The 114,251-nt window shown below is 61.0% G+C and carries 103 protein-coding genes and 3 pseudogenes (1 of these 106 running past the window's edge); 48 read left to right on the top strand and 58 right to left on the bottom strand.

Annotation, left to right across the window (positions count from 1 at the left end):
- The 4 genes from pth to GVL52_RS14295 form a co-directional block, all read right to left on the bottom strand.
- Nucleotides 1–116: the start of an aminoacyl-tRNA hydrolase gene (pth, locus tag GVL52_RS14310; protein WP_160008176.1), read on the bottom strand. 628 nt of this gene lie to the left of the window's left edge; the window shows 116 of its 744 coding nt (coding positions 1–116); it begins with the start codon at nt 114–116; its stop codon lies off the left edge, out of view.
- A 102-nt stretch (nt 117–218) separates the two neighbouring features.
- Nucleotides 219–938 carry an ABC transporter substrate-binding protein gene (locus GVL52_RS14305; protein ID WP_160008497.1) on the bottom strand — a complete coding sequence of 240 codons (720 nt, stop codon included), beginning with the start codon at nt 936–938 and terminating at the stop codon, nt 219–221.
- A 22-nt stretch (nt 939–960) separates the two neighbouring features.
- Nucleotides 961–3,321 (bottom strand): bifunctional diguanylate cyclase/phosphodiesterase, encoded by a 2,361-nt coding sequence (locus GVL52_RS14300; protein WP_160008174.1) that lies wholly within the window; start codon nt 3,319–3,321, stop codon nt 961–963.
- Between the two features lie 179 nt (nt 3,322–3,500).
- A complete protein-coding gene (locus GVL52_RS14295) occupies nt 3,501–4,109 on the bottom strand; it encodes a 50S ribosomal protein L25/general stress protein Ctc (RefSeq protein WP_160008172.1) in 609 nt (202 codons plus the stop codon).
- 347 nt (nt 4,110–4,456) lie between these two features.
- Here GVL52_RS14295 and GVL52_RS14290 point away from each other — a divergent pair, with 347 nt between their 5' ends.
- Both GVL52_RS14290 and GVL52_RS14285 read left to right on the top strand, forming a co-directional pair.
- Nucleotides 4,457–6,541 carry a bifunctional diguanylate cyclase/phosphodiesterase gene (locus GVL52_RS14290; RefSeq protein WP_160008170.1) on the top strand — a complete coding sequence of 695 codons (2,085 nt, stop codon included), beginning with the start codon at nt 4,457–4,459 and terminating at the stop codon, nt 6,539–6,541.
- Between the two features lie 81 nt (nt 6,542–6,622).
- Nucleotides 6,623–8,074: a hypothetical protein gene (locus GVL52_RS14285; protein ID WP_160008168.1), complete on the top strand. Its 1,452-nt coding sequence runs from the start codon at nt 6,623–6,625 to the stop codon at nt 8,072–8,074.
- Nucleotides 8,075–8,228: 154 nt separating this feature from the next.
- On the opposite strand, the gene GVL52_RS14280 is transcribed toward GVL52_RS14285, so the two are convergent.
- The 6 genes from GVL52_RS14280 to lgt form a co-directional block, all read right to left on the bottom strand.
- Complete coding sequence (locus GVL52_RS14280; RefSeq protein WP_160008166.1) at nt 8,229–9,161, bottom strand: ribose-phosphate pyrophosphokinase; 933 nt, start codon at nt 9,159–9,161, stop codon at nt 8,229–8,231.
- A 106-nt stretch (nt 9,162–9,267) separates the two neighbouring features.
- On the bottom strand, nt 9,268–10,107 hold the full coding sequence (locus GVL52_RS14275; protein ID WP_160008164.1) for a hypothetical protein: 840 nt from the start codon (nt 10,105–10,107) through the stop codon (nt 9,268–9,270).
- A 112-nt stretch (nt 10,108–10,219) separates the two neighbouring features.
- Entirely contained in the window at nt 10,220–11,371 is a 1,152-nt protein-coding gene (locus tag GVL52_RS14270) for a Xaa-Pro peptidase family protein (protein WP_160008162.1), read from the bottom strand.
- 5 nt (nt 11,372–11,376) lie between these two features.
- Nucleotides 11,377–12,171: a peptidoglycan editing factor PgeF gene (gene pgeF / locus GVL52_RS14265; protein WP_160008160.1), complete on the bottom strand. Its 795-nt coding sequence runs from the start codon at nt 12,169–12,171 to the stop codon at nt 11,377–11,379.
- A gap of 96 nt (nt 12,172–12,267) precedes the next feature.
- The gene (locus GVL52_RS14260) at nt 12,268–13,368 is read right to left on the bottom strand and encodes a class I SAM-dependent methyltransferase (RefSeq protein ID WP_160008158.1); all 1,101 of its coding nucleotides are present in this window, start codon (nt 13,366–13,368) and stop codon (nt 12,268–12,270) included.
- A gap of 24 nt (nt 13,369–13,392) precedes the next feature.
- On the bottom strand, nt 13,393–14,241 hold the full coding sequence (lgt, locus tag GVL52_RS14255; RefSeq protein WP_200847821.1) for a prolipoprotein diacylglyceryl transferase: 849 nt from the start codon (nt 14,239–14,241) through the stop codon (nt 13,393–13,395).
- 194 nt (nt 14,242–14,435) lie between these two features.
- Between lgt and GVL52_RS14250 the strand changes: the two genes are divergently transcribed.
- The 4 genes from GVL52_RS14250 (at nt 14,436) to GVL52_RS14235 (ending at nt 16,794) form a co-directional block, all read left to right on the top strand.
- A complete protein-coding gene (locus GVL52_RS14250; protein WP_160008156.1) occupies nt 14,436–14,720 on the top strand; it encodes an accessory factor UbiK family protein in 285 nt (94 codons plus the stop codon).
- Between the two features lie 393 nt (nt 14,721–15,113).
- The gene (locus GVL52_RS14245) at nt 15,114–15,614 is read left to right on the top strand and encodes a YbjN domain-containing protein (protein WP_160008154.1); all 501 of its coding nucleotides are present in this window, start codon (nt 15,114–15,116) and stop codon (nt 15,612–15,614) included.
- A 1-nt stretch (nt 15,615) separates the two neighbouring features.
- On the top strand, nt 15,616–16,440 hold the full coding sequence (gene proC, locus GVL52_RS14240; protein ID WP_160008493.1) for a pyrroline-5-carboxylate reductase: 825 nt from the start codon (nt 15,616–15,618) through the stop codon (nt 16,438–16,440).
- Between the two features lie 12 nt (nt 16,441–16,452).
- Nucleotides 16,453–16,794, top strand: coding sequence for a tRNA-binding protein (locus tag GVL52_RS14235; protein WP_160008152.1), 342 nt, complete (start codon nt 16,453–16,455; stop codon nt 16,792–16,794).
- On the opposite strand, the gene GVL52_RS14230 is transcribed toward GVL52_RS14235, so the two are convergent.
- The 6 genes from GVL52_RS14230 to GVL52_RS14205 form a co-directional block, all read right to left on the bottom strand.
- Complete coding sequence (locus GVL52_RS14230; protein ID WP_160008150.1) at nt 16,795–17,376, bottom strand: DUF1349 domain-containing protein; 582 nt, start codon at nt 17,374–17,376, stop codon at nt 16,795–16,797. It abuts the gene before it with no gap.
- A 7-nt stretch (nt 17,377–17,383) separates the two neighbouring features.
- Nucleotides 17,384–18,760: an ATP-binding protein gene (locus GVL52_RS14225; RefSeq protein WP_160008148.1), complete on the bottom strand. Its 1,377-nt coding sequence runs from the start codon at nt 18,758–18,760 to the stop codon at nt 17,384–17,386.
- 28 nt (nt 18,761–18,788) lie between these two features.
- Nucleotides 18,789–19,490, bottom strand: a complete 702-nt coding sequence (locus GVL52_RS14220; RefSeq protein WP_160008146.1) for a response regulator — start codon at nt 19,488–19,490, stop codon at nt 18,789–18,791.
- A complete protein-coding gene (locus tag GVL52_RS14215) occupies nt 19,491–19,988 on the bottom strand; it encodes a MarR family winged helix-turn-helix transcriptional regulator (protein WP_160008491.1) in 498 nt (165 codons plus the stop codon).
- A 498-nt stretch (nt 19,989–20,486) separates the two neighbouring features.
- Nucleotides 20,487–20,753, bottom strand: a complete 267-nt coding sequence (locus GVL52_RS14210; protein WP_160008144.1) for a hypothetical protein — start codon at nt 20,751–20,753, stop codon at nt 20,487–20,489.
- A 283-nt stretch (nt 20,754–21,036) separates the two neighbouring features.
- On the bottom strand, nt 21,037–21,648 hold the full coding sequence (locus tag GVL52_RS14205; RefSeq protein WP_160008142.1) for a DUF1236 domain-containing protein: 612 nt from the start codon (nt 21,646–21,648) through the stop codon (nt 21,037–21,039).
- 180 nt (nt 21,649–21,828) lie between these two features.
- Here GVL52_RS14205 and GVL52_RS14200 point away from each other — a divergent pair, with 180 nt between their 5' ends.
- A complete protein-coding gene (locus GVL52_RS14200; protein ID WP_160008140.1) occupies nt 21,829–22,479 on the top strand; it encodes an MBL fold metallo-hydrolase in 651 nt (216 codons plus the stop codon).
- 91 nt (nt 22,480–22,570) lie between these two features.
- Here the strand turns inward: GVL52_RS14200 and GVL52_RS14195 are convergent, their stop codons facing one another.
- The 6 genes from GVL52_RS14195 to GVL52_RS14170 form a co-directional block, all read right to left on the bottom strand.
- Nucleotides 22,571–22,993 carry a BA14K family protein gene (locus GVL52_RS14195; protein ID WP_160008138.1) on the bottom strand — a complete coding sequence of 141 codons (423 nt, stop codon included), beginning with the start codon at nt 22,991–22,993 and terminating at the stop codon, nt 22,571–22,573.
- A 142-nt stretch (nt 22,994–23,135) separates the two neighbouring features.
- Nucleotides 23,136–23,351: a cold-shock protein gene (locus GVL52_RS14190; RefSeq protein ID WP_018897410.1), complete on the bottom strand. Its 216-nt coding sequence runs from the start codon at nt 23,349–23,351 to the stop codon at nt 23,136–23,138.
- Between the two features lie 463 nt (nt 23,352–23,814).
- Entirely contained in the window at nt 23,815–24,729 is a 915-nt protein-coding gene (locus tag GVL52_RS14185; protein WP_160008136.1) for a DMT family transporter, read from the bottom strand.
- A gap of 107 nt (nt 24,730–24,836) precedes the next feature.
- Nucleotides 24,837–25,958, bottom strand: a complete 1,122-nt coding sequence (locus GVL52_RS14180; RefSeq protein WP_160008489.1) for a PQQ-dependent sugar dehydrogenase — start codon at nt 25,956–25,958, stop codon at nt 24,837–24,839.
- A 102-nt stretch (nt 25,959–26,060) separates the two neighbouring features.
- Complete coding sequence (locus GVL52_RS14175) at nt 26,061–26,837, bottom strand: class GN sortase (protein WP_160008134.1); 777 nt, start codon at nt 26,835–26,837, stop codon at nt 26,061–26,063.
- Nucleotides 26,827–29,184 carry a marine proteobacterial sortase target protein gene (locus tag GVL52_RS14170; RefSeq protein ID WP_160008132.1) on the bottom strand — a complete coding sequence of 786 codons (2,358 nt, stop codon included), beginning with the start codon at nt 29,182–29,184 and terminating at the stop codon, nt 26,827–26,829. Before GVL52_RS14170 ends, GVL52_RS14175 begins: the two co-directional genes overlap by 11 nt.
- A gap of 373 nt (nt 29,185–29,557) precedes the next feature.
- Between GVL52_RS14170 and GVL52_RS14165 the strand changes: the two genes are divergently transcribed.
- Together GVL52_RS14165 and GVL52_RS14160 are read left to right on the top strand one after the other, a co-directional pair.
- Nucleotides 29,558–30,760 (top strand): pyridoxal phosphate-dependent aminotransferase, encoded by a 1,203-nt coding sequence (locus GVL52_RS14165; RefSeq protein WP_160008130.1) that lies wholly within the window; start codon nt 29,558–29,560, stop codon nt 30,758–30,760.
- Between the two features lie 147 nt (nt 30,761–30,907).
- Nucleotides 30,908–32,071 (top strand): GGDEF domain-containing protein, encoded by a 1,164-nt coding sequence (locus tag GVL52_RS14160; protein WP_160008128.1) that lies wholly within the window; start codon nt 30,908–30,910, stop codon nt 32,069–32,071.
- Nucleotides 32,072–32,189: 118 nt separating this feature from the next.
- Here the strand turns inward: GVL52_RS14160 and GVL52_RS14155 are convergent, their stop codons facing one another.
- Nucleotides 32,190–33,287, bottom strand: a complete 1,098-nt coding sequence (locus GVL52_RS14155) for a calcium:proton antiporter (protein ID WP_160008126.1) — start codon at nt 33,285–33,287, stop codon at nt 32,190–32,192.
- 238 nt (nt 33,288–33,525) lie between these two features.
- Here GVL52_RS14155 and GVL52_RS14150 point away from each other — a divergent pair, with 238 nt between their 5' ends.
- Nucleotides 33,526–33,807, top strand: coding sequence for a DUF2188 domain-containing protein (locus tag GVL52_RS14150; RefSeq protein WP_160008124.1), 282 nt, complete (start codon nt 33,526–33,528; stop codon nt 33,805–33,807).
- Between the two features lie 74 nt (nt 33,808–33,881).
- On the opposite strand, the gene GVL52_RS14145 is transcribed toward GVL52_RS14150, so the two are convergent.
- Nucleotides 33,882–34,790, bottom strand: coding sequence for a LysR family transcriptional regulator (locus GVL52_RS14145; protein WP_160008122.1), 909 nt, complete (start codon nt 34,788–34,790; stop codon nt 33,882–33,884).
- Nucleotides 34,791–34,881: 91 nt separating this feature from the next.
- On the opposite strand from GVL52_RS14145, the gene GVL52_RS14140 reads away from it, so the two are divergent.
- A complete protein-coding gene (locus tag GVL52_RS14140) occupies nt 34,882–35,898 on the top strand; it encodes an NAD(P)H-binding protein (protein ID WP_160008120.1) in 1,017 nt (338 codons plus the stop codon).
- A gap of 2 nt (nt 35,899–35,900) precedes the next feature.
- Here GVL52_RS14140 and GVL52_RS14135 read toward each other — a convergent pair whose 3' ends face one another.
- The 6 genes from GVL52_RS14135 to trxB form a co-directional block, all read right to left on the bottom strand.
- Entirely contained in the window at nt 35,901–36,698 is a 798-nt protein-coding gene (locus GVL52_RS14135) for an aminoglycoside phosphotransferase family protein (RefSeq protein ID WP_160008118.1), read from the bottom strand.
- 116 nt (nt 36,699–36,814) lie between these two features.
- A complete protein-coding gene (locus tag GVL52_RS14130; protein ID WP_160008116.1) occupies nt 36,815–37,936 on the bottom strand; it encodes an alkene reductase in 1,122 nt (373 codons plus the stop codon).
- Nucleotides 37,937–37,977: 41 nt separating this feature from the next.
- Complete coding sequence (locus tag GVL52_RS14125) at nt 37,978–39,147, bottom strand: MFS transporter (protein WP_160008114.1); 1,170 nt, start codon at nt 39,145–39,147, stop codon at nt 37,978–37,980.
- Nucleotides 39,148–39,149: 2 nt separating this feature from the next.
- On the bottom strand, nt 39,150–39,443 hold the full coding sequence (locus GVL52_RS14120; protein ID WP_160008112.1) for a helix-turn-helix transcriptional regulator: 294 nt from the start codon (nt 39,441–39,443) through the stop codon (nt 39,150–39,152).
- 547 nt (nt 39,444–39,990) lie between these two features.
- Entirely contained in the window at nt 39,991–40,887 is an 897-nt protein-coding gene (locus GVL52_RS14115) for a LysR family transcriptional regulator VtlR (RefSeq protein ID WP_160008110.1), read from the bottom strand.
- 22 nt (nt 40,888–40,909) lie between these two features.
- Nucleotides 40,910–41,884, bottom strand: a complete 975-nt coding sequence (trxB, locus tag GVL52_RS14110; RefSeq protein ID WP_160008108.1) for a thioredoxin-disulfide reductase — start codon at nt 41,882–41,884, stop codon at nt 40,910–40,912.
- Between the two features lie 231 nt (nt 41,885–42,115).
- On the opposite strand from trxB, the gene GVL52_RS14105 reads away from it, so the two are divergent.
- Nucleotides 42,116–42,583: an Lrp/AsnC family transcriptional regulator gene (locus tag GVL52_RS14105; protein ID WP_160008106.1), complete on the top strand. Its 468-nt coding sequence runs from the start codon at nt 42,116–42,118 to the stop codon at nt 42,581–42,583.
- A gap of 37 nt (nt 42,584–42,620) precedes the next feature.
- On the opposite strand, the gene GVL52_RS14100 is transcribed toward GVL52_RS14105, so the two are convergent.
- Nucleotides 42,621–43,673: a glycosyltransferase family 4 protein gene (locus GVL52_RS14100; protein ID WP_200847828.1), complete on the bottom strand. Its 1,053-nt coding sequence runs from the start codon at nt 43,671–43,673 to the stop codon at nt 42,621–42,623.
- Nucleotides 43,674–43,701: 28 nt separating this feature from the next.
- A complete protein-coding gene (greA, locus tag GVL52_RS14095; protein WP_160008102.1) occupies nt 43,702–44,178 on the bottom strand; it encodes a transcription elongation factor GreA in 477 nt (158 codons plus the stop codon).
- Between the two features lie 251 nt (nt 44,179–44,429).
- Here greA and GVL52_RS14090 point away from each other — a divergent pair, with 251 nt between their 5' ends.
- The 3 genes from GVL52_RS14090 (at nt 44,430) to GVL52_RS14080 (ending at nt 47,596) form a co-directional block, all read left to right on the top strand.
- A complete protein-coding gene (locus tag GVL52_RS14090) occupies nt 44,430–45,662 on the top strand; it encodes a putative DNA modification/repair radical SAM protein (RefSeq protein ID WP_160008100.1) in 1,233 nt (410 codons plus the stop codon).
- The gene (locus GVL52_RS14085; RefSeq protein WP_160008098.1) at nt 45,662–47,122 is read left to right on the top strand and encodes a UdgX family uracil-DNA binding protein; all 1,461 of its coding nucleotides are present in this window, start codon (nt 45,662–45,664) and stop codon (nt 47,120–47,122) included. Before GVL52_RS14090 ends, GVL52_RS14085 begins: the two co-directional genes overlap by 1 nt.
- A 96-nt stretch (nt 47,123–47,218) precedes the next feature.
- Entirely contained in the window at nt 47,219–47,596 is a 378-nt protein-coding gene (locus tag GVL52_RS14080; protein ID WP_160008096.1) for a VOC family protein, read from the top strand.
- Nucleotides 47,597–47,657: 61 nt separating this feature from the next.
- Here the strand turns inward: GVL52_RS14080 and carB are convergent, their stop codons facing one another.
- Nucleotides 47,658–51,146, bottom strand: a complete 3,489-nt coding sequence (gene carB, locus GVL52_RS14075) for a carbamoyl-phosphate synthase large subunit (RefSeq protein ID WP_160008094.1) — start codon at nt 51,144–51,146, stop codon at nt 47,658–47,660.
- A 170-nt stretch (nt 51,147–51,316) separates the two neighbouring features.
- Nucleotides 51,317–52,345, bottom strand: coding sequence for a zinc-dependent alcohol dehydrogenase family protein (locus GVL52_RS14070; RefSeq protein ID WP_160008092.1), 1,029 nt, complete (start codon nt 52,343–52,345; stop codon nt 51,317–51,319).
- Between the two features lie 279 nt (nt 52,346–52,624).
- On the opposite strand from GVL52_RS14070, the gene GVL52_RS14065 reads away from it, so the two are divergent.
- Nucleotides 52,625–53,689: a phosphatase PAP2 family protein gene (locus GVL52_RS14065; protein ID WP_244619173.1), complete on the top strand. Its 1,065-nt coding sequence runs from the start codon at nt 52,625–52,627 to the stop codon at nt 53,687–53,689.
- 152 nt (nt 53,690–53,841) lie between these two features.
- A complete protein-coding gene (locus GVL52_RS14060) occupies nt 53,842–54,762 on the top strand; it encodes a neutral zinc metallopeptidase (RefSeq protein WP_160008088.1) in 921 nt (306 codons plus the stop codon).
- Between the two features lie 38 nt (nt 54,763–54,800).
- Here the strand turns inward: GVL52_RS14060 and GVL52_RS14055 are convergent, their stop codons facing one another.
- Nucleotides 54,801–55,796 carry an aldo/keto reductase gene (locus tag GVL52_RS14055; RefSeq protein ID WP_160008086.1) on the bottom strand — a complete coding sequence of 332 codons (996 nt, stop codon included), beginning with the start codon at nt 55,794–55,796 and terminating at the stop codon, nt 54,801–54,803.
- A gap of 109 nt (nt 55,797–55,905) precedes the next feature.
- Between GVL52_RS14055 and GVL52_RS14050 the strand changes: the two genes are divergently transcribed.
- From GVL52_RS14050 to GVL52_RS14030, 5 genes are all read left to right on the top strand, one after another.
- Nucleotides 55,906–56,811, top strand: coding sequence for a LysR family transcriptional regulator (locus GVL52_RS14050; protein ID WP_160008084.1), 906 nt, complete (start codon nt 55,906–55,908; stop codon nt 56,809–56,811).
- 156 nt (nt 56,812–56,967) lie between these two features.
- Nucleotides 56,968–58,236: a TCR/Tet family MFS transporter gene (locus GVL52_RS14045; RefSeq protein ID WP_160008082.1), complete on the top strand. Its 1,269-nt coding sequence runs from the start codon at nt 56,968–56,970 to the stop codon at nt 58,234–58,236.
- A 117-nt stretch (nt 58,237–58,353) separates the two neighbouring features.
- Nucleotides 58,354–59,757, top strand: coding sequence for an MATE family efflux transporter (locus tag GVL52_RS14040; protein ID WP_160008080.1), 1,404 nt, complete (start codon nt 58,354–58,356; stop codon nt 59,755–59,757).
- Nucleotides 59,758–59,814: 57 nt separating this feature from the next.
- Nucleotides 59,815–60,111: a type II toxin-antitoxin system RelE/ParE family toxin gene (locus GVL52_RS14035; RefSeq protein WP_160008078.1), complete on the top strand. Its 297-nt coding sequence runs from the start codon at nt 59,815–59,817 to the stop codon at nt 60,109–60,111.
- A 4-nt stretch (nt 60,112–60,115) separates the two neighbouring features.
- Nucleotides 60,116–60,421 carry an addiction module antidote protein gene (locus tag GVL52_RS14030; protein WP_160008076.1) on the top strand — a complete coding sequence of 102 codons (306 nt, stop codon included), beginning with the start codon at nt 60,116–60,118 and terminating at the stop codon, nt 60,419–60,421.
- A gap of 81 nt (nt 60,422–60,502) precedes the next feature.
- Here GVL52_RS14030 and carA read toward each other — a convergent pair whose 3' ends face one another.
- A complete protein-coding gene (gene carA, locus GVL52_RS14025) occupies nt 60,503–61,708 on the bottom strand; it encodes a glutamine-hydrolyzing carbamoyl-phosphate synthase small subunit (RefSeq protein WP_160008074.1) in 1,206 nt (401 codons plus the stop codon).
- A gap of 272 nt (nt 61,709–61,980) precedes the next feature.
- Here carA and GVL52_RS14020 point away from each other — a divergent pair, with 272 nt between their 5' ends.
- Entirely contained in the window at nt 61,981–62,433 is a 453-nt protein-coding gene (locus GVL52_RS14020; RefSeq protein ID WP_160008072.1) for a GatB/YqeY domain-containing protein, read from the top strand.
- 18 nt (nt 62,434–62,451) lie between these two features.
- Here the strand turns inward: GVL52_RS14020 and GVL52_RS14015 are convergent, their stop codons facing one another.
- Complete coding sequence (locus GVL52_RS14015) at nt 62,452–63,330, bottom strand: hypothetical protein (protein ID WP_160008070.1); 879 nt, start codon at nt 63,328–63,330, stop codon at nt 62,452–62,454.
- Nucleotides 63,331–64,026: 696 nt separating this feature from the next.
- Between GVL52_RS14015 and dnaG the strand changes: the two genes are divergently transcribed.
- The 7 genes from dnaG (at nt 64,027) to GVL52_RS13980 (ending at nt 75,023) form a co-directional block, all read left to right on the top strand.
- Complete coding sequence (gene dnaG, locus GVL52_RS14010) at nt 64,027–66,057, top strand: DNA primase (RefSeq protein WP_160008068.1); 2,031 nt, start codon at nt 64,027–64,029, stop codon at nt 66,055–66,057.
- The gene (gene recQ, locus GVL52_RS14005; RefSeq protein ID WP_160008066.1) at nt 66,057–67,913 is read left to right on the top strand and encodes a DNA helicase RecQ; all 1,857 of its coding nucleotides are present in this window, start codon (nt 66,057–66,059) and stop codon (nt 67,911–67,913) included. The genes dnaG and recQ overlap by 1 nt, the downstream gene beginning before the upstream one ends.
- Nucleotides 67,914–68,052: 139 nt before the next feature.
- A complete protein-coding gene (locus GVL52_RS14000; protein WP_160008064.1) occupies nt 68,053–69,240 on the top strand; it encodes a glycine C-acetyltransferase in 1,188 nt (395 codons plus the stop codon).
- Between the two features lie 218 nt (nt 69,241–69,458).
- The gene (tdh, locus tag GVL52_RS13995; RefSeq protein ID WP_160008062.1) at nt 69,459–70,493 is read left to right on the top strand and encodes an L-threonine 3-dehydrogenase; all 1,035 of its coding nucleotides are present in this window, start codon (nt 69,459–69,461) and stop codon (nt 70,491–70,493) included.
- Nucleotides 70,494–70,971: 478 nt separating this feature from the next.
- Entirely contained in the window at nt 70,972–73,029 is a 2,058-nt protein-coding gene (gene rpoD / locus GVL52_RS13990) for an RNA polymerase sigma factor RpoD (RefSeq protein WP_160008060.1), read from the top strand.
- A 214-nt stretch (nt 73,030–73,243) separates the two neighbouring features.
- A complete protein-coding gene (locus tag GVL52_RS13985) occupies nt 73,244–73,537 on the top strand; it encodes a GYD domain-containing protein (RefSeq protein WP_160008058.1) in 294 nt (97 codons plus the stop codon).
- Between the two features lie 196 nt (nt 73,538–73,733).
- Complete coding sequence (locus GVL52_RS13980) at nt 73,734–75,023, top strand: DUF930 domain-containing protein (RefSeq protein ID WP_160008056.1); 1,290 nt, start codon at nt 73,734–73,736, stop codon at nt 75,021–75,023.
- A gap of 74 nt (nt 75,024–75,097) precedes the next feature.
- On the opposite strand, the gene blaOXA is transcribed toward GVL52_RS13980, so the two are convergent.
- A complete protein-coding gene (gene blaOXA / locus GVL52_RS13975; RefSeq protein WP_160008054.1) occupies nt 75,098–75,907 on the bottom strand; it encodes a class D beta-lactamase in 810 nt (269 codons plus the stop codon).
- 107 nt (nt 75,908–76,014) lie between these two features.
- On the opposite strand from blaOXA, the gene GVL52_RS13970 reads away from it, so the two are divergent.
- The 3 genes from GVL52_RS13970 to GVL52_RS13965 all read left to right on the top strand — a co-directional run bounded on the left by GVL52_RS13970 (nt 76,015) and on the right by GVL52_RS13965 (nt 78,070).
- Nucleotides 76,015–76,902: a LysR family transcriptional regulator gene (locus GVL52_RS13970; RefSeq protein ID WP_160008052.1), complete on the top strand. Its 888-nt coding sequence runs from the start codon at nt 76,015–76,017 to the stop codon at nt 76,900–76,902.
- Between the two features lie 179 nt (nt 76,903–77,081).
- On the top strand, nt 77,082–77,243 hold the full coding sequence (locus tag GVL52_RS30405; protein WP_200847820.1) for a hypothetical protein: 162 nt from the start codon (nt 77,082–77,084) through the stop codon (nt 77,241–77,243).
- A gap of 47 nt (nt 77,244–77,290) precedes the next feature.
- On the top strand, nt 77,291–78,070 hold the full coding sequence (locus tag GVL52_RS13965; RefSeq protein ID WP_160008050.1) for an APH(3') family aminoglycoside O-phosphotransferase: 780 nt from the start codon (nt 77,291–77,293) through the stop codon (nt 78,068–78,070).
- A gap of 62 nt (nt 78,071–78,132) precedes the next feature.
- On the opposite strand, the gene GVL52_RS13960 is transcribed toward GVL52_RS13965, so the two are convergent.
- Both GVL52_RS13960 and GVL52_RS13955 read right to left on the bottom strand, forming a co-directional pair.
- On the bottom strand, nt 78,133–78,516 hold the full coding sequence (locus GVL52_RS13960) for a GNAT family N-acetyltransferase (protein ID WP_160008048.1): 384 nt from the start codon (nt 78,514–78,516) through the stop codon (nt 78,133–78,135).
- A gap of 242 nt (nt 78,517–78,758) precedes the next feature.
- A complete protein-coding gene (locus GVL52_RS13955; RefSeq protein ID WP_160008046.1) occupies nt 78,759–79,784 on the bottom strand; it encodes a porin in 1,026 nt (341 codons plus the stop codon).
- Between the two features lie 489 nt (nt 79,785–80,273).
- Here GVL52_RS13955 and GVL52_RS13950 point away from each other — a divergent pair, with 489 nt between their 5' ends.
- From GVL52_RS13950 to GVL52_RS13930, 5 genes are all read left to right on the top strand, one after another.
- Nucleotides 80,274–81,257, top strand: a complete 984-nt coding sequence (locus GVL52_RS13950) for a LysR substrate-binding domain-containing protein (protein ID WP_160008044.1) — start codon at nt 80,274–80,276, stop codon at nt 81,255–81,257.
- Between the two features lie 130 nt (nt 81,258–81,387).
- Nucleotides 81,388–81,741, top strand: a complete 354-nt coding sequence (locus GVL52_RS13945; RefSeq protein ID WP_160008042.1) for a DUF1428 domain-containing protein — start codon at nt 81,388–81,390, stop codon at nt 81,739–81,741.
- Nucleotides 81,742–81,838: 97 nt separating this feature from the next.
- Nucleotides 81,839–82,261 (top strand): secondary thiamine-phosphate synthase enzyme YjbQ, encoded by a 423-nt coding sequence (locus GVL52_RS13940; protein ID WP_160008040.1) that lies wholly within the window; start codon nt 81,839–81,841, stop codon nt 82,259–82,261.
- 100 nt (nt 82,262–82,361) lie between these two features.
- Nucleotides 82,362–82,667, top strand: a complete 306-nt coding sequence (locus tag GVL52_RS13935; protein WP_160008038.1) for a hypothetical protein — start codon at nt 82,362–82,364, stop codon at nt 82,665–82,667.
- Nucleotides 82,668–82,830: 163 nt separating this feature from the next.
- Entirely contained in the window at nt 82,831–83,217 is a 387-nt protein-coding gene (locus GVL52_RS13930; protein ID WP_160008036.1) for a hypothetical protein, read from the top strand.
- A gap of 110 nt (nt 83,218–83,327) precedes the next feature.
- Here GVL52_RS13930 and GVL52_RS13925 read toward each other — a convergent pair whose 3' ends face one another.
- Together GVL52_RS13925 and GVL52_RS13920 are read right to left on the bottom strand one after the other, a co-directional pair.
- Nucleotides 83,328–84,284, bottom strand: coding sequence for a DMT family transporter (locus GVL52_RS13925; protein ID WP_160008034.1), 957 nt, complete (start codon nt 84,282–84,284; stop codon nt 83,328–83,330).
- A gap of 227 nt (nt 84,285–84,511) precedes the next feature.
- The gene (locus tag GVL52_RS13920; protein WP_160008032.1) at nt 84,512–84,772 is read right to left on the bottom strand and encodes a hypothetical protein; all 261 of its coding nucleotides are present in this window, start codon (nt 84,770–84,772) and stop codon (nt 84,512–84,514) included.
- Nucleotides 84,773–85,157: 385 nt separating this feature from the next.
- Here GVL52_RS13920 and GVL52_RS13915 point away from each other — a divergent pair, with 385 nt between their 5' ends.
- On the top strand, nt 85,158–85,646 hold the full coding sequence (locus GVL52_RS13915; RefSeq protein WP_160008030.1) for a GAF domain-containing protein: 489 nt from the start codon (nt 85,158–85,160) through the stop codon (nt 85,644–85,646).
- 84 nt (nt 85,647–85,730) lie between these two features.
- On the opposite strand, the gene cydX is transcribed toward GVL52_RS13915, so the two are convergent.
- The 7 genes from cydX to hemN all read right to left on the bottom strand — a co-directional run bounded on the left by cydX (nt 85,731) and on the right by hemN (nt 94,118).
- Nucleotides 85,731–85,841 (bottom strand): cytochrome bd-I oxidase subunit CydX, encoded by a 111-nt coding sequence (gene cydX, locus GVL52_RS13910; protein ID WP_160008028.1) that lies wholly within the window; start codon nt 85,839–85,841, stop codon nt 85,731–85,733.
- Between the two features lie 12 nt (nt 85,842–85,853).
- Nucleotides 85,854–87,008 (bottom strand): cytochrome d ubiquinol oxidase subunit II, encoded by a 1,155-nt coding sequence (gene cydB, locus GVL52_RS13905; protein WP_160008026.1) that lies wholly within the window; start codon nt 87,006–87,008, stop codon nt 85,854–85,856.
- A 5-nt stretch (nt 87,009–87,013) separates the two neighbouring features.
- The gene (locus GVL52_RS13900; RefSeq protein WP_160008024.1) at nt 87,014–88,594 is read right to left on the bottom strand and encodes a cytochrome ubiquinol oxidase subunit I; all 1,581 of its coding nucleotides are present in this window, start codon (nt 88,592–88,594) and stop codon (nt 87,014–87,016) included.
- Between the two features lie 72 nt (nt 88,595–88,666).
- Nucleotides 88,667–90,355 (bottom strand): amino acid ABC transporter ATP-binding/permease protein, encoded by a 1,689-nt coding sequence (locus GVL52_RS13895; protein WP_160008022.1) that lies wholly within the window; start codon nt 90,353–90,355, stop codon nt 88,667–88,669.
- Nucleotides 90,352–92,040, bottom strand: a complete 1,689-nt coding sequence (gene cydD, locus GVL52_RS13890) for a thiol reductant ABC exporter subunit CydD (protein ID WP_160008020.1) — start codon at nt 92,038–92,040, stop codon at nt 90,352–90,354. The genes GVL52_RS13895 and cydD overlap by 4 nt, the downstream gene beginning before the upstream one ends.
- 4 nt (nt 92,041–92,044) lie before the next feature.
- Entirely contained in the window at nt 92,045–92,623 is a 579-nt protein-coding gene (locus GVL52_RS13885) for a GbsR/MarR family transcriptional regulator (protein WP_160008018.1), read from the bottom strand.
- A gap of 151 nt (nt 92,624–92,774) precedes the next feature.
- Entirely contained in the window at nt 92,775–94,118 is a 1,344-nt protein-coding gene (gene hemN / locus GVL52_RS13880) for an oxygen-independent coproporphyrinogen III oxidase (RefSeq protein WP_160008016.1), read from the bottom strand.
- A gap of 159 nt (nt 94,119–94,277) precedes the next feature.
- Here hemN and GVL52_RS13875 point away from each other — a divergent pair, with 159 nt between their 5' ends.
- The 3 genes from GVL52_RS13875 (at nt 94,278) to GVL52_RS13865 (ending at nt 97,279) form a co-directional block, all read left to right on the top strand.
- Nucleotides 94,278–94,952 (top strand): Crp/Fnr family transcriptional regulator, encoded by a 675-nt coding sequence (locus GVL52_RS13875; RefSeq protein ID WP_280179105.1) that lies wholly within the window; start codon nt 94,278–94,280, stop codon nt 94,950–94,952.
- Between the two features lie 93 nt (nt 94,953–95,045).
- The gene (locus tag GVL52_RS13870; protein WP_160008012.1) at nt 95,046–96,209 is read left to right on the top strand and encodes an aminotransferase; all 1,164 of its coding nucleotides are present in this window, start codon (nt 95,046–95,048) and stop codon (nt 96,207–96,209) included.
- A gap of 65 nt (nt 96,210–96,274) precedes the next feature.
- Nucleotides 96,275–97,279 carry a serine hydrolase gene (locus GVL52_RS13865; protein ID WP_160008010.1) on the top strand — a complete coding sequence of 335 codons (1,005 nt, stop codon included), beginning with the start codon at nt 96,275–96,277 and terminating at the stop codon, nt 97,277–97,279.
- 282 nt (nt 97,280–97,561) lie between these two features.
- Here the strand turns inward: GVL52_RS13865 and GVL52_RS13860 are convergent, their stop codons facing one another.
- Nucleotides 97,562–98,668, bottom strand: coding sequence for a Gfo/Idh/MocA family protein (locus GVL52_RS13860; RefSeq protein WP_160008008.1), 1,107 nt, complete (start codon nt 98,666–98,668; stop codon nt 97,562–97,564).
- An 11-nt stretch (nt 98,669–98,679) separates the two neighbouring features.
- Nucleotides 98,680–99,465: a ThuA domain-containing protein gene (locus tag GVL52_RS13855; protein WP_160008006.1), complete on the bottom strand. Its 786-nt coding sequence runs from the start codon at nt 99,463–99,465 to the stop codon at nt 98,680–98,682.
- 600 nt (nt 99,466–100,065) lie between these two features.
- Here GVL52_RS13855 and GVL52_RS13850 point away from each other — a divergent pair.
- Both GVL52_RS13850 and GVL52_RS13845 read left to right on the top strand, forming a co-directional pair.
- On the top strand, nt 100,066–101,082 hold the full coding sequence (locus tag GVL52_RS13850) for a substrate-binding domain-containing protein (RefSeq protein ID WP_160008004.1): 1,017 nt from the start codon (nt 100,066–100,068) through the stop codon (nt 101,080–101,082).
- Nucleotides 101,083–101,451: 369 nt separating this feature from the next.
- The gene (locus tag GVL52_RS13845; protein ID WP_160008002.1) at nt 101,452–101,811 is read left to right on the top strand and encodes a hypothetical protein; all 360 of its coding nucleotides are present in this window, start codon (nt 101,452–101,454) and stop codon (nt 101,809–101,811) included.
- A 16-nt stretch (nt 101,812–101,827) separates the two neighbouring features.
- On the opposite strand, the gene GVL52_RS13840 is transcribed toward GVL52_RS13845, so the two are convergent.
- From GVL52_RS13840 to GVL52_RS13830, 3 genes are all read right to left on the bottom strand, one after another.
- Complete coding sequence (locus tag GVL52_RS13840; RefSeq protein ID WP_160008000.1) at nt 101,828–102,217, bottom strand: DUF779 domain-containing protein; 390 nt, start codon at nt 102,215–102,217, stop codon at nt 101,828–101,830.
- A 75-nt stretch (nt 102,218–102,292) separates the two neighbouring features.
- Nucleotides 102,293–103,801, bottom strand: a complete 1,509-nt coding sequence (gene adh, locus GVL52_RS13835) for an aldehyde dehydrogenase (RefSeq protein ID WP_160007998.1) — start codon at nt 103,799–103,801, stop codon at nt 102,293–102,295.
- A gap of 145 nt (nt 103,802–103,946) precedes the next feature.
- Nucleotides 103,947–104,906, bottom strand: coding sequence for a helix-turn-helix domain-containing protein (locus GVL52_RS13830; protein ID WP_160007996.1), 960 nt, complete (start codon nt 104,904–104,906; stop codon nt 103,947–103,949).
- 248 nt (nt 104,907–105,154) lie between these two features.
- On the opposite strand from GVL52_RS13830, the gene GVL52_RS13825 reads away from it, so the two are divergent.
- The 3 genes and pseudogenes from GVL52_RS13825 (at nt 105,155) to ligD (ending at nt 108,807) form a co-directional block, all read left to right on the top strand.
- Nucleotides 105,155–105,433 carry a hypothetical protein gene (locus tag GVL52_RS13825; protein ID WP_160007994.1) on the top strand — a complete coding sequence of 93 codons (279 nt, stop codon included), beginning with the start codon at nt 105,155–105,157 and terminating at the stop codon, nt 105,431–105,433.
- Nucleotides 105,434–105,436: 3 nt separating this feature from the next.
- Nucleotides 105,437–106,294, top strand: a complete 858-nt coding sequence (locus tag GVL52_RS13820) for a Ku protein (protein WP_160007992.1) — start codon at nt 105,437–105,439, stop codon at nt 106,292–106,294.
- A gap of 2 nt (nt 106,295–106,296) precedes the next feature.
- Nucleotides 106,297–108,807, top strand: a pseudogene (gene ligD / locus GVL52_RS13815) (DNA ligase D).
- An 18-nt stretch (nt 108,808–108,825) separates the two neighbouring features.
- Here ligD and GVL52_RS13810 read toward each other — a convergent pair.
- The 4 genes and pseudogenes from GVL52_RS13810 to istA form a co-directional block, all read right to left on the bottom strand.
- Nucleotides 108,826–109,629 carry a Ku protein gene (locus tag GVL52_RS13810; protein ID WP_160007990.1) on the bottom strand — a complete coding sequence of 268 codons (804 nt, stop codon included), beginning with the start codon at nt 109,627–109,629 and terminating at the stop codon, nt 108,826–108,828.
- 1,607 nt (nt 109,630–111,236) lie between these two features.
- Nucleotides 111,237–111,785 carry a helix-turn-helix domain-containing protein gene (locus GVL52_RS13805; RefSeq protein WP_160007988.1) on the bottom strand — a complete coding sequence of 183 codons (549 nt, stop codon included), beginning with the start codon at nt 111,783–111,785 and terminating at the stop codon, nt 111,237–111,239.
- Between the two features lie 245 nt (nt 111,786–112,030).
- Complete coding sequence (gene istB / locus GVL52_RS13800) at nt 112,031–112,789, bottom strand: IS21-like element helper ATPase IstB (RefSeq protein WP_160007986.1); 759 nt, start codon at nt 112,787–112,789, stop codon at nt 112,031–112,033.
- Nucleotides 112,786–114,123, bottom strand: a pseudogene (gene istA / locus GVL52_RS13795) (IS21 family transposase); the annotation flags it as partial. The pseudogene istA and the gene istB, both read right to left, overlap by 4 nt.
- Between istA and GVL52_RS30890 the strand changes: the two are divergent.
- Nucleotides 114,116–114,251, top strand: a pseudogene (locus GVL52_RS30890) (IS5/IS1182 family transposase); the annotation flags it as partial. The pseudogenes istA and GVL52_RS30890 overlap by 8 nt on opposite strands.

Genomic DNA, 114,251 nt, shown 5'->3' with positions numbered 1-114,251 from the left:
GTCCATGGCGAAAAGCTGTGGCGGCGGTGGATGGCATCCACGGCCATGAAGCCGATATTGTGGCGGTTGCCGGCATATTGGCTGCCGGGATTGCCGAGGCCGGCGATAACAAGCATGGCGCGTTCATTCCTCGCGGAAATGTTTGGGCAAGGGTGTGTGGACGTTCACCACCGCGAAACGGCGCCAAAGTCAAGCGCAAGCGTGCTGGCCGGGGCAAATCAGTTCTGCGGGTGCAGGCCGTACCTGGCGAAAATCGCCTTCTGCGTGCCATCGGCGATCAGTTTGTCGAGTGCTGCCTGCATCTTTGCCTGAAGTTCATCCGGGAAGCTTTTTTCGCAGGCGATGCCCAGCGACTGGGAGGAGAGCAGGGCGATGCGTACCAGCGGCTGATCAGCTTTCATTTTCTCGAAATACAGCTGCGAGATCGGCATGAGATCGATGCGGCCGTTCAGCAGCTTGCGGAGCGTTGCTGAGAAATCGGTCGCGACGTCGATCTTCGAGAAGCCCTTTTCCTTGAGCAGGTTCTGTGTGTAGTCGCCGCGATGGGTGCCGACCGTGTATTGCTTTGCCTGCTCCAGGCTCGTCGCCTCAACGCCTGAGCCAGCCTTGGCAACAAGAATGTTGTCATCGACCAGCAGCGGCTCGACCCATTTGAACAGTCCGTCTCGTTCGGTGCTGTGTGCCGTCGTAAAAACGCAGGTCATCGGTGTCGTCTGTGCCGCGGCATAGGCGCGTGTCCAGGGCATGATCTCGATCCTGGCTTCGAGCCCCGCCTCGCGCATCATCAGCTCGACCTGATCGACGGACGCACCCTTGAGTTCGCTGCCCTCGCGATAGCTGAAGGGCGGGTAATCCTCGGTGACCAGATTGACGGTGGCAGCGTTGGCATGGCTGACAGAATGAAGACCGAGGAGAGCGACAAACAGCAGGCGTTTCATCATCTTGCCTTCTCCTATGCGTTTACGATGCGCGTGCGAGTGCGGGCTCTCGGCCTGCCATTTTATCGATCAGCTGGGCGACGGTCTGCGGACGATGGAAGAGATAGCCCTGGCCATAGTCGAGACCCATTTCGCACAGCGTGCTGCATTCCTGTTCGGTCTCGATGCCCTCGGCAATCACCGTGCAACCCATCTTGTGCGACAGCGTGGTGATGCTTTCGACCAGCGTCCGGCTCTTGTGCCTGATGTCGTCGTTGGCGTCGTTGATCGAACGGGTGAAGGACTGGTCGATCTTGATGATATCGACAGGGAAGCGATTGAGATAGCTCAGCGACGAGTAGCCTGTGCCGAAGTCGTCAAGGGCGATCCGGCAGCCGAACTGGCGGAGATCGCTGACGACCTTGCGAATTTCCGGGTTGTTGTGCATCAGCACGGCTTCGGTGATCTCGACCACGATCCGCTCGGGGTGGATGCTGTGCCGCATGAGGAAACTGGCGAGGCGAGCGGGCAGCGAGGATTCGAACTGCAACGGCGAGAAATTGATGGCGAGATAGCTGTCCTGCATGCCGGGAAGCGCCGACAGGTTGGCCAGGTGCTCGATCGCCTTTTCCATGATGACGTTGCCGACCCGAATGATCTTCGAGGTCTCTTCCGCGACGTTGATGACCTCGGCCGGCGCCATCAGGCCCTTCTGCGGGTGGTTGAGACGCATCAGCGCCTCGAAGCCGGCGATGCCGCGGCCGTTGAGGTTGACGATCGGCTGCAGGTAGGCTTCGAACCAGTCCTCGAGCAGGCCGATCTCGATGCAGCTTTCGATTTCCGCACGGGCACGGGCATGATCGATCATGCCGCTGTCGAAATGCTGTGCGCCGTTCTTGCCATCGCGCTTCTTGGCGTACATGGCCATATCCGACTTCTGCAGCAGTTCGGCGGCGTTGTCGGCGTGGCGGGGATAGATGGCGATGCCGACGCTGGCGCTGAGGTGCATATCGGTGCCGAAAGGCTCGCTGAAGATGGAGGCGAGCATCTCGGCCATGATGTCGGCGCGCTCCGCAGCATCCTTGGCTGGCAGCAGGATGGCGAATTCATCGCCGCCGAGGCGGGCGGCCACGTCTGACGGTGCGAGTTTGGTCTTCAATCGGCCGACAAATTCGCGGAGCGCCTTGTCACCTTCGGCGTGGCCGAGGTTGTCGTTGATCCATTTGAACCGATCGAGATCGACGAACAGGCAGGCCAGTTCCTGATTGGCGGCATCGGCCGCACGGATCTTGCCGTCAAGAATGGTTTCGAAGCCCTGACGATTGAGAAGGCCTGTCAGGTGGTCGGTGATCGCCTGCTTGTGATTGCGTGCCTCGGAGGCCTTGAGCGCGGTCACATCGGTCATGACCGAGAGCGACAGGACATCGTGGCCGCCGGTTGACGCTTTCGATTCCAGGATGAGAACATCGATCACACGACCATCGGCGCACAGGAATTTGACTGTCACGTCCACGGCCTTGCCGCCGCCGAGTTCGTCGTTGCGGCCGAGGAAGGCTTCGCGGGTGTCTTGCGTGACGAGATCAGTGAAACGGGCGCCGATAACGCGGTGGCGTTCATATCCTGTGGCGGCCAGCCAATAGTCGCTGACGGCGGTGATACGGTCGTCTTCGTCAAGCGAGAACAGCATGGCGGGTGTCAGATCGTAAATATCGATCGCGCGACGGTGCGCGAGTTTGAGCTCCTGCTCTTCGCTCTCCAGCTTGGATTGCATCTCGTTGAAGCTGCGGGCAAGGCGGCCCATCTCGTCATTGGAGCGCCAATCGACATGGTGGCGCGAGCCGAGCTGGCCAGTTGCCTCGATTGCTGCAATCAGGCGCATCAACGGCCGGACGAGGAAGATGCGATTGCCGATGAGGGCGGCGCTGAAGACGATGAGAACGGCGAAGATGAAGATCGACATGAAGACGATCTCTTCCTGCTGCAGACCGGAGAACAAGCCGGGCGCCGGATAGGATACGGAAATCGAGCCGAGGTTTTTCGGGCCATCCAATGCGGAATAGATGATGGCGTGGGAAACCTGAACCAGTTCGCCGTGAAATGATTTCGGGATCGTCGATTGTGTGACGTCAAGCTGGCCGGAATGATCGCTTACCTGAACCTTGACGATCAACGCCTGTGAGACGACGGTGGCGCTGATCTGCGCGACGCTATCCTCGTCGAGATCCCACAGTGGTTTTGCAAGCGCCTGGGAGTTGGCCACCAGAAGAACCGAGATGTGGTCGCGGATTTCCTTCTCCGCGCGCTCCGACGACAAAAACAGGAAAAGAATAAAGAGCGGGGTTACCAAGAGCAGAAGTGCGCCAAACACAATTCCTAGAAATCTGTTCTGAACGGAATTATGCATTTCCTGCGTCTGCTCCTTGCCGCAAAGGTTCCTGGTCCACAGCTGCTACGCCTACGTGAACGATGACCTATGCTTCTATGAAATGTCTTAATCGATGTTGAAGCGCTCCCTTCCAAGCAAATGAAAAGGCCCGCTTTCGCGAGAAAGCGGGCCTTATACTTTACAAATCATTCAAGCGATCAAGCTTCAGCTTCGCCTGCTTCTTCTTCTTCCGAAACGCCTGCTGCCGGAGCAACAATCGTCGCGATCGTGAAGTCGCGGTCGATAACCGTGGTCACGCCCTTTGGCAGGGTGACTTCGGAAATGTGGATGCTGTCGCCGATCTTCTTGCCGCTGAGGTCGATATTGAAGAACTCAGGGATGGCATCAGCCGGGCAATGAACTTCGACATCGTGGCGAACGATGTTGAGAACGCCACCGATCTTGAGGCCCTGGGACTTCTCTTCGTTGATGAAGTGAACCGGGATCGCGACGCTGACCTGGGTGTTGCCGGATACGCGCAGGAAGTCCACGTGCATCGTGAAGTCGCGGACCGGATCGAGCTGGTAGTCCTTCGGCAGAACCTTGTACTTCTTGCCGTCGACGTCGATCGTTGCAACGGTGGTCATGAAACCGCCGGCGTGGATGCGCTTCGTTACCTCATTGGTGTTGAGGGTGATAGAAACTGGGGCCTGCTTGTCACCATAGATGACAGCTGGAATTAGACCATTGCGGCGAAGTTCACGGGCGGACCCCTTACCAACCCGTTCGCGCGCCTCGGCCTTGAGCTCGTAACTTTTCTGGCTCATGACTTTTCCTTCCGAGGTTATATGGAGAGCTCCGCGACGGCTAAGCCTGCCACGAAACTGGAGGCGGGTTACCCCATCCTCATCCGCATTGCCTCCAAGGGTGTCTGCGCGGACGCGTGCGCTATAGTCTAGTTGCGGCTGGATGGCAAGCAGCGGCTGATCGGAATGGCGCTTTCGGCTCCACCTTCTGCACTGCAACAAGCAGCCGGCGAACTTCTCGCGGCGGCGCAAGCCATAAGTTGCAAATCGTTGTCAAGGTTTAACTATACAACTGGAATGGCGGGACAATTAATGAATGCTAATGTCGAAGTCGCTATGACAGAGCAATATCAATCTGGTCCGATTTCATGCTCCGCGTCATTTCCTGTATTGCAGTCGAACATAGCCTTTCACATCTGCTCATCGCAACTGTCATCTGTCTGCTCGGCTCGCTGCTGACGGTCCGGCTGTTCACGCGTGTGCGGCGAACACAGGGTCTGCAGAAGCTCAACTGGTTGTTCCTCGCCGGCTTCGTCGGCGGATCGACGATCTGGACCACGCATTTCATCGCCATGCTCGGCTATCGAGCATCGGTGCTGACGGGGTATGAACCCGGTTTGACGCTGCTGTCGCTGTTCATCGGCATCACCTCGGCAATGATCGGCTTCGGCGTCGCATCGGTGCGCCACGAGAAAAGCCGGCTTGTCGAGGCCGGTGGCGCCATCGTCGGGCTCGGCGTCGCGGCCATGCATTATGTCGGCATTACCGGTTTCAAGGTGGCGGGCCAGATCGAGTGGGACCAGCGCTATGTGGTTGCCTCGCTGATCTCAGGCGCTCTGTTCGGCGCGCTGATGACCAATCGCGTGGCGCGTTCGAGCAAGCTTTCGACCAAACTCGGCGCCTCCGTCCCGCTGATCCTGGCGATCGTCACCACACATTTCATCGGCATGGCGGGCATGACCGTCGTCCCCGATTCCAGCGTTGCCGTTCCTGCCGAAATTCTGTCGGTCGGCGTAATGACGGCTCTCGTCGGCGCGGTGATGATCATCATCCTGCTGCTTGGAGCATCGACCTACATCCTCGACATGCAATCGACGACGGCGGCCGTTGCGCGCTATCGTCATCTGTCGCTGCACGATCCGCTGACCCATCTCGCCAACCGGGCAGCGCTCAACGAACATCTCCCGGCACTGACGAAGAGGCTGACCAATCCAGCCGATCGCATTGCGGTTCTCTGTTTCGATCTCGACCGGTTCAAGGAGATCAACGATGTGCACGGACATGCAGCGGGCGATGCCGTTCTGCGCGCCATCGGCGAGCGCTTGAACAAGGTGTCCGAGGCGGGACAGTTCGCGGCGCGTGTCGGTGGCGATGAGTTCGTGGTGATTGCCGTCGATCAGAAGGGGCTCGCCGAAGTGCCGGCACTTGCCCAGCGTCTGCTCGACGATATCCAACTGCCTGTGGAATGGAACGGGCAGATTCTCAGCGTTGGTTCCAGCATCGGGATATCCAGCTTCCCCGACCGCGCGAAAACGGTCGACGATCTCCTGTCGCAGGCCGATGTCGCCATGTACCGGGCAAAGACGACGGTCGGTGGCAGCATCTGCTTTTACGATCCCTCCATGGACGAAGCGGTGCGGGCACGCAGTGCTCTGGCCATCGAGATGCGCGAGGGCCTGAAGCAAAACGAATTTCTACTGTTCTACCAACGGCAGAACGATACGGTCAGTCGCGAGGTCATCGGGCTCGAGGCGCTGTTGCGCTGGCGGCATCCGACGCGGGGTTATGTATCGCCGAACGAGTTCATTCCAATCGCCGAAAAGACCGGCTTCATCATGGAACTGGGTGAGTGGGTGCTGCGCACCGCCTGCGCGGAAGCCGCGACATGGACGAACCCGCTGCGCATTGCCGTCAACGTTGCCCCGCAGCAACTGGCCGATAGCCGCCTGCCGCAGACCGTGCAGCAGATCCTCAAGGACACCGGGCTTGAGCCTTCCCGCCTTGAAGTCGAAATCACCGAGTCCGGCATCATCGCCGACCATGCGCATGCACTGACCGCGATCCGCCGCCTCAAAGCACTTGGCGTCCGGGTGGCGATGGACGACTATGGCACCGGCTATTCATCGCTCTCGACGCTGCAGAGCTTTCCGTTCGACAAGATCAAGATCGACCGGGCCTTCATCGATGGCGTGGTCACCAACAAGCAATCGGCGGCCATCGTCCGCTCGACGCTCATCCTCGCACAAAGCCTCGATATTCCGGTGCTGGCAGAGGGCGTAGAGAAGGAAGAGCATATCGATTTCCTGCGCCGCGAAGGGTGCCTGCAGGTGCAGGGTTTCCTGTTCGGACGACCCGCGCCGCGCCAGGATATCGAGGCACTCGTGAACGGTGGTCCGAATGCGATCGAGCGACAACAGGTGGCCGATCCGGTGATACGCGACGCTGCTGCCTGATCGTTCCGGGCGCACGGCTGGGTTGACAGGGCAGGGCCTTAGACTTCACATGCGCCCTCGATTGGTACGGAGAGGTTCAGCATGCAGTTCAAGATGATAACGGCCGTCAGTGCGATTGTTCTGGGATTGGCCTCGACGGCGTCGGCTGTCGATATCAACCAGCAGGGCGCCAAGGACATCGAGACGAACTTGTCGAAGCTGCTGCCCAGAAAGGTGGGCAAGAGCTTCATCACCGTGAATCCCGCCGGGACGCGGTACGAGATCGTCTATGATTTTGCAAAGCTGCTGCAGAAGGTCGATCCGGCCAGCTTTACGATCAACGGCCTCGCGCCATGGTCGATTTTCGCGACACCCGAAGAGAGCGGCCTCTGGACCATCGAGGGGACCAATTCGCTTGACGTCTCCGGCAGCTTCACGGCGGCTGGCCAGCCGAAGACGGATTTCTCCTATGCGATCGATTCACTGGTTTCGAAGGGTGTCTTCGATCCCGCCATCAGCTATCTGAAGTCGGGCGATTTTTCGAGCAAGGCTGTTCGCTTCTCCTCGAAGACCGAGCAGGAAGAGGTCAGCGCCGAGACCGGCCCTTCCAACTACAAGCTGACGTCCTCGGACAGCGAAATGCCGGGGCGAACCAATTTTGCAGGCAGCGGCACGATCGCTTCCTTTGTCGAGAAGATCAGTGGCAAGGAAGTGCCGCCTGTCGAAATCCGCGCCGACTCGGTCGATTTTGCGGCAGCGGTCAATGGCGTGTCCGTGAAGAATATCCGCGATATCGTCGCCTTCCTGATCGAGCATTCCGACCAGAAGCGGCTCCGCCGGGCCGAGAGCAAAGTGTTCAAGGAGATGGTGAGCAAGGCATTTCCCTTGATGACCAGCCTCAACGAAACGGTGACGCTCAACAAGGTCAGCGTTACCAGCGTGGCAGGAAACGGTGGCGCCGACACCATCGACTACACCATCGGCATGAGCGGCCCGACCGACGCCATGCGTTTCGATGTCGGCATGGCTGCCAAGCAGATCAGCTTCGAGAGCGCACTGGTTCCCGAGATGTATGCGGCTTTCGTTCCGAGCGAAATGCAGGTCCAGATGGCGTTCCCGGAGATCAACGCCGCCGCCTTTGGCGACGAGTTGATGAAGATCGATCTGTCGGACGAAAAGAAGAAAACGGACGCCGAGACGGACAAGATGTTCGAGAAGCTGATTTCCGGCGGCATGGTGGTGGAGTTCCCGAAGATTTCGGCGCGCTCCAGCGTCTATGATGTCGAGGTTTCAGGCGAGGTTCGGGGCACGCCGCTGTCGAAGACCGACTATTCGATGAACGCATCGATCCTGGTGCGCGACTTCGACAAGACGCTGACGGCGATCCAGGAATTGGCCAAGGCCAACCCGGAGCTCAACCAGGTGTCCTTCGGTCTGATGATGGTCAAGGGCTTCGGCAAGGCCGATCCCGATGGCCGCCAGCGCTGGGACGTCAGTGTCACTCGCGACGGTTCGGTCACGGTCAACGGCCAGGTGATCAAGGGCGCCAACTAGAAGAGCGATCGTGCTTCCGGCGTGAATTGCATGCCGGAAGCGTTGTCCCATTGGCTTTGGATGAAAGCAGCGCGCTTCGGGTCGATAGTGCCCATAGCTTCGCCGCCGCGGAAGATCCACTCAATCGCAGGATGATCCGGCATTCGGTTTCGGTTCAGTCGAACAGACTGGAGACCGATTCTTCCTGGTTCGTGCGGTTGATGGCCTCGCCGATCAGGTTGGCAGTGCTGATGACGCGGATGTTGTGGGCGGACTGCACGGCCGTCGTCGGCTGAATGGAGTCGGTGATCACAAGCTCGCGCAGCTTCGACGAGGTGATGCGGGTGACCGCGCCGCCCGACAGAACGCCGTGGGTGATGTAGGCGGTAACGCTGGCTGCACCCTGCGCCAGCAATGCATCGGCTGCATTGCAGAGAGTGCCGCCGGAATCGACGATATCGTCGACCAGAATGCAATCCTTGCCGGCGACTTCGCCGATGATGTTCATGACTTCGGATTCACCCGGGCGGTCGCGACGTTTGTCGACGATCGCCAGCAGACAGTCGAGACGTTTTGCCAGCGCACGGGCGCGAACAACGCCGCCGACGTCAGGCGAGACCACCGTCACGTTGCTGATGTCGTAGTTTGCCTTGATGTCGCGGGTAAGTACCGGCACGGCATAGAGGTTATCGGTCGGGATATCGAAGAAGCCCTGGATCTGGCCTGCATGCAGGTCGAGTGTCAGCACGCGGTCGGCGCCGGCCTCGGTGATCAGGTTGGCGACCAGCTTTGCCGAAATCGGGGTGCGGCCGGACGCGCGGCGATCCTGGCGGGCGTAGCCGAAATAGGGAAGCACTGCCGTGATGCGGCGTGCCGACGACCGGCGCATGGCGTCGATCATGATGAGCAGTTCCATCAAATGGTCATTGGTCGGGAACGACGTCGATTGCACGAGGAAGACATCCTCGCCGCGCACGTTTTCCTGAATTTCCACGAAGATTTCCTGGTCGGCAAATCTTCGGACCGTTGCTCTGCCCAAGGGCACGTTGAGATAGTTGCAGATCGTTTCGGCGAGGTGCCGGTTCGAATTGCCTGCGAAAACCTTCATCTTGGTCCGCCTGTTGCCTGCTGATAGCCGCGCTTTTTAGCCAGCTTGTTCCCGAATGCAAGGGCAAAGGCGACTCGCGCCTTTATATTTCCAAAAAGCTTGTGGCTTAACCGCCGCGAGCATCCCGCCACGACGAAAACTCGGTGATCGTCTTCGATGCGATTTGCTGCATGACGGAGGCCGGAACGGCTGCCCATGGGTCTGTGGCTTCGGACGGAACGCTTTCCTGGCCCTGAATGCGATGCAGCCGGGCGCCGCTGTTGTCCAGCACGTCCCAGACATAGACCACCGTCACCTTGCCGCTGTCGGAAAAGGCCGAGAGATAGCCCTTCAGAATGAAGGCGCTGCTGTTGTCGTTGGAACTCTTGATCGACAGGCCGTGAGAGCGGGCCTCGGCGCCGAGCTGCCGCGACAAGGGTGTCACGGCCTGAACAGGAGCGCCGATGATCGGCAGGAAGCGGACGGTCGAGCCGGCGGATGGGGTCAGCATGGCCGTGCGGGCCGGTTCTGCCGGTTTCTGTTTGGCTTCAGCGTCGGCGATGTCCTGATCTTCGGCTTGCGCGTTCGATACCGGTTCGGCTTCGGTCTGCGGCTCTGGCAGAGGCTGGCTCTGGATCGCCGCGGAGGCGGGGGGCTCGGCGGTCTGGCCGTCGAGCGCGTAGGCCTGCGCCTGCATCGTGGTCGGCGGAGTGCCGGTGCCCTGAGCCGGCTCCTGCTGCGCGTAGGCGGGGTGATAGCCGCCCTGCTGTGGCGGCGACGAAAACGTCTGGCGACGCTGCTGCGTGCCGGCCATTCGCTCGACGTCGCCCTGGGTGACAGGCGTTGAACGGACGCTGCCAGATGTCTCGCCGATATCGACCAGCGGGGTCAGGGCATCCGTGGTGTTGCAGGCTGAAAGCAGGGCAAGGCAGGTGATGAGCGTGGGCGCTGTCGCAAGTCGCGTCATCCCTCGTGTCATCCTTTCATCGTGTGCATGTTGCCATGCAATATTTGCCCCGGCCAACTTTATGAAGGCCGGGGTGTGGCTCTGTCAATTGCGGATTCTTGCCTGTCACTCGTCAGGCGCTGATGAAATCCAGAGAATGGCGTGACAGGGCGCGCGGCGCGTCATCGGTCGTGAGATAGGTCTGGCCGAGGGTCATCGCCGTGCCGGTTTCGGAATCCATGATGATCATATGGACGAACAGCGACATGCCGGGTTCGATCTGCCGCGGATTGCCGATGTGGAACATCTGGTGCTCCATCCAGGAGGGGGAGAAGCGGGCGCCGAGCGAGTAACCGCAGGCATTCAGCCGGTGGCGGGCAAGGCCGCGCTCGTCCATGATTCTCGCGTGGATATCGAAGACGTCGCCAAAGGTGTGGCCGGGCTTCAGCACCGTTTCGATCGCCTGAATGGTCTCGAGGCAGGCATTGTAGAGCTCGCGGTGGCGATAGCTCGGTTCGCCGACGACGATCGTGCGCATCATCGCAACATGATAATGGGCGAAAACGCCGGCCCATTCGAGCGTCAGCTGATCGTTGGCGTCGAGCTTGCGACGGCCGGCCTTGTAGCGGCAGAGCAGGGCATCGACGCCCGAGCCGATGATGAACTCGTTGGCAGGATAATCGCCGCCGCCGGCAAAGACGGCGCCCTGCATCGCAGCAAGGATATCGGCCTCGTCTGCCCCGGCTTTCGTCAACGCGATGGCGGCATCCAGCGCATCGTCGGCAAGGGCGGCGGCGCGTTCGATATGGGCGATCTCGGCCGGGCTCTTGATCAGGCGCAGACGGCTGACGAGATAGGAGGCATCGGAGATCTGGCCGAAGGCCATCAGTTGTGCATCGACCAGCCGGGCAACACGCCCGGTCATGCCGTGGGTATCGTATTCGATGCCGATGCGGGCGCCAAGCAGGTCCATCTCGATCAGCAGGTTCTTGAGATCGACCGTCGGGTCGGCGTTGACGCGATCGACCCAGATATGAATGTTGTCGAGGATGGAGGTCTGCCGGGCCTGGCGTAGATCGGCCGAGCGGGTGAGCAGAGCCATCGTGCCATCGGACTTGACGACGAGCGTCTGGAAGAAGCAGTAGCCGAAGGTGTCGTAGCCGGTCAGCCAGTACATGCTCTCCTGGGCGAACAGCAGGACGGCGTCGAGCTTTTCGTCCTGCATCTGCCGTGTCAGGCGGGTCAGGCGGTCGGCGAATTCAGAGGTTTCGAAGTGCAGGCCCATACCGGTCACATCTCCCTTATGGCAATTGCAGAAATCTGTCGGCCGTAGTCCGGCTCTTGGTTGTGCGTGGTGCGCCGATAGGAGAAGAAACGCTCGCTGTCGGGATAGGTGCAAAGACCGAGGCTTTCGGCGCGCACGCCGGCATTTTGCAGCCGATCGACGGTAAATGCGGGAAGGTCGAACATCGCGTGGCCGGGCTTGGTGGAGGCGGTGAAATAGCGGTCGTATGTCGGGTTCTCGCTGACGAAACGCTCGACGAATTCCGGGCCGACCTCGTAGCTCGCCTTGCTGATCGACGGGCCAAGGCAGGCGACGATCGCGTCACGCCTGGCGCCGAGCTTGATCATCGCCTCAATGGTGTTTTCAAGGACGCCGGTGAAGGCGCCTTTCCAGCCGGCATGGGCTGCGCCGATGACACGGTTTTCAGGGTCGGCAAACAGGATCGGGCCGCAATCGGCAGCCAGCACGCCGAGCGCGATGCCAGGCGTTGCCGTGACCAGGGCGTCGGCCTGCTGGCGGGTGCCGTCGTATGCGGCATCGACGACGACGACGTAGGGCGAATGGATCTGATGCACGGTCGCCAGGCGCTCGACCGGGAGCTCGAACCAGCCGGCGACGCGCCTGCGGTTTTCCTCGACCTTCCCGCGCTCGTCATTGGAGCCGAGGCCGACATTCAGCCCGCGATAAATGCCGTCGGAGACGCCGCCCTGGCGGGTGAAATAGCCATGCAGAATGGCGTCGCCGGTCGCCTCGTTCAGCAGCGCGCTTTGGATCGGTTCCGGGGAGGGCGCATGGGTCATCATCGATTCCGAGTTTGGTTTTTGCTTGGTTCCGGCCGTTCCAGCAGGCGAAGCGCTTTCGATCGCCGAGATGTTGATCCTGCCGCGCCCGCCCTGTCAATCCACGGAACGGAACGGCATAAGGTCGATGGCGGGATGGGAAACGGCCATCACCTTGAAGAGTTCCCCCATCTTTCCCTCACCTTCGCCGGCAAGCCGATCGACGGCCGTCTGGATGATATGCTGGGTGTGGGGTTCGCGTTCGCGGCCAAGGGCTGCGGCGCGTTCCAGGATGCCGAGCCCGACCAGGAAGTCGCCCTGATGCAACTGACCGTTGACATACAGTCCTGCGGCGACGGCGGTCTCGCCGAGTGCCTGAAAGTCGACGTGGCTGGTCAGGTCGGCTTCGCCTGGGTGGGCAAGCGGCGGGTCGAACTCGTGCATGCGCACGGCCTGCAGCGTGTCGCCGAAGCCGGTGATCAGGTGGCCGTAATCGATCGCCAACGCCGTTCCATCGAAGGCCTTGAGGCGATCGGCGATGGCGACCATGACGGATTCGCGGGCAGGGGAGATCTCAAACAGGGTGCCCAAGGGCATGCTTGCCGCGTGCGGCGGCAGCAAATGCGGGTCAATGCCGGCAATGCCGGCTCCGAAAGCCAGATCATCGTCGATGCCGAGACCAACCATCCGTTCCCGGAAGCCGGTTGCGGTCTTCACGAACTGGCGGATCGGGATGGCGTCGAACAGTTCGTTGGCGGCGACCAGCGTGACGCCTTCGGGGATTTCGTCGAACCCGTCGTGCCAGGTAATCCGACCCGCATGGTGGCTGAGCGTTTCTTGCTGGACGTCGCGCAGGCGCTGGCTGGTTTCAACCAGATGGATGGTCATCGTCTCGAACAGCGGCGGCGCCAGGCGCTCGACGACGCGCAGCATGTCCGACATCATCGTGCCGCGGCCGGGCCCGATCTCGACCAGCCGGACGTCCGATGGCGTGCCATGGCGCTGCCAGGCGTGGACGATGAAGACACCGATCATCTCGCCGAACAGTTGGCTGACTTCGGGCGCGGTGACGAAATCGCCAGAGCTGCCGAATGGCTCGCGCGTTTTGTAGTAGCCGTATTCGGGATCGGCCAGGCACAGCGAGAAGTAATCGGTGACGCTGATCGGACCGTTCGCCTGAATGATCGCCTTGATCTTCTCACCGAGTGCGGTGGTCATGTTCTCCCCCTCCAATGGCCGAGATCAGGGCTGCAGAGCAGCCTGACTGCGGGCACGGATCATGGCCCAGAGGCCGAGCAGGATCATCGGCGACGACAGGACCATGCCCATCGTCAGCCAGTTGGTGCCGAGAAGGTAGCCGAGCTGGGCATCCGGTTCGCGGAAGAACTCGACGAAGATGCGCGACAGCGCGTAGCCGCAGACGAAGACGCCGGCAACAAAACCGGGTGTCTTGAGCGCGCGCATGCCGTAGATCAGGGCCGCGAGCACGACGACGAGCACGATGCCCTCAAGGCCCGCTTCGTAGAGCTGGCTCGGGTGGCGAGCGAAGGGGCCACCTGACGGGAAGACCACGGCCCATGGCACGTCGGCCAGACGGCCCCAGAGTTCGCCATTGATGAAATTGGCGATGCGGCCGAAGAACAGGCCGATCGGGACGACGGCTGCGACGATATCGAACAGGTTCCAGAGCGGGATCTGGTTGCGGCGGGCGAAGATGATCATGGCGATCGTCGTGCCGGTGAGACCGCCGTGGAAAGACATGCCGCCGTTCCAGATCTGGATGGCGCGGATCGGGCTCTCGATGATCGCCGGCATATCATAGAACAGGATATAGCCGATACGGCCGCCGAGCACGACGCCGAGCGCTACCCAGACGACGAAGTCGTCGAGCTGGGTCCTGGTGATCGGCGAGACATTGCCGGGCCAGAGGCTGTCATTGCCGGCGAGAACGCGGGCGTAGTACCAGCCGAGCATGATGCCGGCGACGTAGGCCAGGCCGTACCAGTGAATGGCCACAGGCCCGATGGCAAAGGCGATCGGGTCGATGTTGGGAAAAGGCATGATCGCCATGAGATCGGCAGCTGTCGGCAAGGTGGTCCCATCCGTTGATGTGGGCGGAAGATGGCCCTGCCATAACAGACGGTCAAGGTGATTGTTAGTGATGTCATATAGGTGCGGCGGCTTATCCAGTGCAAAGCGCTTGCATCCTTAACATTGAAGCCCTACCTCATTCTTCAGGGCCGAGAGTGGCCGGAAGCGATATATTTCAAAGGGAGTAAGCCGCCATGACGACAGGCGCCAACCGCATCATGGACGAGTTCGCCAAGCTGATGACCGATGCCGCGGGCGCTGCCCAGGGTGTGCGCAAGGAAGTCGAAACCGCGTTCAGCGCGCAAGCCGAGCGCTGGCTGAACAGCATGGACATCGTCAAGCGCGAGGAATTCGAAGTCGTTCGCGAAATGGCGATCAAGGCCCGCGACGAGAACGACGCACTTCTGGCACGCATTGCCGTGCTGGAAGCCAAGCTTGAAGCCAAGCCGGACGCGAAGGCTGCCGCCAAGGGCAAGTAATCCCGTTCTGAGACAGACTGCGGTGTGGCCTTTAAGAGACACACCGCGGCTACGGCCAAAAAAGCAGGTGTGGTTATCCACCTGTGGACACTGCCAAAAAAGCCAATGGGCAGAGTCGTTTAAACCCTCCTTCTGAATCTGATTGCCAACACCTTTCCACAGCGGCGTTCCCGAAAACGGCCCTCAGGGGGCTGGCACACCACCGGGTGCGTTATACACTGATTTTAAATGATGATTCGAAGCAGTTGGTAAGCTCCGGGCAGGTTCACTGCGTAAGTCTGGTAGCGGTTCAACGATCATCTGGGTTGGTGGTTTCCGGGTATCTGTGTGTGTTCGCTTGTGTCTCGTTGGACGAAGTCGTTACGCATTCACTCCGGATCAAGAAGGTGCTGCATGAGCCTCATGGAATTGGAAGTCGAGCGTCAGTCGAACCCGGTCGATATGATCGAGTACGTCGCCGCCCACAACGACTGGGCTTTCGAGCGGTCGGGTGACGATGAAATCGCGATGACGGTCGAGGGCAAGTGGACGGATTATCACGTCTCCTTTTCCTGGATGGAGGAGTTCGAAGCGATCCATCTCGGTTGCGCCTTCGACATCAAGGTTCCCGAACAACGCCTGAACGAAGTGACGAAGCTTCTGGCCGCGATCAATGGTCAGGTGCTGATGGGGCACTTCGATGTCTGGCGCCAGGAGGATGTGATCATCTTCCGGCAGTCACTGCTGCTTGCCGGCGGTGCCGAGCCGACCAACCGCCAGGTGGAGGTGCTGCTGGCCAGCGCGCTCGACACTTGCGAAGCCTATTACCAGGCGTTCCAGTTCGTCATCTGGTCCGGCATGGATGCCAACCGCGCCATGGAAGTGGTCCTGTTCGAAACTGTGGGTGAAGCGTAACATGTCGTCCGGTCTGTCGTCCTCGGGTCCGATCGTTCTTGTCGGTGCCGGCAATATGGGGGGCGCGATGCTCTCCGGCTGGCTGAAGAACGGCGTGTCCGGTGCTTCGGTCGTGGTCGTCGATCCGGGCCCTTCGGCCCAGATGATGGAGACCATCAATTCCGCGGGCGCGAGACATGTGACTGCTGTTCCTGCTGAGCTTAAAGCGGGCGTTCTGTTTCTGGCGGTCAAGCCGCAGGTGATGGAGACGGTCCTGCCGCTGGTAAAAAGTGCCGTCGGTGCCGAGACTGTTGTCGTCTCGGTTGCTGCGGGCAAGACGCTCGGTTTCCTCGAAGCGCATCTCGGCGAAGCGGCGATGGTTCGCGCCATGCCGAACACGCCGGCGATGGTTGGCCGTGGCATCACCGGCGCCTTTGCCAATGCGCGGGTCAGCCAGAACCAGCGTGATCAGGTTCACGCGCTGCTGCGGGTCTCCGGCCCTGTCGAGTGGGTGCCTGAAGAGACCGATATCGATGCCGTTACCGCCCTTTCGGGCAGCGGTCCTGCGTATGTGTTCTATCTCGTGGAGTGCATGGCAGAAGCAGGCCGCAAACTTGGCCTGCAGGCGGACCTTGCCATGCGGCTTGCACGGGAAACTGTCGCGGGGGCTGGTGAGCTTATGCACCAGTCCTCCGACGACGCCTCGCGGCTGCGCCAGAACGTGACGTCTCCCGGCGGCACGACGGCGGCAGCGCTTTCGGTGCTGATGGCAGAGGATGCGATGCAGCCGCTGTTCGACAGGGCTCTGGCTGCAGCGCGCAAGCGTGCGGAAGAACTTGCAGGTTAAGGCTGAGATCATATGACCGAAGAAATCACGTATGCCGATTTCGAGCGCGTCGATATTCGCGTCGGTACGATTATCGAAGCCAGTCCATTTCCAGAAGCGCGCAAGCCGGCATTCAAACTGTTGATCGACTTCGGGCCCGAGATCGGCGTGAAGAAGTCGTCTGCGCAGATCACCGTGCACTATACGCTGGAAAATCTGGTTGGCCGGCAGGTGCTCTGCGTGGTCAATTTTCCGCCGCGGCAGATCGGGCCGGTTCGCTCCGAGGTGCTGACGCTCGGCTTCGAGGACGAGGCAGGCGCGATCGTGCTTGCGGCACCCGACAAGCCGGTGCCGAACGGCCGGAAGATCATGTGATCAGTGGATGTCGCGCGAGAGTGGGTCTGTCACGTTGAAGTCGTGGAACACGGCTTCGAAGCCGCCGCGTTGCGGTGAGCAGAAGACCGGGCCGACGGCAACTTCCGTGAAAGCCGGGTCGAACCATGCCAGGCGGGCCATGCGCCACTCCGCCATCTGATCCGTGCGGTACTGGACGAACAGTGCATCGCCGTTGCGTGTTATCCGCACCGACATTGTCTCGAAGTCATGATCAATACGGAATGCCGACCAGTCGGAGTGGCCGTTGGTGACGACGACGCTGAAATGCCGGGCGCCATCGGTGTATTCGATACCGCATTTCATCCAGTGCGTGGCGTCGGCGCGCAGCATGATGCCCGCCTGGTCATAGAGCGCCTCGTAGCGGCCCGAGAAGCGAACCTCGGCGGTGAAATCGCCGCGACGCGGCCGGGACAGGAAATGGCCGTCGTCACGATGGAAGCCGTAATAGGTTCCCTGCCAGAAGTCCCCCTTGTCGCCGGATCGCAGATGCAGGGCGCCATCGCGCAGTTCTGCTGATGGTGGCGGGTTCAGCCATGTCATGTCTGACGTATCGATGCTCATATTCGTCTCACGCTGGGATGCGGATGATGGCGCGCAGGCCGCCCAGCGGGCTGTCGCCAAGCGTGACGTTGCCGCCATGGCTGCGAGCGATGTCGCGGGCGATCGCAAGGCCGAGGCCGGTGCCTGACGCGTCGAGGTTTCGCGCCTCGTCGAGCCGGAAGAAGGGCTTGAAGACATCCTCGCGGTTCTTCTCGGGAATGCCGGGGCCATCATCGTCGAACGTGATGGTCAGCCATCTGGCGCCATGCTTTGCCTCGATGTTCAGCGTCTTGGCATAGCGTCGCGCATTGGAGGCGAGGTTGGTGACGAGGCGGGTGAAGGCATTCGGCCTCACCGAGATATCGTCATTGCCATCGATCGAATAGGTCATCGTCTTGCCATGCAGGCTGAAATCCGGTTCCAGCTTCGCGAGCAGTTCGTTGAGCTTCAGTTCGCCGACATCCTCCTCGACTTCAGTGCGCGCGAAAGCCATGTAGGCTTCAAGCATCGACTGCATGTCGTTGACGTCTTCGTTCATCCCCAGCAGGTCGGGATTGTCTCCGGCCAGCGCCAATTGCAGCTTGAAGCGGGTCAGGATGGTGCGCAGGTCGTGGCTGACGCCGGTCAGCATGGCCGTTCGTTGTTCCATCTGGCGCTCGATGCGTTCGCGCATCAGGATGAAGGCAAGGCCGGCACGCCGCACTTCGTCGGCGCCGCGCGGGTAGAAGTTCTCGGCTTTCTGGCCCTTGCCGAAGCTCTCGGCTACGGCCGCCAGTTTCTGGATCGGGCGGATCTGGCCCCTGAGGAAAAGGATCGAGATGGTGATCAGGACAAACGAGGCGCCGACCATCCAGACGATGAAGATATGGGTGTTGGAGGCATAGGTCTGGTTGCGCTTGGCGAGTACGCGCAGGATCTTGCCGTCGAGCTTGACCCTGACTTCGACAAGGTCGGAATCGCCGACGGTGTCGATCCAGAAGGGGCGCTTGATCTGCTCGCGGATTTCGTCGCTGAGAATGCCGTCAAGGATCGAGAAGAACGGCTTGATGCGGGGAGGCGGCAGTTCGCCGTCCGGTTCGATCGATATCTGCAGGCCGAGCTGGTCGCGGGCGATGCGGGTCGCCTCGCTGTAGTCGGTGTCCTGCGGGTAGGTCTCGATCATCTGGATGATCGCGGCGATATCGGCGGTGACGGCCATCGACAGGCGCTGGGTCACCATCTGCCAGTGCCGCTCCATGAAGACGGCGGCGACGACGGATTGCAGCAGCACCATCGGCATGATGATGATGATCAGCGAGCGGACGTAGAGGCCTTTCGGCAGTTGGCGCCGCAGCAAACGCGTAAACCAGCGCCAGCCGTAAGCCGGCGAGCGGTCCTCGCGTCGCAGAGAGTCGAATGTCACCATCTCAGTTGCCGGTCCCGCGTTTGGATCCTCAATCGATGCTCAGGCGGTATCCTATACCACGAACCGTCTGCAGCCAGACCGGATTTGAGGGATCGTCCTCGATCTTGCGGCGCAGGCGGTTGATCTGGACGTCGATCGTGCGTTCGCCGACCTCGACATCATTGCCGATCAGCTCGTGGCGGGGGATGGTATCGCCGGCGCGCTTGGCAAACAGCAGCATGATTTCCTGCTCGCGATCGGTCAGGCGCACGACTTCGGATGCCTTCTTCAGCTCGCGGCGCGTCAACGAGAAGGTGTAGGGGCCGAACATCACCTGTTCGATCTTCGGCGCGTCGCCGGATGCGTTGCGGCGCAGGATATTGTTGATTCTCAGCACCAACTCGCGCGGGTCGAAGGGCTTGGGCAGATAATCGTCGGCGCCGGCCTCGAGGCCGGCGATACGGCTGTCGGATTCGGCCAGCGCCGTCAGCATGATGATCGGCACGTTCTTGATGATGCGCAGATCCTTGGTGACGTCGATGCCGGATTCGCCGGGCATCATCACGTCCATGATGATGAGATCGAAATCGAGCCCCGCCAGCTTTCGCCGCGCTTCGGCGCCGTCGGCGGCGACCGTCACCCGGAAGCCGTTCTCGCTCAAATAGCGGTTGAGCAGCGCGCGGATGCGCGTGTCGTCATCCACAACGAGCAAGTGGGCCGCATCGTCCGAAATCACAATCTTCGCTGCCATTCAGTCCGCTTTCGAGTTTTGTCTGTTCTGCATGCCACTCAGGAAGGCTTTTACACCCTCCCGTACCTCCGGAGATGCTCCGTCGAATGCTCTCTCAATACGGCGCGATTGCGGCTCAGCCAGTGCAAGCGCCAGTTCCCGTCCCGTCTTGGTGGGATAGAGCTTGCGCTGACGCCTGTCCTCAGGCCCCGCGATTTGTTGAATATACCCCGAATCGATCAGCTGTTTGAGTACTCTTGCGAGACTCTGCTTGGTTATCTTCAATGTATCCAGAAGATCGGCAACGGTCATGCCGGGGTTTCGGTTAACGAAATGCACCACGCGGTGATGGGCGCGTCCGAAGCCGCTCTCCGATAGAATGGCATCCGGATCGGAAACAAAGTCCCGATAGGAGAAGAACAGCAGCTCGATGATGTCGAAGTCGATGGTATCGGTATTCTCCAGCGGCTTGGTCAGCGGCTCCGGCTTGCCGGCTCTCGGGCTGTTCTGTCGTGCCAATTTGGCATTTCCTTTCTTCGTCTGCGCCACCGCACGCGATGTCGGAAAATTAGTCAGCATTCGTGACATAAATTCCAGCATCGTTCGGTCCCCAGGTATGTGTGAGGGCAAGGAGACCGGCTTTCCCATGACAACCGATCGGCCCGCATACATTCCCCATCCGACACATAATTCCCCTGTGTCCGTGGATTAAGACGCATATTTGCGGCAACAATCAACAGGCATGGAGCGTTGCCGACGGCGAGTTCACAACGACTTCGCGGCGTTCGGCTTGTTTCAATCCGTTCGGTGGTGAAATTGGGTTCGTGCGTGGATTTGCTTCGTCGAACAATCGAGGGGATTGGGGTGCCGGCGTACGCAGACATCGCCGCCCGGCGTTCGCGCCGATGGCGGCAGGCTGAAGCATGTCCGGTTGCAGCCGCGGCCGGACGATCAGGGCACAGCGGGGGGGGGCGGCCGATCTCCGTTGCGGAGGCCGGCCGCCTGCCTTCGCGTTTCTTATCTTGCCCTGGCAGCGACCGCGCCGACGATGGTCGAGAGAATGCCGCCGCCGATCAGGCCGCCGATGCCGTCGGCAATGAGCCCGGTCATCTGGGTTTCTCCGCCGACCAGCGTCAGCAGCATGCCGCCGCCGATCCCGCCGATGGCGCCTGCAATGGTGCGGGCAACGGCGTTGACAGCCACCTGCTTGAGTGCGGCACTGGCAACATTGCCGCCAACCGCTCCTGCAATCAGTTGGGTAATGAGTGGTAACAAGGCTTCCATGATTTCCCTCCTTCGCGCTTCATCAAGCGCATCGCCGACTGCGTCATTTCGCAACATGGTCGCTGTCTGGAACGCCCAGTTTGGATATGGCCAGCCCCACAGTCGATCCGGCGTCCGATCGGGAACAGGGATATCGTCTGAATATCAGTAATTTATCATATAAAAGACAGGAACGGAATGGATGGCAACCCAAAGGGGAAAATTTTGGTGGTGCGCGTTTACCCGATAAGAAGGCACAAAAAAGGCGGCCAAGCGGCCGCCTTTGGACTTCCCGATCCGCGTCTTAATTGTAGACGTAGACGATACGGCGGGTGCCTGGATCGACCAGCACCGGACGGTCGTTGATGCGTGCGTAGCGATACTGGTAGTCGGGGATCTCCTGGAAGGTCACCGTGCCAGGTACCTGCGCACCGACAACGACGTCACCGTTGATGGCGACTGTCTGGCCGGGGTTGGTCTCGATATAGGTGGTGACCGTCTGCGGCGGGTCGATCGTATCGACCGATCCGACCGGACCGAGCAACTCGTCGCCGGGTGCAGGCTCGGCAGGGCCGGTGCTTGTGGTCGTCTCATAGGTCACGACGGGAATATCGAGATCGGACTGGTGCTGATCGACGACCACCTGGTTGCCGTCCTGATCCATCTGCAGATACTGGGCATAGACCCAACCGCGCATGCCATTGACATCGACGCGGCACCACTGGCTGCCGGCCACGCAGCCGTCCAGAATGGTTTCCGAGCCGCGGGTGGCGACGCCGACTGCCGGATACTGATCGCCAGGACCGGCGTGAACGGTCATGTCGTTGATGGCCGTTGCGGCCATTTCCGCGCGGGCGAGGCCGGCGGTTGCCAGGACCATTGCACCAGCCAGGAAAATATTTCGCTTCAAGGTCATCATGTGTCTCCTCTTTTGGATAGGCTGGTAACGCCCCGGGTAGGGGTAGGTTCCCCTTGGAGCGATCACAGCAGGTTACACCAGCAGTTGCGGCGTGAGGCGGTGTTCGGCAAAATGGAGGCTGCGCGCTGCGGAATTTGCGATTATACCGTCGCGCAGATCAGACGAAGCGAGGCACACATGACCATGCTCCAGGCCGGGATCATCCCGGTGACAGCGTTCCAGCAGAACTGCACCATCCTGTTCGATCAGGAGACGAAGGAAGGCGTTGTCGTCGATCCGGGCGGAGATGTGGCGAATATCCTGCAGGGCATCGAGCAGAACGGCCTGGTGATCAAGGCGATCTGGCTGACCCACGGGCATCTCGACCATGCCGGCGGCGCGAAGGCGCTGAAGGAGGCGCTCGGCGTCGATATCATCGGCCCGCACGAGGATGACCTGCCGTTGCTGCAGCGGATCGAGACGCAGGCGCAGAAATATGGGCTGCCGCAGGGCGACATGCAGAATGTGGAGCCTGACCGCTGGCTGAAGGACGGCGACACGGTTTCCTTCGGCGAGCATGTGTTCGAAGTCTATCATACGCCCGGCCATGCGCCTGGCCATGTCATCTATTTCAACCGGGCGCAGAAGTTCGCGCATCTGGGGGATGTTCTCTTCAGCGGGTCGATCGGCCGCACCGATCTGCCTGGCGGCAATCATCAGCAACTGCTCGATTCGATCCGCGACAAGGTGCTGCCGCTTGGCGACGAGGTCGGGTTCATCTGCGGCCATGGCCCCGGTAGCCGGATCGGCGACGAGCGGCGCAGCAATCCCTACCTTCAGGGTCTCTGACCCATTGGGGACCTGATCCGTTGGGCAATTGACCTCGACAAAAAAAGCGCCGCTGAAAAGCGGCGCTTCATTCATTGCAATCAGGCGTCGATCAGTTGGCGACGCAGAAGTGGCTACGGCCGTCATTGCCGATAAAGGTGCCGCTGCGTGAATCGAACGAGCGGTAGCGATAGGAGCAATAGCGCTCCCACTGCGGCGTCCATGGTTCGACACCGGCGCGAACCGGAACCGGGCGGTAATAACGCGGGGGAGGCGCGCGGTAGACCGGCGCATCTTCATATTCGTAGGGCGGATCGATGTAGCGGCGTTCTTCATAACGCGGTGCACTGGCAATCGCCGAGCCGACGATCAGGCCCGTTGCAAGGCCGACCGCACCGCCGACGAGGGCATCGTTGCCGCCGTGATGATAGTGATTGCGGTAACGCCAGTCGTCAGCCGAGGCAACGCCGATCGACGAAAGAGTGATGGCAGCCGCGGTTGCCGTCAGAAAGAGGGTCTTGGCAAGCCTATTCATGATGTCCTGTCCTGTTCAAATTCTCAACCGGTTTTGCACCTTGATAATGGCAAGTTAACGGCTGCGATCTGAATGCAGGCTGAACGACAAAACCCGGCACGCCTGCCGGGCTTCAACTCGAATTCGCATCGTCTGCGAGGGATCAACCGTCGATCTGCAGGTTGACTGCCTTCGGGCCCTTGCCGCGGCGATCTGGCTCCGTGTCGAAGCTTACCTTCTGGTTTTCCGTCAGGCCGGCAAGGCCAGAGGCCTGCACGGCTGAAATGTGAACGAAGATATCAGCGCCCCCCTTGTCAGGCTTGATGAAGCCAAATCCCTTATCGGTGTTGAAGAATTTTACTGTGCCAGTTTCGGCCATGCTCAGGTCCTTTTACCTCTGCTCGCCATCCACACGAGCAGCATACTGATATTGCCTCCTCACGGAGGCGCTAGCAGGCAATCATTGAATTGTGAGAAAAAGGTCCCCTCTGAGTCAGTCAGGTTCACCGCAGGACTTCCGCCCGCTTTATCGGAACCGACCGACCGGAGTATTAGCGTCTCCGGCGCGCAAATTCTTAAGGACTTCCCATGCTCGCAAAATGCCCGAACACCATGAGAGTGCTGCGATATTACAATTTTGGCAAGCAAAAGTTTTCCGATGAATGGGCCGCTGCGGCGTCATTTCAAGGGGCGTTTTGTGCTCAAACGAAAAAAAAACGCTCTTCAGCCGCCGCTGAATAACGTTTTATATCGTTAGCAATATATTTTAAGGGCAGATTTTGCCAAAAATACAACGCCCGCGCGATCCGCGGAATGTTAAACTTTTTTTCATCTTTTCGATTTCATCCCAGATTTGGGCTGGTATTCAGGCTGTTTCGACTGCGCCGGCGCGCTATTTCCGGGACGATTTCAACCAGAAGCATGGCAAGGAACATCAGCGCGCAGCCGGCATAGCCGAGCGCTGGCATGGTTTCACCGAGCAGAAGAGTGCCAAGCGAGGCGCCGAACAGCGCTTCCGACGACAGGAAGATGGCTGCCTGCGAGGAGGTCGTGTAGCGCTGGCCGATGATCTGGAGCGAAAAGGCAACGCCTGACGAGAAGATGCCGACATAGAGGATCTCCGGTGCGGCCGCCCGGACCGCTTCCCAGCTGATCGGTTCAGTGACGATGGCCACGGCCAGCGCGCAGACGGCGGTGACTGTAAACTGCGCCGTCGAGAGTGTCAGCGCCCGGCCGGTCTCCGAGACGGTGATGCCTGCGAGCGTGATCTGACCGGCCCAGAAGACGGCGCAGACGACGGTGAGCAGATCGCCGCGCGACAGCGCCGACAATTCTCCACCAGACAGAAGATAGATGCCGGTCACGGCCATGATGGCACCGGGCCAGACGATCCAGTGCGGCGACCGGCGCAGCAAGACGACGGAGATGATGGGAACGATGACGACGTAGAGACCGGTGATGAAGCTCGAATTGGTAACGGTCGTCGTCTGCAGCCCGAGCTGCTGCGTGGCCGCACCGCCGAACAGTGCAAGACCGATCAGTGCGTAGAGCCTGACATGACGCGGCGTGGTTCTGGTCGTCGCCTTGCGGGCTTCGATCAGCATGAACGGCAGCACCGTCATCGCGGCAATGGCAAATCTCAGGCCGATGAACCAGAAGGGGCCGATCGACTTCATTGCTGTCGACTGTGCGACGAAACCACCGCCCCATATGGCAGCGGCGAGCAATAGAAGGAGGTTCGCCTGAATGCGCGTCATTGCAGTCTCGATTGCTGGGAGCTTGATGTCTGGAAGGGGAAACGGTCGAATTCGGCGCGACCGTTAGCAGTTGCTTCTGGACAGGGCAAGGCAGCGACCGCGCGATATCAGCCGTTGCCGCCCGGTGCGCGGGAGATGCGCAGGAGCGCGCCATCGTCCTCGTCGGTGACGATCAGCAGTGCCCCATCGGGCGCCACAACGATATCGCGCATGCGGCCGTAAGCGCCGTCGAAGATCCGCTCCTCGGCCACGAAGGCGCCGCTGCCGTCGCGCTGCATGCGCGACAGAAGCTGGAATTTCAGTGCTGCGACGAGAAAATCGCCGTCCCATTCGGGAAACATCTTGCCGCGATAGACGGCGACGGCACCCGGGGCGATAGAGGGGTCCCAGTAGTAGAGCGGCTGTTCCAGCCCCGGCTTGGCGGTGCCTTCACCAATCTCGGCACCGGAATAATCGCGGCCGTAGGTGATGACGGGCCAGCCGTAGTTCTTGCCCGGTTCGATGCCGTTGATCTCGTCGCCGCCGCGCGCGCCGTGCTCGACGGTGTAGAGCTTGCCGTCGGCGGCGTCGAAGGTGATGCCCTGCGGGTTGCGGTGGCCCTTCGACCAGATCTCGGGCAATGCCTTTGCGCCATCCTTGAACGGATTGTCGGCGGGAATGCTGCCGTCCGCGTTGATATGGATGATGGTACCGGCATCGTCCTTCCAGTCCTGGGAACGATCCCGGTCGCCACGGTCGCCGATGCTGATGAAAAGAGAGCCGTCTTTGGCGATGGCGATGCGCGCGCCGTACTGGATGCCGCCGCTGGTGAACTTGCGCATCCTGAAGATCGACCTGACGTTTTCGAGCGCGGTTCCGTCCGGCGAGAGCGTGGCGCTGAAGGCTTCGGTGCCGGAGCCGCCATCACCCGACGTCGCAGCTGTCAGGTACAGTGTTCTGGATGTTGCGAAGTCAGGGGCGAGTTCCACATCAAACAGGCCACCCTGGCTTCTGGAGCTGACCTTGGGAACACCTGATATCGGTGCCGACAGCTGCCCATCGCGAATGATGCGCATGCGGCCTGGCTTCTCGGTGACGAGATAGCCGCCATCGGGCAGCACGGCGACGGCCCATGGATGCTCAAGCCCGGTGGCGATGGTCTCGACCTGTACGGCAACCCTCTTTGTCTGCACGGTGTCGGCGGCGATGGCAGGCGCGGCAAACACGGGATAGGTCGTTGCCAGGAGCATACCGAACCGAAGCGCCAAAACTGATCTCATCATCCATCCCTCGGTTGCCTGACCTACCATCGCTGGTTGACACTTGGCGTGTCGGGGCGCCGGGTTCAACCCTCATGGCGTCAGGGATAACGGCTTTGTGTTTGCCGTCGGCACCGTGCCGGTCGCCGTGGTGTCGATCAGTTCGGCCTCGACGATATAGCGCAGTGGGCCGCGTTCGGTGGCGCCGAACGGCCAGCAGGTGGCGAGCACCAGGTGGTGGCCCTGCGCTGCGGGGTCGATGCCGCTGTTGTCCCAGGAGACGACGCGGCCTTCGCCGGCCTTGAATGTCAGGCGCTCGCCATCGCGGCGGGTGACCTCGATCGCGTCGCCGGGCTTGACGTCCTTCAACCAGCGGAAATGGGTGTCGCGGTGGGCGGCGATGACAGAGGTGCCTTCGTCGCCGGGCTGTGGCGTGTTGGTCAGCCATGCGGGACCAAAGGCCAGCGCTTCGCCGGAGGCGCCGGCAAGGACGATGGCGTTCTTGCCGAGGCGAGGGGCGCTGACCCTTGCCTCGGTGGTGAAGTCCGCCCACGGCCATGGCTTGGCGTCCTCGCCGCGCAGTTCGGCGGCAAAGGCGCGCGCCAGCAGGAATTGCGACAGCTGTGCCTTGGCCTTGATATAGATGCCGTCGCTGATCAGGACGGCGCCATAGATCGCCAGAATGGCGATGGCGACGGCGATGGCTTTCTCGACTGCGGAGAGACGGGGCAGCAGAGATGAGCCCTTTTTTGCGTCAGGCGCGTCATAGGCGGTGGCCGCGGCCGTCGCCATGGCGAGTTCCAGATAGGTGGGAAGCGGGCCGAAATCATCGGCCTGCTCATATCTGCTGCCGCCCATTCTAGTTGCCATTGCGCGATGCTCCGGACAGGGACGTGCGACGCCTCCAGGCCATTAGTCCACTCGCCGCCACCAATGCGAGCACCAGCATCGTCACGCCGCGAGCGATCTGCTCGTCGGCGCGGGTGGCCGTCTGCGGCAGCTGGACAGAGGTTGAGCGCTGGGCAATCAGGGTTGCTGCCTTGGGGGTCGGCGCTGCGGCCATGCGGGTTGCTGCCAGTTCGGCAAACTGCTGCTGCGGGGCGGCGCTGGCGTGATCGGCCGCGGCACCTGCCGGTGTCTGCGGAGCAGGGGAAGGGGCGGTGTCGCCTAAGACTTTCTCGAAGTCCCAGCCATCGGGCAGGTTCAGCGGCAGCCTGGTCGCATCCAGCGGCTTGTCGGATGGGCGCGACGGGGTTACGTCGATGGCGACGAGGCTGGTCATGCGGGAGACGAGGTGGTGGGCGAGCGCCACCGTCTCGACGTCCTTGTCGAGTGCTGTCGGGTCCTGTCGCTCATAGGCGCGTGCTTCCAGATCGTCGATCTTGCGGCGGGCCCAGAGCTTGGAGATGCCGTGGCCATCGGCGGCGTTGGCGATGTCCATCTCGACGCGCCAGGGTTGGTTGCCGGTCTTGCCGGTGATCTGCAGCTTGCCTGATGGCTTGGCCTGCGGCAGTTCGGCGGTCAATACGACCGGTTCGCCGGTATAGAGGTCGGGCATCGGGTTCGGGGTGATGTCGTCGGCCGTGATGCCCTCGAAGCTGGCTGAGAGGTCGGTCATAGCAGGGTTCTGCAGCTTAGCGAAAAGCTCGGCCATGCGGCTGGCGATCTGGTCGGTGGAGCCGATCTGCGTGAAGGTGCCGCGGCCCATTTCGGCGGCCTTGGTCATGAAGTAGGAGTTGGGCGCCGAGCCGATGCCGACGGTGAAGACGCGGGCGTCGCCGCGGTTCTGGGTGATCTCGGTGAACAGCTGCTGCTCGTTGCCGATGGCGCCGTCGGTCAGGAACACCACCTGGCGCAGCGCGCCAGCGGCAACCGACCCCTGATTGCGCAGCGCTGCCTGCAGGGCCGGCAGCATTTCTGTGCCGCCGTCGGCGGTCAGGCCGCGGACATAGGCGATGGCTTTCTCGCGGTTGTCGGGAGAGGCGGCGACGAGGCCGCTGAAATAGTCAGTCATCGTGTCGTCGAAACGGATGACATTGAAGCGGTCGTCGGGATTGAGTCTGGAGATGGCGAGCGCGAGGCTCTGCTTGGCCTGCTCGATCGACGGGCCGGACATCGAACCGGAATTGTCGATGACGAAGACCACTTCGCGCTTGGCAGGTGTGGCTGAGGTGTCCGGTGTTGCCGGCGGGGTGACGAAGGCGAGCAGGTAGGTCTTGCCGTTCAAGACTTCGCGGAACAGGCCGGCGCTCGGGCTCTTGCCGGGCGCGGCCTTCCAGGTGAGCTCGAAATCCTTGTCGGCGGGGACGGCCTCGCCCTTCAGCGCGATCGTCCAGTTCTGGTCGCCATCCTTGGTGATATCGACTTCGTGGAAGGAGGATTTGACGTCTCCAACAGGGAAGCCGGCCTTGAGGTTTACGGTCAGCGCGACCGGGTTGATCCTGGCGTTTTCACGCGGGTCGAGCACGGGGGCTTCGATCTTCTCGCGGTTTTCGACCGGATCGGACGGGACCGCGAAGCCGGCGCCGTTGTTGAACTCGACGGTCTGCACGATCGGGGCCGGATTGTAGCGTGGGGCGACGACCATCGGGAAACGCAGCGAGAACTCGCCGCCGGACTGGCGCACCGACTGCTGGTACTCGATCTGCACGACGATGGTCTCGCCGGGGCCGATATTGGCCACCTGATTGGTGAAGATGTTGGGGCGCTGCTGTTCCAGCAGGGCTGCCTTCTTGCCCTCGGCCTTGGCCTTTTCGTAAATCTCGCGGGCTTCCTGGCGTGGCTTGATCTGGCCCTCGATGAAGCGCTCGCCGATCTGCATCTTCAGCACATCGACGGCGGAATTTTCCGGCAGCGGGAAGACGTAGGTGCCTTCGACCCAGCCCTTGCTGGGGTTCTGGAAACGCTGGGTGACCTTGACGCGGGCGATCGGGCCGGTGACATCCATCTCGACGTCGGTCTTCAGCCGTGGCGCCTCGACGAAGAAGCCGGGCTCCTTGGCGGGGAAGAGCAGCGAGCCGCTGTTGACGTCGTTCGGCCTGACGAGGCCTGCGAGTTGCTGGCTCTTCTGCTGACCTTCATCAGCGGCATAGGCTGCCGTCGCCAGCCCCGACAGCGTCACGATCGAGGCGGCAAAGGCCACGCATGCGATCAGCAATGACAGGGAAAAGCGGCTGGCGCGCAGTCGTCTGACGGTGACTTCATCTTCCAGAAACATGGCATGCCCTCACTAACCAATTTCGGATGCAACCAAATGCGCTTTCGATCTCGGCGGGCTCGCGACCGAATTGCGGCATGCCGCGGCATTTGTTGCGGCCAATTCATGGCAACGGCCGGATTTGGCGAAGTTTTTGATTTCAGGGGTGAAATCGGGATCGTTCCGCAGGTCGATCCGTGGGGTGGACCCGCCAATCCCTGCTGCAGGAGCAGCGATTGGCCGAACCGAGGATAGCTGCAGCCGATTGATCACGAAGAATCATGGGCTCCATCACGCCTTTGCGCTTGAAATGCCCGTCCACATTGGACATAGACCTTAGCGCAGAATTCCGGTCCCGGCCTTCTGCTAAAATCAACCGTATAGGACCGATATCATGGCCTTTCTTGCCGATGCTCTTTCCCGTGTGAAGCCTTCAGCCACCATCGCCGTTTCCCAGAAAGCGCGCGAGTTGAAAGCACAAGGACGCGACGTGATCGGTCTTGGGGCCGGCGAGCCTGATTTCGATACGCCAGACAATATCAAGCAGGCTGCCATCGACGCGATCAACCGCGGCGAGACCAAGTACACGCCGGTTTCCGGTATCCCTGAGCTGCGCAAGGCGATTGCCGCGAAGTTCAAGCGCGAGAACGGTCTCGACTACGACTGGCAGCAGACGATCGTCGGCACCGGCGGAAAGCAGATTCTTTTCAACGCTTTCATGGCCACGATGAATGCGGGCGATGAAGTCATCATCCCGGCCCCTTACTGGGTATCCTATCCTGAAATGGTGGCACTTTGCGGTGGCACGCCGGTCATCGTGATGACGACCCAGGAAAACAACTTCAAGCTCCAGCCTGCCGACCTCGAAAAGGCGATCACGCCGAAGACCAAGTGGTTCCTGTTCAACTCGCCGTCGAACCCGTCGGGCGCTGCCTATACGCATGACGAGCTGAAGGCGCTGACCGACGTGCTCGTCAAGCATCCGCATGTCTGGGTGCTGACCGACGACATGTATGAGCACCTGACCTATGGCGACTTCAAGTTCGTGACGCCTGTGGAAGTCGAGCCGACGCTTTACGACCGCACGTTGACCATGAACGGCGTCTCCAAGGCTTACGCGATGACCGGCTGGCGTATCGGCTATGCCGCCGGCCCGCTGCAGCTGATCAAGGCGATGGACATGGTCCAGGGCCAGCAGACCTCGGGTGCGACCTCGATCGCGCAGTGGGCTGCCGTCGAGGCGCTGAACGGCACGCAGGCGTTCATTCCCGAGAACAAGAAGATCTTCGAAGGCCGCCGCGACCTCGTCGTGTCGATGCTCAATCAGGCGAAGGGCATTGCCTGCCCGAACCCTGAAGGCGCCTTCTACGTCTATCCCTCCTGCGCCGGCCTGATGGGCAAGACAGCACCTTCGGGCAAGGTCATGGAAACGGACGAGGACTTCGTTTCCGAACTGCTGGAATCGGAAGGCGTTGCCGTGGTTCACGGGTCTGCCTTCGGCCTCGGCCCGAACTTCCGCATCTCCTATGCGACATCTGAAGCCCTGCTCGAGGAAGCCTGCAAGCGCATCCAGCGCTTCTGCGGTGCCTGCAAGTAAGACTTCGTAAAGCATGAGTTTCGAAACCCGCCGGCGACGGCGGGTTTTTTGTTAGGGGTGCGTTTTGCTCCCAAGCGTTTAAGCAGCGCCAATGAGTGACGCCGAGGTGTGCGTCTTGTTTCCATAGAATTTTATGTATTTGGTATCATGACATTGCAATCATTCCAGCTCGACCTCGCCACGGTTCTCCTGCTGCATCAGTGCTCGTTTCTGGTCGGAGCCCTCTGCTTCCTCTATGCGCGCTGGCAATCGAGACGGGGTGAGGGGCTGGGAACGCTTGCAATCGGCTTCATCTCGCTTGCGATGTCATCGACACTCGCCGGTCTTGGCGAACGCTCGGTTCTTTCCCACGAAATCTGGACGTTCGGAACATTCACATTCGGCCTGATGGGCTATGCGCTGTTCTGGGTGGGCATGCGCACGCTGAGCAGCGGCAGGCAGCGCCGGGTGGACTGGCTGGTGATGGTCGTTCCGGCGGTGCTGGTCTGTGTTGCTGGCGTGACCGGGTTTTACCTGGACGACAAGCTGCGCAGTGCCGTGTCAAACTCGATGTCGTTCCTGTTGCTTGCCGCCGCTGCCGTGTCTGTGATGCGTGATCGCCGGCCTGAGCAACTTCCGGTCCGTCTGGTGCTCTCGGCGGTGATTGCACTCTCGTCGCTTCTGGCGCTGCTGATCGTCATCGCCATGCTGACGCCGTCAATTGCGCCGATGACGCCGCGCTGGGCGTTTTTTGTGCGGATCATCTGCCATTTCGCCATCGCACTGTTCGTGATCATTCTGGTCAAGGAGAGGGCCGAGGCGGAGCTGCGCCATGCTGCCGATACCGACATTCTGACCGGCGTCGGCAATCGTCGCTGGTTCACGTCGCGCATGCCGCACGTAATGCGCGCGGACGACGCGCTGCTGCTGATGGATCTGGATCTGTTCAAGCAGGTGAACGATCGCTTCGGTCACGATACCGGCGATCAGGTGCTGGTGAGCTTTGCCCAGACCATCGGCCGCAATCTGCGGGCGGGCGGCAGCTTTGCCCGTTTGGGCGGAGAGGAGTTTGCGGCATACCTACCGAAAACCAATCCAGCAGAGGCGATGGCGGCGGCCGAGCGTCTGGTGGAGCTGGTGAGGAAGCTGGAACTGGACAGCAATGGCGAACGCGTTCCGCTGACCGTCAGCATCGGCGTCGCCACCAGCCAGGATATGGATCACTCGTGGAGCGATCTTCTGAAGATGGCGGACGCGGCGCTCTATGTTGCCAAGGATAGCGGACGAAACCGGGCGGTCCTTTACGGTTCGTCTGACAAGGCGGCTGCTTGATCCAGGCGAGTGCCCCGGAGGCGCCGCTCGCAAAGTGATTCATTTCATCGGCGCAAGAGCTTGATTTCATAGTTCTATCGGTGCTTGCGCCGTTTCCGGCCGGCGCAAGCGCTCTTGATCAGAGACCCAGTCCCGCCAGCATCAGGAACGTGGCGAACAGGATGAAGTGGGTCATTCCCTCGATGGCGTTGGTTTCTCCGTCGTTGAGGTTGATCGCTGCGGCGATCAGCGTGATGGTCACCATCACCGTCTGCACCGGCGTCATCGCCATGATGAAGGGCTGGCCGGTGTACAGCGCGATCCCTTCCATCACGGGCACCGTCAGGATGACCGTGGAGAGCGACGCGCCCATGGCGATGTTGACGGTCGCCTGCATGCGGTTCTTCAGGGCGGCTCGTAGCGCGGTCAGGATTTCGGGGGCTGCCGAGATGGTGGCGACCACGAGTGCGGTGATCCCGATCGGTGCGCCGGTGCCCTTCAATCCTGTTGTCATGAAGGCAGACATGAATTCGGCCAGGGCGCCGATGATGACGACGCCGACAAGGATGGTGGCGATCGAGGCCGCTGTCGATTCGTCGGTGCCATGCTCCTCTGTGCCATCGTGCTTGCGCTCCTGGCGCGGGTAGCTGTAGCTGAAGAAGTAGCTGTGCTGGCCGACCTGCATGCGCAGGAACAGGCCGTAAAGCGCGATCATCGCAACGATGGTGAAGGCCGAGTAGTAATGCCATTTGTCCGCGGGGACGAACTCCGGGACGATCATCGAGATGCCGATGGCCGTCAGGATCATCACACCATAGGTCTTGCCGGAGTTGTCGTTGTAGGGCTGTTCGCCATGCTTCAGGCCGCCAAGCAGCGCTGCGAGGCCGAGGATGCCGTTGATATCAAGCATCAGCGCCGAGTAGATCGTGTCGCGCACCAGTGTCGGCGAGCTTTCGCCGGCCATCATGATGGCGAGGATAATCACTTCCACGGCGACGGCGGAGAGCGTCAGGATCATCGTGCCGTAGGGATCGCCGACCTTGATGGCGAGGATTTCGGCATGATGGGCGACGCGCATCGAGACCAGGACGATGGTGGCGACGAGGGCTGCTGCGGCGACCAGCGGTGCCGCCTGGCCCATTTCCATGATGCTGTGTTCCGACAGGTAGGCAATCACGCCGACAACAAGTGCTATCACCAGGTATCGTTCAGTTTTCAGGCGAGAAACTATCCCCAAGGTCAGGCTCCGATTTTGATTCATGTCTTAAGTCTAAGCTTCTGATTTCACATATCAAGTCGGCGGATACGCAACGCAGGTTTGCAGTCTTGCGGATTTAATGGAATACTGCCTTATCGGTCAGCCGGAAGCATATCGCGGCGCCTCTCGTTTTTTGTTGGCAAGCGGCCCCGCGGCGGACCCGGATAAAACCCGGTCGGCATTCGGGTGCGCAACAAGAAGAAGAGGAGTGAAGTGCATGGTCAAGGTGGTCTATGAGGTCGTCCAGCACGATGGCGGCTGGGCCTACCGGCTGGGAGACGTCTATTCCGAGGCTTTCCCGACACATTCCGAAGCGCTCGAGGCAGCCCGCATCGTTGCGGCCGAGCAGCAGGTCGGTGGCGATTCCGCCGAGATCAGCTGGCAGGACGACAAGGGAAAATGGCACGAGGAATATGCCGAAGGTGGCGACAGGCCGGAGACCGAAGTGGTCGATGGCAACTGGCGAACCCACCCGGCGGCGACATCGCCGCGCGCCTGATGACGCCATCGATGCGCTTCGCTTCCTTAATTTCACCGTATGGTGATCGCCATCAACAAGACTGCGCGATGCCTTCAGGCTTCGCTCGTCGTCGAGCATTTCAAATAGTCCTGCAGCCCGACCACCAGGGCATCAAACGTCACCCGACAGCGCGGTGCGGTCTTCAGGCTTTCGTGCATCGCCACCCAGGTGTGGAGCGGCAATCGAAAATCGTTTGGCAGGAGTTGCACAAGATCGGGGTTGCGCCGCGCCAGGCCGACCTGGCAAATGCCAATGCCGAGGCCGGCGCGAATGGCCGATAGCTGCACGAGGCTGCTGTCCGCCCTGAAGTCGAAGGCAATGCCCTGCGGCATCGGATAGCGTTTGGTGATCATCCGAATATAGGCCGTCTGGCGATCAAAGCCTATCAGTCGATGATGGGCGAGATCGGACAGCGTCGCAGGCGTGCCGTGTCGCTCCAGGTAGCGGCGGTGCGCGTAAAAGGCGAGCGGGAGTTCGCCAATGCGTTTTACCACCAGCGCATCCTGTGAGGGCTCGGCCATGCGGACCGCGATATCCGCCTCGCGATTGACCAGATCCTCGATCGCGTCTGATGCCGACAGCTCGATCTGGAGATCGGGATAGGCCTCCTGCAGATCGGCAAGAATGGGCGGCAGCACCTCGACGCCGATGATCTCGCTGGCGCTGATGCGCACAGTTCCGGAAACCCGGTCCCGCCGGCTCGATGCCGTGCGCAGCAACGCCGCCGATGTCGCTGCAAGCGTCTCGGCATAGGGCTGCAGCTCAAGGGCTGCATCGGTCGGTAGCAAGCCGTTGGGCGAGCGGGTGAAGAGTTCGGCGCCGATTGCCTGTTCGAGCGCATCGACGTGGCGGCCGATCGTCGGCTGGGTCAGACCCAGTTCGCGAGCAGCAGCAGACAGCGAGCCCTGCTGGAGCACGGTCAGAAAGCTGCGGTAGAAATCCCAGTTCGGTTCGATATCCATATATTTATGTATAGCTGCTCCACGTATTTCGTCAATTTTGTTTATCTCTGGGTTCCGGCATGGTGTCCTCACGCAATTGAAGGAGATGATGATGGACACCGACATGAAGACCAATCGAACTGCCCTCGTTCTCGGGGCGACCGGTGGAATCGGCGGTGCGGTTGCCCGAAAGCTGCTCGCGCGTGGCTGGCGCATCCGCGCGCTCAACCGCAATGCAGCCAAGGCCGCGAAGGCCGAGCCTGATTTCGACTGGTCGCAGGGCGATGCGATGAATGCGCGCGATGTGTTGCAAGCGGCCGAGGGCTCCAGCCTGATCGTCCATGCGGTCAATCCTCCCGGCTATCGTGATTGGGAGACGCTGGTACTGCCGATGCTGGACAATACGATTTCTGCCGCGAAAGCGGTGGGTGCGCGGATCGTTTTGCCGGGCACCGTCTACAATTTCGGGCCTGACGCCTTTCCGCTTCTGCGCGAAGACAGCCCGCAGCATGCGGTGACGAAGAAGGGGCGCATCCGCGTGGAGATGGAGAGGCGGCTGAAGGACGCGTCGCAATCCGGTACCGGGGTGATCATCGTGCGTGCCGGCGACTTTTTCGGGCCGGGCACGACAGGCAATAGCTGGCTTTCAGGCGGCATGATCACGGCGGGCAAGCCGGTGACGGTGGTAAAAAACCCGGCGGCGCGGGGTGTCGGCCATCAATGGGCCTATCTGCCTGATGTTGCCGAGACGATGGTGCGCCTCGTCGAACACGCCGACCGGCTGCCGGCGTTTGCAGCCTTTCACATGGATGGTTTCTTCGATGAGGATGGCCGGCAGATGGCCGAGGCGATCCGCCGTGTTGCCGGCAGCAAGGTGAAGATCGCGGGCTTCCCCTGGTGGATCGTTCCTTTGGCGGCGCCCTTCGTTCCGTTGATGCGCGAGCTCAAGGAAATGCGCTATCTCTGGCGGGAGCCGCTGAGGATGCGCAATGATCGCCTCATTGCGGAGCTTGGCGCCGAACCGCATACGCCGATCGACGATGCCGTTCGGGCAACCTTGCAGTCGCTCGGGTGCCTGACGGATCAGCAGCAGGGTGGCGCGGCGGAAATGCTGGTGCAGCGCGGCTGACGCTATTGGAGTTCGGCCAGCGCGATGCGGGCGACGGCCAACGGGCTTTCGGCCTCGGCCGTTGCGCCATCTGCGAGGAACCATGCGGCGGATAGGCCGCAATAGGCTGCGATCCAGCGGATCAGGCGCTGCGGCTCGATATCGGCTTGCGCCGATACGATCGGCAATTGCCGTTGCAGGCGGCCGGCAAACGTGACGGTTGGGAGGTCGGGGTTGGCGAAAATGTTGGCGTAGTCGAAGCCGCTCTCACCGAACAGACCCTTCGGGTCGATCGCCAGCCAGCCGTGCGCTTCGAAATCGAGGATGTTGCTGTGGTGGATGTCGCCGTGCAGGACGGTCGGATCACGGGGATCGGCGAGCAGGGCGGCTGATATCTTCTGGCACTCTGCGAAGATGCCGCCATGGGTGCGTGCAGCGGATGCCAGTGCGCGAAACCAGCGGGCGAGCGGAATGAGCGGCGGTGGCGGCGTGTGGCGCGGTGCGTGCAGTCTGGCGACGGTCGTGCAGAGGATGCGGCTCGCCTCGTCGTCCTCGCCAGACATGGCCATCGCCAGCAGCGAGCGCGTTCCTTGTGCCCGCTCCAACAGAACGGCCTCTGCGTCGCGGGCATAGACCCTGGCCGCACCGTTTCCGCCCCACCATTGCATCAGGGCGCCGCCCGATCTCTCCGCCTCATCATTGGCGAGCTTCAGCATGGCCGGGTTGCCTTGCCAGAGGACGGGCAGGAGGTGGCTGGAATGGGTGGTGATCGACGCGCCGTCTGCAATGAGGTGCCAGCGGTCGAGATGGGGCTTGAACATGACGGGATGTTAGCGTCTGCCGCTGGAAAGAGAAGGGCGATACGCTAAAGCCTTGTCTCGTCGCCCAAAAAGAAATCCCGCCGGGTGGCGGGATTTCGATGTGTTTGCGCGGATAATCAGGCAACCTTCTCAAGTGCCGGGTAGTCGATATACCCCTTGGGGCCGCCGCCGTAGAGCGTCGCCTGGTCGAGAGTGTTGAGCGGGGCATTGTCCTTGAGGCGCTGGACGAGATCCGGGTTGGAGATGAACGGCTTGCCGAAGGCGATGAGATCGGCGCTGCCGTTTTCGACCGTGTCGATCGCCAATTGGCGGTCGTAGCCGTTGTTGACCATCCAGCTTGCCTTGCCGCCCGCCTTTTCATAGGCAGCGCGCAAAGCCTTGTAGTCGAAGGGCTTGTCGCCCTGCTGGTAGTTGCGGTCGCCGCCGGTTGCACCCTCGATGATGTGAATGAAGGCGAGGTCGTATTTTGCCAGGCCTTCGATGACGTGGGTGAACAGCGGCTGAGGAGCCGGGTCGGACGAATCGTTGGCGGGGGTTACCGGCGAAATGCGGATGCCGGTCAGGCGCGGGCCGATTTCACTGGTGATCGCATCGACCACTTCGAACAGGAAACGGGCACGGTTTTCGATCGAGCCGCCGTACTGGTCGGTGCGGTCGTTGATGTCGGCGCGCAGGAACTGGTCGATCAGGTAGCCGTTGGCTGCATGGATCTCGACGCCATCGAAGCCGGCATCGATTGCAGCGCGGGCGGCCTTGCGGTAGTCTTCGACGATGCCGGGGAGCTCGGCGGTTTCAAGCGCGCGGGGCTCGGAGGTTTCGGCGAAGCTGCCGGTACCGTCGGCGTTGACGAGGTATGTCTTCGACTTGGCGGTCTTGTTGCTGGAGGAGACCGGCTTGCCGTCGTTCGGCTGCAGCGTGGTGTGCGAGATGCGGCCGACATGCCACATCTGCACGACGATCTTGCCGCCCTCGGCATGCACCGCGTCGGTCACGCGCTTCCAACCATCGAGGGCTTCCTTGCTGTAAAGGCCGGGAACGTCGGCATAGCCCTGGCCCTGATGGGTGATGGCGGTCGCTTCGGTGACGATCAGGCCGGCGGTGGCGCGCTGCGTGTAATATTCGACGTTGAGGTCGTTCGGCACGGCGCCCGGCGAGCGGTTGCGGGTCAGCGGGGCCATGACGATGCGGTTCTTGACGGCGATGTCGCCGACCTGTGTTGGTTCGAAGAGCTTGCTCATGGGAAGTCCTTTCCGAGTTTGCTTTGGTGTTGTGCGAAAGATCATTCAGCCGGGGCAGGCATGGCTGCCTTGCCCTTGGCGGAGAGATAGGTGAATGCGGTGACGACAAGGCCGATCAGCGCCATCAGGGCCGCGACCAGCGGCACGCGGGTCATGTCGAAGCCGCCGGCGATGACCATGCCGCCGGCCCAGGCGCCAAGGGCGTTGCCGACATTGAAAGCGCCGATGTTGATTGTTGAGACGAGATTGGGTGCGTCCTTGCCGAAGTGCACGACGCCGACCTGCAGGGCGGGTACGGCGGCAAAAGTTGCGACGGCCCAGACGAACAGGGTGATTTCGGCGGCGACGAAATAGGGGCTGGTGAAGCTGAAGGCGACCGAGGTTACAGCAATCAGGCCGAAGACTGTCGCCAGTGTGACGCCGAGCTTCCAGTCGGCAAGCTTGCCGCCGAGCAGGTTGCCGATGGTGAGGCCAAGGCCGATCAGGAACAGCGTCCAGGTAACGCCTTCAGGCGTCAGGCCGGTGACGTCGCGCAGCAGCGGTGCGATGTAGGTGAAAAGCGCGAACATCGAGGCGGAGAAGAACACGGTGGTGGATAGCGCCAGCCACAGCTGACCGTTCTTCAGGGCGGCGATCTCGCGGAAGATGTTGCCCTGTTCTTCCTGCTTGTCCTTCGGCAGGACAGCAATCAGGCCGGCGATGGTGATGACGCCGATCACGGTGACGACGGTGAATGTCGAGCGCCAGCCGAATGCCTGGCCGATGGCGGTGCCAAGCGGCACGCCGAGAACGTTGGCGAGCGTCAGGCCGGTGAACATCAGGGCGACGGCGCGGGCGCGGCGATCGGGCGCCACCAGATTTGCGGCGACGACGGAGCCGATGCCGAAGAAAGCGCCGTGGCAAAGGGCGGTGACGACGCGGGCGACCATCAGCACCCAATAGCTGGGCGAGACGGCGCAGAGCAGGTTGCCGGCGATGAAGAAGGCCATCAGGGCGATCAGCGCCGTGCGGCGCTTCAGGTGGGCGGTGGAGACAGCCATGACGGGGGCGCCGACGGCAACGGCAAGCGCATAGCCGGTGACAAGCCAGCCGGCTTGCGGAATGCTGACGGCGAGATCCGTCGCGACCTCGGGCAGCAGGCCCATGATGACGAACTCTGTCGTGCCGATGGCAAAAGCGCTCAGCGCCAGGACGAGGAGGGCGAGGGGCATGATCAGATATCCTGAGCCAGCTGTTTCAAGAATGCAGCGATGGTGTCTTCGTTGCGCTTGTAGAAGATCCACTGTCCGACGCGGCGGGTGGTCACGAGATTGGCGCGGCTGAGCGTTCCCAAGTGCGCGGAGACAGTCGATTGCGACAGGCCGCAGCGCTCGAACTGGCTGGCGCAGACGCCCATTTCCAGCGGATGCTCCTGCGACGCAAAATGCTGTTCAGGGTTCTTCAGCCAGTTGAGTATCTCGACCCGTTTCGGGTGAGAGAGTGCCTTGAGGATTTCGTCGTTGTCCATCGTTATCAGCCGAACTTTAAATCGTTTCTGAACGATATATGGATTGGTGGTTTTCGATATTCAAGGGATGCGCACAACGCGCGACAGGCTTTTCTTGCGTGGTTAAATTTTAAGCAAAAAAAGAGGGCCACCGATAAATCGGGGCCCTTTAAGGTGTGAAGGTTATTCAACCTCCAGAGGGGAACAGCTAATGCGGCGGCACTGGGAGAGAACCGCCATGTGCATCAACTGAGAGCGATATGATGCTTTCGAAGGCAGATTTCAATGCTCTTTTGCGCATGCCTGCTATGCGTTGCAGCATTTTCTATTGCGATGCGGAAAATTAGGGCAAAAAAAGAGGGCCACCGAAAGCTCGGGGCCCTTTATAGGTATGAAGGTTATTCAACCTCCAGAGGGGAACAGCCAATGCGGTGGAACTGGGAGGAAAAAGCCACCATGTGCATCAGCTGAGTTTGATATGGTGCTTTAATGTGCAGGCAGCAATCAATTTTTGTGCATGTCAGGCATGCACAATCTGCAGGGCTGGCGAATTCCCTCGCAAAATCAACTAGAAGCTCCAGTTCCTGGCCTTGCTGACGATGAAATCGCGGAAGGCCTTGAGCTTTGCCGCATTCTTCATTTCGTCGGGATAGCAGAAATAAGTGTCGAAGGACGGCACATCGGCGTTGATCGGCAGCTGAATCAGGCCCGGGTCGCGTCCGACGATATAGTCGGGCAGGCAGGCGATGCCCATGCCGAGCAGGCAGGCGCGCTTGATCGAGGTCTGGCTGTTGATCTGCAGGTGCGGGGCACGCTTGTTGTCGGATGAGCGACCGGCGACTTCGAGCCAGTTCACATCGAGCAGATAGTTCGGTGCCGGTTCGCCGAAGGTGATGATCCGGTGATTGTCGAGGTCTTCGACTGCCTGCGGCTCGCCATGCCTGTTGATATAGGAGGGGGCGGCATAGACGTGCATGTGGACGGTGAACAGCTTGCGCTGGATCAGGTCCGACTGCACCGGCTGGCGCAGGCGGATGGCGCAATCGGCGTAGCGCATGTTCACATCGACTTCCTCGTTGTCGAGGATAAGCTGGATCTGAACATCGGGATAGAGCTGCATGAACTCCTGGATCTTGTCCGTCAGCCAGCCTTGGCCGAGGCCGACGGTGGTGGTGACGCGCAGCTTGCCGGTCGGCGTTTCCGTCGTCTCGGTAAGCTGCATCTTCACGGTTTCGAGCTTCAGCAGCACGTCATGGGCCGTGCGGTACAGCAACTCACCCTGTTCGGTGAGAATCAGGCCGCGCGCGTGTCGGTGAAACAGCTTGGTGCCGACATCCTGCTCCAGTGCGCTGACCTGACGGCTGATCGCGGATTGAGACAGATGCAGCTTATCGGCTGCATGCGTGAACGAACCGGCTTCTGCAGCTGCGTGAAAGATACGCAGCTTGTCCCAGTCCAAAGGCATTCCACCACCCCTCATGCCGTTCTTACTCCGCAGCTACGGCGACGGGCATCTGGCCCGTGAGATATCGTTCGGCTTCGAGCGCTGCCATGCAGCCGAGGCCTGCGGCGGTAATCGCCTGACGGAAAGTATCGTCGGTGACGTCGCCGGCAGCATAGACGCCCTCGACCGATGTCGCGGTCGAATCCGGTGCGGTCCAGAGATAGCCGTTGTCCTTGAGCTTCAGCTTGCCCTTGAAGAGTTCGGTGGCCGGCGCATGGCCGATCGCCACGAACACGCCATCGATGGTCTGGTCGGCGATTGCGCCGGTGCGGGTATCGCGCAGGCGAACGCCGGAGACGGATGGCGGCATCGGCGGCTTGGCCGGTGCGCCGGTGATCTCGGCGATTTCGGTATTCCAGAGAATCTTCACGTTCTCCTTGGCGAAGATGCGCTCCTGCAGGATCTTTTCCGAGCGGAAGCTGTCGCGGCGATGCACGACGGTCACCGACTTGGCGATGTTGGAGAGATAGAGCGCTTCCTCGACGGCGCTGTTGCCGCCGCCGACCACGATCACGTCCTTGTTGCGATAGAAGAAGCCGTCGCAGGTGGCGCAGGCCGAGACGCCAAAACCCTGGAAGGTCTGCTCGCTGTCGATGCCGAGCCACTTGGCCTTGGCACCGGTGGCGATGATCAGCGTGTCGGCGGTCCAGACCTGGCCGCTATCGGTGCGGGCAACGAAGGGGCGCTGGTTCATCTCGACTTCGGTGACGATGTCGTTGACGATCTCGGCGCCGACGTGCTTGGCCTGCTGCAGCATCTGTTCCATCAGCCACGGGCCCTGGATCGGATCGGCAAAGCCCGGATAATTCTCGACATCGGTCGTGATCATCAACTGGCCGCCTTGCTCCATCCCGGCAATCAGGACCGGCTTCAGCATCGCACGCGCCGCATAGACGGCAGCGGTGTAACCGGCGGGGCCGGATCCGATGATGAGCACCTTGGTGTGGCGGGCGGACATTGTATTTCCTTTCGAACTGGCTGGAGCTGATGGCTAAAACGCGAATGGGGCCATCTCGCGATCCATCCGTCATTTATGAACGACCAATGCTTTTATTCAAGGGCAGCCTTGCGTTACCAACAAGGCATTCGATGTGGATGTGCAAGAATCCGTCATCATTGGGAAAGATTCTTGCGTATTGTTGCGCTTTATATAGAAGCTGGAATCTCGAATTTAAAGAAAGGCACTCGCTTGGTTCGCGCTGAACTGGACGCCATCGACATCAAGATATTGCGTGAGCTGCAGACGGATGGCCGCATGACCAATGTCGAGCTCGCCGACAGGGTCGGAATATCGGCGCCGCCTTGCCTGCGCCGGGTGCGCAAGCTCGAAGAGGCCGGCATCATCGAAGGCTATCACGCGATGCTGAACAGCCCGAAGCTGGGCTTCGATCTGGTGGCCTTCTGCATGGTCGGCCTCAAGCATCAGTCCGAGGCCAATCTGAAGGCATTTGCGGCTTCGACCGGTCAGTGGCCGCTGGTGCGTCAGGCCTGGATGGTCTCCGGCGACAGCGATTTCCTGCTGCATTGCGTGGCGCAGAACCTGACGCGTTTTCAGGATTTCGTCATCGAGGTTCTGACGGCCAACGAGCATGTCGATACCGTGCGCACCATGCTGACGATCCGCCAGGTCAAGAAACTCGGCCTGGTCGAAGTCTGATCAGAGGGCAGGGCGCATGGCGCCGTCTTTGATCTTCTCAGCCTAGCGTGTCGTAGACCGCCTTGAGCTTGGTCGCTTCGCCTTCAATGCTGAAATTGTGAGTGACATGGGCTCGGGCATTGGTCGCAAGCAGCGCCAGTCGCTCCGGCTGATCCATCAGCGGGGCGACCGCATCGGCCATCGCAGCGAGATCGTCACGCGCAATCAGGATGCCGGTTCCATTGTCGCCGGTCGTGATGATCTCCGGAAAGGCGCCGACATCGGTCGCCACGACCGGCACGCCTGTGGCCATCGCTTCGAGTGGCGTGAGGCCGAAACCTTCCCAGCGCTGCGGCGCGACGAACAGGTCGAGGGTGCGGTACCACTCGTTGATATTGGTGTGCTCGCCGGCGAACAGGATGCGGTCCGACAGGCCAGCAGCAGCGACCTTTGCCTTCAGGCCGTTTTCAAATTCCACATGTTGCGCCGTCGCCCGGCCGGCGATGATGGCGGTCCAGTCCTGATGCTCCGGCAGCAGCCGCAGCATGGTATCGACGAAGAGATCGGTGCCCTTCTGGTGGCGGACACGGCCGAAGCAGCCGGCGATCTTCTTGGTCGGGTCGAGGCCGCATTCGATCTTCGCCTGCGCCTTGTCGGATGCTGGCGAGAAGCGGGCGGTATCGATGCCGTGCAGGATGACGGTACTTGGGACCTCGAGATAGTTCGCGGTCTTGCTGCTGGTGGCGATGACTGCGTCCATCTTCGACACCAGGAACTTCGTCCAGCCGCTGTGCTTGCGCTGCGAGGCCGAAGTGAAGACGATCTTCAGCTTCATGCGCAGAAGATCGCGCATGAGGAGGGCGGGGAGCATCTCGATGTTGCGGCGGGCGTGCCAGACGCGGAAGCGCCGGCTCGATGGCGCGCGCCAGAGGCTCAAGAGATCGCGGAAACGGATGTGCGGGATCGACGACGGCAAACCCGGTCCGAGCGCTGCGATCTTCTGACCGAGCGCACGCTGAACCGGGATAAGCTGTATGATGGTCGATGTGACGCCGGAGAGCCGCTTCTTGAAATTCGGCGCTATGATTTCGACGTCAGCAATATCGACAATGCAGGAGCGGCCGCGATCTGCCAAGGCATCAGCCCCAGGTGATCGCCAGCACTTCGTATGCCTTGGCACCACCGGGTGCGTTGACCTCGATCGAATCGCCAACTTCCTTGCCGATCATCGCGCGGGCGATGGGCGAGGAGATCGAAATGCGGCCAGCCTTCACGTCGGCTTCCTGATCGCCGACGATCTGGTAGGTCTTTTCCTCGTCGGTGTCCTCGTCAACGAGCTTTACCCGGGCGCCGAACTTGATCTTGTCGCCGGACATCTTCGAGAGGTCGATGACTTCGGCGCGTGCAACCAGGTCCTCGACCTCGCCGATGCGGCCTTCGTTGTGGCTCTGGGCTTCCTTGGCTGCATGGTACTCAGCATTTTCCGAAAGGTCACCGTGCGCGCGGGCTTCGGCAATTGCCTCGATGATGCGCGGGCGCTCTTCCTGCTGACGGAAGCGCAGTTCTTCCTGCAACTTGATGAAACCACCCTGGGTCATCGGTACCTTATCAACCATTTTCCTGTCCTTCAGTCTTTGTGTCGCCATAGGTAGGCAGAGACACAAAAGAAAACAGGTCCCGAAGGGGAACTTCGGAACCATGCAAAATCATTATTCGCTTGTTTATAGCAGATAGCCGCAGCCGATTTCCAGAAAATTCGATCTATCGACTTGCAACCCTTCATGGCTTTTCGCGTCAAACTTGAAAAACATCAATCCCAAGCAGCCTTTATTGACATTTAGCGATAGAACATATAGTGAACATTGCCATGAAGAAGACCTTAGAAGAGCGTTTGGCGATCCTTTCGGATGCCGCCAAATATGACGCCTCCTGCGCCTCCAGTGGCACGACCAAGCGCGACTCGTCGAAGTCAGGCGGGCTCGGATCGACGGAAGGAGCCGGGATCTGCCATGCCTATGCGCCGGATGGACGGTGTATTTCGCTGCTGAAGATCCTGCTCACCAATTTCTGCATCTACGACTGCGCCTATTGCATCAACCGCTCGTCCAGCAATGTCGAGCGGGCGCGATTTACCCCTGAAGAGGTGGTGTGGCTGACGCTGGAATTCTATCGCCGCAACTATATCGAGGGGCTCTTCCTTTCGTCCGGCATCATCCGCTCGTCCGATCACACCATGGAAGAGATGGTACGGATTGTCCGCGAGCTCAGGACGACGCATAATTTCCGCGGCTATATCCATCTGAAATCGATCCCCGAGGCATCGCCGCATCTGATCGAGGAGGCGGGGCTTTATGCCGATCGGCTGTCACTGAATATCGAGCTGCCGACGGACCGTGGTATTGCCGAGTTGGCGCCCGAGAAGAAGCCGGCCAGCATTCGTCGCTCGATGGGCGATCTCAGGCTGAAGATCGAGGCGGCCGCGGACCCGACGCTGCAGACCAAGCGGCGCAAGCGTTTCGTGCCCGGTGGGCAGAGCACACAGATGATCGTCGGGGCCGACGGCGCCAATGATGCGACGATCCTCGGCACCAGCGCGCAGCTGTACGGCAGTTATGGGCTGAAGCGGGTCTATTACTCGGCATTCAGCCCGATTCCCGATTCGTCGAAAAACCTGCCGCTGATCAAGCCACCCTTGATGCGCGAGCATCGGCTCTATCAGGCCGATTGGCTCTATCGCTTTTACGGTTTCGGCATCGATGAGATCACAGCGACACAGGCGGGTGGGATGCTCGATCTCAATCTCGATCCGAAGCTTGCCTGGGCGCTCGGCAACCGCAATGATTTCCCTGTCGATATCAACCGGGCGCCGCGCGAGACGCTTCTCAGGGTGCCTGGATTGGGGACAAAAACAGTCAAATCAATCCTGTCGGCCCGCCGCTTCCGGTCGCTCAGGATCGAGGATCTGACGCGGCTCGGGGTGTCGATCAAGAAAGTGCAGGCGTTCATCTCGGCCGAGGGGTGGTCGCCGCGGCGGCTGGCCGACCGGCAGGATCTCAGGGCGATGTTCGAGCCCAAGCCCGAACAGCTGTCGTTGCTCTGATGCCGCGGGTGGTGCTGGAGGGCCGGGGGGAGTTTGGCGAGTGGCGGGATGCTGCACGCGCCTTGGCAGCCGCAGGAGTTCCGCCCGAGGATGTCGACTGGCGGGAGAAGGGGAGCGATGCGGACCTGTTTGCCGCGCCGGACGCGCTGCCGCAGCTGCCGTCATCAGGGGATCGCAGGCAGATGACGGTTCCACCGGCCTTCATTGCGCTGGCCGAAGCGGTGATCTGCCATAGCGATCCGATGCGGTTCGTCCTGCTCTACCGGCTTCTGTGGCGGCTGCAGGGCGATCGAACGCTGCTTGATGTCGCCTCAGATGAGGATGTGGCGCGGGCACGGATGATGGAAAAGAGCGTGCGGCGCGATGCCCACAAGATGACGGCCTTCGTGCGCTTCAAGGAAGTGGGATCCGGGATATCGCTGAACGGGCGGCGGAAATTTCTCGCCTGGTTCGAGCCGGACCATCACATCGTCGCCCGCAAGGCGCCGTTCTTCCAGAAGCGTTTCAATGACATGGACTGGGTCATCGCGACGCCGAGGGGATCGGCGGCCTGGGATGGCGAAAAGCTGACGCTATCCGACACGCCCTGCGAAAAGCCCGACCTCACCGATCCTGCCGACCAGCTGTGGCGCACCTATTACGCCAACATCTTCAACCCGGCGCGGCTGAAGGTGAAGGCGATGCAGGCGGAAATGCCGAAGAAATACTGGAAGAACCTGCCGGAGGCCGATCTCATTCCCGGCATGATCGCCGCTGCGGAAAGCAAGGTTCTGGCGATGGCCGCAAAGCAGGCGAGCGAGCCGCTGCCCTTTCACGACCGGCTGAAGCAGGCGGCGCGGAATGTTCCTGCCACGCCGAAATCGCCAGCCGGGACGCTGGCAGCGCTGCGCGAGGAGGCTGCCGTCTGCGCGCGCTGTCCGCTGCATCAGACGGCGACGCAGACGGTGTTCGGCGAAGGCCCAGAAGATGCGCAGGTGATGTTCGTCGGAGAACAGCCGGGAGATCAGGAGGATCTGGCCGGGCGGCCATTTGTCGGGCCGGCCGGCAAGGTGTTCGATCAGATTGTTGGTGAGGCCGGCATTGATCGGCGCTCGGTCTATGTGACCAATGCGGTCAAGCACTTCAAATACGAGCCACGGGGCAAAAGACGCATCCACCAGCGGCCGAATATGGGCGAGGTCACGCATTGTCGCTGGTGGCTCGATCTGGAGGTCGAAATGATCAAGCCGAGGCTGATCGTTGCCATGGGGGCGACGGCGCTGGCGTCATTGACGGATGCGAAGCAGAAGGTGTCGGAGGTAAGAGGGCGGGCGATCCCTTTGTCGGAAGGTCGAACGCTATTCGTGACGGTGCATCCGTCCTACCTGCTGCGTATTCCCGACGAGCGGTTGAAGGCAGAAGAGATGGAGCGGTTTCGCGGCGATATGCGGCAGGTTCGGAATTTGATCGGGCAAGTCTGACCGGCCGCGCCGCCAGTGCGTTCAAAATGCAATGGCGCTGCCGCCGGAATGTTGTAGCGTTGCTCACTGTAACGATAACAACGAGGAGATCGCTTTATGTTCGATCATGTGTCGATTGGGGTCAAAAGCCTTGAGCGAGCGCAGAAGTTCTACGATACCGCGCTGTCGCCGCTCGGTTACGAGCGGTTGACCAACTTCGGCAATGTCAGCGGTTATGGCGCGGAGCGGGTATCGCTGTGGGTTGCCGAGGTCGCAAAGCCTGTGGTTGCCGATATGGAATCAGGCCTGCATTTCTGCTTCGTGGCGCCGACCGAGGCGTCGGTCGATGCGTTCTACGCGCAGGGACTTGCCAATGGCGGGACAGACAACGGGCCACCGGGCGTGCGTCCCGATTACAGCGAATTCTACTATGCCGCCTTCGTCATCGATCCGGATGGCTATCGCCTGGAAGCTTATTTCAAGCGGCCGGAATAGTCCTGATCTCGGCCGTCACATGAAAACGCCCGGCTTTTGACCGGGCGTTTTTCGTATTGGATCAGGCGAAGTAGCTCTGCAGCGGCCGGACTTCCAGGTTGCCGGCCTTGAGCGCCTTGATCGCCATGGCGGCTGCCTCGGCGCCGGCCATGGTGGTGTAGTAGGGCACCTTCTGCATCAGCGTGGCGCGGCGCAGCGATTTCGAGTCCGAGATCGCCTTGTTGCTGTCGGTAGTGTTGATGACCAGCTGGACCTGACGGTTGCGGATCGCGTCCTCGATATGCGGGCGGCCTTCCAGAACCTTGTTGATCTTGGTGGCGCTGATGCCGTTTTCGGCGAGGAAGCGGGCGGTGCCGCCTGTAGCCAGAACCTTGAAGCCCTGTTCGACCAAAAGGTTGATCGCCGGCAGGACGCGTGCCTTGTCGTCGTCGCGAACCGAGACGAAGACCGTTCCGTCACGCGGCAGTTCGACGCTGGCGCCGAGCTGCGACTTGGCGAAGGCCAGTGCGAAATCGGTGTCGAGGCCGATGACTTCACCGGTCGAGCGCATTTCCGGTCCGAGCAGGATGTCGACGCCGGGGAAGCGGGCGAACGGGAAGACGGCTTCCTTGACGGCGATGTGCTTGAGGTTGCGCGGATCCGGCTTTTCACCGTAGGCGGCAAAGGTCGCGTCGAGCTTCTCGCCGGCCATGGCGCGGGCGGCGATCTTGGCGATCGGGGCGCCGATCGTCTTGGCGACGAAGGGCACGGTGCGCGAGGCGCGCGGGTTGACTTCGAGCACGTAGACGGTGCCGTCCTTGATGGCGAACTGGACGTTCATCAGGCCGACGACGTTGAGTGCCTTGGCCATGGCTTTCGCCTGGCGCTCGAGCTCGTCGATCATATCAGGAGACAGGGTGCGCGGCGGCAGCGAGCAGGCGCTATCGCCGGAGTGAATGCCGGCTTCCTCGATATGCTCCATGATACCGGCGACGTAGACGTCGGTGCCGTCGGAGAGGCAATCGACATCCACTTCGATGGCGTTGGAGAGGTAGCTGTCGAACAGCAGCGGGTTCTTGCCGAGGAGGGTGTTGATCTGGCCGGTCTTGTCGTTCGGGTAGCGCTGCTTGATATCTTCAGGCACCAGCTCCGGAACGGTGTCGAGCAGGTAGGCCTGCAGCTGGCTTTCCGAATGCAGGATCTGCATGGCGCGGCCGCCGAGCACGTAGGACGGGCGAACGACCAGCGGGAAGCCGATTTCGGTGGCGACCAGGCGAGCCTGCTCGACGGAGTAGGCGATGCCGTTGTTCGGCTGTGTCAGGTCGAGCTTGACCAGCAGCTTCTGGAAGCGGTCGCGGTCTTCGGCAAGGTCGATCATGTCGGGTGCCGTGCCGAGGATCGGGATGCCGTTCTTTTCCAGCGCTTCTGCAAGCTTCAGCGGGGTCTGGCCGCCGAACTGGACGATGACGCCAACGACTTCGCCCTTTTCCTGCTCGGCGCGCAGGATCTCGATCACGTCTTCGGCCGTCAGCGGCTCGAAGTAGAGGCGATCGGAGGTGTCGTAGTCGGTGGAGACCGTTTCCGGGTTGCAGTTGATCATGATGGCTTCATAGCCGGCGTCACGCAGCGCGAAGGCGGCGTGGCAGCAGCAATAGTCGAACTCGATGCCCTGGCCGATGCGGTTCGGACCGCCGCCGAGAATGACGACCTTTTTGCGGTCGGAAACGTCGGCTTCCGAGCGGGCGGCGCCGACGAACGGCGTCTCATAGGTCGAGTACATGTAGGCGGTCGGCGAGGCGAACTCGGCCGCGCAGGTGTCGATGCGCTTGAAGACCGGGCGAACGTTGAGCGCGTTGCGCAGTTCTGCCACTTCCTTCGGGCGCTTGCGCGACAGTGTGGCGAGGCGGGCGTCGGAGAAGCCCATCGACTTCAGCGTGCGCAGATTGGTGGCGTCGGTGGGCAGGCCGTGTTCGCGGACGCGGGCTTCCATATCGACGATCGCCTTCAACTGGGCGATGAACCACGGATCGATCTTGCAGCCTTCGTGGACTTCTTCCGGGCTCATGCCCATGCGCAGTGCCTGGGCAACCATGCGCAGGCGATCCGGCGTCGGCGTGCCGATGGCGGCGCGAATGGCGTTCTGGCTGCCTTCGCCTTCCTCGACGCCGGGGATTTCGATCTCGTCGAGGCCGGTCAGGCCGGTTTCGAGGCCGCGGAGCGCCTTCTGCAGCGATTCGGCAAAGGTGCGGCCGATGGCCATGACTTCACCGACCGACTTCATGGCGGTGGTCAGGACAGGCGAGGCGCCCGGGAATTTCTCGAAGGCAAAACGCGGGATCTTGGTGACGACGTAGTCGATCGACGGTTCGAACGAGGCTGGCGTTGCGCCGCCGGTGATGTCGTTGTCGAGTTCGTCGAGCGTGTAGCCGATGGCAAGCTTTGCGGCGATCTTGGCGATCGGGAAGCCGGTGGCCTTCGAGGCAAGTGCCGAGGAACGCGAGACGCGCGGGTTCATTTCGATGACGACGAGGCGGCCATCAGCGGGATTGACGGCGAACTGGACGTTCGAACCGCCTGTCTCGACGCCGATCTCGCGGAGAACCGCGATCGAGGCGTTGCGCATCATCTGGTATTCTTTGTCGGTCAGCGTCAGGGCCGGAGCGACGGTGATCGAATCGCCGGTGTGGACGCCCATAGGGTCGATGTTTTCGATCGAGCAGATGATGATGCAGTTGTCCGCCGAGTCGCGGACCACTTCCATCTCGTATTCCTTCCAGCCGAGAACCGATTCTTCGATCAGCACTTCTGTCGTCGGCGAGGCATCGAGGCCGCCACCGATGATTTCGAAGAACTCCGAGCGGTTGTAAGCGATACCACCACCGGTGCCGCCCATGGTGAAGGACGGGCGGATGATGGCGGGCAGGCCGACGACGTCGATCGCCTGCGCGGCAATCGCCATGGCGTGGCTGATGTAGCGCTGCTTGCGGTCGGTCTCGCCGAGGTTCCACTGGTTCTCGAGCGCATCGAGCGCTTTGTCGAGGTCGGCGCCGGACAGTTCGGCCTTGACCTTGTTGCGCTCGATCTCATGGGTCTTGCGGTCGGCGTCCTTGATGTCGGTGGCGTTGGCCAGCATCGACTTCGGGGTTTCCAAGCCGATGCGCTGCATGGCTTCGCGGAACAAGGCGCGATCTTCGGCCATGTCGATGGCTGCCGGCTTGGCGCCGATCATTTCGACATTGTAGCGGTCGAGAACGCCCATGCGCTTCAGGGAGAGCGCGGTGTTGAGCGCCGTCTGGCCGCCCATGGTCGGCAGCAGTGCGTCCGGCCGTTCCTTGGCGATGATCTTGGCGACGACTTCAGGGGTGATCGGTTCGACGTAGGTGGCGTCGGCCAGGCCCGGGTCGGTCATGATCGTCGCCGGGTTGGAGTTGACGAGGATGACGCGGTAGCCTTCCTCCTTCAGCGCCTTGCAGGCCTGTGTGCCGGAGTAGTCGAATTCGCAAGCCTGGCCAATGACGATCGGTCCCGCGCCGATGATGAGGATCGATTTGATGTCTTGGCGCTTCGGCATGTTTTTTCCAGTCTCTAGCTGCGCAGAAAGCCGGCCAGGGTGGGAAGCACCGGGTCGGGTCGCGCATGTAATGGTGTTTTCAGGCTAGAAGCGGCTTATAGGCAAATGTGTCCGCGAACGGAACCCCAAAATTTTCGGAATCGACAGGAATCGACAGGGTAATTTCCGCTTCAGCCGAGGCCGGGCACGACAAGTGCGCGAATCTCTCCCGGACGCGCTGGATTGGTAATCGCTTCGACGGCCTCGCCAAGGCCGATGCGGCGGGAAATCAACGGCTCGACCTTGATGATGCCCGAGGCGATCAGCTCGGCAGCGCGCCGGTGGGTGAAGGGGTTGATGAACGAGCCGATCAGCCTGATCTCGCGGAACAGCAGATCGAAGGGTTCGATGGTGGTCTTCACGCCCTGTGGCATGACGCCGAGAATGACGACGGTGCCGCCGCGCCGCGCCAGCGATGGCGCCTGTTCGATGGTTTCCGCAACGCCTGCGCACTCGATGACGACATCGGCACCATCAGGCAGCAAGCCATGCGGTGACGTCAGACGATCGGTGATGTCGCCATCGCTTGCATCGGCGGTGGCGGTTGCGCCGAGGCTTTCGGCGAGGCGCCGCTTTTCGGCGCTGCGGGTGACAAGCACGACCTTGGTAGCGCCGGCGAGGCGGGCGAGTTGGACGACCAGCAGCCCGATGACGCCACCGCCGAGAACGATCACCGACGAGCCCGTGCGAATGTCTGCGAGGTCCACGCCATGCAGGCAGCAGGCGAGGGGCTCGCAGAAGGCGCCATGCAGGGGGTCGAGGTCATCGGGCAGTACGAAGGCCTGTTTTTCTGGCACGATGACATGCTCGGCAAAGCCGCCGTCGCGATGAATGCCGATGGCCCGAAGATTGGTGCAAAGATTGACGCGGCCGCGTTGGCATTCCGGGCACTGGCCGCAAGAGATGTTTGGATCTCCCGTAATTCGCATCCCGTTGCGAAAGCCGGTCACGCCCGGACCGATCTGTTCGACGATGCCGGTGAACTCATGGCCCAATGTAACGGGCGGTTTTGATGGAAACTCTCCGTGGAACAGATGGCGGTCGGTACCGCAGATACCGCAGGCCTCGACCCGCACCAGCAGCTCACCCGAGCCAGGAGCCGGCTTTTCGACGTTGCGCAGAGACAGTTGTCCGGTTGCTTCGAGGCGCACGGCTTTCATGTTTGTTCCTCTCCCGAGTTCTCCCGCGATTTAGAAACAGCGAAAGCAAGCGGGCGTCAACTGCCGGTCAGGCGCCTGTTCAAACTCCTTGAAATCCTCCGCTAAAATTGTGTAAAAATTGCAACCTTTGAATACATATCAGTTACCGAATATTAATCGTTAGCGTGCTCCTTATTGTTGCTGAAACGAATGATCGGGGTGTGCTTTCCTGGATTGGTGGGATCCGAAATGTTTTCAGGGTTGCAAGTGGCTGTGAGGTTAAACGCCTGGCGTTCGCAATTGACGTCTGCGATCAAAACACGGCTGCTTGCCGATCGCTGGCTCTACGTCGCCATCGCCGCCTATTGCCTGGCCGGCCTGATGCTGCTCGTCATCTGTGGCCAAAGCACCAGGATGGCCTATAGCCTGTATTTCGAGCAGTGGACCTATCTGTTCCTGTTCTTCATGCCTGCCGTGGCGCTGCTACTCGATGCGGCATGGATTATCGTCCGCTTCAACGAGAAGCGCTTGATGGCGATACGAAGGGCGCTTTCGCCACAGAGGCTGGCACACTTGCTGGCCGGAATGGCCCTGCTGATGGCGCTGATGTTTTTCCAGGGCACGTTCACGTCGATCAAGAACATCCTGCCGCATCTGCGCGGCGGCTTCCTGTATGACCGGATTCTGGCAGATATCGATGTGTGGGTGTCGTTCGGGAGGGAGCCCGGGCTCTTTCTCGCGTCGTTTTGGGGCGGCGGCCTGCTCTCCAAGGTCGTTGACTGGAACTATAGTGGTGCCTGGTTTGCCCTTTGCTTCGGCGCCCTGTTCTATGTCGTCACCTCGCCCAGAACCGCTGCCGTGCGCGTGCGCTATGTCAGCATGTTCATGCTGGTATGGGTCGTTTGCGGAAACCTCATAGCTGGCCTGTTGATATCGGCGGGGCCAGCCTTCTATGGTGCGGTTACCGGCGACAAGGATCGATTTGCTGATCAGCTGACTGTGCTCGGCTCAGGCGATTCGATGAGCACTGCGGCCGCGTTTCAGCAATATCTCTGGTCGCTGCATGAAAGCGGGGCGGCAGGACTTGGCTCGGGCATTTCGGCCTTTCCGAGTGTGCATGTCGGGCTGATCGCCCTGAACGCGTTCTTCGCAGCAGAGGTTTCACGCCTGTTCGGTGTGATCGCTTTTGCCTATGTCGCCTTTGTGATGGCGAGTTCGGTGTTTTTGGGCTGGCACTATGCGATTGACGGCTATGCATCGCTGCTCGTGGTTGCCGTCATGCATTATGGCCTGAGGCGGCTCATGTGCCCGGTCCGGAAAACGGCTGCCGATCCGTCTTTGCCCGGTGCTGCCGCGAGCGCCTGAACAGACCGTTGTCGTCGGCTGCCAAGGTCTGCAGGCCGATCAGAAGCCGTGCCCGGATGGATGCATCTCCTTGGGCGAAATCGGCTGGAATTTCTGCGCTCCCGGGATATATAAGTGATCAAAGAGCAACCACGGCTCTGTGGGAGAATATCATGGAATGGAAAGGCCGGCGTCAGTCCGACAACATCGAGGATCGCCGTAGCGATCCTTCCGCTGGAGGTTTGGGCCGAGGCGGGGGCTTCAGCTTTCCTTCCGGCGGCGGCTCGGGCCGGCGCGGTGGCGGGCTCAGCATCGGCACGATCATCTTTCTCGTCGTCATCTATTTCATCTTCAAGGCGATGGGCATCGACCTGATGCAGGTGCTGGATGGTGGCTCGACCGGCGGTGCTGGTTATGAACAGAGCCAGTCCAGTGGTGAAACCCAGCCTGCTGCCAATGACGAGATGACGGCCTTCGTGCGCACTGTGCTGGCCGAAACCGAAGATACGTGGCACGGCATTTTCCAGACGATGGGGCGCGACTACGAAGAGCCGCGGCTGGTGCTGTTCAACGGCCAGACGAAATCGGGTTGCGGCTTTGCCTCGGCGGCCACCGGGCCGTTCTATTGCCCGACCGATCGCAAGGTCTATCTCGACACCGCGTTCTTCAATGAACTCAGCCGCAAGTTCGGCGCATCCGGCGATTTCGCCGAGGCCTACGTCGTGTCCCACGAGGTCGGCCATCATGTGCAGAACCTGCTCGGCATCCTTCCGAAGTTCAACGAGGCCCGGCAGAGCATGAGCGAAGCCGATGCCAACAAGATGTCGGTTCGCGTCGAGCTGCAGGCCGATTGTTTTGCCGGTATCTGGGGGAAGTTCACCCAGCAGAAGGGTATCCTGGAAGCAGGTGACCTAGAAGAGGCGCTCAATGCCGCGCAGCAGATCGGCGACGATACGCTGCAGAAGCGTAGCCAGGGCTATGTCGTTCCCGAGAGTTTCAACCACGGTACGTCGGCACAGCGTGTCAAATGGTTCAAGCGTGGCTTCGACAGCGGCCAGTTGACGTCCTGCGACACCTTCTCCGGCCCGGTCTGACAAGCGCCGGCCTCGATCTCACGAGGCCGGCTTTTTCTTCATTTTTCGCTGTCCATGTGACGCAACATCGCGGTCGGATAACGGTCGCCGGCGGCCGAATCCTTCGGTACGGCGCGTTCAATTGCCGCCATGTCGTCGGCCGATAGCTCGACAGCGCGCGAGCCCAGCGCTTCCGTCAGCCGGGCCCGGGTTCGGGCGCCGACGAGGGGCACAATGTCCTCTCCCTTCGCTGCAACCCAGGCAATGGCGATCTGGGCGACCGAGACGCGCTTTTCCTCGGCAATCTGACGCAGTTGCTCGACAAGGGCGAGGTTCTGATCGACGTTGCCGTCCTGGAAGCGCGGGCTCATGCTGCGGAAATCGCCTGCCGTCTTGCCGTCCCCCTTCTGCCAATGACCGCTGATCAGGCCGCGGGAGAGAACGCCATAGGCGGTGATCGCAATGCCGAGTTCGCGGCAGGTTGGCAGGATGTTGTCCTCGATGCCCCGCGAGATCAGCGAATATTCGATCTGCAGATCGCAGATCGGGTGGGTGGCTGCGGCCCGACGAATGGTGTCGGCGCCGACTTCCGACAGGCCGACATGCCTGATGTATCCGGCCTTGATCAGGTCGGCGATGGCGCCCACCGTTTCCTCGATCGGGACGTTGGGATCAAGGCGTGCCGGGCGGTAGATGTTGATATAATCGACGTCCAGGCGCTTCAGCGTATAGGCGAGGAAGTTCTTGATCGCAGCGGGGCGGGAATCATAGCCACCCCAGCCGCCGGCCGGATCGCGAAGCGCGCCGAACTTGACGCTGATGATGGCATCGTCGCGGTTGCGGCCCTTCAGAGCCTCGCCGATCAGCATCTCGTTATGGCCCATGCCGTAGAAATCGCCGGTATCGAGCAGGTTGATGCCGACGTCGAGGGCTGCATGGATCGTTGCGATGCTCTCGGCGCGGTCGGACGGGCCGTACATGCCCGACATGCCCATGCAGCCGAGGCCGAGCGTGGATACCTCGGGGCCGGTCTTCCCCAAACGATAGGTCTGCATTCCATTCTCCTTGGTGGACGCTCGCTTGCGTCTTCGGTGTGGTTTTATCGGTTGCGGCTTTGTGCGATAATCCATCGAAATTCGAACGGGGCGTGCGGGAAAATGCACAATGGATGATCTTCCTCTCAGTGAACTGGATGCCTTCACGGCGATTGCAAGGGAGCGCAGCTTTCGGGCGGCGGCGCGCAAGCGTGGCGTCTCCGCCTCGTCGCTCAGCGATTGCCTGCGCCGGCTGGAGGAGCGTCTCGGCGTTCGGCTTCTCAACCGCACGACGCGCAGCGTGACGCCGACCGAAGCCGGGCAACGCTTGCTGGAGAGGCTGGCACCGGCGCTCGGCGAAGTCGCTTTGGCGCTCGGGCAACTCGACAGTTTCCGCGACAGCCCGGCTGGCACCTTGCGCCTCAATGTTCCGACCATCGTGGCGCGCTCGTTTCTGCCCGATATGGCCAACCGCTTCCTCAAACTCTATCCGCAGGTGACGCTCGAAGTGGTCGGCGAGGATAGTTTCATCGACGTGCTGGCCGCGGGATACGACGCCGGCATCCGCTATGACGAGCGGCTGGAACGCGACATGATCGCGGTGCCGATCGGGCCGCGCAAGCAGCGCTATATCACCGCGGCGGCGCCTGACTATCTCGCGCGCCGCGGTATTCCGCAGCATCCGAAGGACCTGCTCGATCACGATTGCATTCGGCACCGATTTTTGAGCGGAACTGGCTGGCCGTGGGAATTCGACCGGGATGGCGAAACAGTGATGATCACGCCGAGCGGTCCTGTCATCGCCAATGTGATCGAGATGGAAGTCGGGGCTGCCGTTGCCGGCCTTGGTGTCATCCGGACGTTCGAGGAGGTGCTGATGCCCGACGTCGAAGCGGGCAGGCTGACGCTGATCCTCGAGGAATGGGTGACGGAGTTCTCCGGGCCGTTTCTCTACTATGCCAGCCGTCATCACATGCCGGCTGCGCTGCGGGCCTTTGTCGATTTCGTCAAGGCGGAGCAGCGGAAAGCGCCTTAGGTGCGCTGTTTGTTCCCGTTCTCCATCAGCCGAAGTCGTGAGCCTATCAAAACAATTGAAATGTTCACGGATTGTTTCGGTCGATGGCGTGAGTTATGTAGCATGGCCGGCGACGAGATCGTCTTTCCAGACAACAGACAGCTGTAGAGACATCGCATGCTCGATCCGAAATTCGTTCGCCGCGGCCTTTTCCTTGTTTTCATGATCCTGTTTCTCGACGTGATCGGGATCGCGATCATCATGCCCGTGTTGCCGGCCTATCTCGAACAGTTGACCGGCGGTTCGGTCAGCGATGCGGCGCTCGATGGCGGGTGGCTGCTGGTCGTCTACGCCTGCATGCAGTTCCTGTTTGCGCCGTTTCTCGGCAATCTCAGCGACCGGTTCGGGCGGCGTCCGATCCTGCTGCTGTCGGTGCTGACGTTTGCGATCGACAACCTGATCTGCGCGCTGGCCACGAGCTTCTGGATGCTCTTCATAGGACGGATGCTGGCGGGCCTGAGCGGCGGCAGCTTTGCCACCTGTTCCGCCTATATCGCCGACATCAGCACGGAAGAGAACCGCGCGAAGAATTTCGGGCTGATCGGGATCGCCTTCGGTGTCGGCTTTACCGTCGGTCCAGTAATCGGCGGGTTTCTGGGCGAGTTCGGCCCGCGGGTGCCGTTCTATGGCGCTGCGGCGGTCTCCTTCCTCAATTTCGTTGCCGCCTGCTTCCTGCTGCCGGAGACGCTGGACGCGAAGAACCGGCGTGCCTTCGAATGGAAGCGCGCCAATCCGCTCGGGGCGCTGAAGCAGATGCGCAGCTATCCCGGCATCGGCTGGATCTCCGCCGTGCTGTTTCTCTTCTGGCTGGCGCATGCGGTCTATCCGGCCGTCTGGTCGTTCGTCTCGACTTACCGTTTCGGCTGGAGTGAGGGAGAGATCGGGCTGTCGCTTGGGATTTACGGGATTGGTGCTGCCGTGGTCATGGCGCTGGTGCTGCCGAAGATCGTGCCTGTCCTCGGGGAATGGAAGACCGCCGTTGTCGGCCTCTGCTTCTCGGTGGTCGGGCTGACCGGCTATGCCTTCGCGTGGCAGGGATGGATGGTCTATGCGGTGATCGTGCTGACGGTGATGGAAAATGTCGCCGATCCGCCGCTGCGCAGCATCGCCGCCGGCAAGGTGCCGCCATCGGCGCAGGGTGAGTTGCAGGGGGCGCTGACGAGCCTCAGCAGCATCACCACGATCGTCGGGCCGCTGATCTTCACGCAGATGTTCGGCCATTTTACCGGGCCGGATACAGCAATCACCTTTGCCGGGGCGCCGTTTCTGGCTGCGGCCTTCTTCATTGCCATTGCCGTGATCGTGTTTCTGCTGCGGGTGCGGATATCGAAGCCCGGTTCCGTGCTCGGAGGGCTGAAGGAGGAACGATCAGAATCACTGATGTGATGATGAATATTTCATCATTTGCATGTTTCCGGGTATTCGTTTCGCTCGATTTCGGCTAGATCGTCGTCTCACGGGCCGAATTGTGCGGCCATCGCTATCAACTCACAGGACAGTGTCATGGACATGCCGATCGACGCGCGAAAGCTTGCGCCGACAACCGATAACCGTTGGAGCGCGCATATTCGCGCCACGCTGGCGCTCGGGATTCCGCTGATCGGCGCGCAGCTTGCCCAGCTCGGTATCAACACGACTGACGTGATGATCGTCGGGCGGCTCGGCGCCGAACATCTGGCCGCCATGGTGCTGGCTGGCCAGTTCCTGTTCACGATCCTGGTCTTCGGTTCCGGCTTCTCGATCGCCGTCATCCCGATGGTGGCGCAGGCTTACGGTCGCGGCGATGTCGTCAGTGTGCGCCGGTCGCTGCGCATGGGCCTGTGGGTCGTCATCGCCTTCTGGGTGCTGATGCTGCCGGCCTTCTTCAATTCCGAGCGCATCCTGCTCGCTGCCGGCCAGACGCCCGAGGTCGCTGCGTTGGCGCATAGCTATATCGTCATTGGCCAGTTCGCCGTGCTGCCGGGTTTGCTCTACAACGTCATGCGGGCGCTGGTGAGTGCGATCGGTAAGGCGGCGGTGATCCTCAACGTGACGATCGCCATGCTGGTGCTGAACGCGATCTTTGCCTATGTGCTGGTGCTTGGCCATTTCGGCCTGCCGGCAATGGGGCTGGAAGGTGCTGCGATCGTCTCGGTCGTCGTGCAGACCGCGGGCTTCTTCTTCATCCTCGCCTATGTCCAGAGCCGGCCGGAAACCCGGCGCTACGAGATCCTGGTGCGCTTCTGGCGGCCGGACTGGAAGGCGTTCTTCGAGGTTTTGCGTCTCGGCTTACCGATCAGCATTACCATCCTCGCCGAAGTCAGCCTGTTCACGATGGCGTCGCTTTTGATGGGCCGGATCGGCACGATCGAGCTCGCGGCGCACGGTATTGCGCTGCAATGGGCCTCGATCGCCTTCATGATCCCGCTCGGGCTGTCGCAGGCGGCAACCGTTCGCGTCGGCGTTGCCCACGGGCAGGGCGATCATGTGGCCCTCGTCAGGGCAGCCGTATCGGTATTCGTCATCGCCTGCGCCATTTCGGCCATCGGCGGGCTGCTTTTTGCGATCATGCCCGGTTTTTTTGCCAGCTGGTTCCTCGATACGCATTCGGCTGAAGCACCACAGGTGCTGGCCTATGCCGGACCGCTGATCGTCATCGCCGGACTGTTCCAGCTGGTGGATGGCCTGCAGGCGATTGCCAACGGGCTGTTGCGCGGGCTGAAGGATGCGCGGGTGCCAATGATCATGGCACTGGTCGCCTACTGGCCGATCGGCTTCTTCCTTGCATGGCTGCTGGCGTTTCCGCTCGGTCTCGGCGGCATCGGCATCTGGCTCGGCTTTCTGATCGGGCTGTTTACGGCTGCGATCATGCTGTGTGCGCGGTTCTATGTTCTGATGCGGCGCGAGGGAGATATGGCGGGAGCGTGATGCGTCCGGGTTCCGCCTGATATCGACAGACTGTATCCAGTCGAGTACAGTTCGTGGGTGATCGTCATCTACAAGACCGATGTCTTCCGAAAGTGGCTTGGCGGCTTGAAGGATCGCCGGGCAGTTGCCCGTATTTCCATACGCATCAGCCGACTCGAGGCGGGAAATGCCGGTGACGTAAAGCCTGTCGGTGAGGGCGTAAGCGAACTGCGCATAGACTATGGACCGGGTTACAGGGTCTATTTTGTGCGCCGAGGTCCGCTGCTGATCCTGTTGCTTTGCGGCGGAGATAAACGTGGTCAGGACAAAGATATCGCGGAAGCCAAGCGCCTTGCCGGCGATTGGAAGGAGTGAATTCATGACACTGCAAGTAACGCCTTTCGATGGTGCGGAATTTCTCGATACACCAGAGGCTATTGAAGAATATATGATCGCGGCTTTCGAGACCGAAGATCCCGCCTTCATTGCACTGAGCCTTGGCGTCGTTGCAAGAGCGCAGAACATGAGCAAACTCGCCCGCGATACCGGCATGAGCCGTGCCTCGCTCTACAAGGCGCTGAGCGGCGAGGGGAATCCTGAGTTTGCAACCATTATCAAGGTGATGAAGGCACTCGGGATTGCGCTGACGCCCTCCATGACAGGAATTGGCAAGAGCGCGGCCTGACCGCCTATCCATTCGCATGAAAAAAGCTCCGGACCATCGATCCGGAGCTTTCGTCATTCAATCTCTTAAACGCATGGCGTCTCAGCGCTCGGCCAGAGCCGGTTCGCCCTTCTTTTCGCGCACCATGTTGATGAAGCGGCGGAAGAGGTAGTGGCTGTCCTGCGGGCCGGGGGAAGCTTCCGGGTGGTGCTGGACCGAGAAGACCTGCTTGCCGGTGAGGCGCAAGCCGCAATTGGTGCCGTCGAACAGGGAAACGTGAGTCTCCTCAACACCTTCGGGCAGCGACTTCGTGTCGACTGCGAAGCCGTGGTTCATCGATACGATCTCGACCTTGCCAGTCGTGTGGTCCTTGACCGGGTGGTTGGCGCCGTGGTGGCCCTGGTGCATCTTTTCGGTCTTGGCGCCGAGCGCCAGACCCAGCATCTGGTGGCCGAGGCAGATGCCGAAGACAGGGACATCGGTCTTGATCAACTGCTGGATGACAGGAACGGCATATGCGCTGGTGGCTGCCGGGTCGCCCGGGCCGTTCGACAGGAAGATGCCGTCCGGCTGCATGGCGAGCACGTCTTCGGCGCTTGTTGTAGCCGGCATGACGGTGACCTTGCAGTCGAGACCGGCAAACAGGCGCAGGATGTTGCGCTTGACGCCGTAGTCGAGGCAGACGACGTGGTACTTGGCGTCTTCCGCCTTCAGTTCCCCATAGCCTTCGTTCCAGACCCAGGGGGTCTGCGACCACTGCGACGACTGGCCGGAGGAAGCGATCTTGGCGAGGTCGAGGCCTTCGAGGCCGCTCCAGGCCTTGGCTTCGGCCTTCAGCGCGTCGATGTCGAAGACGCCGTTGGGATCATGGGCGATGACGGCGTTCGGGGCGCCGTTCTCGCGAATCCACGCGGTCAGCGCGCGGGTGTCGACGCCGCAGAGCCCGATGACGCCGCGGGCCTTCAGCCAGGCATCGAGATGCTTGACGGCGCGGTAGTTGGACGGGTCGGTCATGTCGGCCTTGAAGATGACGCCGACCGCGCCGTGGCGTGCTGCCGGCGTCAGGTCTTCGATGTCTTCGTCGTTGGTACCGATATTGCCGATGTGCGGGAAGGTGAAGGTGACGATCTGGCCGAGGTAGGACGGATCGGTCATGATCTCTTCATAGCCGGTCAGTGCGGTGTTGAAGACCACTTCGGCCTGGACGTTGCCGGTCGCGCCGATGCCCCTGCCTTCGATCACTGTGCCGTCTGCCAGAACGAGCAGGGCGGTCGGCTTTTCGGTTGTCCAGGGTGCTGTCGCGGTCATCTTCATCCCGTTTCCGGCAGCCACACGTTCTTGGGCAACGTTGGCCGGCCATTTGGTTCGCAAGCGTGTGCGCGCGGCAAGGCACGCGCTTTCAGGCCTGGTCACGAATTTTGGTGCAGGTGGCGGTAGATAGCCACGCCATGTCCCGAGGTCAATCTTTCTACCGCAGTTTCCTAGGGTTTTCTGCCGCTTTCTGTCGCGGTTCTCGCAATTTATTTGATCCGATGCATTCGCGTGGTTTATGAAGCGACATTCAAACAGGAGTATTTACGATGTTGCGCGATCAACTCGCCGCCGCCCTCAAGGATGCGATGAAGGCCAGAAATGCCGAGCGGCTTTCGACGGTTCGGCTGATTCAGGCGGCCGTCAAGGACCGGGATATCGCCAATCGCGGTGTTGGCAAGGAAGAGGCCAGCGATGACGAGATCCTGCAGATCCTCGCCAAGATGGTGAAGCAGCGCGACGAATCGGCGAAGATCTACGAAGAGAATGCGAGGCCGGAACTGGCTGCCAAGGAACGCGCCGAAATCGTCGTGGTCCAGGATTTCATGCCGAAGCAGTTGTCCGATTCGGACGTGCGCGCCAACATCTCGGCGATCATTGCCGAAACCGGTGCGGCCGGTCCGAAGGACATGGGCAAGGTGATGGCGGTGCTGAAGGAACGCTATGCCGGCCAGATGGACTTCTCCAAGGCTTCAGGCGCCGTGAAGGAACTGCTGAACTGATCGATCAGGCGATATTGATCAGGCCAGGCGCGCGGTCCTTGCGACCGCGGGCCCGATCACCTTCTCGGCGGCTGCGTCGATGACGGTGAACTTTGCCGCCTGGTAGCCCCAGTATTCCCGGATGAAATTGCGCGACAGCCAGGCCTCGCCCTTGAAGGATGGCTCGGACCAGCCGATGCTGCCCATCTCGGACGCCTGCGACAGGAGGCGCTTCAGGTGGGTGTTCGAAATCATGAACTGATCGCGGATTTCCTTGAGCGACAATCTGCCGATCGAGACGCGCTCCGTCGAGGTGTCGGACGTGGCGATGCGGGTCATCAGGAAATCCATCACCAGTCCGCCGGAATTGGCCCAGTTGAACAGATTATAGGTCGCACCGGGGTCGCGCACGGCGGTGCTGTCGATGATGCCCTTGGCGATCAGCGGCTGCATACGGGCGAAAACAGTCGGATCCTTCATCGCCTGGTCGAGGCGATCTCCGCCATCGAGATTGTCGAGGATCATCAGATGGGCGGCGAGCCATTTGTAGAAATGCTCGAGCGCCGTTTGCGTCGGCTCTAGATAGCGGGTGCGCCTGTCTGAGGGGCTTTCGATCACGCGCAGGAAGCGATAGGCGAGCATTTCCTGCATGAAAGCGGCGGCAGTGTTCCGGCTGGCGATCTTGTGGTCGATGGCGAAGGCGATGAAGCGGCCGGAGTAGAGGCCGCGGCCCGGTTCATCCGGGTATCCGAAATGAAGTGCGAAGCCGGATTGCGCCATCAACCAGCGTTGCTGGGCGGCGAAGATGGAAGCGATGCGCGGGCTTTCACGGTATATCGCCAACATTTCGCGTGCGCATTCAAGCACCAACGCGAAGAAGGCGTCACTGTCTAGAAAATCTTCAACCTTATGTGGCATACGGCAACCATTCGAAAATGTTGCCTTCCTTGGACTTGGGCCCTGCAACTGTCAATCGATTGCTGGTGGAATATTCCACAGGCAGAGATGGTCGATCTCGAATATTAAACTTAAGATAGAAATTAAAGAAGGCAGGAACTGGGGGCGTTCCTGCCTTCTTGCTCTTTGCTCCGGCTGACAACGCAGGGCCTGGGCCCACGTCAGCGGGTATTTGCAAAGACACCCTTGCAAGGCGGCGCCGGGGGTAGGGATGGTGCCTTGCAAGGGGATCGCTTTGTTGAGTTGAAGGTTATTGCGGTGCGGCGAATGATTCAAATTACAAAAAAATAATAATTCGCGCTGCGGCTGCCTTAAGTGTGGCGGCTCGCTTGACTCATTCGTTATGAAACGAGCGGCGTGATGGCGTTTCGTAAGCTCTCTACTTTCATTAGTATGATGTTTTCAAATGATTTTCATGCGAATCGGCGTGACGCTTTTTGTCGCAGGTCTCAAGCGCGCTTGGTTGCAGATTTGGTGCCACAGCAATCGTTGTCGCACCCCCTGTCGCAGGCTGATCACGGTTTGTTGATTGCTATATCCACAGGCCTGCGGGCCGATAAACGCGGCTCAGAAGCTGTGTATAGTCTGCCTTGGTGCCGAACAGCGTGGCATCGGGGGGATAAGCTGGTTATATGGAAGCGCAGCCAAGAGGTTTAGATGCGCTTTTCAAACTCATTTCTCGACGAGATACGCGACCGCGTGCCGATTTCGGACGTGATCGGTCGTCGCGTGAGCTGGGACAAGCGCAAGACCAACGTACCGCGCGCCGATTACTGGGCCTGCTGCCCGTTTCATGGCGAGAAGTCGCCGAGCTTTCACTGCGAGGATCGCAAGGGGCGCTATCATTGCTTCGGCTGCGGGGTCACGGGCGATCACTTCCGGTTCCTGACCGAACTGGAAGGCTTGAGCTTTCCGGAAGCGGTGCAGACTGTCGCCGACATGGCCGGTATCGCCATGCCGATCGCCGACCCTGTGATGGAAAAGCGCGAGAAGGAGCGGACGACACTCCTCGACGTGATGGAACTGGCGACACAGTATTTTCAGGACCAGTTGCAGACGGCAAACGGTGCCAGAGCCCGTGCCTACCTGCGTGATCGCGGGCTGACCGGGCGGACGATCGAGACGTTCCGATTGGGCTTCGCATCCGACAGCCGCAATGCGCTGAAGGAGCATCTGGCCGGCAAGGGCGTTCCGAAGGATCAGATCGAGGCCTGCGGGCTGGTGGTGCACGGACCGGAGATCCCGGTCTCCTACGACCGCTTCCGCGACCGCATCATGTTTCCGATCCTGTCGTCGCGCGAGAAGGTGATCGCCTTCGGCGGCCGTGCGATGTCGCCGGATGCGCCGGCCAAGTATCTGAATTCTAATGAGACTGAGCTCTTTCACAAGGGCAACGTGCTCTACAATTTCACCCGGGCGCGGCGTGCCACGCAGGGCGCCAGCGGCGACAGCACGATCATTGCCGTCGAAGGCTATATGGACGTGATCGCGCTTCATCAGGCGGGCGTCGAGAATGCTGTGGCTCCGCTCGGCACGGCGCTGACCGAAAACCAGCTGGAGCTGCTTTGGCGGATGACGCCGCAGCCGGTGCTGTGCTTCGACGGCGACGGCGCCGGTATTCGCGCCGCCAATCGCGCTGCCGATCTGGCATTGCCGCATATCAAGCCGGGCAAGACCGTGCGCTTTGCGATGCTGCCCGACGGCAAGGATCCGGATGATCTGGTGCGCAACGAGGGGCGGGCGCCGTTCGACAAGGTAATGAGCCAGGCGAAGCCGCTGGCCGAGATGATCTGGAGCCGCGAACTCAAGACCGGCACGTTCGAGACGCCGGAATCCAAGGCCGAGCTTGAAGCGCGGCTGCGCCTGCTTGTCGCCGTCATTGCCGACGAGAATGTCCGCCGGCACTACCAGCAGGACATGCGCGACCGGCTGAACGGTTTCTTCCAGCCGCAGTTCCAGAACCGTGTTGGTGGCGAGCGGCGCAATTTCGAGCGTAACAGCTTTGATCGGGGCAGCTTCGATCGCGGCAATGGGCAGAGCAGGGGCCAGAACAAGGGGCGCGGCAACGAGGCCCCACGCGGCGCCCGCGTTTCAGGCGGGGGCATTTCCGACCGGCTGGCACGCTCCGGGCTGGTGCGCGGTCATCAGGAAACGCCTGCCTTGCGCGAGAGCGTACTGGCGCTGACCGTCATCAACCATCCGGCGCTGATGCAGGACGAATATGATGAGATCGCCTCGATCGATTATGACAGCCGCGAGCTGCAGCGGCTGTGGTCGGGGATGCTGGGGGCGGCGGCCGCCGTGGCCGGGCCGCATCTGACGCGGGAATATCTGATCGAGCGGCTGGAGGAGCAGGGGTTTGCCGTGTTGATCCAGGCGCTGGAGCAGCAGATCCGCAATGCCCGTCTCTGGATCGCCACCGAGCAGGCTGCGATGGAGGATGCCCGCGAGGGCTATCGTCAGGCTCTGGCGTTCCACAAGCGCGCCAAGGCGCTGCGCTGGCAGAAGATCGAGCTGGAAACAGAGATCGCGGAAGCCACCGAAAGCGGCAATGGCGAGGTTATCGACCAGCTGATGCGAGCGCTGCAGGAGGTTCACTTCGAGGGGCTTCGGCTCGAAAATCAGGAAGCCATCATCGATGGCTTCGGCGTGCTTTCGGGCCGCGTCAAAGGGGCGGCTAACCACTGATGGATAGAGGCGATACGGCATTTTCAGCGGGCGATGCGCTGTTCGGCGCGGAGCGTACGCCGCTTGGCATTTTGAACCGGGTCTATGGCTATCCGGCATTCCGCGGCAAGCAGCAGCAGGTGGTCGAGCATGTGGTGGCCGGCGGCGACGCGCTGGTGCTGTTTCCGACAGGCGCCGGCAAATCGGTGTGTTTCCAGATTCCGGCACTTTGCCGCGATGGTCTCGGTATCGTCGTTTCGCCGCTGATTGCGCTGATGCGCGACCAGGTCGAGGCGATGAAGCAGCTCGGCATCAGGGCGGCGGCGCTGAACTCTTCCCTGACGCGGGAAGAGTATGTCGAGGTTCGGCGGGCGATTTCGTCCGGCAATCTCGACCTGCTCTATGTGACGCCGGAACGCATCCTGATGGAGGGGTTCCGCGACATCATCGGCAATTCGAAGATCGCGCTGTTTGCGATCGATGAAGCCCATTGTGTCTCGCAGTGGGGACACGACTTCCGGCCGGAATACCGCGAACTCGGCAAGCTTGCCGAACACTATCCCGGCGTTCCCCGCATCGCGCTGACAGCGACGGCCGATCCGCATACGCGCGACGATATCGCCGCGCGGCTTGGGCTGAACAACGCCGAGATTTTTACCACCAGTTTCGACCGGCCGAACATTTCCTACGAAATCGTCGAGCGCGACCAACCGCGCCAGCAGTTGCTGCGGTTTCTGAGTGGCCATAAGGGCAATAGCGGCATCGTCTATTGCCTGTCGCGCGCCAAGGTCGAGGATACGGCCGAGTGGCTGAACACGCAGGGCATCCGGGCGCTGGCCTATCACGCCGGCATGGAGCGCGCGGTGCGCGACGCCAATCAGGACGCGTTCCTGAAAGAGGAAGATCTCTGCCTTGTGGCCACCGTCGCCTTCGGCATGGGGATCGACAAGCCGAATGTGCGCTATGTCGCGCATCTCGATCTGCCGGGCTCGGTCGAGGCCTATTACCAGGAGACCGGCCGCGCCGGCCGCGACGGGCTGCCGTCGGAGGTCTGGATGGCCTACGGCATGGCCGACGTCATCCAGCGCGGGCGGATGATCGATGAGGGTAGTGCCGGCGATGACATCAAGCGGGTGGAGCGTTCCAAGCTCAACGCGCTGCTTGCCATCTGCGAGACGGCATCGTGCCGTAGACAGGCGATCCTTGCGCATTTCGGCGAGAGCCATGGCGGCAATTGCGGTGGCTGCGATACCTGCCTGAAGCCAGTCGAGACCTGGGAAGGGACGGATGCAGCGATCAAGGCGCTGGCGGCGATCTATCGCACCGGCGAACGCTTCGGCACCGGCCATCTGATCGATGTGCTGCTCGGCAATGTCAACGAGAAGACCGAGCGTTTCGGTCATGCCGAAATGCCGGTGTTCGGCGCCGGCAAGGATATCGCCTCGCGGACATGGCAATCAGTCTATCGCCAATTGCTGGCGATGGGGCTGGTGCGGGTCGACCACGCGGCCTTCGGGGCGCTGAAGCTGGACGAGGGCGCGCGGGCGGTGTTCAAGCGGGAACGCGAGGTGTTCTTCCGCAAGGATCGGCCGGCTTCCGAGCGGCGCACGAAGAAGGCTGCGCAGGGCGAGCGGCGGTCGGCGCTTGCCGGCGGCGATGGCGTGCTGTTCGACGCTTTGCGGGCCGAGCGCACGTCGATCGCCAAATCGCTGGGCGTGCCGCCCTATGTGGTGTTCCCGGATACGACGCTGATTGCCTTTGCGACCGAGCGGCCGCGCACTTCGAAAGAACTGCTGGGCATTTCCGGCGTCGGGCAATCGAAGCTCGAGCGTTATGGCGGTGCGTTTCTGGATGTGATCCTCAGCCACGACGACTGACGGTTCGGCTTTTTCTGATGCCGACAAAAATGCTCGGCCGTTTCTCCTGCTGCTTGCCTGGCCGCGTTGCGCTGGCAAGACAAGCGGGCGGTAATATGCTAGCCCGGCGACATCGGGAAGCATCAGAGAAGGGCCATCAATGACCTCGCAATTCCTCTCCCACCTCCGCACCGAAATCGCCGCTCTCAAGGATGGCGGCCTTTACAAGGCCGAGCGTGTCATCACCTCGAAACAGGCGGGCGAGATCGCCATTGCATCCGGCGAGCGGGTGCTGAATTTCTGCGCCAACAACTATCTCGGGCTTGCCGACAATGCGGAACTGGCCGAGGCCGGGAAAGCCGCGCTCGATCGCTATGGCTATGGCATGGCCTCGGTGCGCTTCATCTGCGGTACGCAGGAGGAACACAAGCAGCTCGAGGCGCGGATATCATCTTTCTTGGGCATGGAGGATACGATCCTCTATTCGTCCTGCTTCGATGCCAATGGCGGGCTGTTCGAGACGCTGCTGGGCGAGGAAGACGCGATCATTTCCGATGCGCTGAACCATGCCTCGATCATCGATGGCGTGCGGCTCTCCAAGGCCAAGCGCTTCCGCTATGCCAACAACGACATGGTGGCACTTGAGGAAGAGTTGAAGAAGGCGGAGGGGTGCCGCTTCAAGCTTGTTGCCACCGATGGCGTGTTTTCGATGGACGGGATCATCGCCAATCTTGAGGGCGTCTGTGATCTCGCCGAGAAGTACGGCGCGATGGTGATGGTCGATGACAGCCATGCGGTCGGCTTCGTCGGCCAGCATGGGCGCGGATCGGCCGAGCATTGCGGCGTCGAGGGTCGGGTGGATATCATCACTGGCACGCTCGGCAAGGCGCTGGGCGGCGCGTCGGGCGGCTATACCTCGGCCAAGGCGGAGGTGGTCGAGTGGCTGCGGCAGCGTTCGCGGCCCTATCTGTTTTCCAACACGCTGGCGCCGGTGATTGCGGCGGCATCGTTGAAGGTGTTCGACCTGATCGACAATGGCGATGCTCTGCGGGCGAGGCTTGCCGACAATGCCACGCTGTTCCGCTCGGAGATGACCAAGCTCGGCTTTACGCTGGCGGGCGAGGGGCATCCGATCATTCCTGTGATGCTGGGTGACGCCAAGCTGGCGCAGGATATGGCGGCGTCGATGCTGAAGAAGGGCGTCTACGTGATCGGCTTCTCCTTCCCCGTCGTGCCGAAAGGGCAGGCGCGGATCAGGACGCAGATGTCGGCAGCGCATTCGCGCGCGGATGTCGAGCGGGCGATTGCGGCGTTTGCCGAGGCCGGGCGCGAGTTGGGTGTGATTTAGCAGGAACTAGCTTTTCTCTCGTCTTCTCTTCTCCCCTCGGGGAGAAGATGTCCGAAGGACAGATGAGGGGGCGAGCGCAGCGAGGTCCTGAGCGTGTAGCGAAGAGTTTGGTTGATTGAACATTGTGCCGCGTCGCCCCCTCATCCGCCCTGACGGGCACCTTCTCCCCGAGGGGAGAAGGGAAGGAGTGTGGGGCTGGCACCTGAGGAGGAATGTGCATGTCGAACATGATGAAGGCGCTGGTGAAGTCGAAGCCGGAGGTCGGGCTGTGGATGGAGCAGGTGCCGGTGCCCGAGGTCGGGCCGAACGATGTGCTGATCAAGGTGAAGAAGTCGGCGATCTGCGGCACCGATGTGCATATCTGGAACTGGGACCAGTGGGCGCAGAAGACCATTCCGGTGCCGATGGTGGTGGGGCATGAGTTTTCAGGCGTGATTGCCGAGATCGGCTCGGCGGTCACCAAATATCATGTCGGCGAGCGGGTGTCGGGCGAGGGGCATATCGTTTGCGGCAAGTGTCGCAATTGCCGGGCCGGGCGCGGGCATCTCTGCCGCAACACGCTCGGCGTCGGCGTCCACCGTCCGGGCTCGTTCGGCGAGTTCGTCTGTATTCCGGCAGCCAATGTCGTGCCGATCCCCGATGATATTCCCGACGAGATTGCGGCGATCTTCGATCCGTTCGGCAATGCGGTGCATACGGCGCTGTCGTTCGATCTGGTCGGTGAGGATGTGCTGGTGACAGGCGCCGGGCCGATCGGGATCATGGGGGCGATGGTCGCCAAGCGATCCGGTGCGCGCAAGGTGGTGATCACCGATATCAACCCGAACCGGCTGGCACTCGCCCGCAAGCTTGGGATCGATCATGTGGTCGACGCTTCGAAAGAAAACCTGTCCGACGTGATGACATCGATCGGCATGACCGAAGGCTTTGACGTCGGGCTGGAGATGTCGGGGGCAGCACCTGCCTTCCGCGACATGATCGACAAGATGAACAATGGTGGCAAGATCGCCATTCTCGGCATTGCGCCCGCCGGCTTCGAGATCGACTGGAACAAGGTGATTTTCAAGATGCTGAATCTGAAGGGTATCTATGGCCGCGAGATGTTCGAGACCTGGTACAAGATGATTGCCTTCGTCCAGGGCGGGCTCGATCTGGCGCCGATCATCACCCACCGGATCGGCATCGACGATTTCCGCGAGGGCTTCGAGGCGATGCGGTCGGGCAATTCGGGCAAGGTGGTGATGGACTGGTAATTGCAGGAGACGTCGCATTGTGCTTCCCGTCGGCGCAGATCACCTATATGGGTGTGTGCGAAACCTTGCGACAACTTGGCCGTTCGCGAAGAATGGCCGGCGCCCTTGTCTTCTCGTGGTGACATCCTATTTATGGTTGGCAGCCGCTTGGGCGGTGCGTAGCCTGTGGATAAGGCATTTTCCGAGTTTTCTGACGCTTTTTTACTGGAAAAGCTTGACGAGAACTAAAATTGTGGGAATCACCGTTCGTCTTGAATAGCGGTGAACTGGGTCAAGGGCAGATCGCACAACCATGGCCGGACATTTGTTGAGATATAAGCTCTGTCGTCCGGTGCCGGCAATCGTGGTTAATCAGGCATTAAATCTCATCCCTTTATGTGGGATCAGGTGATTCGAGACGGCCGTTTGCGGCGTGCCGGCTTTGATATGGCCGTTTACCGCAGCGAGTTTGAATAGCGTCAGGAAGGCGACGATATACATGGCAACCAAGGTCAAAGAGAACGAAGAAGCGGAAGTCGAACGCGACGGCGGCACCGACGGCCCTCTTCTCGATCTTTCCGATGACGCGGTCAAGAAAATGATCAAGGCCGCGAAAAAGCGCGGCTATGTGACGATGGACGAGCTCAACGCCGTTCTTCCGTCCGAAGAAGTGACATCCGAACAGATCGAAGACACGATGTCGATGCTCTCCGATATGGGCATCAACGTCATCGAGGATGAGGAAGCCGAAGAAGCTGGCAGCAATGACAGCAGCGGCGACGACGATTCGAATTCCGACGAGGAAAGCGAAGGCGGCGAACTCGCACCTTCCGGCGGTACCGCACTTGCGACCGCCAAGAAGAAAGAGCCGACCGATCGTACCGATGATCCGGTGCGCATGTATCTGCGCGAAATGGGTTCGGTGGAGCTTCTGTCGCGCGAAGGCGAAATTGCCATCGCCAAGCGCATCGAGGCCGGCCGCGAGACGATGATCGGTGGTCTCTGCGAGAGCCCGCTGACCTTCCAGGCGATCATCATCTGGCGCGACGAACTCAACGAAGGCACGACGCTGCTGCGCGAGATCATCGATCTCGAAACAACCTATTCCGGTCCAGAGGCGAAGGCTGCTCCGCAGTTCCAGAGCCCCGAGAAGATCGAGGCTGACCGCAAGGCTGCCGAAGAAAAGGAAAAGACGCGCCGTATCCGCACCGGTGACGACGACATCACCAATGTCGGCGGCGAGGGCCTTCCGGGCGAAGAAGAGGAAGAGGACGAAGACGAGTCCAACCTTTCTCTGGCCGCCATGGAAGCCGAGCTGCGTCCGCAGGTCATGGAAACGCTCGACACCATCGCCGAGACCTACAAGAAGCTGCGCAAGCTGCAGGACCAGCAGGTCGAGCAGCGTCTTGCCGCGGCCGGTACGCTGTCGTCCGCACAGGAGCGTCGCTACAAGGAGCTCAAGGATGAGCTCATCAAGGCCGTCAAGTCTCTGTCGCTGAACCAGAACCGCGTCGATGCCCTCGTCGAGCAGCTCTACGACATCTCCAAGCGACTGATGCAGAACGAAGGCCGTCTGCTGCGCCTGGCCGAATCCTATGGCGTCAAGCGTGACTCGTTCCTCGAGCAGTATCAGGGCGCCGAGCTTGATCCGAACTGGATGAAGTCTATCGGCAATCTGGCGGCGCGCGGCTGGAAGGAATTCGCCAAGGGCGAAAACACGACGATCCGCGATATCCGCCAGGAGATCCAGAATCTGGCGACCGAAACCGGCATCTCGATCGCCGAGTTCCGTCGCATCGTGTCGATGGTGCAGAAGGGCGAGCGCGAAGCGCGCATCGCCAAGAAGGAAATGGTCGAAGCGAACCTTCGCCTCGTCATCTCCATCGCCAAGAAGTACACGAACCGCGGCCTGCAGTTCCTCGATCTCATTCAGGAAGGCAATATCGGCCTGATGAAGGCGGTCGACAAGTTCGAATACCGTCGTGGCTACAAGTTCTCGACCTATGCGACATGGTGGATTCGTCAAGCGATCACCCGCTCGATCGCCGACCAAGCGCGCACGATCCGTATTCCGGTGCACATGATCGAAACGATCAACAAGATCGTTCGTACATCGCGCCAGATGCTGCACGAGATCGGTCGCGAGCCGACGCCGGAAGAACTGGCCGAGAAGCTCGCCATGCCGCTCGAAAAGGTCCGCAAGGTCCTGAAGATTGCCAAGGAGCCGATCTCGCTCGAAACCCCTGTGGGTGACGAAGAAGACAGCCACCTGGGCGACTTCATCGAAGACAAGAACGCGCTGCTGCCGATCGACGCCGCCATTCAGGCGAACCTTCGCGAAACGACGACCCGGGTCCTCGCCTCGCTGACGCCACGCGAAGAACGCGTTCTTCGCATGCGCTTCGGCATCGGCATGAACACCGACCACACGCTCGAAGAGGTCGGTCAGCAGTTCTCGGTGACCCGCGAACGTATCCGTCAGATCGAAGCCAAGGCGCTGCGCAAGCTGAAGCACCCGAGCCGGTCGCGCAAGCTACGGTCGTTCCTCGACAGCTAGGTTTCGTCTTCGCTCAGGCGAACGATGCGTATCAACTTTGAAAAGCCGGGCCTTGTGTCCGGCTTTTTCGTTTTAGCTGCCGCCGTCAGGGTCGCTTTGTTGTCGCTCTCCGGGAACGGGCGTAGAATGGTTGTCACGGAGGAGGGCCGCAGCGCGCAAGCGAAGGTCGCCGAACGCCGATATCGACCCAAGCCCCTCCGTCGGGAGGTGTGCAATGACCGCTTACATCGTGCTTATCAACTGGACGGATCAGGGCGTCCGCAATGTTCGCGATTCGGCCAAGCGGCTGGACGCGGCAAAGAAGCTGCTTGGCGATATGGGCGGCTCGTTCCAGCACTTCTTTCTGACGCTCGGAGACTATGATCTCGTGGCGATCTGCGAGGCGCCTGATGACGCCGTCATGGCACGTTTCGGGCTGTCGCTGGGGATGGGTGGAAATGTGCGCACGCGGACGCTGAAAGCCTTTCCGGAGGCTGCGTATCGCGAGATCATCGGATCGCTCGGATAGGCGGGGACGCCAACCGTCACGTTGCTCTCCATCTGCCTTCCTGACCTCAGGGCTTGGCGCTTTTGCATCAGGGACGCCTGTGTCGCGCCTGCATATCCATGCCGTCATCACGTAAGGCTGTTTTTTTGTTTTAAGGCTTGATGATGCCTTGTTAAAAGGCCACATCGACTGTTTGTCGTCTAGCAGCTGCGTGGGCATGGCCAAGATTCTGGAAAAGCGATGGGGACTATTTGGCTGGGGCGTGATCGTCTCGGTCTTGCTGCATCTCGCTGTCGTTTCCGCCTTTCTGGTCCAGCTGCCGGAACGAGCGCCGCCGCCGCAGGAAGAGACCGTCAGCGTCGAGATGGTGCCGCCGCCCGAGGAAAAGAAGCCTGACGAGAAGAAACCGGAAGAGCAGGCGGCGCTGAAGATCCCGGAAGAGCCGAAGCCTGAGGAGAAGAAGCCGGAGCAGCCAGCTGCGGCGCAGAAACCGGCCGACGAGCAGAAGCCGGAGGAGCAGAAGGCAGAGGCAAAGCCTGAAGAGGCACCAAAAGAGGAAGCCAAGGCGCAAGAGCCGCCGCCACCTCCGCCGCCGAAGCCTGAGGACAAACCGCCCGAACCGCCGAAGCCACCGGAACCGCCGAAGCAGCCAGAGCCGAAGCCGCCCGAGGAAAAGCCACCGGAAGCAAAGCCCGAGGAGAAGAAGGCTGAGGAGCCGCCGAAGCCGGATCCTGCCGAACAGGCAAAGCCCGATGATCAGCCATCAGGCAAGGAGGGAAAGCCACAACCGATTCAGCCAATGCGGCCTGTCTTCGAATTCGGCGACAAGAGTACCGGGCCCGAGAAGGCTGACGACGGCGATTCATCGACCGCTTCGGGCAAGCCCGCAACGACGCCCGATGCGCAGGAGCCGAAGCCAGAGGATAGCGCGTCGGCAGGCAAGCCAGATGGCGGCGAGAAGCCGGCCGCAAAGCCTGTTCCGGATGATATAAACCTGCCCGAGGTTGCCATGTCCGCCAGCCACCAGGAGAACAACGGGCCGCCTGCCGAGGCGCTGGGTGTGACGACCACCGATGTCGTGCGGGAAAAGCCAACTGAGGTTGCCAAGGCCGACCCGGCACCAACTGCCGAGGCGGGCACAGATCCGTTGACGAAGGCCAAGAAGATATACTCGCAGAACGATACAGGCGACACGGTGGCGAGAACGGCGATAGACGGCATGCCACGCGGGATACGGATCGCGGAGCTCTGCACCACCGAGTTGCGCGAGCAGCTCAAGCATTCGCCCGAGGGCTATAGGCCGGAGCTGCTGCCGTCCTATCGGTTGAAGCAGGGGACGGTGCTGGAAGTGAAGCGCGGCGCATTCCGGGCGAGTGCACGCTGGTATGACATGAGCTTCCGATGCGAGGTTGATGCCGATGCCACAAAGGTTGTGTCGTTTGCCTATGACGTCGGCGATCCTGTGCCCAAGGGCCAGTGGAGAAGCCGGGGCTTTCCCGATTACTGAGTGCCGCGAGCCAAATGCCCAATCTGGCATTCGGCTGCTGAAGCAACTCCGATCAATCCTTGCGCCGTGTGCCGTTACTTGACTGCGGGAACCATGGACGGGAGTTCGGAGAAGAACGCGTCACGGGCGCGGACGCCAGCGGTGCCTTCGGTCTTCCTGTCGTCCTGGATCAGGCGGGCAAAAACCAGTGTCCTGTCACCTTTGCTGGCCCAACCGACGAACCAGCCCCAGGGGTGTTGTTCATCGAAGGTGTAGTCCGGCATTCGCGGATACGCCATGCCGGTCTTGCCCTGTACGGACCAGCCGCCGGGCAGCTCGGTTTTCTCCACCACCTTCATCGTCATATCCGTGGCATGCGCACTGACCGGCAGCTCCCGGTTCACCAGCTTGCTCAGGAACGCCACCTGCTCCAGCGGCGATATCTTCAGCGACGAGGCGATCCAGGCCCGATCCAGGCCATTGTTCTTTCCTGCGTCGCCGGAGAAATCGGCGTTGCCGTAGCCGAGCTTCGTCGCGTAATCGTGAAGCGTCTTCTCGCCGAGGGCATGGGTGATCTGCTGCGAGAACCAGACGACCGAATATTTCAGCCAGCGAACCGCGTCCGTCGGCTGCTTCCAGTTGTCGCCGCCCCAATCGACATATCCCTTGCGGAAGGGCAGGGTCGGGTTGTGTTCGTCCTTGAGGAAGCCGGTGTCGTAGCCGATGACGCTGAGTGCGACCTTGAACGTCGAGGCCGGAGTGACACGGCCGGCGCAGTCACCCTGCTGTACGATCGTCTCGCCGGTCCTTGCGTCGGCCACGACCGTACAAATTGTTTTGGCCTGCGCGCCGGAGGCCAGAAGCCCAGCAGCGGCAATGCCCAGAATAGCGAAGCGTAGATTCATCGAATGGCCCTCCCATTGGTCGTTTCGAGAGGAGAGCTACCAGTCGTTTGACCTTACGGCAAAGGACCAATACTAGCATAAGCCATTAGAAAAACTGGGGCATAGCCATGGTTCGGCCATATCTTCCGTTGAACGCATTCCGGGCTTTCGAAGCGTCGGCCCGGCATCTGAGCTTCACCAAGGCGGCGATCGAGCTCAACGTCACACAGGCGGCGATCAGCCATCAGGTGAACGGGCTGGAGGCACAGCTTGGCGTGACGCTGTTTCGGCGGTTGCCGCGCGGCCTGATGATCACGGCGGAAGGCGATAGCCTGCTGCCGGTGCTTCGCGACAGCTTCGACCGCATGGCCGGCGCTGTCGAGCGGCTGCGCGACGGGCATCTGCGTGAAGTGCTGACCGTGGGTGCCGTGGGGACGTTCGCGGTCGGCTGGCTTCTGCCGCGGCTTTCGGCGTTCCGGGAGCGCTATCCTTATGTCGATCTCAGGCTTTCCACCAACAACAACCGTGTGGACCTTGCCGCCGAAGGGCTGGATTTCGCCATCCGGTTTGGCGGCGGCGCATGGCATGCGACCGAGGCGACCCGGCTTTTCGAGGCGCCCTTGTCTGCGCTCTGCACGCCCGATCTGTCGCGGGAACTCAAGCAGCCCTCCGACCTCATCGGCCAGGTGCTGTTGCGTTCCTATCGGCCGGACGAATGGACCCGCTGGTTCGAAGCGGCGTCCGTATCCCATCCCGGGCCGATGCAGAACAGTATCGTCTTCGATACTTCTCTGGCGATGATGGAGGCGATCCAGCAAGGGATTGGAGTCGGTCTTGCACCGCCGCTGATGTTCGAACGCTACCTGGCCTCGGGGACGATCTCGCAGCCGTTCCAGACCAGTGTCTCGATGGGCTCCTATTGGCTGACACGGCTGCATTCGCGGCCTGTAACGCCTGCGATGGCGGCATTTTCCGCCTGGATCACGGCTATGGTAACACTTGGTGATGACGTCTGATGGTAGCGAAATAACAGAAGTTTTGCTTAACGCTCTGGAAGCTTTCGCCAAATGCGCTAAGTTGAGTGTGTCGAAGTGAAACGGAATCGTTGATAGCGTTCCGCTCCAGTTCGACACAAGCATGACCGCCTAGCTTTGTCCCATCGCCGGATGTTAGCGGCACAAGAGGGGACGATGATATGTCGAACGAAATCGAGCGCTTTTTCGAACTGCAGGACGAAGCCACCAAGGTGGCAATCATTGAAAGCCGCGGCGATGAGCTGACCGACATTCTGGTGACGGCGCTTGAAGAAGCCCTCTCCATCCTCTCCGGCGAAATGCACCCTGAAACTTTGCACTGATCGCTGCACCTCGATCGGCTTGGGGCGGGCGCCACCGGCTCCGAGGGATGTCCTTGCTCTACCCTGTTTCACTCGATCATTTGCTTTCCGGCTATGCCTGCGACCGCAATCATATTGGGCGGTCACCATCCGAGGTGTTTCGGCTTGAGTTGGAGGGGTCGCCGACGCTTTATCTGAAGCGTGAGGCGCATGGTCCATTCAGCGAGTTGTCCGATGAGGCAGCGCGTTTGAGATGGCTGTACTCGCTGGGTTTGCCTTGCCCTGCAGTCGTCGCCCATGTCGTCGAAGATGGACACGACTGGCTGGTGACGAGCGCGTTACCCGGTCGCGACCTCGCGTGCGAAACGGCGCTGCCGCCGTTTGAGCGCGTGGTGTTGTTGGCATTGGCGCTGCGCAGGCTGCATTCCGTCGATATCGCTTGCTGCCCGTTCGATCACGGCTGGCAGAAGCGGCTTGCCGTTGCCGAGCGACGCATGCGGGCCGGCTTGATCGATGAGGGTGATTTCGACGTCGAACGGCTCGGCCAAAGCGCCGCTGGCCTTTTTTGCGAGCTCGGCGAACTGACCGTTACCGACGAGGATCTGGTCGTCACGCATGGCGATGCCTGTCTGCCGAATTTCATTGCATTGGATGGTGCCTTCTCCGGCTACATCGATTGCGGGCGCCTCGGCGTTGCCGATCGCTATCAGGATATCGCGCTTGCTTGCCGCAGCATCGAGAAGAATTTCGGCGCGGTATTCGTCCAGCCGTTTTGCGATCACTACGGATCGGGCCTGCTGGATACTCGCAAAATGAAACGATATCAGCTTCTTGATGAGTTCTTCTAAGCGATTGATTCAATCAAGCCGGTTGCCTCAACGCGCGTCGATTCGATCGAGGAATTGCCGCTTTAGCCCAGACGCATCAGGCCAGCACTCGTCGGTTCGAAGCCACATCTGCGATAGAATTCGGCAAGTTGCGGTTCGAAATCGACATGCAGCCATTGCGCGCCCCGGCTTCTGGCAACGTTGGCCGCTGTCCTGACGAGCGAGGTTGCGACACCGCGGCGGCGAAACGCCGGGTGAACGCAGGTGTCGAGAATGAATGCGTGCTGGCCGCCGTCCCATGCGACGTTCACAAAGCCAACAAGACGCTCTTCATCATATGCGCCGACATGCGCAAGGCTTCGCGACAATACCGCGATGAAGTCCCGCTCGACTGCCTGGTCCCAGGCTGCTCGCCACAGGCTGTTCAGTTGCTCATTGGAAGGGTGGGGATCGCTGCGCAGTTCCATATCGGGCTCGTCTGTCTCGGACGACGACGACTATAGAGCGCAGGAAGGAGACTTGTAGCAAAATCGGCGGATGGGGCGGCCAGTGGCTGGAAGCCTGACATGCGGCTGGGGTTCCGCTGCGCCAAGGATGGTCCGGCAGGGAAGCCGGACCAATCCCCGTAACTGATCGGAGGTCAATCGGATCAGAAAACGCAAAACTTATAAAGGTGCCCCGGGCAATGCCGGGGCGCCAGTTTGTCAGATTAGAACGCGCGCTGCAGGCGGAAGAAGCCCTTGGTCACGTCGTCGCCGTCGTCAACGTCGGTGTAGTCGACAGTTGCCTTGGCGTAGAGGTTGTCAACGATCTGGTAGTCAACAGTTACGCCAACCTTCCAAGCATCGCCTGCGCCGTGGAACGACGACGGAACGGTGGCGCCGTCCAGGTCGATGTAGTTGCCGAAGTACTGACCCATCGGGGTAACCGTCCACTTGTCGGTAACCTTGACAGCGTATTCAGCAGCAACGGTCCACTCCGACTGAGCGTAGTAGGAGTTCACGCCAGTTGCGTAAACGCCAGCCAGGCCGAGCGTGCCAGGACCGATGTCGGCGTAGACCATGGCGCGAATAGCACCGTCTTCGGCATCGTTGTCATAGCCACCGATGATCTGGTAGCTGAAGCCGCCGACCTTGCCGCCAACAGCAGCTGCAACGCCGAAGTTGTTTGCGCTTTCGCCAGCACCTTCGTAACCGTCTTCGAGTTCGTCAGCCGAAATACCAGCGTAGAAGTCGCCGTTTTCGTACTGGTAACGAACGGAGTTGTGCAGGGTCTGGAAGCTGGACAGAACGTCCGGCTCGCCGCTCAAATCGTCATCCCACCAGCTGTAGAACAGACCGGCGCGGATGCCGGCGATGTCGATGTAAGCCGAATCCAGGGTGCTGCTCGTCGATGCGTCGTCGCCGTTGTTACGCAGAACGATAACGCCGGTCAGAGGACCGTATTCGGTGTCGCTCTTGGACGTGAACGAAACCTGAGCGCGTGTACGAGCGTTCCAGTCAGACGTGCCATTCTGGTTCGGGCCGCCGTAAACTTCAAAGCGGAGGTAACCACCGACCTTGAGGCAGGTTTCCGTGCCCGGGATGTAGAAATAGCCCGTGCCGTACGCGTCACAGACGCGAACGTATTCTACTGCTTCAGGTTCAGCTGCAACGATTGCGTCAGCAGCGAAAACTGGAGACGCGGCGGCAGCAAGAGCTGCAGCAGACGTCAACAAAACCATCCGAATGTTCATTTGAAATCCATTTCCTTTTAGAAGAGACCGCCGCCAGAAACACGAATGTGATTGGCAACCGTTCCGGTAACAGCCTTTCGGCACGCGGATCAGCGAACCGCTGAACGTTGTCTCTCATCCTTGAGTAAATCTATCAATTCGAAGTTCATTGAAATCGTCATTTGTGAGGCGCGTTTGGTTTGAATTGTGGTCTTTTTGCCACAATATCAAATACTTAGATCACAATACGTTGACGGCCCCGTGCGAGACGGAGCGTCTATAGTGGCCGTATTCGATGGCCTAAAACAAATTTTCGACGCAGCAAAACCCGCGTCACTGGCAATGGCCGCGAGATAATACCGCGCCGCAGCAAATTGAAGTGGGTGCATTGGAACGCAATGTTCCAAATTTGGAACGAAAGTTTCGGAGGGGGGAGTTGGCATATTCGCAACGGGGGCGTAAGCGACAGGGCGGGAGACGTTTTAGGACCTGTTTTAGGAGACTTGGCTAATGCCAGCGGCCGAAACTATTTTCCCGGATATGAACGACTTTGCCTATTTTGCAGCGGTTGTACGCTATGGCGGCTTCTCCGCAGCAGGGCGCGAGCTTGGATTGCCGAAGTCCAAACTCAGCCGGCATATCTCGACGCTGGAAGAGCGCCTCGGTGTCCGGTTGATCGAAAGAACGGTTCATCGGTTCCGGGTCACGGAGATCGGTCAATCACTATATGTTTACTGCGAGAACATGTTGCGCGAAGTTGAACGCGCCACCAAGGCGGTCAACGACGCCAATGGGGAGCCGCAGGGAACGATTCGGCTGAGCGTGCCGACCGGATTGCTGGAAGGTTCGCTGGGGGTGATTTTTCCCGAGTTCCTTTTGCTCCATCCCAAGATCCAGCTGCAGATTCTCGCCACCGATCAGCGCGTCGATATTATCAATGACCGACTCGATCTCGCCATCCGGGCCCAATTGACAGAGGAAACCGATGCTGAACTCACCATGCGGGTGCTCAGCAAGGTCGATCTCATTCTTGTGGCGAACAAGGAGGTAGCGGACCTGCTGCCGCCGGGCGAAGGAATCGAATCGCTTGCCGGGGTACCGACTGTTTCGTTCACGGGTGGCATGACCGAGTGGAAGGATGTGGATGTCTGGGAATTCACCGGGCCCGATGGTGCGGCCCACCGGCACGAGCATCGACCGCGCATGAGCTGCCGAAGCGTTCCGGCTGTTCTGGAAGCGATCCATGCCGGCGTTGGGGTCGGGCTTCTCCCCGACATCGTTTGCGCCGAAGGGCTTCGCCACGGGACGTTGGTCCGGCTATTGCCCGACTACCAGATGTCCCAGGCGACGATCTATCTTGTCTTCACTGCATCGCGCGGACTGCCGACTGCTGTCCGCGCGCTGGTCGATTTTCTGGTCGAGCGGTTCCGGACGTTCCACGTCTCGGCGCCGACTGAACGCAGCGCCGGCGACGCGCCGAGACTTGTCAGCTGAAAGGGCGAGGCGATTCGCCTCGGTCTCCGTCTTGTCCCTCCGGCATGGCGCCTATTTTCATGGAGGTGTCGGTTCGGCACCAGTCCGTTCGTCCTCTGGAGCGATGCAGCAAGTCAAGGGAGAGAAGATGATGTCTTATGTCGATGGATTTATCGTTGCCGTGCCAAAGAAGAATATCGATGCCTACAAGACATTCGCGGCCAAGGCCGGGGCGGTCTGGAAGTCCTACGGGGCAAGGGAATATGTCGAATGCGTCGCCGACGACGTGCCCTATGGCGAAGTGACGTCGTTTCCGCGCGCGGTTCAGGCTACCGATGAAGAGGTGGTGGTGTTCTCGTGGATAACCTATGATTCGCGCGAGCAGCGCGACGACATCAATGCCAAGGTGATGTCCGATCCGCTCCTTGAGGGCGATGAGTGGAAAACGATCTTCGATGGCAAGCGGATGATCTATGGCGGCTTCGTTCCGCTGCTGCGCCTTTGACAGGCGGCTGGATAGGATTGGTCTGATCTGATCGGGATTGACATCGCGATGGGTGCGGGCGACCTCTGGCGCGACTTGTCCTTTCGGGAGTGCCGCCATGCCACAGAAGATGATCAGCCTGTCGACGCGCGGGCAGGGGCTCTATGAATTCACCGATCAGGTCGCGGCCTTCGTTCGCGCCACAGGTGCTGGCGAAGGGCTGTTGACGGTTTTCGTGCGGCACACCTCCTGCTCGCTCATCATCCAGGAGAATGCAGACCCGGATGTGCAGACGGACCTCAACGGCTTCTTTCGCCGGCTGGTGCCGCCATCGTCGGACCCGTCGATGCGCTGGATCGTGCATACGATGGAGGGGCCGGACGACATGCCGGCTCATATCAAGGCCGCGCTGACGCAGGTTTCGATCGGGATTCCTGTGATGAACGGGCGGCTCGCGCTTGGCACCTGGCAGGGTATCTACCTGTTCGAGCATCGCGAAAGTCCGCATCGGCGCGAGGTCGTGCTGCATCTCGGCAACTGAATGGAAAGTGAATGGCCGGTTCGAACATTGTTCATTTTCAAGCGTTTATGGTCCGCTTAATCCCGCAGGGGAGATTGTCTGGAACCATACGAGAGTGATCATGAACCGTTTTATTGCTAAGGCTTCTTTCGCCGCCCTTCTCGCACTCGCCTCCGTTCCCGCAACGGCCTCGGTTGCTGCCGCCGCTGGACCTGAGCGCGGTTCGATCGTTGATGTCCAATATCATCACGGACGCGCATGCTCGCCTGTTCGGGCTGTCGAGAAGGCGCGACGGGAAGGTTTGCGCAATGTGCGCGTGACCGACATCACCCCGCGTCGGGTTGTCGTGTCCGGCCGTGGCTATCGTGGCGGTTGGGAGCGGATATACTTTGCAAACGTGCGCGGATGCCCGCAGATCCGTCGCTGATCGATCCCGGCGAACTCTAGGGATTGTATTGCCTTGGCCGCGCCATTTTCAGCCTGCTTTGTGCGAATCGCGTAAAAATGCGTGTTTTCGGGCGGCTGTCTCCGCCCGGTTTCAGTGAATCGAAAAAGGGGCGTGGCCCTCGCCGCGCGATATGGAGATTTCGATGATGCAATTTCTAGCCAAGGCGGGGTTTGCCGTGGTGCTCGCTGCCGGCACGCTTGCCGGCGCCGTAGCGCCGGCCTCTGCCCAGGTGGACTTCTATATAGATGACGGCCGTCCGCCACCGCCTCCGGGCTATGGTCGGCCACCACCGCCTCCCGGTTACGGCCGCCCACCACCCCCGCCTGCCTACGGTCGGCCACCGCCGCCCGGTTATGGCCGCCGGGGCTGCGATCCGCGCATGGCGGAAGATATCGCCCGTGACTACGGTTTCCGCCGCGCCCGCGTCATCGATATCACGCCGCGCCGGGTGATCGTGCAGGGCTTCACGCGTCGTGGTCCCGATGAGATCAGCTTCGGCAACGTTCGTGGCTGTCCGGTTCTGCGCTGACAAGCTGGATTTTTGATCTGCCGAAATAGAGCCACCCCTGCCTGCGTTCGAGACGCGGGCAGGGGTGGTTTCATTTTGGGCACAGGCAAGCTTCGAGCGGTGACGGTCGATCAGGCCTTCGGTGAACTCGCTTCGCCGGGCTCGATCGAAGTGGCAAGCGGTGCCTGGTTGTCGGTGGAGACGACGGCTCTCGGCAGAGGCGTGCCGCGCTTGCGCTCGCGGGCGAGCGTCAGCAGGCCGGAGCAGATGATCAGCAGAATGCCGCCGGCCATCGGCAGGTCGATCGTATCGTCAAAGATCAGATAGCCAAACGCGATCGCCCAGAGCATCTGGCTATATTGCGGCGGCGCGACGAGGTTGGCGGGCGCGATGCGCGCTGCGGTCATCAGCAGGATGTTGCCGGCCGCGCCCAGCAAGCCGTAGCTTGCGAGGAAGAGCCACTGGCGTGGCGTCGGCAGCACCATTTGGTTCAGCATGAGACAGCCGCTGACGATCAGGGTGCCGATGAGCGCTGCACCGTAGAGCGACAGGCGTTTTTCTGCCGGGCCCATTTTTCTGAGCACCACAATCGAGATCGCAGCCGTCAGGCCGCCGATCGCAGCGGCAAGGTGGCCGGCCGAAAGTTCGCGGAAGCCGGGACGCAGCACGACCAGGACGCCGGCGAAACCGACGAACACCGCGGCCCAGCGCTGCCAGCGCACGTCTTCCTTGAGGAAGATGACGGAGAGGATGGTGACGAAGGAAGGGAGCAGGAACAGCAGGCAGAAGGCTTCCGCCATCGGCAGCAGGGTGAAGGCGATGATCGAGGCTATGGCGCCGACGGCACCGCAGACGAAGCGCAGCAGCCACAGCGTACGGTTCGTCGAGCGGACGACGTCCCACCATGAATCGTCCTTGGCCTTGATGAAGGGAAGAGCGGCGGTGCCGAACAGCGAGCCGATGAAGGCGATCTCATAGGCCGGTATGCTGCCGTGCAGGATCTTGATCGATGCGTCGCTGAAAGCAAACACCGCGTAAGCGGCAAACGCGATAAGGACGCCACGCGCCGGCGAAGAGGAAGATGTCATGGGAGCAGATTCAATTTGAGGAGAGTTTGGCCGCCGCGGCATCATGGTCCCGGCAGACGGCCGTATAGTCCAAATTGCTGCCCTGCACAATCGCGACAGGTGCGACGAAGCGCCTATGCCGTGGATGTGTGTTTTTGGATGCTGATGGCGAAACCGATCGGCACCTGTCAGCCGTCAATCGGCATGGCGGCGCGTCGGTCGGCACCAACAGGCTCGGCACGTCATGTTCAGTTGGAGCCGCGACGGAGCGCCGGTCCGTAGTCGCGATAGATGCTGAGGCAATCGGTATAGCTGAGGGATTCGTTGGCGCCATAGACGATGTGCGCGCTCGACGCATTGGTCGAGGCTTCCTCCGAGACGAACAGGATCGCTTCGCCCAGCGACTTGCCGGTGATCGGCGCGTCGGTGCCGTCGTCCAAGGTTATTCCCTTGATGATTGCTGCAATTTCGCGGTGGCTGTAAACTGCCCGTCTGTCTTCCGGTGTCATTGAACTTACCTCTAACTGAAAATGGATGGTTCTATTTTTGCCAGCCACTGTGTCCGCCGGCGGTCGCGCGTTGCTGAGACGTGGCCATCCGCTTTCGATGCGTGACGGCGAATATTCCCGGATACCGTGCACAACCATTGCTTTCTTTCGCGCCAGCGCTTGTAAATCAGGTGTCGCTGACCGTCGCCACGCGCCGGATCATCGAGCCGACGTCTTAATGAGATATGGCCCGATCGCCTTCCGACAAGATCGGGTGCTGCAATCCCTGCGAATTTCGGCAGATCGATAGCGAGTTGCGCCAAGGCTCAGGAATTGGCAATTGTCCCTCGGGTGGCTATATCAGCATCTTGCGGGCCTCAAGAGCATGGCCGGAGGGTGGATTGAGATGTTTACAGCGGCGAAAATTGATCAGACCGACAAGGTGGAATTCTACCGGGAGCTGAGCCAGCAGCTGACGGGGTTACTGCACGGCGAGAGTGACTTGATTGCCAATGCCGCCAACACTTCGGCGCTGATGTTCGAGATGCTGCCTGATTTGAACTGGGCCGGTTTCTATTTCCTGAGGTCAAAGGACGAACTGGTGCTTGGACCATTTCAGGGGCGGACCGCCTGCGTGCGGATTGCCGTCGGGCGTGGCGTTTGCGGAACGGCGGTCGAGAAGGGGGTGTCTGTGCTGGTCGAGGATGTTCACGAATTTCCCGGGCATATCGCCTGCGACGCCGCCTCGCGCTCCGAGCTCGTCGTGCCGCTGCATCACGATGGCAGGATCCTTGGGGTGATCGATCTCGACAGTCCGATCCCGGCGCGATTTGATCTCGACGATCAGGCGGGGATCGAGGCGCTTGCCCGGATTTTCGTTGCCGCCAGCTACTGAGACCGTCTTCCCGTCACCTCACGAAAAAGGGGAAGCGCCCGGATCGAGCGCATCCCCATCGTTTGAGCTGTAGCGGCAGCGCCGTTACGGCTTTTTCTGCTTGGCCTGATCGTCGATCAACTCATACCACATGGCGTTGAGAACGGCGAAGGCGGCTGCCAGGGGCAGGCCGAGTATCCATGCGAAATACCACATCGTTTTTCTCCTTCAGTATGCGTGACCGCTTTTGTCGGTGACTGATTTTTCATCGACCTTGCCCCACAGCACTTTGTAGACCCAGGCCGTGTAGGCGAAGATGATCGGCAGGAAGATCGCCGAGACCACCAGCATGATGAACAGCGTCATGTGGCTCGAGGATGAATCCCAAACCGTCAGGCTCGACTTCGGATCGAGCGAGGAGGGCAGGATGAACGGGAACATCGAAACGCCGACCGTCGCGATGATGCCAAAGATAGACAGCTTGCTGAACAGCAGGGTGCCGATCTCCAGCCTGGCGCGGATGGCGACAAATGTCGCGATTGCCCCGAGGAAGCCTGAAATCGGTGCGATCAGCATCCAGGAATGGCTGCTGTAGTTCGCGAGCCAGGAGCCTTCATGCGATGCCGTCTTGAGCAGCGGGTTCGACGGCCCTCCGGTGACCACTTCGCTTGTTATGGTGTAGCCGTGGACGCCGAGCGCCAGAAATACACCGCCAAGCGCGAAGAGCACGATCACCAGAAGAGCGGCAATGCTGCCGAAGCGTCTTGCGCGCACAGCCACCGGGCCGCTTGATTTCAAGACCAGCCAGGCGGCGCCGTGCATGATGAACATGGCGACCGAGAGCAGGCCGCAAAGCAGGGCGTAGGGGTTGAGCAGGCCGAAGAAGGTGCCTTCGTAGAAAATGCGCATGTCGGCCGGATCGAAGCGGAAGGGAACACCCTGCAGCACATTGCCGACGGCGACACCGAAGATCAGCGACGGAACGAAGCCGCCGATGAAAAGGGCAATATCCCAATTGCCGCGCCAACGCGCGCTTTCGTGCTTGGAGCGGTATTTGAAGGCGACCGGCCGCAGGATGAGTGCGAACAGGATCGCAAACATCGCCAGGTAAAAGCCTGAGAAGGACACGGCATAAAGCGGCGGCCAGGCGGCGAAGACGGCACCGCCACCCAGGATCAGCCAGACCTGGTTGCCTTCCCAGACGGGGCCGATCGTGTTGATGGCGATGCGCCGTTCCGTATCGGTCTTGCCGACGAAGGGGAGCAGCATGCCGACGCCAAGGTCGAAGCCGTCGGTGACGGCAAAGGCGATCAGGATGACGCCGACAAGCAGCCACCAGATCATCCGTAGCGTTTGGTAGTCGATGAGTTCGTGCAGGATCATGTTGATTACTCCGCAGCTTGGACGAGGGTGTCTGAAATAAGTTTGGCCTCCGGCTCGTTATCCGGTTCCGGGCCCTTCCTGATGGTCTTCACCATCAGGCCCATCTCAATGACGATCAGCACCGTGTAGAGCGCTGCAAAGCCGAGGATGGTCAAAAGCACGGTGCTGGCACCCAGGCTGGAGACCGCGGCAGCCGTAGGCAGCACGCCTTCGATCACCCAGGGTTGGCGGCCGAACTCGGCAACCACCCAGCCGAACTCGATGGCGACCCATGGCAGCGGGATCGCGAACACCGCGACACGCAGCAGCCAGGGATAGGCGTCGAGGCGGCGACGCGCCGATAGCCAGAAGAAGGTTGCCGTCAGCAGGATGAAGAACATGCCGAGCCCAACCATGATGCGGAACGACCAGAAGAGGGTCGGCACATTGGGGATGGTATCGCGTGCGGCCTGGTCGATCTGCGCATCGGTCGCGGTGCGGGGATCATCGACATAGCGTTTCAGGAGCAGTGCATAGCCGAGTTCGTGGCCGAGATCCTCAAAGGACGTCTGGGCTTCGACAGCGACCTTGTCGGGCGCGCCGGCGGCGCGGATCTGCATCAGCGCGTCGTAGGCCTTGATACCCTCGCGTATGCGGGTCTTGGCGTGTTCCTCGAGTTCATTGATGCCGGGAATGACCGTGGTCAGCGAGCGGGTGCCGATGATGCCCATGGCCCACGGAATGTGGACGGCAAAGTGCGTCTCGCGGGCTTTCTGGTCCGGGAAGCCGATGGCGGTGAAGGCAGCGGGTGCAGGCTCTGTTTCCCACATGGCTTCGATGGCCGCGAGCTTCATCTTCTGATGCTCGGTCGACAGGTAGCCGCTTTCGTCACCCAGCACGACGACAGAGAGCGCCGAGGCGAGGCCGAACGAGGCGGCGACCGTCATCGAGCGCTTGGCGATCTCGATGTGCCGGCCCTTCAACAGGTACCAGGCCGAGACGCCGAGCACAAAGATGGAGGCACAGACGTAGCCGGCCGAGACGGTGTGGACGAACTTCGCCTGGGCGACGGGGTTGAACACCACGTCGAAGAAGCTGGTCACTTCCATGCGCATGGTTTGCGGATTGAGCGCCGAGCCCACCGGGTTCTGCATCCAGCCGTTGGCGATCAGGATCCAGAGTGCCGAGAAGTTCGAGGCCAGCGCCACGCACCACGTCACCACGAGATGGCTGACCTTGGATAACTTGTCCCAACCGAAGAAGAACAGGCCGACGAAGGTCGCCTCGAGGAAGAAGGCCATCAGCCCCTCGATCGCCAGCGGTGCCCCGAAGATGTCGCCGACGTAATAGCTGTAATAACTCCAGTTCATGCCGAACTGGAACTCCATGACGATGCCGGTGGCGACGCCGATGGCAAAGTTGATACCGAAGAGGACACCCCAGAACTTCGTCATCTGCCGCCATATCTGGCGACCGGTCATGACGTAGACGGTTTCCATAATGGCGAGCAGGACGGACAGGCCGAGGGTGAGCGGCACGAATAAAAAGTGGTAAAGCGCTGTCAGCGCAAATTGAAAACGCGATAACGCGACGATGTCTAGTTCCATTGTCGTTCTCCAGCCCCATGGGGTGCGAAGATTTCCCGCCGTGCCGAATTGCAAGGCGGTCATGCACGCTGCTCAGTCCGGTCTCAGCCGGTTCAAAGCCTCTTCAAACGCCGTCTCTCCGCGGCGGGAAATCCTGGTGATGCGACCACCATCAAGGGTGGCAATGACGTCTGCGATGGCCGCCTCGCGGCGGATATGGGTGGCGATGACGAGCGAGCGGCCGTTCGCCTTGCCCGACAGTCGGTGCATGACGTCGCGGGCCGTGGCGCGATCGAGCCCTTCGGTGGGCTCGTCGAGCAGCCAGAGCGGCGTGTCACGCAGGAACAGGCGGGCGAGCGCAAGGCGGCGCGACTGTCCGCCTGAAAGCCCCATGCCGCCTTCGCCGAGGCGGGTGTCGAGGTGGTGCGGCAGGGCGGAGATGTCGGCCAGCAGACCGGCTGCAAGCAGGGCCTGGCGCAGATCATCGTCCGTGGCGCGAGGATCTGCCAGCAGCAGGTTGCCGCGCAGCGTGTCCTGGAAAAGTTCGGTGCGCTGGGTGAGGAGGGTTGCCGCATGGTTGGCAACGCTTCCCCGATCCGCCTGAATTTCGGCGGCGAGGAGCGCCATCAGGGTGGACTTTCCGGCACCGCTGGCGCCAACCAAGGCAAGCTTTTCGCCAGACTTCAGGCTGAGCGTGATGTCATCGAGCACCGGGGCTTCAGCGCCGTAGCCGGCGCAGACACCTGAGAGTTGGAACGCGAAGTGGCCAGCCGGGGCGGCATTCTGCTGGATCGGCATGGTCGCCGAAAGGCGCGGACCAATGCGCTTTGCGGCGAGCAGCATCCGTCCGAGTTCGAGAGCGCCGCGGCGCAACGCGCCAAACGGTTCGACGGCGGCAAAGGCGATCAGGATACCCAGCGCTGCAACAGGTGCCGAGATGGCGCCGGCGCCGGTAAGTGCTGCAACGGCCAGCAGAGAGCCGGTGAGCAGCGTTGTCGCGGCGACACCGAAGCCGATGGTGACGCCAGCCTCCATGCGGTTCAGACAGTCGTCGGCATTGCTGGAATACTGGTTGGCTGTCGCTATGGCTGCCGTCTGCGCATCCAGCCGCCCGGCCATCAGCAGGTCGGTCTGGCCGGCGACGAGATCGATGGTGCGGGCGCGCACCGCCTCGATGCCGTAGGCGCGGCGGCGGGCATGTCTGGCAGCACGACGACCCGCCAAGAGCGGAATGCCGAGGCCGGCGGCCAGCAACAGCAGGCCGGCCGACAGGCCGAATAGGGGATGGATTAGGCCGAGCGCGATGCTGGTCGCGATCGCTGCCACGATGGCGACACCGACGGGGACCAGCACACGCAGATAGAGCGAATCGAGTGCATCGATATCGCCGGTGAGGCGAAACAGCAGTTTGGCGGGGCGGCGGGCGAGATCGCGGGCGGCGCCTGCCTGCGCCCAGCCTCGAAACAGTCGTTCACGCAGGGCCGCCAGCACGCTCAGCGTTGCATTATGCGTGCTCAGCCGTTCGCCGTAGCGCGAGGCGGTGCGGCCGATCGCCAGCAGGCGGATACCGGCGGAGGGAGCGAAGACATCGAACGTGATGGCGCTTGCCGCCGACAGGCCGGCGACCGCCGTTGCGGTGATGAACCAGCCGGACAGGCCGAGCAGGGCGATGCCGGCGCCCACTGTCAGAGCCGACATGGCGGCACCCAGCAGCAGGCCGCGCTTCTGTTCCCGGGCGAAGAGCTTGAGGATTGGCTTCAAATCGGACAGCGACGTGCTCATTCGGCAGCCTCCCGTGCAGCATCCGCATCGATGAGGATCGTCCTGTTCATGCGCGCGGCAAGGCGTGGATCATGGGTGGCAACGACCAGTGTCTTGCCCTTCGCCAGCGCCAGCAGGGCGTCGGTGATCTCGTTGGCGGTTTCGGTGTCCAGATGCGCGGTCGGTTCGTCTGCCAGGACGATCAAGGCATCGGGCTTTCCGGCGGCCCGGGCGATGGCGAGCCGGAGCGCCTCGCCGCCGGACAGGCCAGCGCCACCATCGCCAAGCGGGCGGCGGGCGTAACTCGAGGCAAGACTGCCGAGCCTTGCGGCTTCGAGCGCATCTGCTGCGGCCTGCGGGGATATATGGGGTCGGCCGAGGGTCACGTTCCGGGTGATGGTGCCGGCAAAGATGTGCGGCTTCTGGCCGATCCAGGCAATCCTGGCTTGCGCCGCAGGGCCGGCGGGCTGCCCGCCGATGGTGATCCGGCCGCCATCGCAAGGGGCGAGGCCAGCGATCAGGGCGAGGAGCGTGGATTTGCCCGATCCGCTGGCGCCAAGCAGGGCGACATGTTCGCCGGCGCGGATATGCAAGTCGAATGCCTCGATCACAGGCATCTGGCTGGTGTAGCCGAAGCCGACGGCTTCTAAGCGGATATCTCCGTTGTCGAGCGTGTCGCCGGTTTCTCCCGCTTGCGGCAATACCATGCCGTCTTCGCTGAGGGCGTCGAGTGCTTTCATCGCAGCTTCACCCGAGGCGCGGTCGTGCCACACCGACGCCAGTTCGCGCATCGGCTCGAAGAAGGCTGGTGCCAGCAGCAGGATGAACAGGCCGGAGGTGAGATCGAGGCCGCCGGCCCAGGCGCCGAAGCGGATTTCTCCGAGCAGCGAGAAGCCGATGAAGACGGCGACCATGGCGACGCCCAGCGCTGCAAAAAGTTCAAGCACGGCCGACGATAGAAAGGCGATCTTCAGCACGGCCATCGTGCGGACCTTCAACTCATCGGCATCGGCCCGAAGCTTCAAGGCGGTGGCATCGACTGCACCGAAGGCGCGGATGGTGGCAAGGCCACGCAGGCGATCGAGCAGGAAGCCGTTCAGGCCGCCTGTTGCTGCCAGCTGCTTCTCGCTGGCTGCCTGGGCGCGCCAGCCGATCAGCGCCATGAAGACCGGGATCAGCGGCATGGCAAACAGCAGGACGAGCGCTGCGACCCAGGAAAACGGAAAAATACAGGCAAGGATGACCAGCGGAACCGCACTTGCCTTGAAACGCGCCGGCTGAAACCGCGACATATAGGGAACGATCAACTCTGCCTGCTCGCCGACGATGCTGGCCGCTTCGCCGGAATTCTGCCGTGTACTGTCAACCGGCGAGCGGCGGGCCAATGCCGCTACGGCGACGGTTCGGCGGGCCGTCAGTTCGGCGCGGGCGGCGCGAAATGCCATGCGGCCTCCCGCCGCGTCGAGACAGGTTTTGACAATTCCGAGAACGGCAAGAAAGGCGGCTGGCCAAAGCACGGCGTCCATCCCACCGCCATTGGCAATGCGGCCGACTGCGTTTGACAGGAGGCCCGCCTGCGGGATCCACAGAAGGGCGGCGAGCGTTTGCACGAGTGCCGCATCCCGCAAACCGGCAGGCCGGCGCGCGCGCTTGCGCGGCATGCCGGCAGCCTGTTTTCCATTGGCGTCGAGATAGGCACTGGTCATGGCACTAGCTCTTGTTCGCAGGATTTGGACGGCGACCGCGGCCGAGCGAAATCACCCGGTCCTTGGCCTCCAGCAGTTTCGTCACTTTCGCGCCCAACGAGAGTAGCGTTGCAAGTCTTTCGGTTTCAAGTTGTTTCACATCGTCATACCAATGTGTCAGCTGTTCAATCAACGCATGCATTTCGCTCATGCGCTCCTGGGCGTGCCGCTCGGCTTCGCTGTCGGGCCTTTGCATCAGGATTTCGCGCAAAACAGACAGCGTCGGATCGACCTCGCGCTTCTTGCGCTCTTCCGCCAGCGTCCGCAGAATCAGCCAGACATCGTCGGGCGTGGTGAAGAAGTCGCGACGGTCGTCCGGCCGGTGCTTGAGGAGAACGAGGTTCCAGGTCTGCAATTCTCGCAGGCTCATCGATACGTTGGAGCGCGAGATGCCAAGCGATTCGGCAATCTCCTCGGCGCAGAGCGGCGACGGCGAGACGTAGAGCAGCGCATAAATCTGCCCGACGGTCCTGTTGATACCCCAGCGCGAACCCATCTCACCGAAGTGGAGGACGAAGGACTGGACAAGCGGCGGAAGGTTCATGATGCGGTTTCCGTTGTGTCGGTAATTTCAGAAATTTCTGAAATCACTATAATCCGACTGGCATAGCTGACAATGCGCAACTCATGGGCTGCGGCAATTTGGCGTTGTGATTGACAATAGTCAGGTTTTGGGTAGCGCCTCTTGATCTCGATCAAATCGCTGCGGAATGTTTTGCCTGGCCCTGATTGATGTAACGATCGAATCTCGAGGCGATGGTGCGCACGAACGGACGCCCCATCGGGGTCATGGCAAACGTGTCGCCATCAAAGGTGACGAAGCCGTCCGCGTTGAAGCTCTCCCGCAATGCATCGCTGCAGACGTCGTCGGCGGCATCGCCGAAACGGGCGCGCAGTTCGGCAATCGAAAAGGCGTAATGGCACATCAGATCTTCAATCGCGGAGGCCGTTGCGCGGTCCGCGTCGGAGAGAGCGAAGCCGCGGGCGATTGGCAGGCGGCCTTCCGACACGGACTGACAGTAGAGCCCCGTCGCGGTGATGTTCTGGACATAACCCTGCGGCAGGCGCCCGATCGAGGATGCGCCAAGACCGATCAGCGCTTCGGCGCCATCGGTGGTGTAGCCCTGGAAATTCCGCCGCAGGGCGCCTTCTCTCAGCTTCACTGCCATGCTGTCATCCGGCTTGGCGAAGTGATCGATGCCGATCGCTTCGTAACCGGCGCCAAGAATGGTCTCGGCGCCAGCCCTGGCCATGGCAAACCGGTCGATCGGGCCGGCGAGTGTCGCCGTGTCGATCAGTGACTGGTGCTTTTTGACCCAGGGCACATGGGCGTAGCCGAACATGGCGATACGATCCGGCGTCATCGAGAGCGACAGGTCGATCGTTCGCAGCAGCATTTCCCGGGTCTGGTGGGGAAGGCCGTAGACGATGTCGAGGTTGATGGAGCCGACGCCGAGGTCGCGCAGGATCTCGACCACTTCCGACGTCTGCTCGAAGCTTTGCGGACGGTTTATCGCCGTCTGAACGACAGGCGCGAAATCCTGGACGCCGACACTTGCCCTGGTGATGCCGAAATCGCGCCAGGCGCCCAGTCGTTCGGCATCCACATGGGTCGGATCGATCTCGACGCTGATCTCGCATCCCGGCGCGATCTGGAAATTATCATCGAGCGTTGCGCGCAGTGTGCGCAGATCGGCGGGGCTGACGATGGTCGGTGAACCGCCGCCGAAATGGATGGCTGTGACCTTTCGTCCCGCCGTCAAGTATGTCGCAACCTGGGCAATCTCGCTATTCAGCGCTTTCAGGTAGGTCGCGATGGGGTCGTAGCGGCGGACCTGCTTGGTGTGGCAGCCGCAGTAAAAACAGAGGCGGTCGCAAAAGGGGATATGCAGGTAAAGAGAGAGCGGGCCATGCGAATCAGCGCCGAGCCACGTGATGTAGTCGGTTTCGCCAACGCCCTCATGAAAGTGCGGCGCGGTCGGATAGCTGGTATAGCGCGGGACGGGGGCAGAGTAGCGAGTGATGAGATCGGCGTTCATGGCGTGTCCTTTTGAGGCAGGAATAGCCGCGTCTGTGTTCCCAGACCTTGATCTTGATCAAGAAAGTGCTGTTCAGTTGCGGTTGCGCCGGTCTATGCTCTCCACGGAGCTGTTTTGATGCGAAAAGATATTCATAATTCTAATATTCCAATACGTTGCATGAGCTGCGAAGTCCGCCACAAGGGGATATGCGGTGCGTTGAGCGCCGATGAACTGCTGGCATTGTCGGCGCATACGCGTCTCGTCAATCATGGTGCGGGCGAGGAGCTGGCAGGCGAGCGGATGCCGGTCGAATCCTATGCGACCGTGATCAGTGGCGTCGTCAAGCTGACGAAGACGCTCGAAGACGGGCGCCAGCAGATCGTCGGCCTGCAGTTTGCACCGGATTTTCTGGGCCGGCTGAATTCCGCGGAAAATGCGGTGTCGGCGGAGGCAGCCTCGGCGGTGCATCTTTGCCGGGTGCCGAAGGCGACGATGGAGCGGCTGGTCAAGAGCAATCCTCAACTGGCCGACCGGCTGATGTCGCAGACCATGCGCGAACTCGACGAAGCCCGCGACTGGATGGTGACGCTCGGGCGCAAGACGGCGGCCGAAAAGGTCGCGAGCTTCCTGCTGCTGATCGCCATGCATCTCGATCCCGAGGCCCAGGGGGAAAGCCGGCGGTTCGACCTTCCACTGTCTCGCGCCGATATCGCGGATTTCCTCGGCCTGACGATCGAGACCGTGTCGCGACAGATGTCGAAGCTCAAGGCCGACGGAATTATCTCGATCGTTGCCAACCGGCACATCGACGTCCCGCGGCTTGCAAAGCTCAAGGCCTGCTGCGGTTCGTGACAGGACTTGCCGAGCGGTGGCCGAATGCGTGTTGCCGAGGCGGCGCATTTTGTGCAGGAGTGGTGTTTTCCGTTCTTTCATATGAGAGCCTTCATGCCCGCCGCCGAAGCCAATCTGCTCGTTTCCCGCCTGTCTCCGCCGCCCATCCCTTCGGTTTTCGCCTGGGCGCGGGAATACAACGGCAGCAAGGGGCCGTTGGTCGATCTCTCGCAGGCCGTGCCCGGCTATCCCGCCCATCCCGAGATGCTGCGGCTGCTTGGTGAAAAGGCAGCGCTGCCGTCGATGACAGGCTACGGGCCGATCGAGGGCGAAGGCGTGCTGCGCGAGGCCTATAGCAGGCAGATGTCGTCGATCTATGGGGCGTCAGTGGCGCCGGCCAACATTCATATCACCGCTGGCTGCAATCAGGCCTTCATGGCCGCAGCCATCGCGCTTGCCGGTGCCGGAGATACGGTGGCACTGACCAATCCGTTCTACTTCAACCAGGAAACGACGCTTTCGATGCTCGGCATCCGGCGAGTGCTGGTGGACTGCGATGCCGAAAACGGCTTCCTGCCTGATGTGGTGTCGGCCGAAAAGGCGCTTGCAGGCGGCGCCAAGGTGCTGGCGATCGTCACACCGAACAATCCGACCGGTGCGATCTATCCGCCCGCCCTGCTGCAGGAGCTGTTCATGCTCTGCCGCGCACACGGCGCCTGGCTGATCGTCGACGAGACCTATCGCGACTTCCTGCCGGAAGACTACGGCGCGCCGCACCCGCTGCTTGCTATCCCCGGCTGGGAAGACACGCTGATCCTGCTTTACAGCTTCTCCAAATCCTTCTGCATTCCCGGCCACAGGCTGGGTGCGATCACCGCCGGTACCGGGGTGATCGCCGAGATCATCAAGGTGATGGACAACATGCAGATCTGTGCGCCGCGATCCGCACAGCTTGCCGTTGCCGAGGCGATGCCGATCCTCGCCGACTGGCGCGCCGGCAATCGTGTCGAGATCACCCGCCGCGCCGACGCTTTGCGCGCCGTTATGGCGGAGCTGCCAGGCTGGGAAATCGGTGCGCTCGGCGCCTACTTCGCATTCATCCGGCATCCGTTCGAGGGGCTAAGCTCATCGGCGGTGGCCGAGCGGCTGGCGAAGGAGACGGGTGTCGTATGCCTGCCAGGGAGCTATTTCGGCGAGGGGCAGGAGCTGTATCTGAGGTTGGCGTTTGCCAATGCCGATGCGGTCTCGATCGGGCGGCTGCTCGAGCGGCTGGGGTGAGGTAGAGATTAGGCGAGACGTCTTGCCGCGGGCTTTCGATTTCGACTGGACCTTTCGGAGAGGAAATGGCTTGGGGCAAGACGGTATCTGGTCCGGCAGGCGAGTGCTTTCCCGAATCTGATTGGGCGGAAAAGCCAGCAGCAGACTTCGGCTGGTCCGAGGCCGGCCTTGACGCTCTCGGCCAAGAACTGGCGCGCGGCGACACGACAGCTTTCATGATCGTTCAGGCAGGCTGCCTCATTTATCGCTGGGGCGATATCGCGTTGAAATCCAGCGTGGCCTCCGTGCGCAAGAGCTTGATCAACGCCTTGTATGGAATGTACATCGCGGACGGCATTATCGAACTTGACGCCACGCTTGGCGACCTGGAGATTGATGACAGGCAGCCGCTGACGGCGAGCGAGCGCAATGCAACGGTCCGGGACTTGCTGATGGCCCGCTCGGGGATCTACCTGCCTTCGGTGTATGACACCGAACGGGGGCGACCCGCGCGAGGCAGCTATCCGCCCGGATCGCACTTCTTCTACAATAACTGGGATTTCAACGTTCTCGGCACGATTGTCGAGCGGCAGACCGGGATCACGGTGTTCGAGGCATTGGCGACACGTCTTGCCGTTCCGCTCGGTATGCAGGACGTAGCGCCGGGCGACGGCTCTTTCCGTCATGGTCCGGAATCCCAGCATCCGGTCTACAAGATCAGGATGTCGGCGCGTGATCTGGCGCGTGTTGGTTTGCTATATCTGCGCACGGGGCGCTGGGGCACACAACAGATCGTGCCGGAAGGCTGGGTTCGCGAGAGCACCATGCTGCACTCGGAGGTCGGAGCGGGGCATGGCTACGGCTTCTTGTGGTGGTCCTCTGCTGCGAACGCATCCGGCGACAGCATGTGTACTCATGTGCCGATGTTTTATGCCAGTGGGTCTGGCGGGCAGTATGTTATCGTCCTGCCTGCATTGGATATTGTCGTCGTGCACCGGTCGGCGCCTGCGTTGAGGGCCGGGAATGGTGTCAGTCACGGCAGGATGGGGGCGATTCTGCGGCTGGCGCTGGCTGCTGCAGGTGGCGCATGAGCGGCTTCTGCAGTCGCAGTTGATCGGTTATCCCTCACAGCCCTCGTTCTCGCCCCTGCGGCAGCAATCCGGGCGACGCGCGTCTGCGCGGCGACAACAGTATCCTGCGGTCACGGACGTGACCGCGCTGGATCTCCGCCACGAGGGCGAAGATAAGGGTCGCGGTGGGGTGGGTGACAGTCAATCATAGACGGTGGTGGACTTTGCAAAAGGAGCCACTGCTGGCGATGCTTCAAAAGGCTCACATCGCCAGTCGTGTTGTCCTCAGTCGTCCATCCCGATCTATACCACCACCGTCAGGGGCGGGATGCGCTTGTCGGGTGTGCTCTCCTGTTCCTGCTCCGCCAGCAGGCTGAGTTCCCGGCGTTCCCGCTCCGAGACGATCGAGAGGTCGATGACCTTCTGCAGGTTGGCGGCGTGGCGGAAGGTGGGGTCGTCCTGCTTGCCGGTTCTGACGGCTTCGGCGAAGCGCTGGTAGTTGGTGAGAACGGCGGGGACTTCGATGTCACGCCAGATGGCGTTTTCGATGTCGTCGCCGAAGCAGCCGCGCAGGTCCGAACCGTCAGGGCGGTGGGTGACTTCGAGACTGCCCTTTTCGCCGTAGATGCGCAGCTTCAGCTCGTTCAGGTGGCCTGTCGCCCAGCGCGTGGCGTGGATGACGCCGAGTGCCCCGTTGGTGAAGTCGACGGACATGGTGAAGCTGTCGTTTGCGTCGAGCATATATTCGCCGATCTGGCCACCCGGCGCCTTGTTGAAGGTCTTCAGGCGGGCAAAGACATGGTCGATGTCGGTGGCGGCGCCGTAGGCTGCGAAGTCGAGGATGTGGATGCCGACATCGCCAAGCACGCCGTTCGAGCCGTGGCCGGTGGACAGGCGCCACAGCCAGCGCGATTCGGTGCGCCAGTCGCCCCAGGCACGCGACACCAGCCAGCTCTGCAGGTAGGAAGCCTCGACGTGGCGGATGGTGCCGAGTTCGCCGGCCAGCACCATTTCGCGGGCGCGCTGCAGCGGCGCGACGTTGCGGTAGGTGAGGTTGACCATGTTGATGACGCCGGCGGCTTCCGCAGCTTCGGTCATCTCAAGCGCCTGGGCGTAGTGTTCGGCCAGCGGCTTTTCGCAGAAGACGTGCTTGCCGGCAGCGATCAGGGCCAGGCTGGTCGTGTGGTGGATGCGGTCGGGTGTGACGTTGGTGGCCGAATCGAAGTCACCCCAGGCAATCGCCTCATCCAGCGTGCGAAAACGCTTCTCGATGTGGAAATGATCGGCGAATTCATCAAGGCGAGCCTGATCGGTATCGACGGCGCCGACCACTTCGACGCCATCGATGGCAAGGAAGTTGGCAACCTGGTTTTTGGCCATGACGCCTGTGCCAAGAACGAGTAGACGCATTGCTATTCTCCTTAGCGGTAACCGGCTTCGCCGGCCTGGTGCAGTCTCGGGCCGCGTTCGACGATCGGCTCGAGGGCCTGGTCGACGGGGACGTTCGGGGCATCGGTGATGCTTTTCAGGTCACCTTCAGGATTATAGGCCCATTTGACGCCATTGATGAGGACCTTCTGGACGTTGGCGTCGTGATAGGTCGGATAGGTTTCGTGACCCGGGCGGAAGTAGAAGATGTTGCCGGCGCCGCGGCGCCAGGTGAGGCCCGAGCGGAACACTTCGCCGCCCTGGAACCAGGAGATGAACACGGTTTCCAGCGGCTCCGGCACGGAAAACTGCTCGCCGTACATCTCTTCGTTTTCCAGCACGAAATTCTCGCCGATGCCGGCTGCGATCGGGTGGCGCTGGTTGATCGTCCACAGACGCTCGCGCTCGCCGGCCTCGCGCCATTTCAGCGCGCATGGGGTGCCCATCAGGCGCTTGAAGATCTTCGAGAAGTGGCCGGAATGCAGGACGAGAAGGCCCATGCCTTCCCAGACGCGCTTGGCGACACGCTCGACGACGACGTCGGAGACCGCGCCGTGGTCTTTGTGGCCCCACCATGTCAGCACGTCGGTCTCGGCAAGACGGGCTTCGGTCAGGCCATGTTCCGGCTCCTGCAGGGTCGCCGTGGTGGCGCTGATTGCAGGGTCGGTGTTCAGCGCGTTGGCGATCGTGGTGTGCATGCCCTCGGGATAGATGCCGCGGACGATCTCGTTGGTTGTCTCGTGGATGTTTTCACCCCAGACGATGGTGCGAATAGCCAAGTTGTTGCTCCTTCATGCGCGTGGCGGACCGAAACCGGTGGCGGCAGATCCTGATGTTCGGGTGAGTGTCAGGCTGTGCCAGCAATCCACCAAATGTTGAGTGAGTAAGGGTAGGGCGATGCGGAATTGATTCCAGACCGGAGTTGTCAGTGGAAGGTCCGGCCGTGTTGGTTGGCTGTCTGATCCCGATCCTGCGTCCGCGAGCCAGAGGGCCTGTCAGTCAGGCAATCGGCAGCCAAGGCGAGGTCGGTAGGGCGGCAGTGAGGGCTGTGAAACGAAACGTCCTATCTTTCTCCCGAAACAACAAGATATTGCGCAATTTGAAATCGATTTGGCTGAGAAAATTTGTCAGATTGCCGATATTAAGTCAAGCGGTCGCCCAGATGGACGCGCTGCGTCGAACAGATCTTAAACTTATTCATGTTTATCAGTTGTCTAGCGCAATTCGTGCTCGCGGATGAAGTTGGCGGCGCATGGGTCTTTAATGCGTGAAATTGAAATCGGTTTGGCTTCACGGCTGACTTTCTCGAAATCATGAGCAGATCGGCCTATACGGTGTATAGATGGTCGGATGGCAAGGGACGAAAGACGTGGGCGTGGATGAAGCTTAAAGAGTTCGCAAAGCAGCTTGGATTGTCGCCGACAACGGTCAGTCGTGCGTTGAGCGGCTATCCAGAGGTCAGCGAAGTGACCCGGGCGCGGGTGGCGGAGGAGGCGGTGCGGCTGGGTTATCGGCCGAACGTCAACGCCGTCAGGCTGAAGACCGGACGTGCGGGTGCCATCGGCGTGGTGATGGGGCGGGCCGGCGAATTTCATTTCGCCGAGTTCATGGCCGGGATGGCCGAGCGGCTGGTGACCGAAGACACCGACATTCTGGTTATCCCGATGGCCGATCCCGATTACGACGACGAGATGCAGCTTTACCGGCGGCTGGTGGAGAGCCAGCGGGTCGATGCGATCATCATGCATTCGCCGCGGCCGAACGACGCGCGTATCGCGCTGTTGCATAAACTCGGCATGCCGTTTCTCGTTCATGGCCGCTCCGATATCGACGTGCCGCATGCCTGGCTCGATATCGACAATGAGGGGGCGGTGCGCCGGGCGACTGCGCATCTGATCGATCTCGGCCATAGCAGGATCGCTATGATCAACGGGCGGCCGGGCGCGACCTACGCGCTGCATCGCGACGCCGGCTATCGTAGCGCCCTTCAGAGCCATGGGATCGAACTCGATCCGCAGTTGATCGCCAACGGCAATTTTACCGATGAGCTGGGCTTCCGGTTTGCCCGTTCTTTTCTTGAACAGGCGACGCCGCCCACCGCCTTTGTCGCGGGGTCGATGATGACGGCGCTCGGCGTCTACCGGGCGGTGCGCTCGCTGGGATTGCAGGTTGGCCGTGATGTCTCGGTCATCGCTCATGACGACGTGTTTCCCTATCTGACGGCTGACAACATGGCGCCTTCGCTTTCAGCGACGCGCTCGTCGATGCGGGCAGCCGGCACACGGTGCGCGGATCTGGCGCTGCAGCTTGTGGCCGGGCGTTCGCCGCTGGAGATCCACGAGTTGTGGCCGGTGGAGCTGATTTTGCGCGAATCGACCGGTCCCTTGCGCCGGTGATGCTGCAGCTGGTATCGGCGGTCAGACATGGCCTGAACTGCAATGCAACCTGAAAGCGGTAAGGTATCTTTCATTTGTAAGCGATTTTTGGTAAAAAAATCTACGAAACTCGATTATTTCAGCCGCCAATTGATTGAATTTTCGGGGGATAACATCCATAATACCTGTAGTTGCTTATGCAGTCGATCTGCCCTGCTGGTCGATGACGCAACTGTTCCCCTCTGGAGGTTTCATAACCTTCATGACTATGGCCACCGTTAAAAGCGGTGGCTTTTTTTTGCCTGCGTCATGGGTGGTATCAGCGATGGCGGCTGGAACTTTGTGGGGTGGCGGTCGTTGTTGAGACTGATGTTTCACAGGAGAATTTCCATGCAGGTAATCGGCACGCAAGTTATTCCGGAGCAGGGCGGAAAGCGGGGCTTTACCGTCGAATTCGTTGGCAAGGGTGGCGAGGTTGTCTCGGTGCAGTTGCGCAACGATACCGATCGTACGCTCAATTCGGGCAATGCGATCGACCGCGCCAAGGCGGTGATGAGTGAACTGGCGACCTTCGATGCGACGGCGGCGCTTGCAAGTGCGGATGCTGCACAGCCGAGCGCCCGCACATCCGGCGATAGGGATGAGATGGAGGATCAACTCGATCAGGGGCTGGAGGATTCGTTTCCGGCCAGCGATCCGGTGTCCATTACATCCTCGGCCATTCCGACCGGAAAAGTGCGCAAGCACTGACAAGCATCGCGCTCAGTCAGACGGCGGTCTTTGCTGCGGGGATGGCGCAGGCTTCACCGCCGCCGAACATGCGCGAGCGGGTGAGGAAGCGCTTTTCCCTGCCATTATCCAGCGAGAACATGCCGCCACGGCCGGGCACAACGTCGATGATCAGCTGCGTGTGCTTCCAGACCTCGAACTGGCTGCCGCTGATATAGACCGGTACGCCAGCAATTTCCCCAAGCTTCACATCATGGTCGCCGATGATGAAATCGTCGGTCGGGTAGCACATCGGCGATGAACCGTCGCAGCAGCCGCCGGATTGATGGAACAGGATGTCGGGATAGTCCCGCCTGATCTCGCCGATCAGGCTGATCGCCGCATCGGTGCCAAGGACGCGCGGTTCGCCGTTGATTGTGGTGTCCATGCTGGTTTCCTCCCATGCGAAACCCGCTCCCCGTCAGGAGAGCGGGCAGTATCATGCCGAAGATACAGGATCTTCTCAGAAGAAACCCAGTTTCTTCGGGCTGTAGCTGACCAGCATGTTCTTGGTCTGCTGGTAGTGGTCGAGCATCATCTTGTGGTTCTCGCGGCCGATACCGGACTGCTTGTAGCCGCCGAAGGCTGCATGCGCGGGGTAGGCATGGTAGCAATTGGTCCAGACGCGGCCCGCCTGGATTTCGCGACCGAAGCGATAGCAGCGGTTGGCATCGCGGCTCCAGAGACCGGCGCCGAGGCCATAGAGCGTGTCGTTGGCGATTTCCAATGCTTCCTTCTCATCCTTGAAGGTCGTCACCGAAACCACTGGCCCGAAGATTTCCTCCTGGAAGACGCGCATCTTGTTGTGGCCCTTGAAGATCGTCGGCTTGATGTAATAGCCGTTGGCGAGTTCGCCGCCGAGATCGTTGCGGGTGCCGCCGGCGAGAACCTGCGCACCTTCCTGCTTGCCGATATCGAGATAGGCGAGGATCTTCTCCATCTGTTCGCTGGAGGCCTGGGCGCCGATCATCGTTGCCGAATCCAGCGGGTTGCCCTGCTTGATGGCTTCGACGCGCTTGACGGCCTTTTCCATGAACCGGTCGTAGATCGATTCCTGGATGAGGGCGCGGCTCGGGCAGGTGCAGACTTCGCCCTGGTTGAGCGCAAACATCGCAAAGCCTTCCAGCGCCTTGTCGACGAAATCATCGTCTTCGGCCATGACGTCCTCGAAGAAGATGTTCGGCGACTTGCCGCCGAGTTCCAGCGTCACCGGAATGAGGTTCTGGCTGGCATATTGCATGATCAGCCGGCCCGTTGTGGTCTCGCCGGTGAAGGCGATCTTGGCGATGCGCGGGCTTGAGGCAAGCGGCTTGCCGGCTTCCAGACCAAAGCCGTTGACAATGTTGAGCACGCCCGGTGGCAAGAGGTCGCCGATGAGTTCGGCCCAGACCAGCAGCGAGGCAGGGGTCTGTTCTGCCGGCTTGATGACGACGCAGTTGCCGGCCGCAAGTGCTGGTGCCAGCTTCCATGCGGCCATCAGGATCGGAAAGTTCCAGGGAATGATCTGGCCGACGACACCGAGCGGCTCATGGAAGTGGTAGGCAACGGTGTCGTGGTCGATCTCGCCGATCGAGCCTTCCTGGGCGCGGATGCAGGAGGCGAAATAGCGGAAGTGGTCGATCGCCAGCGGAATGTCGGCGGCCATGGTTTCGCGGATCGGCTTGCCGTTGTCCCAGGTCTCGGCCTGTGCGAGCAGCTCCAGCTTGTCCTCCATCCGCTGGGCGATCTTCATCAGGATGTTGGAGCGCTCGGTGACCGAGGTGCGGCCCCACTTTTCCTTGGCCGCGTGGGCGGCATCAAGGGCGGCGTTGATGTCCTTTTCGGTCGAGCGGGGGATCTCGCAAAGCTTGCCGCCGGTGACGGGGGTGATGTTGTCGAAGTATTTGCCTTCGATCGGTTCGCGCCATTGCCCACCGATATAGTTTCCGTATTTCAGCTTGAACGGAGACTCGACGATTTTCTGATGCAGCATGTCATCCTCCCTTGAGATGAGCAGGTTCGGATGCGAACCCGTGGGGGGAAACTGCGCGCCTTTTGTGTCGAGAAACAGCGGCGTCCGGCCATACCGCAGTGCACAGTGTCGCAAGGCTGCGACAGGCAAGGCGCTTGCCGCGTTTCTAATGTAGATTCAGCTTCTTCATCTTGCGGTGAAGGGTGGCGCGGCTGATGCCGAGCGCGATGGCTGCCTGCGAGACGTTGCCGCTGGAGCGCGAAAGCGCCCGCAAAAGTGCCGCGCGTTCGGCCTCGATCAGGTCCTCGTCGTCGGACATGCGGGTTTCGTGCAGGGCATCGGCGGCGGGAATGCCGGCGGCGATGCTGCGGTCATCGAGCTTCAGCGCCAGGCGGGCGGCGCGGGTGGCGCCGAGCACGAGATCGTGGCGATCGACGGCGAGCAGTGCTGCTGCCGGGTTGCTGCCGGCCGGAACCATCAGGAAGCGGGCGCCGGCATAGGCGCTGCGAAACAGGTTGATCTCGATGCGCATCGCGGCGTCGCGGACCATCTGGGCGAGGATGCCGAGCGTCATCTCGTTGACGTCTTCGCGGCAGGTGGAGATGTCGAGGGCGGCTGCCAGCTGGCCGCGGTGATCGCGGATCGGCGAGGTGGTGCAGCTCAGGCGGATGTTGGAGCAGAAGAAGTGCTGGTCGCGGAAGATCGAGACCGAGCGCTCGTCGGCCAGTGCCGTGCCGATGCCATTGGTGCCGATGCTGGCTTCGGTCCAGACGGAACCGGTCCACAGGCCGAGATCGTGGAACTCCTTGTCGTCGCCGATGGCGCCGCGGCGCTCCAGCGCAATGCCGTTGCGGTCGGTCAGCAGCAGGCAGCAACCGGCCTTGCCGGCGGTGGTGAACAGACGGTCGAGTTCGTCCGTTGCGTTGGCGATCAGCTGCTCGGATTGCTCGCGGGCCTGCCTGAACTCCTGATCCATCAGACGATGCGGGGTGCGGCGCTCTTCCGGCGCCAACTGGTGCATGGCAATGCACCGGCGCCATGAGGCGACAACCGAAGAACTTGCTGCGGCCGAATCGCGCTGCGTGCACGTATAGACATGCTCCGCATGTGCAGAGTTTTCGTGCATCGGGTTCCTCCCATCCAAGATCTGTCGCTCCTACCACCACAGATCATCGACAGCAGTGTGACGAAAACCGAGCTTCTTGGCAACTGACGGCGATGTGGGCGCCTTGTTGTGTTGGCGCTGCCGGATCGGACATGTCTCAGAATTGCGACAGGGACCGCGGCTCCGGCGCTTGCGGAACCTTTCTGCGGCTGGCCGGTTTCTCATGCAATCGGCAACAGAGGTGCAATCAGCAGCAAAGGCAGGTTCCCATGGCGCATGTCCGCAAGACCGAGCAAAAAGGCGGCCGGATGGACGCGCGCGACCGGCTGATTATTTCCCTCTACGCGCAGTTGAAGGCAGAACGCGAAACGCGCGAGACGCTGGAATGGGCGATCCGTAAAGGCGCATTGTCCAGGGATGTGCTGGAGGCGATTGCTTCCGATCCGGTGCCTGTGGTCACGAGCGAGGACATTGCCTCCGTCGAGAAGATCATTGCTCTGGACGAGCGGCGCCGGCGCAAGGCTCCGGATAACCGCAAGGAGGGATAGGGCATGGCAACGCGGGCAAGCTGGAAAGGCCACCTGAAGGTCGGCGACCTCGTCTGTGGCGTCGGTCTCTACACCGCGGTTTCGGTGTCTGACCGCATCTCCTTCAACATCGTCAACCGGAAGACGGGACATCGCGTCGAGCGGCAGTTCGTCGATAGCGAAACCGGCAAGCCGGTGGAGCGCGACGACCAGGTGAAGGGTTATCGGCTGGATAGCGGCGACTACATCCTGATCGAGGGGGAGGAGCTTGCCGAGTTCATTCCCGAAAGCGACAAGCTGCTCAGCGTTCAGGGCTTTGTGCCTGACGACGAGATCAACAAGCTCTATTTCGACAGGCCCTATTACCTTGCTCCGGTCAGCGATGACGACGGCGAGGCGCTGGCGCTGATCGCAAGGGCGATGCGCGAGCAGAAGGTGGCGGCGATCGGCGAGGCGGTGCTGTTTCGAAAAAGGCGCACGGTGCTGATCCGGCCGCAGGACGATTGCATCGTGGCCACGACGCTGAACTACGACTACGAAGTGCGCAATGCAGAAACGGTGTTCAAGGAGATTCCTGCGATCCAGTTCGACAAGGAGATGATCGAACTCGCCGGCCATATCATCGGCACCAAAAAGGGTACCTTCAACCCGAAGGATTACGACGACCGGTATGAGGCGGCACTTGCCGCGTTGGTGCAGGCGAAGGTCGAGGGCAGGGCGCCGCCAAAGCACAAGGCCGAGCCAAAGGGCAAGGTCATAGACCTGATGGAGGCGCTGCGTGAGAGCGCCAGGATCGGTGGCAAGACCAGCGGCAAGGCGGCCGGCAAGGCACCGGCCAAGAGCGGGCGCGGCAGCGATGGCCGATCGAAAAAAGCGGGCTGACCATGGCGCTCGAAACCTATCAGTCCAAGCGTAATTTCACGCTGACGCCGGAGCCCAAGGGCCGCAAGCCCGGGGCGGCACGCAGCAATGCGCTGAGCTTCGTGATCCAGAAGCATGACGCCACACGGCTGCATTATGATTTCCGGCTGGAACTGGACGGGGTGTTGAAGAGCTGAGCGGTGACGCGCGGCCCCAGCCTCAATCCCGACGACAAGCGCCTGGCCGTCCATGTCGAGGACCACCCGCTCGACTATGGGGATTTCGAGGGCATCATCCCCAAGGGACAGTATGGCGGTGGTACCGTCATCGTCTGGGATCGCGGCACGTGGACACCGCATGGCGATGCGCACAAGGCCTACCAGAAGGGCCACATGGAATTCGACCTCGACGGCGACAAGCTGAAGGGGACCTGGCATCTGGTGCGGATGCACGGAAAGCCGGGCGAAAGCCGCGAGAACTGGTTGCTGATCAAGGCGGAGGACGGCGAGGCGCGCGGCAAGGGCGACATCCTGAAACTGCGGCCGGAATCGGCGAAGAGCGGCCGCAAGATCGAGGAGGTGGCGAAGAACCCCGATGCCAGCTGGACCTCGCGGCCGAAGGCAAACGCCAGAGCCGAGCACATCAAGCCAACGGCCGGCCGCTCGGCGAAGGCTGCACGCGATTGGCCGAAGGGCGCCGCCAGGGCAGCATTGCCCGATTTCATCGAACCGCAGCTTGCCAAGCTGAAGCCGAAGCCACCAGCCGGTGAGGGGTGGGTCCACGAGATCAAGTTCGACGGTTACCGGCTGCAGATCAGGATCAGTCGCGGCAAGGTGGTGATGCTGACCCGCAGCGGTCTCGACTGGACCGATCGGTTCGGAACGGCGATTGCCGACGATTTCCTGGCGTTACCGCTCACCTCGGCGGTGATCGACGGCGAGATCGTCGTCGAACGCACCAATGGCGCTTCCGATTTTTCCGGCTTGCAGACCGATCTCAGCGAAGGGCGGAAAGACCGCTTCGTGTTCTACGCCTTCGACCTGCTCCATCTCGATGGGCATGACCTGCAGAACGTGTCGCTGATCGAGCGCAAGCAGTTGCTGCAGACGCTGACTGCGAGCGATGGCCAGCGGTTGCGCTATAGCACGCACTTCACCGAGAAGGGGGGCGTGGTGCTCGACCACGCCTGCGGGCTCGGCCTGGAAGGGGTGATCTCCAAGCGCGGTGACAGCACCTACACGTCGGGCCGCAGCGGTGACTGGGTCAAATCGAAGTGCTCGAAGCGCCAGGAATTCGTCATTGGCGGCTATGTGCCGTCGAGTGCGACAAGGAACGCGATCGGCTCGCTTGCGATGGGATATTACAAGGGCGAGACGCTGAATTATGTCGGCCGGGTGGGAACCGGATTTTCGGTTGCCGCCGCTGAGATGCTCTACGGCAGACTATCGGCGAGCGAGCAGGAGAAGAGCGCCTTTGGCGATGGGCTGCCTGCGGAAGCGCGGCGCGGTCTGGTCCATGTCAAACCCATGCTTGTGGCCGAGGTGGAATTTCAGGCATGGTCTGCGGATGGCAATCTGAGGCATGCAGCTTTTCGGGGGCTGCGTGAAGACAAGGCGGCAGGGGATGTGATGCGCGAGACCGACAAGACTGCCGATCATCCGGTTCCCCGATCGAGCGTGACGCTCACCCATGCCGATCGAATCTACTGGCCGGATGACGGCGTCACCAAGCAGGGACTTGCGAACTATTACGCCGAAGTCTGGCGCTTTATCGAGCCCTATGTGGTCAACCGGCCGCTGGCACTGCTGCGCTGCCCTGACGGGATTGGCGGGCACCAGCGCTTTTTCCAGAAGCATGCCTGGAAGGGCATGAATGCGCATATCGAGGAGATTGCCGATCCGAAAGACAAGGGCGGTGAGACACTGCTGCGGATCGGCGATTTCGACGGTCTGATCGCGCTGGTGCAATCGGCCGCGCTGGAAATCCATCCGTGGGGGACGACCACCGAAAGCTGGGAAAAGCCCGACATGATCACCATGGATCTCGATCCGGCCGAGGATGTTGCATGGGCGGAGGTGATATCGGCGGCGCAGGAACTGAAGCAGCGCCTGGAGGCGCAGGGGCTCGCCTCCTTCGTGAAAACCTCTGGCGGCAAGGGTCTCCACGTGGTGACGCCCCTCAAGCCGAAGGCCGGATGGGTGCAGGTCAAGGCGTTTGCCAAGGCTCTGGCCGACGACATGTCCCGCGATCAGCCGGACAGATATCTGGCGACGGCCACCAAAGCGAAACGCAACGGCAAGATCTTCATTGATTACCTGCGCAACGGGCGCGGCAATACGGCGGTTGCTGCCTATTCGACGCGGGCGCGACCGGGCGCTGCGGTGTCGATGCCGCTGGCATGGAACGAGCTGACAGAGGAGATCGGTCCGGCCTATTTCACCGTCGACAATGCGCCGGCGCGCCTGCAGTCGCTGGCTGCCGATCCCTGGGCGGATTTCTTAAAGGCAGCGGTACCGCTGGAGAAGCGCAAATGACCAAAGGCCGTGTCGCCGCTATGGCTTGGAACGGCCGCCACCCTTGGCGATGCTGTTCTTCAACGCATCCATGATATTGACGACGTTGCCGGTGGATTTGACCGGCTGACGTTTTGATGCTGCGTTGGGTTTTGGCAGACTTTTCTGCTTGGCGCGGATCATTGCCTTGATCCGCTTCTGCATCGGATCCTGCACCATGGACGGCTTCCAGTCCTCGGTGCGGTCCTTGACGAGCTTGTTCATCAGCGTCAGCACCGTGGCGTCGGCCTCGCCGCCAAGGTCGAGCGTGGCAGCCGGTTCGCGCACCTCATCGCCAAAATGGAGGGTCCAGAGAACGATGCCGTTTCCTTGGGGTTCGAGCAACACAGCGCGTTCGCGTCGATACAGCACCAGACGGGCGATGCCGACGACATCGTTTGCCTTCATCGCTTCGCGAATCACGCAGAAGGCCTCGACGCCGACCTTGTCTTCGGGCGCCAGAAAATGCGGCTTGTCGTACCAGATCCAATCGATCGAGCCGCGGGGGACGAAGCTGGATATATCGATGGTGCGGGTGCTTTCCAGCCCGACCTCGCTGATTTCGTCGTCTTCGAGAATGACGTAGTCGTCTTCGCCGCGCGGATATCCCTTCACCTGGTCCTTGTCGGCGATCGGCTTGTGGGTGACGCTGTCGACATAGCGGCTCTCGACGCGATTTTTCGTCTTGCGGTTCAGAACATGAAAGCGAAGCTGGTTGCTGTCCGTGGTCGCAGGTGTCAGCGATACCGACGCCGTGACCAGCGACAGCTTGAGATAGCCTTTCCAATAGGTTTGCCGCGCCATCCAACCCTGACGCTACCCGCGCCCCTCCAAGCCGCAATTGCTGCGTTATCGCCTTAACGGGCGAAGATGGGCTTTGGTTCCTGCACCAGACATCGGGGGCTTGCCCCGGAGACGCGATTGCCTGCAGACGACGTAATCTCTAACGCGCCGCCGTTGCCCACATCAACTCAATTGAAGCGGCAAAAATGTCGGGATGCCGCCTAGAGCCAACGGAACGTCGCGTTGCCGCGTCGATCCACCTTACTCAATTCGATCAATGCCCACCGACCGCTGCTGCCGTCGGACAGGCGCACGCTCGGTTTCCCGAAAATCATGCCGAGAAAACGTGGACAGCCCCGAATCTTGCCGCCGCCATCGTCACTGGTAAATATGCACGGCCTCGACATGGCCGTCCCGGATACTGCGATTAGTCCAGTCTTCGGCATGTGTGGTTCCCATCACTTCATGCCTCCCGCGACGATACTTGCGCGCGTTTCAACCGATGGCAACCCCTAAAATCCGGTCGCTCAACGATTAAGGAAGCGCTCAATAAGCTGTGTTTCATCGTCGGTGGCGCTAAGCGAGTGCGGATGGAACGCAGATTTGCGCACGTTGCTGCGGAGGTGCGGCTTGGGGCTCGTGGGCGGTTGATGTGGAGAGCGGGAATAGATTGTTGTTTGACACTGATCTCCGGAATTACCGGGAAGAGGCGGGAATATCTGGGAACGAACGAGAAATCGTTATTATTCAGTGCATTGACTGGCAACAGGCGAGATGCGACGCGGCCGCGCTTTGACACCCAAATTGCCGCTTGTTCAAACAAAGCCCGCTTAGCAAGTTGAAAGCACTGTCGTCGAGGCGGCCACTCCGAAAAACCATTAAAGCGGCTTCACGACATCTTCAAACCATTGATATTTAACAGTCAGCGGTACTTCAACGGTTTTGCGCCGCGGAGCGATAGAGGTTCAGTTTGAAGCGCAATTTTCAATTGGAATAAGTCCAGACTGGCCGAAATTCTAAGAAAATAGATTTTTTGTAACGATCTCAATAACTTATTCATGTTTCCGCCGCGAAAAGAAAAGCCCAACACATCTTCGCCGATGAGAATTAGCAGTTTGCGACTTCACGGCGAGTATCTATAAGCACCTTGGGCTTGAACACCCTGATTTCACATAGGCGTGCCGCCACAGCGGTCGCCGAACGCATGCGCAGCTTAGCGGCTGGCGCATTCGCCATGGCCTTTCGGCCGGGGGCGATGCGTCATGTCCAAGCTCCGGCTAAAAGCGCATCGGCGTGTCTGTGAAGCGCGTGTTCAACCCCCGGTCCCGGTGCCGATTGCCGGACATCGCAGTGGGGCATGGCATGCGAAACATTTGGTCTGATATTACTCGCGTTTACCTTGCAGAACGAAGACGGGTTGTCTTCGGGTAGCGGCGTGCCATAGCCTTTACAGATACTTAGTTAGAGTTTGAGGGCATCCGTAAGTTGATCGAATAAAGCATTAATCCCCCGTCTTTCAGAAGCTCCTGCTTCCCTTCTTACATCGTCGATGTGTTTGGCCTGGTTGTTTCGACCGGGCGCGCCCGGCTCTGCTCCAGATTCGCGAACTTCCAAGCATGGTTTCACAATCATGAGGCCTCGCGTTTCCCAGTGCCGGGCTCGCGAATTGCCACTGATATCTCGTTCTGCATTTGCTTTCCAAGTAATCTCAACCGCAGCTCAATCTCCTCGTCATCGTTCGGATCGACGATCACGGATTTCAGAGCATTGAAATGGTCGATACTCGTCTGCTCCAGCGCTTCCTTCGACAGCCGAATTGGGCTGACCTCATGTGCACGGAATACAATTGCTCGCACCCGATCTAGCAAACTTATCGGCCGAAGGCCTTCATCGCCCATTAGAAGCCATTGAGGCGTGACACCTAGTACGTCGCAAATTTTTGCGATGTCGTGCAGGCCGAATGAAGTCTTGCCCTGCTTGTAGGCTGTCCAGGTGTTCGGTGAAACTCCGAGAGCTTTCGCCAAGTTGCCTTCGTTTCCCCAGCGATTCTTACTTAGAATCCTCGCCATCACCTCATCATAATTAAATTCGCCCACTGCCTTTTTCATCACAAAAATCTGCGATCGCATATTGATCATCGCAGAAAATTGGGATACCTTTCCTGTGTTCGCAGACATCGTCACCCCAAAAAAGGAGGCCGGCCAGGGCCTCCGATCTGGATCAAGGATTTACTTATGCATCGCGCTTCCACGAGCGACAAGACCAGCCGAGAAGAACGCCGCCGTCTTGTGTCAACGCCGGAGCAAAAACCGGCCAGGCGGCGGAGCAAAACCAGGCCACTTGTGGCGCACGCATGAGACCTCCGGGAGGGCGTAGCCCGGAGCGGGGGTCTCATGCGTGCGCGGCGATTTTTAAAAGGGTTTCAGCCGGCCTTTCGGGCTCGGCTTTGGGCGAGACGATAGCTGTCGCCATTCATCTCGAGAATATTGACATGGTGGGTAATGCGGTCGAGCAGTGCGCCGGTGAGACGTTCGGATCCCAGGGTTTCGGTCCATTCGTCAAAAGGAAGATTGCTGGTGATCAGGGTGGCTCCGCGTTCGTATCGTTGCGAGATCAGCTCGAACAGCAACTCCGCGCCGGTCTTTGACAGCGGCACGAAGCCCAACTCGTCGATGATCAGGAGCTGATAGGCTGCCATCTGCTTCTGGAAGCGGAGTAGTCGCCGCTCGTCACGCGCCTCCATCATCTCGCTGACCAGGGCGGCGGCCGTGGTGAAGCCGACGGACAGGCCCTTCTGGCAGGCGGCCAAGCCGAGACCGAGTGCGACATGCGTCTTGCCCGTTCCGCTGGGGCCGAGAGCGATGACGTTCTCGCGTCGCTCGATCCACTCACATCGGGCCAGTTCCAGCACCTGCATCTTGTTGAGCTTCGGGATGGCGGTGAAGTCGAAACTATCAAGGCTTTTGACGACGGGGAATTTGGCGGCCTTGATCCGACGTTCGACCTTGCGGCGATCGCGTTCGATCATCTCCCTTTCGGAGAGCCGGAACAGGTATCCGACGTGATCGACGCCTTCGGTGGCGCATAGCCGGGCCAGTTTCTGGTACTCGCGCTGGAATGTCGGCAACTTCAGGGTCTTGAGGTAGTGGGCAAGCAGGATCTCAGGTGCTTCGACGGTCATGCTGCTTCTCCTGCATCCGACGACAGAAGGCGCATGTAGGCTTTCGCCGATGTCGTCTCGACCGTCGCCCTCGGCAGGTAGGGATAGACGGACAGGTCCAGTTTAGGCGGCCGGCGTTCCACCCGGCACAGGATCAGATGCTTGACGGCGTCGAAGCCGATAGCTCCGAGCTGCAGGGCCTGCTTCACGGCCGCATGCAGGTCCGCAAGTTCAAAACTCTCCAACAGGCGCAGGACCTGCACATACTCACGCCGGCCATGCTTTGCCATTCGGCCTTCCATCAAACGGCGCAGCGTGGCGAACTCTTCGGGCAGGTCCCACCCCTGAAGAGGTGCCGCCTGATCCAGTGAATTGATCTTCTGCTCGATCAGCGGCAGGTAATGCATAGGATCGAAGATGACGTCTTCGCGTTCCCAGCTCCGGGGATGGCGGGCGATGATCTCGCCGCGGCAGCCGATTACCACTTCGTTGACATAGCCCCGGACCCAAACGTCCTGATGGCCGTAGGCGACCGGCACGGAATAGTCGTTGGTCTTGTAGCGCACTAGTGACTGGGCCGTCACCTTGACGCCGGCCTGATCGCACGCATCGAAAGGCGACACCGGTAACATGCGCATGGCAGCCAGATCCCGCTGCAGCCGTTCTCCGATCGTCTCGCTCTCGCCGCGCAACCTGTCGCGCTGACGCTTGCTGCATTGCTCTTCCAGCCAGGCGTTGAACGCATCCCACGTCGGAAACTGCGGGATCGGCACCATGAAGTTACGCCGGGCATAGCCAACGAGACCCTCGACATTCCCTTTGTCGTTGCCCTTTCCTGGACGGCCATAGCGATCCCGGATCAGGTAGTGGGACAGGAAGCCGCTGAATATGGCCGCGCGCTTGCGTGTCCCGTCAGGCAGGATCTTTGCGACCAGGCAACGATCATTGTCGTAGACGATCGACTGCGGCACGGCCCCGAAGAACGCGAACGCATGGATGTGGCCGTCGACCCAGGCCTCCGATACGGCCGCTGGATAGGCCCGCACATAACAGCCGTCGCTGTGCGGCAGATCCAGCACGAAGAAGTGGGCCTTCCGCTCGACACCGCCGATCACCACCAGAGCCTCACCGAAGTCGGCCTGCCCATGGCCGGGCGGATGCGCCAGCGGCACGAACACCTCCTGGCGGCGCTGATCCCGCTCGCGCATGTAATCCTTGATGATCGTGTAGCCACCGGTGAAGCCGCGCTCGTCACGGAGACGGTCAAACACCCGCTTGGCCGTATGGCGCTGCTTGCGCGGCACCTTCACGTCCTCATCGAGCCAATGTTCAATCGTCGAAACAAATGCATCCAGCGTGAGCGTCCGGCGAACGCATTTTTGGCGGGTCGATCTGCCAAAGCTATGGGTCGCGCTTCACCTCATCGACCATGACACGGTCGATCATCTCAGGATCGCATTGTTCATCGACGAGGAACTGGCGG

The organism is Rhizobium sp. 18055 (assembly GCF_902706285.1).
GTDB lineage: Bacteria > Pseudomonadota > Alphaproteobacteria > Rhizobiales > Rhizobiaceae > Rhizobium.
The sequence above is the reverse complement of the archived record's forward strand: the minus strand, read 5'-3'. Positions and strand labels throughout refer to the sequence as shown.

Coding starts and splice junctions, on each gene's coding strand:
- GVL52_RS13900 (WP_160008024.1), bottom strand. CDS start 88,594: ATGGAACTAGACATCGTCGCGTTATCGCGTTTTCAATTTGCGCTGACA.
- GVL52_RS14290 (WP_160008170.1), top strand. CDS start 4,457: ATGCTCCGCGTCATTTCCTGTATTGCAGTCGAACATAGCCTTTCACAT.
- GVL52_RS14000 (WP_160008064.1), top strand. CDS start 68,053: ATGACCTCGCAATTCCTCTCCCACCTCCGCACCGAAATCGCCGCTCTC.
- GVL52_RS14140 (WP_160008120.1), top strand. CDS start 34,882: ATGGACACCGACATGAAGACCAATCGAACTGCCCTCGTTCTCGGGGCG.
- GVL52_RS14060 (WP_160008088.1), top strand. CDS start 53,842: ATGGAATGGAAAGGCCGGCGTCAGTCCGACAACATCGAGGATCGCCGT.
- GVL52_RS13895 (WP_160008022.1), bottom strand. CDS start 90,355: ATGAGCACGTCGCTGTCCGATTTGAAGCCAATCCTCAAGCTCTTCGCC.
- greA (WP_160008102.1), bottom strand. CDS start 44,178: ATGGTTGATAAGGTACCGATGACCCAGGGTGGTTTCATCAAGTTGCAG.
- hemN (WP_160008016.1), bottom strand. CDS start 94,118: ATGAACGCCGATCTCATCACTCGCTACTCTGCCCCCGTCCCGCGCTAT.
- trxB (WP_160008108.1), bottom strand. CDS start 41,884: ATGTCCGCCCGCCACACCAAGGTGCTCATCATCGGATCCGGCCCCGCC.
- GVL52_RS13810 (WP_160007990.1), bottom strand. CDS start 109,629: ATGGCGCGGCAAACCTATTGGAAAGGCTATCTCAAGCTGTCGCTGGTC.
- GVL52_RS14020 (WP_160008072.1), top strand. CDS start 61,981: ATGTTGCGCGATCAACTCGCCGCCGCCCTCAAGGATGCGATGAAGGCC.
- recQ (WP_160008066.1), top strand. CDS start 66,057: ATGGATAGAGGCGATACGGCATTTTCAGCGGGCGATGCGCTGTTCGGC.
- blaOXA (WP_160008054.1), bottom strand. CDS start 75,907: ATGAATCTACGCTTCGCTATTCTGGGCATTGCCGCTGCTGGGCTTCTG.
- GVL52_RS13940 (WP_160008040.1), top strand. CDS start 81,839: ATGCCACAGAAGATGATCAGCCTGTCGACGCGCGGGCAGGGGCTCTAT.
- GVL52_RS13805 (WP_160007988.1), bottom strand. CDS start 111,785: ATGTCTGCGAACACAGGAAAGGTATCCCAATTTTCTGCGATGATCAAT.
- GVL52_RS14115 (WP_160008110.1), bottom strand. CDS start 40,887: ATGCCTTTGGACTGGGACAAGCTGCGTATCTTTCACGCAGCTGCAGAA.
- GVL52_RS14170 (WP_160008132.1), bottom strand. CDS start 29,184: ATGTTTCTGGAAGATGAAGTCACCGTCAGACGACTGCGCGCCAGCCGC.
- GVL52_RS14145 (WP_160008122.1), bottom strand. CDS start 34,790: ATGGATATCGAACCGAACTGGGATTTCTACCGCAGCTTTCTGACCGTG.
- GVL52_RS13885 (WP_160008018.1), bottom strand. CDS start 92,623: ATGAACCTTCCGCCGCTTGTCCAGTCCTTCGTCCTCCACTTCGGTGAG.
- GVL52_RS14180 (WP_160008489.1), bottom strand. CDS start 25,958: ATGCTCCTGGCAACGACCTATCCCGTGTTTGCCGCGCCTGCCATCGCC.
- GVL52_RS14220 (WP_160008146.1), bottom strand. CDS start 19,490: ATGGCAGCGAAGATTGTGATTTCGGACGATGCGGCCCACTTGCTCGTT.
- GVL52_RS14200 (WP_160008140.1), top strand. CDS start 21,829: ATGACCATGCTCCAGGCCGGGATCATCCCGGTGACAGCGTTCCAGCAG.
- GVL52_RS13945 (WP_160008042.1), top strand. CDS start 81,388: ATGTCTTATGTCGATGGATTTATCGTTGCCGTGCCAAAGAAGAATATC.
- GVL52_RS13960 (WP_160008048.1), bottom strand. CDS start 78,516: ATGGAACTGCGCAGCGATCCCCACCCTTCCAATGAGCAACTGAACAGC.
- GVL52_RS13925 (WP_160008034.1), bottom strand. CDS start 84,284: ATGACATCTTCCTCTTCGCCGGCGCGTGGCGTCCTTATCGCGTTTGCC.
- GVL52_RS14130 (WP_160008116.1), bottom strand. CDS start 37,936: ATGAGCAAGCTCTTCGAACCAACACAGGTCGGCGACATCGCCGTCAAG.
- GVL52_RS14210 (WP_160008144.1), bottom strand. CDS start 20,753: ATGGAAGCCTTGTTACCACTCATTACCCAACTGATTGCAGGAGCGGTT.
- carA (WP_160008074.1), bottom strand. CDS start 61,708: ATGACCGCGACAGCACCCTGGACAACCGAAAAGCCGACCGCCCTGCTC.
- GVL52_RS14250 (WP_160008156.1), top strand. CDS start 14,436: ATGACGACAGGCGCCAACCGCATCATGGACGAGTTCGCCAAGCTGATG.
- GVL52_RS13950 (WP_160008044.1), top strand. CDS start 80,274: ATGCCAGCGGCCGAAACTATTTTCCCGGATATGAACGACTTTGCCTAT.
- GVL52_RS14160 (WP_160008128.1), top strand. CDS start 30,908: ATGACATTGCAATCATTCCAGCTCGACCTCGCCACGGTTCTCCTGCTG.
- GVL52_RS13830 (WP_160007996.1), bottom strand. CDS start 104,906: ATGCACGAAAACTCTGCACATGCGGAGCATGTCTATACGTGCACGCAG.
- cydB (WP_160008026.1), bottom strand. CDS start 87,008: ATGATCCTGCACGAACTCATCGACTACCAAACGCTACGGATGATCTGG.
- GVL52_RS14280 (WP_160008166.1), bottom strand. CDS start 9,161: ATGAAGGTTTTCGCAGGCAATTCGAACCGGCACCTCGCCGAAACGATC.
- GVL52_RS14015 (WP_160008070.1), bottom strand. CDS start 63,330: ATGCCACATAAGGTTGAAGATTTTCTAGACAGTGACGCCTTCTTCGCG.
- GVL52_RS14040 (WP_160008080.1), top strand. CDS start 58,354: ATGGACATGCCGATCGACGCGCGAAAGCTTGCGCCGACAACCGATAAC.
- GVL52_RS13920 (WP_160008032.1), bottom strand. CDS start 84,772: ATGACACCGGAAGACAGACGGGCAGTTTACAGCCACCGCGAAATTGCA.
- GVL52_RS14225 (WP_160008148.1), bottom strand. CDS start 18,760: ATGGTGACATTCGACTCTCTGCGACGCGAGGACCGCTCGCCGGCTTAC.
- GVL52_RS14230 (WP_160008150.1), bottom strand. CDS start 17,376: ATGAGCATCGATACGTCAGACATGACATGGCTGAACCCGCCACCATCA.
- GVL52_RS14070 (WP_160008092.1), bottom strand. CDS start 52,345: ATGAAAGCCGTGCGCCTCGAAGCAACCGGACAACTGTCTCTGCGCAAC.
- GVL52_RS14125 (WP_160008114.1), bottom strand. CDS start 39,147: ATGCCCCTCGCCCTCCTCGTCCTGGCGCTGAGCGCTTTTGCCATCGGC.
- GVL52_RS13970 (WP_160008052.1), top strand. CDS start 76,015: ATGGTTCGGCCATATCTTCCGTTGAACGCATTCCGGGCTTTCGAAGCG.
- GVL52_RS14150 (WP_160008124.1), top strand. CDS start 33,526: ATGGTCAAGGTGGTCTATGAGGTCGTCCAGCACGATGGCGGCTGGGCC.
- GVL52_RS13870 (WP_160008012.1), top strand. CDS start 95,046: ATGCCCGCCGCCGAAGCCAATCTGCTCGTTTCCCGCCTGTCTCCGCCG.
- GVL52_RS13965 (WP_160008050.1), top strand. CDS start 77,291: ATGTCCTTGCTCTACCCTGTTTCACTCGATCATTTGCTTTCCGGCTAT.
- GVL52_RS13865 (WP_160008010.1), top strand. CDS start 96,275: ATGGCTTGGGGCAAGACGGTATCTGGTCCGGCAGGCGAGTGCTTTCCC.
- GVL52_RS13915 (WP_160008030.1), top strand. CDS start 85,158: ATGTTTACAGCGGCGAAAATTGATCAGACCGACAAGGTGGAATTCTAC.
- GVL52_RS13860 (WP_160008008.1), bottom strand. CDS start 98,668: ATGCGTCTACTCGTTCTTGGCACAGGCGTCATGGCCAAAAACCAGGTT.
- GVL52_RS14050 (WP_160008084.1), top strand. CDS start 55,906: ATGGATGATCTTCCTCTCAGTGAACTGGATGCCTTCACGGCGATTGCA.
- GVL52_RS13980 (WP_160008056.1), top strand. CDS start 73,734: ATGGCCAAGATTCTGGAAAAGCGATGGGGACTATTTGGCTGGGGCGTG.
- GVL52_RS14085 (WP_160008098.1), top strand. CDS start 45,662: ATGCCGCGGGTGGTGCTGGAGGGCCGGGGGGAGTTTGGCGAGTGGCGG.
- GVL52_RS13820 (WP_160007992.1), top strand. CDS start 105,437: ATGGCAACGCGGGCAAGCTGGAAAGGCCACCTGAAGGTCGGCGACCTC.
- carB (WP_160008094.1), bottom strand. CDS start 51,146: ATGCCGAAGCGCCAAGACATCAAATCGATCCTCATCATCGGCGCGGGA.
- GVL52_RS14190 (WP_018897410.1), bottom strand. CDS start 23,351: ATGGCCGAAACTGGCACAGTAAAATTCTTCAACACCGATAAGGGATTT.
- GVL52_RS30405 (WP_200847820.1), top strand. CDS start 77,082: ATGTCGAACGAAATCGAGCGCTTTTTCGAACTGCAGGACGAAGCCACC.
- GVL52_RS14120 (WP_160008112.1), bottom strand. CDS start 39,443: ATGGACAACGACGAAATCCTCAAGGCACTCTCTCACCCGAAACGGGTC.
- GVL52_RS14295 (WP_160008172.1), bottom strand. CDS start 4,109: ATGAGCCAGAAAAGTTACGAGCTCAAGGCCGAGGCGCGCGAACGGGTT.
- GVL52_RS13825 (WP_160007994.1), top strand. CDS start 105,155: ATGGCGCATGTCCGCAAGACCGAGCAAAAAGGCGGCCGGATGGACGCG.
- GVL52_RS13985 (WP_160008058.1), top strand. CDS start 73,244: ATGACCGCTTACATCGTGCTTATCAACTGGACGGATCAGGGCGTCCGC.
- GVL52_RS14285 (WP_160008168.1), top strand. CDS start 6,623: ATGCAGTTCAAGATGATAACGGCCGTCAGTGCGATTGTTCTGGGATTG.
- GVL52_RS14235 (WP_160008152.1), top strand. CDS start 16,453: ATGACCGAAGAAATCACGTATGCCGATTTCGAGCGCGTCGATATTCGC.
- GVL52_RS14205 (WP_160008142.1), bottom strand. CDS start 21,648: ATGACCTTGAAGCGAAATATTTTCCTGGCTGGTGCAATGGTCCTGGCA.
- GVL52_RS14275 (WP_160008164.1), bottom strand. CDS start 10,107: ATGACGCGACTTGCGACAGCGCCCACGCTCATCACCTGCCTTGCCCTG.
- adh (WP_160007998.1), bottom strand. CDS start 103,801: ATGCTGCATCAGAAAATCGTCGAGTCTCCGTTCAAGCTGAAATACGGA.
- GVL52_RS13955 (WP_160008046.1), bottom strand. CDS start 79,784: ATGAACATTCGGATGGTTTTGTTGACGTCTGCTGCAGCTCTTGCTGCC.
- GVL52_RS14175 (WP_160008134.1), bottom strand. CDS start 26,837: ATGGCAACTAGAATGGGCGGCAGCAGATATGAGCAGGCCGATGATTTC.
- GVL52_RS14165 (WP_160008130.1), top strand. CDS start 29,558: ATGGCCTTTCTTGCCGATGCTCTTTCCCGTGTGAAGCCTTCAGCCACC.
- GVL52_RS14185 (WP_160008136.1), bottom strand. CDS start 24,729: ATGACGCGCATTCAGGCGAACCTCCTTCTATTGCTCGCCGCTGCCATA.
- GVL52_RS14305 (WP_160008497.1), bottom strand. CDS start 938: ATGAAACGCCTGCTGTTTGTCGCTCTCCTCGGTCTTCATTCTGTCAGC.
- GVL52_RS14245 (WP_160008154.1), top strand. CDS start 15,114: ATGAGCCTCATGGAATTGGAAGTCGAGCGTCAGTCGAACCCGGTCGAT.
- GVL52_RS14300 (WP_160008174.1), bottom strand. CDS start 3,321: ATGCATAATTCCGTTCAGAACAGATTTCTAGGAATTGTGTTTGGCGCA.
- GVL52_RS13930 (WP_160008036.1), top strand. CDS start 82,831: ATGATGCAATTTCTAGCCAAGGCGGGGTTTGCCGTGGTGCTCGCTGCC.
- GVL52_RS14030 (WP_160008076.1), top strand. CDS start 60,116: ATGACACTGCAAGTAACGCCTTTCGATGGTGCGGAATTTCTCGATACA.
- GVL52_RS13840 (WP_160008000.1), bottom strand. CDS start 102,217: ATGGACACCACAATCAACGGCGAACCGCGCGTCCTTGGCACCGATGCG.
- GVL52_RS14080 (WP_160008096.1), top strand. CDS start 47,219: ATGTTCGATCATGTGTCGATTGGGGTCAAAAGCCTTGAGCGAGCGCAG.
- pgeF (WP_160008160.1), bottom strand. CDS start 12,171: ATGACCCATGCGCCCTCCCCGGAACCGATCCAAAGCGCGCTGCTGAAC.
- GVL52_RS14055 (WP_160008086.1), bottom strand. CDS start 55,796: ATGCAGACCTATCGTTTGGGGAAGACCGGCCCCGAGGTATCCACGCTC.
- GVL52_RS14135 (WP_160008118.1), bottom strand. CDS start 36,698: ATGTTCAAGCCCCATCTCGACCGCTGGCACCTCATTGCAGACGGCGCG.
- dnaG (WP_160008068.1), top strand. CDS start 64,027: ATGCGCTTTTCAAACTCATTTCTCGACGAGATACGCGACCGCGTGCCG.
- GVL52_RS14260 (WP_160008158.1), bottom strand. CDS start 13,368: ATGACCACCGCACTCGGTGAGAAGATCAAGGCGATCATTCAGGCGAAC.
- GVL52_RS14090 (WP_160008100.1), top strand. CDS start 44,430: ATGAAGAAGACCTTAGAAGAGCGTTTGGCGATCCTTTCGGATGCCGCC.
- GVL52_RS14195 (WP_160008138.1), bottom strand. CDS start 22,993: ATGAATAGGCTTGCCAAGACCCTCTTTCTGACGGCAACCGCGGCTGCC.
- GVL52_RS14045 (WP_160008082.1), top strand. CDS start 56,968: ATGCTCGATCCGAAATTCGTTCGCCGCGGCCTTTTCCTTGTTTTCATG.
- istB (WP_160007986.1), bottom strand. CDS start 112,789: ATGACCGTCGAAGCACCTGAGATCCTGCTTGCCCACTACCTCAAGACC.
- cydD (WP_160008020.1), bottom strand. CDS start 92,040: ATGACCAGTGCCTATCTCGACGCCAATGGAAAACAGGCTGCCGGCATG.
- GVL52_RS13875 (WP_280179105.1), top strand. CDS start 94,278: ATGAGCTGCGAAGTCCGCCACAAGGGGATATGCGGTGCGTTGAGCGCC.
- GVL52_RS13935 (WP_160008038.1), top strand. CDS start 82,362: ATGAACCGTTTTATTGCTAAGGCTTCTTTCGCCGCCCTTCTCGCACTC.
- cydX (WP_160008028.1), bottom strand. CDS start 85,841: ATGTGGTATTTCGCATGGATACTCGGCCTGCCCCTGGCAGCCGCCTTC.
- GVL52_RS13845 (WP_160008002.1), top strand. CDS start 101,452: ATGCAGGTAATCGGCACGCAAGTTATTCCGGAGCAGGGCGGAAAGCGG.
- tdh (WP_160008062.1), top strand. CDS start 69,459: ATGTCGAACATGATGAAGGCGCTGGTGAAGTCGAAGCCGGAGGTCGGG.
- proC (WP_160008493.1), top strand. CDS start 15,616: ATGTCGTCCGGTCTGTCGTCCTCGGGTCCGATCGTTCTTGTCGGTGCC.
- GVL52_RS13850 (WP_160008004.1), top strand. CDS start 100,066: ATGAAGCTTAAAGAGTTCGCAAAGCAGCTTGGATTGTCGCCGACAACG.
- rpoD (WP_160008060.1), top strand. CDS start 70,972: ATGGCAACCAAGGTCAAAGAGAACGAAGAAGCGGAAGTCGAACGCGAC.
- GVL52_RS14270 (WP_160008162.1), bottom strand. CDS start 11,371: ATGGGCCTGCACTTCGAAACCTCTGAATTCGCCGACCGCCTGACCCGC.